Origin of the sequence: Novosphingobium sp. G106 (assembly GCF_019075875.1) — a bacterium.
Taxonomy (GTDB): Bacteria; Pseudomonadota; Alphaproteobacteria; order Sphingomonadales; family Sphingomonadaceae; genus Novosphingobium.
In genome coordinates, this window is the sequence record NZ_JAHOOZ010000001.1 from 5,391,720 (window position 1) to 5,504,609 (window position 112,890).

At 66.2% G+C, this 112,890-nt stretch carries 109 protein-coding genes and 1 pseudogene (1 of these 110 cut by a window edge); 72 read left to right on the forward strand and 38 right to left on the reverse strand.

Going from position 1 to position 112,890, the window contains the following annotated elements; genetic code table 11:
* Positions 1-3 precede the first annotated feature (3 nt).
* The 4 genes from KRR38_RS26270 to KRR38_RS26285 all read left to right on the forward strand — a co-directional run bounded on the left by KRR38_RS26270 (position 4) and on the right by KRR38_RS26285 (position 6,807).
* On the forward strand, positions 4-1,245 hold the full coding sequence (locus tag KRR38_RS26270) for a cytochrome P450 (RefSeq protein WP_217406368.1): 1,242 nt from the start codon (positions 4-6) through the stop codon (positions 1,243-1,245).
* Positions 1,246-1,308: 63 nt separating this feature from the next.
* Entirely contained in the window at positions 1,309-3,594 is a 2,286-nt protein-coding gene (locus KRR38_RS26275; protein ID WP_217406369.1) for a PQQ-binding-like beta-propeller repeat protein, read from the forward strand.
* Between the two features lie 112 nt (positions 3,595-3,706).
* The gene (locus KRR38_RS26280; RefSeq protein WP_375293440.1) at positions 3,707-4,399 is read left to right on the forward strand and encodes a 2OG-Fe dioxygenase family protein; all 693 of its coding nucleotides are present in this window, start codon (positions 3,707-3,709) and stop codon (positions 4,397-4,399) included.
* A 131-nt stretch (positions 4,400-4,530) separates the two neighbouring features.
* Entirely contained in the window at positions 4,531-6,807 is a 2,277-nt protein-coding gene (locus KRR38_RS26285) for a xanthine dehydrogenase family protein molybdopterin-binding subunit (RefSeq protein WP_254514981.1), read from the forward strand.
* 3 nt (positions 6,808-6,810) lie between these two features.
* Here KRR38_RS26285 and KRR38_RS26290 read toward each other — a convergent pair whose 3' ends face one another.
* On the reverse strand, positions 6,811-8,496 hold the full coding sequence (locus tag KRR38_RS26290; protein WP_217406370.1) for an FAD-binding protein: 1,686 nt from the start codon (positions 8,494-8,496) through the stop codon (positions 6,811-6,813).
* A 198-nt stretch (positions 8,497-8,694) separates the two neighbouring features.
* Here KRR38_RS26290 and KRR38_RS26295 point away from each other — a divergent pair, with 198 nt between their 5' ends.
* From KRR38_RS26295 to KRR38_RS26305, 3 genes are read left to right on the forward strand one after another with little or no spacing between them, the layout of a single operon-like run.
* Positions 8,695-10,383, forward strand: a complete 1,689-nt coding sequence (locus KRR38_RS26295; RefSeq protein ID WP_217406371.1) for a class I adenylate-forming enzyme family protein — start codon at positions 8,695-8,697, stop codon at positions 10,381-10,383.
* Complete coding sequence (locus tag KRR38_RS26300) at positions 10,380-10,835, forward strand: Zn-ribbon domain-containing OB-fold protein (RefSeq protein WP_217406372.1); 456 nt, start codon at positions 10,380-10,382, stop codon at positions 10,833-10,835. Before KRR38_RS26295 ends, KRR38_RS26300 begins: the two co-directional genes overlap by 4 nt.
* A complete protein-coding gene (locus tag KRR38_RS26305) occupies positions 10,835-12,037 on the forward strand; it encodes a thiolase family protein (RefSeq protein ID WP_217406373.1) in 1,203 nt (400 codons plus the stop codon). Before KRR38_RS26300 ends, KRR38_RS26305 begins: the two co-directional genes overlap by 1 nt.
* A gap of 31 nt (positions 12,038-12,068) precedes the next feature.
* Here the strand turns inward: KRR38_RS26305 and car are convergent, their stop codons facing one another.
* On the reverse strand, positions 12,069-15,584 hold the full coding sequence (car, locus tag KRR38_RS26310; RefSeq protein WP_217406374.1) for a carboxylic acid reductase: 3,516 nt from the start codon (positions 15,582-15,584) through the stop codon (positions 12,069-12,071).
* A gap of 355 nt (positions 15,585-15,939) precedes the next feature.
* Here car and KRR38_RS26315 point away from each other — a divergent pair, with 355 nt between their 5' ends.
* From KRR38_RS26315 to KRR38_RS37510, 4 genes are all read left to right on the forward strand, one after another.
* Positions 15,940-17,349, forward strand: a complete 1,410-nt coding sequence (locus KRR38_RS26315; RefSeq protein ID WP_217406375.1) for a bifunctional diguanylate cyclase/phosphodiesterase — start codon at positions 15,940-15,942, stop codon at positions 17,347-17,349.
* A complete protein-coding gene (locus KRR38_RS26320) occupies positions 17,346-18,281 on the forward strand; it encodes a type VI secretion system-associated FHA domain protein (protein WP_217406376.1) in 936 nt (311 codons plus the stop codon). Before KRR38_RS26315 ends, KRR38_RS26320 begins: the two co-directional genes overlap by 4 nt.
* Before the next feature lie 290 nt (positions 18,282-18,571).
* Entirely contained in the window at positions 18,572-19,894 is a 1,323-nt protein-coding gene (locus KRR38_RS37215) for a hypothetical protein (RefSeq protein ID WP_217406377.1), read from the forward strand.
* Between the two features lie 53 nt (positions 19,895-19,947).
* Positions 19,948-20,253, forward strand: coding sequence for a hypothetical protein (locus KRR38_RS37510; RefSeq protein WP_309141145.1), 306 nt, complete (start codon positions 19,948-19,950; stop codon positions 20,251-20,253).
* Between the two features lie 7 nt (positions 20,254-20,260).
* Here the strand turns inward: KRR38_RS37510 and KRR38_RS26335 are convergent, their stop codons facing one another.
* Genes KRR38_RS26335 through KRR38_RS26345 form a run of 3 tightly spaced genes read right to left on the reverse strand, consistent with a single transcriptional unit; the run spans position 20,261 to position 22,513 of the window.
* Positions 20,261-20,590 (reverse strand): DUF3325 family protein, encoded by a 330-nt coding sequence (locus tag KRR38_RS26335; RefSeq protein WP_217406379.1) that lies wholly within the window; start codon positions 20,588-20,590, stop codon positions 20,261-20,263.
* Entirely contained in the window at positions 20,583-22,193 is a 1,611-nt protein-coding gene (locus KRR38_RS26340; RefSeq protein ID WP_309141146.1) for a PepSY-associated TM helix domain-containing protein, read from the reverse strand. The genes KRR38_RS26335 and KRR38_RS26340 overlap by 8 nt, the downstream gene beginning before the upstream one ends.
* Positions 22,190-22,513, reverse strand: coding sequence for an iron transporter (locus KRR38_RS26345; protein WP_217406380.1), 324 nt, complete (start codon positions 22,511-22,513; stop codon positions 22,190-22,192). The genes KRR38_RS26340 and KRR38_RS26345 overlap by 4 nt, the downstream gene beginning before the upstream one ends.
* A 178-nt stretch (positions 22,514-22,691) precedes the next feature.
* On the opposite strand from KRR38_RS26345, the gene KRR38_RS26350 reads away from it, so the two are divergent.
* Complete coding sequence (locus KRR38_RS26350) at positions 22,692-24,938, forward strand: TonB-dependent siderophore receptor (protein ID WP_217406381.1); 2,247 nt, start codon at positions 22,692-22,694, stop codon at positions 24,936-24,938.
* Positions 24,939-25,029: 91 nt separating this feature from the next.
* On the forward strand, positions 25,030-25,908 hold the full coding sequence (locus tag KRR38_RS26355) for an LLM class F420-dependent oxidoreductase (protein ID WP_217406382.1): 879 nt from the start codon (positions 25,030-25,032) through the stop codon (positions 25,906-25,908).
* Between the two features lie 10 nt (positions 25,909-25,918).
* Here the strand turns inward: KRR38_RS26355 and KRR38_RS26360 are convergent, their stop codons facing one another.
* From KRR38_RS26360 to KRR38_RS26375, 4 genes are all read right to left on the reverse strand, one after another.
* Positions 25,919-27,949: a GMC family oxidoreductase N-terminal domain-containing protein gene (locus KRR38_RS26360; RefSeq protein ID WP_217406383.1), complete on the reverse strand. Its 2,031-nt coding sequence runs from the start codon at positions 27,947-27,949 to the stop codon at positions 25,919-25,921.
* Positions 27,950-28,111: 162 nt separating this feature from the next.
* Positions 28,112-29,521: an aldehyde dehydrogenase family protein gene (locus KRR38_RS26365; RefSeq protein ID WP_217406384.1), complete on the reverse strand. Its 1,410-nt coding sequence runs from the start codon at positions 29,519-29,521 to the stop codon at positions 28,112-28,114.
* A gap of 141 nt (positions 29,522-29,662) precedes the next feature.
* Positions 29,663-31,429, reverse strand: a complete 1,767-nt coding sequence (locus KRR38_RS26370; RefSeq protein WP_217406385.1) for a thiamine pyrophosphate-binding protein — start codon at positions 31,427-31,429, stop codon at positions 29,663-29,665.
* Positions 31,430-31,616: 187 nt separating this feature from the next.
* Positions 31,617-32,774, reverse strand: a complete 1,158-nt coding sequence (locus tag KRR38_RS26375; protein WP_217406386.1) for a CaiB/BaiF CoA-transferase family protein — start codon at positions 32,772-32,774, stop codon at positions 31,617-31,619.
* Between the two features lie 151 nt (positions 32,775-32,925).
* On the opposite strand from KRR38_RS26375, the gene KRR38_RS26380 reads away from it, so the two are divergent.
* From KRR38_RS26380 to KRR38_RS26400, 5 genes are all read left to right on the forward strand, one after another.
* Positions 32,926-34,092 carry an acyl-CoA dehydrogenase family protein gene (locus KRR38_RS26380; protein ID WP_217406387.1) on the forward strand — a complete coding sequence of 389 codons (1,167 nt, stop codon included), beginning with the start codon at positions 32,926-32,928 and terminating at the stop codon, positions 34,090-34,092.
* Positions 34,093-34,312: 220 nt separating this feature from the next.
* Entirely contained in the window at positions 34,313-35,200 is an 888-nt protein-coding gene (locus KRR38_RS26385; RefSeq protein WP_217406388.1) for a CoA ester lyase, read from the forward strand.
* Positions 35,201-36,460 (forward strand): acetyl-CoA hydrolase/transferase C-terminal domain-containing protein, encoded by a 1,260-nt coding sequence (locus KRR38_RS37515; protein ID WP_309141147.1) that lies wholly within the window; start codon positions 35,201-35,203, stop codon positions 36,458-36,460. It begins immediately after the preceding gene.
* 1 nt (position 36,461) lies between these two features.
* A complete protein-coding gene (locus KRR38_RS26395; protein ID WP_217406389.1) occupies positions 36,462-37,229 on the forward strand; it encodes an enoyl-CoA hydratase/isomerase family protein in 768 nt (255 codons plus the stop codon).
* A gap of 261 nt (positions 37,230-37,490) precedes the next feature.
* Positions 37,491-38,894 (forward strand): epoxide hydrolase family protein, encoded by a 1,404-nt coding sequence (locus KRR38_RS26400; protein WP_217406390.1) that lies wholly within the window; start codon positions 37,491-37,493, stop codon positions 38,892-38,894.
* On the opposite strand, the gene KRR38_RS26405 is transcribed toward KRR38_RS26400, so the two are convergent.
* Both KRR38_RS26405 and KRR38_RS26410 read right to left on the reverse strand, forming a co-directional pair.
* Entirely contained in the window at positions 38,878-40,782 is a 1,905-nt protein-coding gene (locus tag KRR38_RS26405) for an NAD(P)/FAD-dependent oxidoreductase (protein ID WP_254514982.1), read from the reverse strand. The genes KRR38_RS26400 and KRR38_RS26405 overlap by 17 nt on opposite strands.
* Before the next feature lie 91 nt (positions 40,783-40,873).
* On the reverse strand, positions 40,874-41,785 hold the full coding sequence (locus KRR38_RS26410) for an SDR family NAD(P)-dependent oxidoreductase (protein ID WP_217406391.1): 912 nt from the start codon (positions 41,783-41,785) through the stop codon (positions 40,874-40,876).
* A gap of 248 nt (positions 41,786-42,033) precedes the next feature.
* On the opposite strand from KRR38_RS26410, the gene KRR38_RS26415 reads away from it, so the two are divergent.
* Together KRR38_RS26415 and KRR38_RS26420 are read left to right on the forward strand one after the other, a co-directional pair.
* Complete coding sequence (locus tag KRR38_RS26415) at positions 42,034-43,626, forward strand: gluconolaconase (RefSeq protein ID WP_217406392.1); 1,593 nt, start codon at positions 42,034-42,036, stop codon at positions 43,624-43,626.
* A gap of 23 nt (positions 43,627-43,649) precedes the next feature.
* On the forward strand, positions 43,650-44,060 hold the full coding sequence (locus KRR38_RS26420) for an EthD domain-containing protein (RefSeq protein ID WP_217406393.1): 411 nt from the start codon (positions 43,650-43,652) through the stop codon (positions 44,058-44,060).
* Positions 44,061-44,102: 42 nt separating this feature from the next.
* Here KRR38_RS26420 and KRR38_RS26425 read toward each other — a convergent pair whose 3' ends face one another.
* Positions 44,103-44,621, reverse strand: coding sequence for a nitroreductase/quinone reductase family protein (locus KRR38_RS26425; RefSeq protein WP_217406394.1), 519 nt, complete (start codon positions 44,619-44,621; stop codon positions 44,103-44,105).
* A 182-nt stretch (positions 44,622-44,803) separates the two neighbouring features.
* Here KRR38_RS26425 and KRR38_RS26430 point away from each other — a divergent pair, with 182 nt between their 5' ends.
* Both KRR38_RS26430 and KRR38_RS26435 read left to right on the forward strand, forming a co-directional pair.
* Complete coding sequence (locus tag KRR38_RS26430; protein ID WP_217406395.1) at positions 44,804-46,204, forward strand: SRPBCC family protein; 1,401 nt, start codon at positions 44,804-44,806, stop codon at positions 46,202-46,204.
* A 21-nt stretch (positions 46,205-46,225) separates the two neighbouring features.
* Complete coding sequence (locus tag KRR38_RS26435; protein WP_217406396.1) at positions 46,226-47,398, forward strand: LLM class flavin-dependent oxidoreductase; 1,173 nt, start codon at positions 46,226-46,228, stop codon at positions 47,396-47,398.
* A gap of 4 nt (positions 47,399-47,402) precedes the next feature.
* On the opposite strand, the gene KRR38_RS26440 is transcribed toward KRR38_RS26435, so the two are convergent.
* A complete protein-coding gene (locus KRR38_RS26440) occupies positions 47,403-48,725 on the reverse strand; it encodes a phosphatidylinositol-specific phospholipase C1-like protein (RefSeq protein WP_217406397.1) in 1,323 nt (440 codons plus the stop codon).
* Between the two features lie 302 nt (positions 48,726-49,027).
* Between KRR38_RS26440 and KRR38_RS26445 the strand changes: the two genes are divergently transcribed.
* The 8 genes from KRR38_RS26445 (at position 49,028) to KRR38_RS26480 (ending at position 55,952) form a co-directional block, all read left to right on the forward strand.
* Positions 49,028-49,339 carry a hypothetical protein gene (locus KRR38_RS26445; RefSeq protein WP_217406398.1) on the forward strand — a complete coding sequence of 104 codons (312 nt, stop codon included), beginning with the start codon at positions 49,028-49,030 and terminating at the stop codon, positions 49,337-49,339.
* Between the two features lie 163 nt (positions 49,340-49,502).
* A complete protein-coding gene (locus KRR38_RS26450; RefSeq protein WP_217406399.1) occupies positions 49,503-50,450 on the forward strand; it encodes a glyoxalase in 948 nt (315 codons plus the stop codon).
* Positions 50,451-50,882: 432 nt separating this feature from the next.
* Positions 50,883-51,356 (forward strand): pilus assembly protein, encoded by a 474-nt coding sequence (locus tag KRR38_RS26455; RefSeq protein WP_309141148.1) that lies wholly within the window; start codon positions 50,883-50,885, stop codon positions 51,354-51,356.
* Positions 51,356-51,925, forward strand: a complete 570-nt coding sequence (locus KRR38_RS26460) for a TadE/TadG family type IV pilus assembly protein (protein WP_217406401.1) — start codon at positions 51,356-51,358, stop codon at positions 51,923-51,925. Before KRR38_RS26455 ends, KRR38_RS26460 begins: the two co-directional genes overlap by 1 nt.
* Positions 51,922-52,302: a TadE/TadG family type IV pilus assembly protein gene (locus KRR38_RS26465; RefSeq protein WP_217406402.1), complete on the forward strand. Its 381-nt coding sequence runs from the start codon at positions 51,922-51,924 to the stop codon at positions 52,300-52,302. Before KRR38_RS26460 ends, KRR38_RS26465 begins: the two co-directional genes overlap by 4 nt.
* On the forward strand, positions 52,299-53,465 hold the full coding sequence (locus KRR38_RS26470; protein WP_217406403.1) for a hypothetical protein: 1,167 nt from the start codon (positions 52,299-52,301) through the stop codon (positions 53,463-53,465). The genes KRR38_RS26465 and KRR38_RS26470 overlap by 4 nt, the downstream gene beginning before the upstream one ends.
* Positions 53,466-53,659: 194 nt before the next feature.
* On the forward strand, positions 53,660-54,289 hold the full coding sequence (locus KRR38_RS26475; RefSeq protein WP_217406404.1) for a gluconate 2-dehydrogenase subunit 3 family protein: 630 nt from the start codon (positions 53,660-53,662) through the stop codon (positions 54,287-54,289).
* 13 nt (positions 54,290-54,302) lie between these two features.
* Positions 54,303-55,952 carry a GMC family oxidoreductase gene (locus KRR38_RS26480; protein WP_217406405.1) on the forward strand — a complete coding sequence of 550 codons (1,650 nt, stop codon included), beginning with the start codon at positions 54,303-54,305 and terminating at the stop codon, positions 55,950-55,952.
* A gap of 63 nt (positions 55,953-56,015) precedes the next feature.
* On the opposite strand, the gene KRR38_RS26485 is transcribed toward KRR38_RS26480, so the two are convergent.
* Complete coding sequence (locus KRR38_RS26485) at positions 56,016-56,612, reverse strand: TlpA family protein disulfide reductase (RefSeq protein ID WP_254514983.1); 597 nt, start codon at positions 56,610-56,612, stop codon at positions 56,016-56,018.
* Positions 56,613-56,628: 16 nt separating this feature from the next.
* Between KRR38_RS26485 and argH the strand changes: the two genes are divergently transcribed.
* From argH to KRR38_RS26525, 8 genes are all read left to right on the forward strand, one after another.
* Entirely contained in the window at positions 56,629-58,002 is a 1,374-nt protein-coding gene (gene argH, locus KRR38_RS26490; protein ID WP_217406407.1) for an argininosuccinate lyase, read from the forward strand.
* Positions 58,003-58,006: 4 nt separating this feature from the next.
* On the forward strand, positions 58,007-58,246 hold the full coding sequence (locus KRR38_RS26495; protein WP_217406408.1) for a hypothetical protein: 240 nt from the start codon (positions 58,007-58,009) through the stop codon (positions 58,244-58,246).
* 33 nt (positions 58,247-58,279) lie between these two features.
* Complete coding sequence (lysA, locus tag KRR38_RS26500; RefSeq protein ID WP_217406409.1) at positions 58,280-59,539, forward strand: diaminopimelate decarboxylase; 1,260 nt, start codon at positions 58,280-58,282, stop codon at positions 59,537-59,539.
* Entirely contained in the window at positions 59,536-60,300 is a 765-nt protein-coding gene (locus tag KRR38_RS26505; protein WP_217406410.1) for a bifunctional precorrin-2 dehydrogenase/sirohydrochlorin ferrochelatase, read from the forward strand. Before lysA ends, KRR38_RS26505 begins: the two co-directional genes overlap by 4 nt.
* Positions 60,301-60,408: 108 nt before the next feature.
* Positions 60,409-60,573, forward strand: a complete 165-nt coding sequence (locus KRR38_RS26510; RefSeq protein ID WP_217406411.1) for a hypothetical protein — start codon at positions 60,409-60,411, stop codon at positions 60,571-60,573.
* A gap of 10 nt (positions 60,574-60,583) precedes the next feature.
* Positions 60,584-61,561, forward strand: a complete 978-nt coding sequence (locus KRR38_RS26515) for a hypothetical protein (RefSeq protein ID WP_217406412.1) — start codon at positions 60,584-60,586, stop codon at positions 61,559-61,561.
* On the forward strand, positions 61,549-62,457 hold the full coding sequence (locus KRR38_RS26520; protein WP_217406413.1) for a transposase: 909 nt from the start codon (positions 61,549-61,551) through the stop codon (positions 62,455-62,457). The genes KRR38_RS26515 and KRR38_RS26520 overlap by 13 nt, the downstream gene beginning before the upstream one ends.
* A gap of 20 nt (positions 62,458-62,477) precedes the next feature.
* Positions 62,478-63,506, forward strand: a complete 1,029-nt coding sequence (locus KRR38_RS26525; RefSeq protein WP_217406414.1) for an LD-carboxypeptidase — start codon at positions 62,478-62,480, stop codon at positions 63,504-63,506.
* On the opposite strand, the gene ruvX is transcribed toward KRR38_RS26525, so the two are convergent.
* The 7 genes from ruvX to pyrE are packed head-to-tail and all read right to left on the reverse strand — an operon-like array spanning position 63,503 to position 68,941.
* Complete coding sequence (ruvX, locus tag KRR38_RS26530; protein ID WP_217406415.1) at positions 63,503-63,991, reverse strand: Holliday junction resolvase RuvX; 489 nt, start codon at positions 63,989-63,991, stop codon at positions 63,503-63,505. The two genes, KRR38_RS26525 and ruvX, sit on opposite strands and share 4 nt — an antisense overlap.
* The gene (locus tag KRR38_RS26535; RefSeq protein ID WP_217406416.1) at positions 63,967-65,088 is read right to left on the reverse strand and encodes a DUF3089 domain-containing protein; all 1,122 of its coding nucleotides are present in this window, start codon (positions 65,086-65,088) and stop codon (positions 63,967-63,969) included. Before KRR38_RS26535 ends, ruvX begins: the two co-directional genes overlap by 25 nt.
* Positions 65,089-65,092: 4 nt before the next feature.
* On the reverse strand, positions 65,093-66,241 hold the full coding sequence (locus tag KRR38_RS26540; protein ID WP_217406417.1) for an AI-2E family transporter: 1,149 nt from the start codon (positions 66,239-66,241) through the stop codon (positions 65,093-65,095).
* Positions 66,241-67,128: a signal peptidase I gene (gene lepB, locus KRR38_RS26545; RefSeq protein WP_309141210.1), complete on the reverse strand. Its 888-nt coding sequence runs from the start codon at positions 67,126-67,128 to the stop codon at positions 66,241-66,243. Before lepB ends, KRR38_RS26540 begins: the two co-directional genes overlap by 1 nt.
* A 38-nt stretch (positions 67,129-67,166) precedes the next feature.
* Positions 67,167-67,586, reverse strand: a complete 420-nt coding sequence (gene acpS, locus KRR38_RS26550) for a holo-ACP synthase (RefSeq protein WP_217406418.1) — start codon at positions 67,584-67,586, stop codon at positions 67,167-67,169.
* A gap of 10 nt (positions 67,587-67,596) precedes the next feature.
* Positions 67,597-68,355, reverse strand: coding sequence for a pyridoxine 5'-phosphate synthase (locus tag KRR38_RS26555; protein WP_217406419.1), 759 nt, complete (start codon positions 68,353-68,355; stop codon positions 67,597-67,599).
* Position 68,356: 1 nt separating this feature from the next.
* Positions 68,357-68,941 (reverse strand): orotate phosphoribosyltransferase, encoded by a 585-nt coding sequence (gene pyrE / locus KRR38_RS26560; RefSeq protein ID WP_217406420.1) that lies wholly within the window; start codon positions 68,939-68,941, stop codon positions 68,357-68,359.
* Positions 68,942-69,142: 201 nt separating this feature from the next.
* Between pyrE and coxB the strand changes: the two genes are divergently transcribed.
* From coxB to KRR38_RS26605, 10 genes and pseudogenes are all read left to right on the forward strand, one after another.
* Complete coding sequence (gene coxB / locus KRR38_RS26565; RefSeq protein WP_217406421.1) at positions 69,143-70,237, forward strand: cytochrome c oxidase subunit II; 1,095 nt, start codon at positions 69,143-69,145, stop codon at positions 70,235-70,237.
* Between the two features lie 24 nt (positions 70,238-70,261).
* Positions 70,262-71,952: pseudogene (gene ctaD, locus KRR38_RS26570) on the forward strand (cytochrome c oxidase subunit I).
* Between the two features lie 133 nt (positions 71,953-72,085).
* Positions 72,086-73,009 (forward strand): heme o synthase, encoded by a 924-nt coding sequence (locus KRR38_RS26575; protein WP_217406423.1) that lies wholly within the window; start codon positions 72,086-72,088, stop codon positions 73,007-73,009.
* On the forward strand, positions 73,006-73,131 hold the full coding sequence (locus tag KRR38_RS37120) for a hypothetical protein (protein WP_256449516.1): 126 nt from the start codon (positions 73,006-73,008) through the stop codon (positions 73,129-73,131). The genes KRR38_RS26575 and KRR38_RS37120 overlap by 4 nt, the downstream gene beginning before the upstream one ends.
* The gene (locus KRR38_RS26580) at positions 73,128-73,769 is read left to right on the forward strand and encodes a cytochrome c oxidase assembly protein (protein ID WP_217407479.1); all 642 of its coding nucleotides are present in this window, start codon (positions 73,128-73,130) and stop codon (positions 73,767-73,769) included. The genes KRR38_RS37120 and KRR38_RS26580 overlap by 4 nt, the downstream gene beginning before the upstream one ends.
* Before the next feature lie 67 nt (positions 73,770-73,836).
* Positions 73,837-74,658: a cytochrome c oxidase subunit 3 gene (locus KRR38_RS26585; protein ID WP_217406424.1), complete on the forward strand. Its 822-nt coding sequence runs from the start codon at positions 73,837-73,839 to the stop codon at positions 74,656-74,658.
* A 7-nt stretch (positions 74,659-74,665) separates the two neighbouring features.
* Positions 74,666-75,052 carry a DUF983 domain-containing protein gene (locus KRR38_RS26590; protein ID WP_217406425.1) on the forward strand — a complete coding sequence of 129 codons (387 nt, stop codon included), beginning with the start codon at positions 74,666-74,668 and terminating at the stop codon, positions 75,050-75,052.
* Complete coding sequence (locus KRR38_RS26595; RefSeq protein ID WP_217406426.1) at positions 75,052-75,630, forward strand: SURF1 family protein; 579 nt, start codon at positions 75,052-75,054, stop codon at positions 75,628-75,630. The genes KRR38_RS26590 and KRR38_RS26595 overlap by 1 nt, the downstream gene beginning before the upstream one ends.
* 12 nt (positions 75,631-75,642) lie before the next feature.
* Entirely contained in the window at positions 75,643-77,046 is a 1,404-nt protein-coding gene (gene thrC, locus KRR38_RS26600) for a threonine synthase (protein ID WP_217406427.1), read from the forward strand.
* A gap of 15 nt (positions 77,047-77,061) precedes the next feature.
* Entirely contained in the window at positions 77,062-77,946 is an 885-nt protein-coding gene (locus KRR38_RS26605) for a class I SAM-dependent methyltransferase (protein ID WP_217406428.1), read from the forward strand.
* On the opposite strand, the gene KRR38_RS26610 is transcribed toward KRR38_RS26605, so the two are convergent.
* A complete protein-coding gene (locus KRR38_RS26610; RefSeq protein WP_217406429.1) occupies positions 77,943-78,689 on the reverse strand; it encodes a class I SAM-dependent methyltransferase in 747 nt (248 codons plus the stop codon). The two genes, KRR38_RS26605 and KRR38_RS26610, sit on opposite strands and share 4 nt — an antisense overlap.
* Positions 78,690-78,840: 151 nt before the next feature.
* Between KRR38_RS26610 and KRR38_RS26615 the strand changes: the two genes are divergently transcribed.
* From KRR38_RS26615 to KRR38_RS36450, 6 genes are all read left to right on the forward strand, one after another.
* Complete coding sequence (locus tag KRR38_RS26615; protein ID WP_217406430.1) at positions 78,841-79,212, forward strand: dihydroneopterin aldolase; 372 nt, start codon at positions 78,841-78,843, stop codon at positions 79,210-79,212.
* A complete protein-coding gene (locus tag KRR38_RS26620; protein ID WP_254514984.1) occupies positions 79,212-79,559 on the forward strand; it encodes a Rossmann fold domain-containing protein in 348 nt (115 codons plus the stop codon). Before KRR38_RS26615 ends, KRR38_RS26620 begins: the two co-directional genes overlap by 1 nt.
* Positions 79,549-80,553: a GTP 3',8-cyclase MoaA gene (moaA, locus tag KRR38_RS26625; RefSeq protein WP_217407481.1), complete on the forward strand. Its 1,005-nt coding sequence runs from the start codon at positions 79,549-79,551 to the stop codon at positions 80,551-80,553. The genes KRR38_RS26620 and moaA overlap by 11 nt, the downstream gene beginning before the upstream one ends.
* Positions 80,546-80,782, forward strand: coding sequence for a MoaD/ThiS family protein (locus KRR38_RS26630; RefSeq protein ID WP_217406431.1), 237 nt, complete (start codon positions 80,546-80,548; stop codon positions 80,780-80,782). Before moaA ends, KRR38_RS26630 begins: the two co-directional genes overlap by 8 nt.
* 1 nt (position 80,783) lies before the next feature.
* Positions 80,784-81,236, forward strand: a complete 453-nt coding sequence (locus KRR38_RS26635; RefSeq protein WP_217406432.1) for a molybdenum cofactor biosynthesis protein MoaE — start codon at positions 80,784-80,786, stop codon at positions 81,234-81,236.
* A gap of 221 nt (positions 81,237-81,457) precedes the next feature.
* The gene (locus KRR38_RS36450; RefSeq protein WP_254514985.1) at positions 81,458-81,733 is read left to right on the forward strand and encodes a hypothetical protein; all 276 of its coding nucleotides are present in this window, start codon (positions 81,458-81,460) and stop codon (positions 81,731-81,733) included.
* Here KRR38_RS36450 and KRR38_RS26645 read toward each other — a convergent pair.
* Together KRR38_RS26645 and KRR38_RS26650 are read right to left on the reverse strand one after the other, a co-directional pair.
* Complete coding sequence (locus tag KRR38_RS26645) at positions 81,730-82,416, reverse strand: Crp/Fnr family transcriptional regulator (protein WP_217406433.1); 687 nt, start codon at positions 82,414-82,416, stop codon at positions 81,730-81,732. The genes KRR38_RS36450 and KRR38_RS26645 overlap by 4 nt on opposite strands.
* Positions 82,413-82,943, reverse strand: coding sequence for a hypothetical protein (locus KRR38_RS26650; protein ID WP_217406434.1), 531 nt, complete (start codon positions 82,941-82,943; stop codon positions 82,413-82,415). The genes KRR38_RS26645 and KRR38_RS26650 overlap by 4 nt, the downstream gene beginning before the upstream one ends.
* Before the next feature lie 192 nt (positions 82,944-83,135).
* On the opposite strand from KRR38_RS26650, the gene rplU reads away from it, so the two are divergent.
* The 3 genes from rplU to KRR38_RS26665 all read left to right on the forward strand — a co-directional run bounded on the left by rplU (position 83,136) and on the right by KRR38_RS26665 (position 84,583).
* The gene (rplU, locus tag KRR38_RS26655; RefSeq protein ID WP_217406435.1) at positions 83,136-83,513 is read left to right on the forward strand and encodes a 50S ribosomal protein L21; all 378 of its coding nucleotides are present in this window, start codon (positions 83,136-83,138) and stop codon (positions 83,511-83,513) included.
* 17 nt (positions 83,514-83,530) lie between these two features.
* Positions 83,531-83,797, forward strand: a complete 267-nt coding sequence (gene rpmA / locus KRR38_RS26660; RefSeq protein WP_217406436.1) for a 50S ribosomal protein L27 — start codon at positions 83,531-83,533, stop codon at positions 83,795-83,797.
* Positions 83,798-84,025: 228 nt separating this feature from the next.
* The gene (locus KRR38_RS26665) at positions 84,026-84,583 is read left to right on the forward strand and encodes a GNAT family N-acetyltransferase (protein WP_217406437.1); all 558 of its coding nucleotides are present in this window, start codon (positions 84,026-84,028) and stop codon (positions 84,581-84,583) included.
* 92 nt (positions 84,584-84,675) lie between these two features.
* Here the strand turns inward: KRR38_RS26665 and KRR38_RS26670 are convergent, their stop codons facing one another.
* A complete protein-coding gene (locus tag KRR38_RS26670; protein ID WP_217406438.1) occupies positions 84,676-85,521 on the reverse strand; it encodes a metal-dependent hydrolase in 846 nt (281 codons plus the stop codon).
* A gap of 239 nt (positions 85,522-85,760) precedes the next feature.
* Here KRR38_RS26670 and KRR38_RS26675 point away from each other — a divergent pair, with 239 nt between their 5' ends.
* The gene (locus KRR38_RS26675; RefSeq protein ID WP_217406439.1) at positions 85,761-86,366 is read left to right on the forward strand and encodes a TetR family transcriptional regulator; all 606 of its coding nucleotides are present in this window, start codon (positions 85,761-85,763) and stop codon (positions 86,364-86,366) included.
* A 253-nt stretch (positions 86,367-86,619) separates the two neighbouring features.
* Here KRR38_RS26675 and KRR38_RS26680 read toward each other — a convergent pair whose 3' ends face one another.
* Both KRR38_RS26680 and KRR38_RS26685 read right to left on the reverse strand, forming a co-directional pair.
* Entirely contained in the window at positions 86,620-87,354 is a 735-nt protein-coding gene (locus KRR38_RS26680) for a folate-binding protein YgfZ (RefSeq protein WP_217406440.1), read from the reverse strand.
* Positions 87,355-87,409: 55 nt separating this feature from the next.
* Entirely contained in the window at positions 87,410-88,624 is a 1,215-nt protein-coding gene (locus KRR38_RS26685; RefSeq protein ID WP_217406441.1) for a cytochrome P450, read from the reverse strand.
* Between the two features lie 152 nt (positions 88,625-88,776).
* Between KRR38_RS26685 and KRR38_RS26690 the strand changes: the two genes are divergently transcribed.
* Positions 88,777-89,649 (forward strand): SMP-30/gluconolactonase/LRE family protein, encoded by an 873-nt coding sequence (locus tag KRR38_RS26690; RefSeq protein WP_217406442.1) that lies wholly within the window; start codon positions 88,777-88,779, stop codon positions 89,647-89,649.
* Here the strand turns inward: KRR38_RS26690 and KRR38_RS26695 are convergent.
* Positions 89,646-89,972: a carboxymuconolactone decarboxylase family protein gene (locus KRR38_RS26695; protein WP_217406443.1), complete on the reverse strand. Its 327-nt coding sequence runs from the start codon at positions 89,970-89,972 to the stop codon at positions 89,646-89,648. The genes KRR38_RS26690 and KRR38_RS26695 overlap by 4 nt on opposite strands.
* A gap of 90 nt (positions 89,973-90,062) precedes the next feature.
* Here KRR38_RS26695 and KRR38_RS26700 point away from each other — a divergent pair, with 90 nt between their 5' ends.
* Positions 90,063-91,280: a TCR/Tet family MFS transporter gene (locus tag KRR38_RS26700; RefSeq protein WP_309141149.1), complete on the forward strand. Its 1,218-nt coding sequence runs from the start codon at positions 90,063-90,065 to the stop codon at positions 91,278-91,280.
* Between the two features lie 22 nt (positions 91,281-91,302).
* Positions 91,303-92,349 (forward strand): dihydroorotase, encoded by a 1,047-nt coding sequence (gene pyrC, locus KRR38_RS26705; RefSeq protein ID WP_217406444.1) that lies wholly within the window; start codon positions 91,303-91,305, stop codon positions 92,347-92,349.
* Here pyrC and rarD read toward each other — a convergent pair.
* On the reverse strand, positions 92,329-93,246 hold the full coding sequence (gene rarD, locus KRR38_RS26710; RefSeq protein WP_375293441.1) for an EamA family transporter RarD: 918 nt from the start codon (positions 93,244-93,246) through the stop codon (positions 92,329-92,331). The two genes, pyrC and rarD, sit on opposite strands and share 21 nt — an antisense overlap.
* Positions 93,247-93,431: 185 nt before the next feature.
* On the opposite strand from rarD, the gene KRR38_RS26715 reads away from it, so the two are divergent.
* Together KRR38_RS26715 and KRR38_RS26720 are read left to right on the forward strand one after the other, a co-directional pair.
* Positions 93,432-93,857 (forward strand): glycine zipper 2TM domain-containing protein, encoded by a 426-nt coding sequence (locus KRR38_RS26715; protein WP_254514986.1) that lies wholly within the window; start codon positions 93,432-93,434, stop codon positions 93,855-93,857.
* 137 nt (positions 93,858-93,994) lie between these two features.
* Positions 93,995-94,702: a hypothetical protein gene (locus tag KRR38_RS26720; protein WP_217406446.1), complete on the forward strand. Its 708-nt coding sequence runs from the start codon at positions 93,995-93,997 to the stop codon at positions 94,700-94,702.
* Here KRR38_RS26720 and KRR38_RS26725 read toward each other — a convergent pair.
* Entirely contained in the window at positions 94,699-96,114 is a 1,416-nt protein-coding gene (locus KRR38_RS26725; RefSeq protein ID WP_217406447.1) for a succinylglutamate-semialdehyde dehydrogenase, read from the reverse strand. The genes KRR38_RS26720 and KRR38_RS26725 overlap by 4 nt on opposite strands.
* A gap of 81 nt (positions 96,115-96,195) precedes the next feature.
* Entirely contained in the window at positions 96,196-97,599 is a 1,404-nt protein-coding gene (locus tag KRR38_RS26730) for a protein adenylyltransferase SelO family protein (RefSeq protein ID WP_217406448.1), read from the reverse strand.
* Positions 97,600-97,653: 54 nt separating this feature from the next.
* Here KRR38_RS26730 and KRR38_RS26735 point away from each other — a divergent pair, with 54 nt between their 5' ends.
* The 5 genes from KRR38_RS26735 to KRR38_RS26755 all read left to right on the forward strand — a co-directional run bounded on the left by KRR38_RS26735 (position 97,654) and on the right by KRR38_RS26755 (position 103,352).
* The gene (locus KRR38_RS26735) at positions 97,654-98,532 is read left to right on the forward strand and encodes an alpha/beta fold hydrolase (RefSeq protein WP_217406449.1); all 879 of its coding nucleotides are present in this window, start codon (positions 97,654-97,656) and stop codon (positions 98,530-98,532) included.
* Between the two features lie 15 nt (positions 98,533-98,547).
* A complete protein-coding gene (locus tag KRR38_RS26740) occupies positions 98,548-99,675 on the forward strand; it encodes a glycosyltransferase (protein ID WP_217406450.1) in 1,128 nt (375 codons plus the stop codon).
* A 115-nt stretch (positions 99,676-99,790) separates the two neighbouring features.
* The gene (locus tag KRR38_RS26745) at positions 99,791-100,576 is read left to right on the forward strand and encodes a tetratricopeptide repeat protein (RefSeq protein ID WP_217406451.1); all 786 of its coding nucleotides are present in this window, start codon (positions 99,791-99,793) and stop codon (positions 100,574-100,576) included.
* Positions 100,577-100,601: 25 nt separating this feature from the next.
* On the forward strand, positions 100,602-101,960 hold the full coding sequence (locus tag KRR38_RS26750) for a PQQ-binding-like beta-propeller repeat protein (RefSeq protein ID WP_217406452.1): 1,359 nt from the start codon (positions 100,602-100,604) through the stop codon (positions 101,958-101,960).
* Between the two features lie 42 nt (positions 101,961-102,002).
* Positions 102,003-103,352, forward strand: a complete 1,350-nt coding sequence (locus tag KRR38_RS26755; protein ID WP_217406453.1) for an isoprenylcysteine carboxylmethyltransferase family protein — start codon at positions 102,003-102,005, stop codon at positions 103,350-103,352.
* Here KRR38_RS26755 and KRR38_RS26760 read toward each other — a convergent pair whose 3' ends face one another.
* Positions 103,353-105,692 (reverse strand): transketolase, encoded by a 2,340-nt coding sequence (locus tag KRR38_RS26760; protein ID WP_217406454.1) that lies wholly within the window; start codon positions 105,690-105,692, stop codon positions 103,353-103,355. It lies immediately after the preceding gene.
* A 115-nt stretch (positions 105,693-105,807) separates the two neighbouring features.
* Here KRR38_RS26760 and KRR38_RS26765 point away from each other — a divergent pair, with 115 nt between their 5' ends.
* Entirely contained in the window at positions 105,808-106,299 is a 492-nt protein-coding gene (locus tag KRR38_RS26765; RefSeq protein ID WP_254514987.1) for an Lrp/AsnC family transcriptional regulator, read from the forward strand.
* Here the strand turns inward: KRR38_RS26765 and KRR38_RS26770 are convergent.
* Genes KRR38_RS26770 through KRR38_RS26780 form a run of 3 tightly spaced genes read right to left on the reverse strand, consistent with a single transcriptional unit; the run spans position 106,269 to position 108,738 of the window.
* A complete protein-coding gene (locus KRR38_RS26770; protein ID WP_217406455.1) occupies positions 106,269-106,568 on the reverse strand; it encodes a putative quinol monooxygenase in 300 nt (99 codons plus the stop codon). The two genes, KRR38_RS26765 and KRR38_RS26770, sit on opposite strands and share 31 nt — an antisense overlap.
* Positions 106,568-107,938, reverse strand: coding sequence for a glutamate--cysteine ligase (locus KRR38_RS26775; protein ID WP_217406456.1), 1,371 nt, complete (start codon positions 107,936-107,938; stop codon positions 106,568-106,570). The genes KRR38_RS26770 and KRR38_RS26775 overlap by 1 nt, the downstream gene beginning before the upstream one ends.
* Before the next feature lie 38 nt (positions 107,939-107,976).
* A complete protein-coding gene (locus KRR38_RS26780; RefSeq protein ID WP_217406457.1) occupies positions 107,977-108,738 on the reverse strand; it encodes a 16S rRNA (uracil(1498)-N(3))-methyltransferase in 762 nt (253 codons plus the stop codon).
* 87 nt (positions 108,739-108,825) lie between these two features.
* On the opposite strand from KRR38_RS26780, the gene KRR38_RS26785 reads away from it, so the two are divergent.
* Entirely contained in the window at positions 108,826-109,293 is a 468-nt protein-coding gene (locus KRR38_RS26785; protein ID WP_217406458.1) for a nuclear transport factor 2 family protein, read from the forward strand.
* Positions 109,294-109,482: 189 nt separating this feature from the next.
* Entirely contained in the window at positions 109,483-109,728 is a 246-nt protein-coding gene (locus KRR38_RS26790) for a hypothetical protein (protein WP_217406459.1), read from the forward strand.
* A gap of 10 nt (positions 109,729-109,738) precedes the next feature.
* Here KRR38_RS26790 and KRR38_RS37125 read toward each other — a convergent pair whose 3' ends face one another.
* Positions 109,739-110,407 (reverse strand): LuxR C-terminal-related transcriptional regulator, encoded by a 669-nt coding sequence (locus KRR38_RS37125; protein ID WP_305800859.1) that lies wholly within the window; start codon positions 110,405-110,407, stop codon positions 109,739-109,741.
* Positions 110,408-110,679: 272 nt separating this feature from the next.
* Here KRR38_RS37125 and KRR38_RS26800 point away from each other — a divergent pair, with 272 nt between their 5' ends.
* Positions 110,680-111,294, forward strand: coding sequence for a hypothetical protein (locus KRR38_RS26800; protein ID WP_217406460.1), 615 nt, complete (start codon positions 110,680-110,682; stop codon positions 111,292-111,294).
* On the opposite strand, the gene KRR38_RS26805 is transcribed toward KRR38_RS26800, so the two are convergent.
* Both KRR38_RS26805 and KRR38_RS26810 read right to left on the reverse strand, forming a co-directional pair.
* Positions 111,291-112,193: an LLM class F420-dependent oxidoreductase gene (locus KRR38_RS26805; RefSeq protein WP_217406461.1), complete on the reverse strand. Its 903-nt coding sequence runs from the start codon at positions 112,191-112,193 to the stop codon at positions 111,291-111,293. The genes KRR38_RS26800 and KRR38_RS26805 overlap by 4 nt on opposite strands.
* A protein-coding gene (locus KRR38_RS26810) for a TauD/TfdA family dioxygenase (RefSeq protein WP_217406462.1) crosses the window boundary here: on the reverse strand, positions 112,190-112,890 show its 3' portion. It continues 220 nt past the right edge of the window; the window shows 701 of its 921 coding nt (coding positions 221-921); the start codon falls outside the window, past its right edge; the stop codon is at positions 112,190-112,192. The genes KRR38_RS26805 and KRR38_RS26810 overlap by 4 nt, the downstream gene beginning before the upstream one ends.

Consider the following 112,890-nt stretch of genomic DNA (forward strand, 5'->3'; position numbering starts at 1 on the left):
AGAATGCAGCGCGCGACCGAGATCGACCTTCCCTTCCTGGACGTCGGCCAGGATTGGTTTGCCGCAGATCCCTATCCCCATTTCGCCGCTGCACGCGAGAAGCATCCGTGGCTGGCGAACTCGTCGATCGGCTATCTGATCAACGACTACAAGGCGATCCGCGAGTTCTTCCATAGCGAGGACCAGTACGCGCCGCCCTATGGCGGGCTGCTCGACGTCATGCATGCGCACGGGACGCAGTGGGGGCGCTTCCAGACCAACCACATGCTGGCGATCAGCGGCGAGCGGCACCAGCGGCTTCGCGCGATCCTCGCGCCCTCGTTCACCCCGCGCCAGGCCAACAAGAACCGCGACATCATGCGCGAGGTGATTTCCGACCTGCTCGACGAATGGCTACCCAAACGCGCCTTCGATTTCGAGGAGTTCGCGTCCTACTTCCCGATCACTGTGATGTGCCGCCTGATCGGCCAGTCTCCGGAGGCGATCAAGCCGATCCGTTCCTCGCTCGAAACGCTGGGCCTCAGCGTCTGCATGGATCCGAACTTCCTGCCGCAGCTCGAGGAAGCGACGATCGTGCTCGAGAAGTTCGTCGGCCAGTTCGTCGCCGACCGGCGCGCGGGCAAGCGTCTATCCGACAAGGAGGACCTGCTCGACCTGTTGCTGAAGAACCAGGAGGAAGGCGGGCTCGACGACGACGAGCTCGAGAACATCCTGATCTTCCTGTTCGTCGCCGGCTACGACACGTCGAAGAACATCCTGACGATCATGATGTCGCTGCTCGCCGATCGGCCCGAGGTCTTCGCCAAATGCGGCGAGAGCATCGAATATTGTCGCAAGGTGATCCGCGAGACCTTCCGCCACATGAGCACCGCGCCGGCGATGCGCATGCTGGGCCGCGACTGGGAATACCGCGGCGTGGTGATGCCCAAGGACAGCATGATCTGGTTCCCGCTCAACGTCATCGGCCGCGATCCGCGCGTGGCCGAGAATGCCGAGACTTTCGATCCCGATCGCGTGCACACCAATCCGCCGATCCCCTTCGGCCTCGGCGCGCATATCTGCCTGGGCCAGTACATCGCCAAGGCGCAGCTTGAGGAAGGCCTGCACCTGATTGCGCAGCGCATGACCAACCTGCGTTCGAGCGGCCCGGCGGGCTGGCGGCCCTATCCGGGCACCTGGGGCATCAAGGGCCTGCCGATCAAGTTCGATCCGGTCGAACCGAAGGTGGTTGAGGCGGCGGAATAGTCGCCGTACCAAGCGGCGACGCACTCGCTCGCTTGAAAACAGAAAAATAGAAACGGGGGTTTCATGGGGAGGATAGCTGTCTGGCTCTTTGCCGCAGTGTTGGGCCTGGTCGGCATTACGCTGACGGTCGGCGGGGGGATGCTCGCCGCCGACGGTGGCAGCCTGTACTACGTGGCTACGGGCCTCGCCGTGCTCGTTTCCGCCTTCGGACTCCTCCGGGGCTGGCGTCTGGCCGCCGGAGTGTTCGGCGCGATGTTGGCCGGCACCATAGTCTGGAGCCTTTGGGAAGTCGGTCTCGATAGCTGGGCGCTGATGCCGCGGCTGGTCGGGCCTGCTGTGGTCGGCCTGCTCTTCCTGCTGCCCGGCACCCACCGCGCGGCGGGGGCGGCCCCGCGCTGGTGGGTCGGGGTACCTTCGCTCGCGGGGCTGTTGCTGGTCGCCGGCGCCGTAGTGAAGGCGGAGACCGCCGAGAGCGGCCTTCCCGGCGCGGCGAAGGTCGCGGCCTTACCGGGAGCGCCGCAAGATTGGCAGAACTGGGGCGGCCGCGTTGAAGGCACGCGCTATGCCGCGATCGACCAGATCGGCACCGGCAATGTCAAAGCGCTGAAGCTGGCCTGGCGTTACGATTCCGACATCGCCTCGGGCCCGCTCCCCAGTCTCGAAGCCGCGCCGCTGGCGGTGAACGGGCGGCTCTATATGTGCATCGAATCCGGCACGGTCGCGGCGCTCGATCAGGATACGGGCAAGCGCCTCTGGCAATACCGCGGCCTGACCAAGGATTCGAAATACTACGGCTGGAAGTGCCGCGGCGTTGCCTACTACGCAGCCAAGACCGCCAGGACCGAGTGCACCCACAGCCTCTACATGACCACGGCGGACGGTCAGCTCATCGCGATCGACGCAGACACGGGGCGGCCGTGCAGCGGCTTCGCCAGCAACGGCATCGCCGACCTGCGCATCGGCATGGGCCTGACGAGCCCCGACGACGCGCTGCCGACTTCGCCGCCGACCGTCGTCAACGGCGTGATCGTCGTCGGCCAGAGCATTTCCGACTACGGCTCGTTCGATTCTCCCTCGGGCGTCATCCGCGGCTACGATGCCGAGACCGGCGCGCTGCGCTGGGCCTGGGATGCCGGACGGCCGGGACAGACCCAGCTCAAACCGGGCGAGACCTATACCCGCGACACGCCCAACGCCTGGGGCGTGTTCAGCGGCGACGAGAAGCTGGGCCTGGTCTATGTCGGCACCGGCAACAGTCCGCCCGACTATTATTCGGCCTTCCGTTCGAAAGTCGCCGACCAGTTCACCGACAATGTCGTGGCTATCGACGTTGCGACGGGGCAGCTGCGCTGGTCGTTCCGCACGGTCAACCACGACCTCTGGGACTATGACATCGCCGCGCAGCCGGTGGCGATCGACCTTGCCGACAAGGCCGCTCTGCTCGTGCCGACCAAGCGCGGCGAGATCTTCGTGCTCGACCGGGCGACCGGCCAGCCGATCGATCCCGTGGTCCAGAAGCGCGTCCCGCAGGGCGGCGTCAAGGGCGAATGGAATGCGCCGACGCAGCCCTATACCACGGGCTTCCCGTCGGTTTCCGGCGCCGATCTGACCGAGGCCGACATGTGGGGGCTAACCCCGATCGACCAGATGATGTGCCGCATCCAGTACCGGCGGGCGAACTACAAGGGCCAGTTCACCCCGATCACGACCGAGCCGACGATCACCTATCCGGCGGTCGGTGGCGGCATCAACTGGGGCAGCGTGGCGGTCGATACCCAGCGTGGTCTGCTGGTCGTCAATGCCCTGCACTTCGCCAACATCAACCGGCTGGTGCCGCGTAAGGAAGGCGAGACAATCACGGGCGGGTTCGAAGGCGGCGTGATCACCTTTCCGCAGACCGGAACGCCCTATGGCTTCAAGAACTTCCCGTTCCTCTCGGCGATCGGCGTGCCTTGCCAGAAGCCGCCCTTCGGCACGATCAGCGTGTTCGATATCAAGACGCGCAAGCTGGTCTGGAGCAAGCCGCTGGGCACCGCCGAGGGCTCGGGACCGCTGGGCATCGCCAGCCACATCCCGTTGCGCCTGGGGGCGCCGAACTTCGGCGGAAGCCTGACCACCGCCGGCGGCTTGGTGTTCATCGCCGCAGGCCAGGACCGTCGCCTGCGCGCCTTCGACATCGCCAACGGCAAGGCGCTGTGGAGCGCCCAGTTGCCAGCCGTCGGCGCGGCCATGCCGATCAGCTATGTCTCGCCGAAGGGGCGGCAGTTCGTGGTGATCGCCGCGGGCGGCCACTTCGCGATACCTGGTCCCAAGGCGGCCGCGATCATGGCCTATGCCTTGCCGAAATAAGGATGATGTGCTTGCGGGTGACCTAGCCCGCTTGTAGGGGACGGCTCCCTTCTCAGACGGGAGTAGTTCACTGACCGGTTCGAGCCGTGTTGGCATCGCCGAAATCGGCGAGGTGCTGAAAAAACGCGGCTTCGTGGCCCTGGATGGCGAACAGGTGTTCGCTCTGCTGGGCGACCACGCACGGGCATCCTGGCCAGCCTTCGCGCAGTCGTGGAACGATCTGGGCAAGGATATCTACATGGCGGACGGCGGCAGATACCGCCGCCGGCGGCATGCGGCCTTGGTCCATGCGGAGGGGCATCTGAGCCGCAAGCCGCACCAGCCGCATTATCAGAGCCGCGACTACAATCCCCTCAACGGCGATGTTCAGCGCTGGTTCGATCCGGTTTTGCCGGTGACGATGAACCAGGCCGTCGCTCAGGCGGCGATCGACTTTTCGATATCGGCCATTTCGCAGGCCGGCGGCGCCAGCGGACCCTGGCATATCGAATTCCACCAGTTCAGGATCGAGACGACGGCCGAAGAGATCGGCCGGCCGACGCCCGAGGGATTGCACCGCGACGGCGTGGACTGGGTCTTCGTCATGCTCGTCGCCCGTCAGAACGTGCGCGAGGGCATCACGGAGATCGGCTCTCCAAATGGCGAGAAGCTGGGCAGCTTTCTGCTGCAGAACCCCGGCGACGCAGTGTTGCTCGACGACCACCGCATCCTGCATGGCGTCACCGAAATCCATGCTATCGACCGAACGCGCCCGGCCTATCGCGACGTACTTGTCGTCACCTTCGCCCGGTCGCCACCACAATAGGCGGATCGCTGGAGCGGTTCTCGTACTCGGAAAATATCTGACCTTGCGATTGCATCGCTATGCGTCACTATTGTCGAAAGAACATAGGAGTTTGGGCGTGGAGCTATTCCCACCCGTTGCGGGCCGTTTCGTTGGGCAACGGGTTCCCCCGCCTGGAAGATGCCCGGCTGCTGACCGGACGCGGGACTTTCGTCGATGATGTGGTGATCCCCGGGACGCTGCACGCGGCCTTCGTGCGCAGCCCCGTTGCGCGCGGGAAGATCCGGTCGATTGACACCTCAGGGGCGATCTCTTTGCCTGGCGTTCAGGCGATCTTGCGCGGCGAAGATCTTGCGCCGCTCGATCTGAAGCTCAAGAGCGGGCACGTCACGCCGATGGCCGGCGAACGGATCGTGCCCGCGCTCGCCACGGGCGAGGTGCTCTACGTCGGCGATCCGGTGGCCATCGTCATCGCCGACGATCGCTACATTGCCGAGGACGCCGCCGGGCTGGTCGTGGTGGACTACGAGGAAGAAACCCCCGTCGTCACGATGGCGGATGCGCGGACAGGCGCGCGCGTCCATCCCGACGTCGAGGGCAACATCTGCTCGACCATGCAGATCCCCGCCGATTTCGGCGACGTGTTCGAGACCGCCGCCCATGTCGTCAGCGAGACCATCCGCCACCAGCGGATCGCCCATTCGCCGATGGAAACGCGCGGGATCCTGGCTGCGCTGCGCGGCGAGCAACTGCTCGTCCACATGGCGACCCAAGGCACGCACAGCATCGCCCGCGACCTGATCGGCATTCTCGGCCGGCCCGACCTCGACATCCGCGTCATCAGCAAGGACGTGGGCGGCGCCTTCGGCCTCAAGTCCCGCCCCTGGCGCGAGGAGATCGCGGTGATCGGTGCTGCCCTCCTGTTGGGCAGGCCGGTCAAGTGGATCGAGGACCGCTACGAGAACCTGACCACCGCCAACCAGGCGCGTGAGCAGGAATACCGGATCAAGGTGGCCTTCGATGCCGAGGGGCTCCTGCTCGCCTCGCATTTCGAGGGTGAGGTCAACAACGGGGTCTATCCGCACTATCCGGACTCAGGCGCGGCGGCGGCAATCTTCCTCTGGGCGCCCTACAAGATCCCGCGCTACGGCTTCCGCAGCGATGGGCTGTTCACCAATACGGTGGGCATCGCCGCCTATCGCGGCCCCTGGGCGATGGAATCGCTGGCGCGCGAGACCGCGATCGACATCGCCGCGCGCAAGATGGGCATCGAGCCGGTTGAACTGCGCCGCAGGAACCTGGTCAAGGCTGCCGACCTGCCGCACACGACTACGATCGGCATGGTGCTGGAGGACGTGACCCCGTCCGAATGCCTCGACCAGTTGCTCACCAAGGTCGATCTCGCGGCCTTCCGCAAGGAACAGGCCGAGGCGCGCAAGCAGGGGCGCTATCTCGGCATCGGCATTGCGACCTATGTCGAGCCGACCGCGATGACTTCGCATGCGCCCTTCGCTTCGGAGATCGCGACGGTCCGCATCGGCCCGACCGGACGAGTCACCGCCGGCCTCGGCACCCATTCGCAGGGCCAGGGCACGCAGACGACGATGGCGCAGATTATCGCCGACACGCTGGGCGTCCGGATCGAGGAAGTGACCATCGTCGAGGACGATTCCTCGGCAACCGGCTATGGCGGCGGTGCGGGCGGCAGCCGCCAGGCCGTGGCCGGCGGCGGCGCCGCGATGGGCGCCTCGCAGATGCTGCTGGCCAAGGTCAAGCAGGTTGCCGCGCATCTGCTCAACGCCAGCCCCGAAGCGGTCCGGGTCGAAGACGGGCAGGTCCACGTCGAGGGTGCGCCCGAGATGACCCGCAGCCTGAGCGAGATTGCCGCGGTCGCCTATAACGAGCCGAAGCGGCTGCCCGAAGGCATGGAAGCGGGGCTGGAGATCAACTACCGCCACCAGTCGCCGCCCGTCACTTTCGCCAGTGCGGCGCATGCCTGCGTGGTCGAGGTCTGCACCGAGACCGGCCGGGTGAATATCCTGCGCTGGGTGGCTTCGGAGGACTGCGGCGTGGTGATCCATCCGGCCGTCGTCGAAGGCCAGATCGCCGGCGGCCTTGCCCAGGCGATCGGCATGGTGCTGCTCGAGGACATGCCGTTCGACGCGCAGGGCAATCCGGCGGCGGCGACGTTCAAGGACTACCTGCTGCCGAGCATCACCGACGTCCCCGAGATCGAGTTCACCCACATCGTCACGCCGGCCAAGGGCCTTGGCGGCTTTCGCGGCGTCGGCGAGGGCGGGGCGATCATCGGGCCGCCGGCGCTGATCAACGCGATCTACGACGCGCTGTCTCCGTTCGACGTGACCTGCCTGGACCTGCCGCTCTCGCCCTCGCGCCTGCTCGATGCGATCGAGAAGGGCTCCCGCTAGAGGTCAGAAAGCCTGATTGCCGAGCCCCGCTGCGTGCTTGGCGGCGATCCAGCCGAAGGTCATCGACGGCCCGACGCTCGCGCCGGCGCCCGGATAGACGCCGCCGAACGGGGATGCGGTCGAGATGCCGCAGGCGTAGAGGCCCTCGATCGGCGAGCCGTCCGCGTTCAGCACGCGTGCCGATGCGTCGGTGATGACGCCGCCATAGGTGCCGACGTCGGCGGGGATCACTTCCGCGGCGTAGAACGGGCCCTTTTCGATCTTGCCCATTGTCTTGTTCGGCCCGTCCTTGAAGAATGGATCGCCGAGATAATCGTCATAGGCACGCTCGCCGCGGTGGAAGTCCTCGTCCCGGCCGGCCGCGACGAATTGGTTCCAGCGTTCGACCGTGGCCTTGAGTGCGGCCGGATCGACTTCGATCGCGCGGGCGAGTTCCTCGATCGTAGCGCCCTGCTTCAGCCATCCCGACGACAGCCATTCGGGCTTCACCGGGCCGCCGCCGATGCGATCCGCCAGCGAGTACCTGGCCATGTACTGCGAATCCATGATGCCCCAGCTCGGCACCGCCGGCGCGACGCGGTCATGTTCGCGCATGGCCTGGCAGAACAGCTCGTAGGAGCCGCCCTCGTTGACGTAGCGCACGCCGGTGCGGTCGACGAGGATCGCGTGCGGCTTGGCCGTGACGCCCTGCATGCCGGGGATGACATAGGCCTTGTCCCAGCCCGGTGCCCGCGTCGACTGGAAGCCGACCATCTCGTCCATCTGCGCGAGCACGCCGCCGACGCGCTCGAGCTCCTTGTGCATGTCGCCGGTGTTGCTCTCGATCTCGTTCGACCACTCGACGTGGGTGCCGGGCATGTACTTGTCGCGCATCGCCTGATTCTTGCCGAAACCGCCGGCGTTCACCAGCACGCCCAGCCGCGCGCCGATCCGCCAGGGCTTGCCGTCGCGGACCGTGACGACGCCCAACGCCTTGCCGTCCTCCACGACCAGTTCGGACACCGGCGTCTCGGTACGGATGTCGGCCGGAGTCTTGAGCACGGCCTGCAGCATCCGTCCCTGCAGCGCCGCGCCCGCCGTGACCCAGTGCTTGCCGGTCAGCTTGCCCATGACGATGCTCACGCCGATCCGCGCGATCATCAGCTTGATCTTCCAGCTGAACCGGGCGAACGGCACCATCCAGGCGTCCTTCATCTTGACCGGCATTTCGAGGAAGCCCTGGCGCAGCTTGGGCTCCCAGGCGCCGAGCTGCCGCTTGTCGAAGGGCAGCGCCTGCACGGTGCGGCTCGTCTTGCAGCCGCCGGGAAGCTCGTCGTAGTAGTCGGGCCAGAAGTGCGAGCCGCGTTCTAGTGCGAGCCCCTCGCCGACGAGGAAATCGATCATCCGTGGCGCTTCGGTCGCATAGGCGCGCCGCCGCTCGGGCGAAGTGCCGGGGAACTGGGGGCCTTCGGGCACCACCGCGTCGAGATAGGTGATCGCCTTCTCGGTGCTGTCCTCGCCCGGATCCATGAAGCGGTTGTTCGGCACCCACATCGTCCCGCCCGACTTGCAGGTCGTGCCGCCGAGCCACTGTGCCTTTTCGAGCATGACCACAGACTTGCCCGCTTTGGCCATCATCAGCGCCGAGGTCATCGCCCCGCCGCCGCTGCCGACGATCACCCAATCGAACGTCTCGTCGAACTCCGGCATTGCTGTCTCTCCCTCGCGTACCGCGCGATGCACTGTCGCTCCGGTTGTTCCTGTAAGTCCATAGGATTGGATTGCCCTGATCGGTCAAGTGAGCGGAACTCCAGCCTCTTTGCCAGAGCGTCCGCAAGATGGTCCTGCGGCTTGACTAGCTGACAAGCCGGCTCAACCCTGTCCGCACAGAAAAATGGAGAGGCGCGGATGGTGCAGTCGCAGCGGATCATGGTCGGGGGCGGGGAGGAAGGTGCGGCGCGTCTTGCTGCCGCTCGCGAGCGCACCATGTGGCAGGCGATCTCGGACTCCGCCGCGCGCTTTCCCGAAAAGGTCGCGCTGGTCGGCGCCAACGACGCGGGCGAAGTCGGCAAGCTCACCTACGGCGAACTGACCAAGCGCGTCCGCGACTTCTCGACCGGGCTGGCCCGCACCGGCGTGCGCCGCGGCGACCGGGTCGTGCTGTGGATGACCAATTCGCTCGACTGGATCGTCGCCTCGTTCGGGGCGATGCGGCTGGGTGCGGTGGTCGTGCCGGTCAACACCTTCCTCAAGCCGCCCGAGATCCGTTACGTCATCGAGCAGTCGCGCGCGCGCCACCTGATCATGCTCGATCGCTTTCGCAATCTCGACATGCCGGCGATCCTGGGCGAGATCTGCCCGGCCTTCGCGACTGCCGACCAGCCCGGCAATCTCTGCGAGCCCGAGCTGCCAGATCTGCGCCACGTCATCATGTTGTCGCGCACCGGCGCGCGGCATCCGGGCGCGCACGACTTCGGCGTCGTCGAGCACATCGGCCGCAGCGATGACGGCGAGTGGCTCGCCATCGGCGACACGATGGCCGCGGCCGTGAAGCCTACCGACCTCGCCATGATCAAGTACACTTCGGGTAGCACCGGCTTTCCCAAGGGCGTCATGCTCGAACAGGGCGGCATGATCGCCAGCGGCGTGCTCCACGCCCGGCGGATCGGCGCGGATCACGATGACGTGTTCTTCTCGATGATGCCGTTCTTCCACGGCGGCGGTTCGATCTGGGGCCAGATGACGATGCTGGTCAACGGCGGGCGGCTGGTCTTCACCGAGGCCTTCGATCCCAAGCTGGCGGTCAAGCTGCTCGAGCAGGAACAACCGACGATCATGTTCGGCGTGCTGGCCGCCGAAGTGGTCGCGCTGGCGCTGGAGCAGGGGCTGACCTTTCCCTCGCTCAAGAACGCACCGGTCGCGGGGGAGGACGGTCGCAGGGTCATGCCCAACGTCGCGGCGACGATCATGCCCTTCGGATTGACCGAATGCTACGGCCCCGGCGCGGTGTCGAGCATCAGCGATCCGCCCGACAAGCTCGGCAAGTCGGGCCGCATGCTCGATGGCTACCAGCTCCGCGTGGTCGATCCCGAGACGCTCGCGGACGTCGCGCCCGGCCAGCCCGGCGAGGCCTGGATCCGCGGCAACGTCATGCGCGGCTACTGGGACAAGCCGGTGGAAAGCGCCAAGGCGCTGACCGAGGACGGCTGGCTGCGCAGCGAGGACCTGATCTCGGTCGATGAAGATGGCTACATTTCCTACGTCGGCCGGATCAAGCTGATGCTCAAGGTCGGCGGCGAGAACGTCTCGATCGAGGAGGTCGAGAACGTCGTGACCGGCCACGACGACATTGCCGAATGCGGTGCGGTGGGCGTGTCCGATCCGCGGCGTCAGGAAGTGGTGCGGGTCTATGTTTCGCGCCGCAAGGGGCGCGCGATCGAAGAAGCGGAACTGCGGCCCTGGCTCGAGAGCCGGCTCGCGCGCTTCAAGCAGCCGCGCGACATCCTGTTCGTCGATGCGCTGCCCCGCCTGGCCAACGGCAAGATCGATCGGGTGACACTGGCCGCATGGGCCAAAGAGGACACGGTGACGGCATGAAGAACTACGGCCCGATCGACGACTTCACCGTCTTCGAACTCTATCCCGATGTCCAGATCACTCATGACAACGTCGAGCACTACCGCGCGCTCGCCGAGAAACAGCTCGTGATCAACCGCTGCCAGGACTGCGGCCATTGGATCTACCCGCACCGGCCGCTCTGCCCCGAATGCTGGTCGTGGAACGTGAAGCCCGAGGAGATCAGCGGCCTTGGCACCGTGTTCATGTTCACGCTTCTGTACCAGTTGCGCGATCCGCAAAGCATGATCCACGAGCCGGTCAACGTCGCCGCGGTCGAACTGGTCGAGCAGAAGGGCCTCCGCTACCTCGCGCGCATCGTCAATTGCGACCCGCAGGACATCGTCCACGACATGCCTGTGCGGCTGACCTGGATCGAGCAGGGCAATCTCGAATGGCCTGCCTTCGAGCCTTTCGTAGGAGGGCGCGGCTGATGGCGCGCAATCCCTACAAGGATCAGATCGCCGTCGTCGGCGTCGGCTCGACGCCCTATGGCCGCGATCTCGGCCGCTCGCACCTCTCGCTCGGGCTTGAGGCGGCGGTCAACGCGATCCGCGACGCCGGCATCGACAAGCAGGAGGTCGACGGCATCTGCGGTTCGGGCATGACTCCGCTGGCGCAGGGCGGGTCGGGCTTCCTCTCGCTGCAGGGCGCGCTTGGCATAGAACGCTGCACCTGGGCGCTCAACTCCTGGCTCGGCTCGGCCTTCGTCTATGCCGCGCAAGCCGTCGCGACGGGACTCTGCGACACCGTCCTCGTAGTGCAAACCTACCAGCGCGATCCGGGCATGTCGCGCTCGGCCAATGCCGATCCGTTCCGCCGCAACCTGAGCAAGTTCGGCGATGTCGGCGGCGACATCGGCGGGCCGGACTTCGCCAAGCGCTGGGTCCATTCGGGCGAGCCCTATGCGGCCTGGATGCGGCGCTACATGCACGACTTCGGCACCAACAAGGATGCCTTCGCCTATATGGCGATGAACAACCGTGCCCAGGGCGCGCGCAATCCCGCCGCGGTGATGCAGAACCCGATCACCTACGACGAATACCATTCGTCGCGGATGATCTGGGAGCCGATGCAGATCTACGACATGGACGTGCCGGTCGACTGTGCCGAGGCTCATGTCATCACAACGGTCGAACGCGCGCGCGATCTAAAGCACAAGCCGGTTCTGATCCACGCGATGGCGCTGGGTGGCACGCGCTGCGGCGAATTCTACGAGAACTCGCTGCCCTGGACCGAACTGGCGCACTGGGTATCGGCCAAGGGCATGCTCGACCGCAGCGACATCAAGCCACCCGAGGTCGATCTGTTCTATCCCTATGACGGCTACACGATCGACGCGGTCTGTACGGTCGAGGCGACCGGCTGGTGCAAGCCGGGCGAGACCGGAGATTTCTTCAAGGAAAGCTGGGATCCGGTGGAAGGCATCCTGAAGCTCAATGGCCGCACGCAAGTGAGCACGCACGGTGGCGGGCTGGCTCTGGGCCGGGCCGGCGGATCGAACTTCTACTCGGAAGCCGTCCGCCAGCTACGCGGCACCGAGGGGGCGCGGCAGGTTGCCGATGCCAAGACCGCATTGATCAACATCGGCAGCTTCTTCCACGATCCCTCGGCGGTGATGCTGCGGACCGATTGACACCAATCGACCGGTCCGCAGCGGGCAGCGCCTAGAGCAGTTTCAGGTGCCGCAGGTCGGCGACGTACTTGCCGATCAGATCCGCGGAGACCGGCGGGATCACATAGCCCGCGGCCGCCGTCGCCGTCTGGAAGCGTTCCGCCGGCAGCATCGACTTGCCCGTCGGCCGCTGCGGCTGGCGGTAGGGGTCGAGGATCGCCAGCATCGATTCGCCGCGCTGTTCCTCGGGCAGCAGGCGCATCGAAGTCTCGAAGCGCGAGAGCCAGTCGTCGTAGCGGTCGATCCGTTCGATCTGGCAGCCGCTGTCGATCATCCAGTCGACGAAATTGTCGAGCGAGACGCCGTCGTCGATGTGGCTGGACAGGTTGTAGCTGTTGAAGCCCTGCGGATCCTGAGCGCCGATGGCGGTGACCGAGTCAGCCAGGAAATCGACCGTCAGTCCGTCATAGCGCGCGCGGGGACGGCCGGCGGAGCCGTCGGCGGCATAGAACGTCTCGGGCGCGATGCCCGTGGCGGCCAGGCTGAACAGCAGGCGGGTGAACATGTCGGGCACGTTGAGCTGGCCGGCATAGCGGCTGTGCGCCAGGATCATGCCTGGGCGGAACACCGCGACGGGCATGCCGCAGAGGTCATGCGCCTCGCGCAGCAGCACTTCGCTCGCCCATTTGCTGACGCCGTAGCCATTGGCATAGCCGTCATCGATCTGGCAGCTCGGCATGAGCTGGCGGATGTCGCCGTCCTCGTCGACGATGCGCGTGGCGACCGAGTTCACCCCGAGCGTCGAGACATAGTGGAACCGCTTGATCTTGCTGGTCAGTGCCAGGCGGATGAGTTCGGCAGTGCCCGTCACGTTGGCGGCGAAGAGCTGGTTGTAGGGCAGCCGGTGGTTCACGTGCGCGCCCGGGTGGACGATCAGGTCAACGTCAGCGGCCAACCGCTCCCAGGTCGCGTCGTCGAGGCCGAGGTTCGGCAAGCCGAGATCGCCCGGCAGGACTTCGAGGTGATCGGCTGCCAGCTTGCGGAAATGGGCCAGGAGCTGCGGGTCGCTCTCGATCGCCGCTTCGACGCGGGCGTAGGCCTGGGCGGGAGTGCTGCCGCGCGCGATCAGGATGACCTTGCCGCCGGTTTCGGCGAGCCGTTCGAGCCAGGCGAGCGCCTGGAACCGGCCGAGGAAGCCAGTCGCGCCGGTCAGGAGCACGGTCTTGATCTCCCCCGCCTTGGGCAGGCTGGGAGCCTTGGCGAGAAGATCGGCGTCGATGAACTTGTCCAGCGTCAGCTCGCTGGCCTTGACCTCGACGCTATCGGCGGCGTGGACCGTGGCGAAGCTAGGCCGCTTCTTGCCCGTGCTGCGTTCGGCCTCGATGTAGTCGACCAGGTTCTGGACGTCGCCGGCCGGGTTGATGATCACGCCGACCGGGACTTCCACCCCGAAGATTTCCTCGAGCAGGTTTGAGAAGGTCAGCGCCGCGAGCGAATCGCCGCCGAGGTCGATGAAGCGCGAACTGGGCTGCACGTCCGACGCACCGAGGCCCAGTGTGGCCTGCACGGCCTGGGTCACGGTCTCGATCATCGGCCGGCCGGCGCCGCTGGTGCGCAGCTGGCGAAGCACGTCGAACTGGTCTTGCGCGATCTGCGCGTACATCGCCTCCAGGCTCTCGCCGTAGCGGTCCTTGAGCTTGGGGCGCTGATGCTTGCCGATTTCGGAGAGCAGGCCGTTCTTGAGGCTGAAAGGATCGGTCTCGATGATGAAGTCGCGCGGGACTTCCCAGCCATTGAACCCGTCCTCTTCGGCCACCTCGTGCAGCGCGCGGCGGATCGCGGCTTTCACCTTGTCGGTGCCGCCGTCCGGGCCGAGCTGGGCGACCAGATCCTCGCTCGGCACGACTACGGCGAGCAGGAAGGCGCGCTCGCTGGTGCCATAGACGTAGATCTGCCGGATCGCGGCGTGATGCGCATAGGCCGCCTCGAGCTTCTGGATCGCGACGAACTCGCCCTGCGACAGCTTGATCACGTTGTTGCAGCGGTCAACGAAGACGAGGTGGTCGGGACCGTATTCGGCCATGACGTCGCCCGTGCGGTAATAGCCGTTCTCGAACTTCTCCGAAGTGAGATCGGGGCGCTTGTAGTAGCCGCCCATGAAGCGGTCGGACTTCACCAGCAGCTCGCCGCGCGGATAGGGCTTGTCGGTGCTGAAATAGCCGAGCTCGGGCACGTCGGCGAGTTTGTAGTCGATGACCGGTGGGCGCTGGATCTTCCAGTCGACCAGCACGGTGCCGCCGGCGATCTCGGTCGAGGAATAGCCGATCGGCATGTGCAGATCGAGCATGTCTTCCATGAAGACATAGGTCTCCGGCGCGAGCGAGGCCGAACCACAGCCGACCGAGAGCAGTCGGCCGCCGAGGATGTTCTCGCGCATGTCGCGCTTGATCGCCTCGCTCGCGGTCGCCTCGTCCTCGCCCGCGGCAACGCGCAGGTCGAGCTCGCCGAGATAGCGGTGGTGGAACAGCTCGCAGACGCGCGGGACGATCGAGGCCATCGTCGGGCGCGCCAGGGCGAAGTCCTCGAACATCGTCGAGAGATCGGCCCGGGGCGAGCAATAGGAGGTGCCGCCGTTGGCCAGCGCCATCAGCAGGTAGCCGTTGCCGACGAGGTGGGCCATCGGCATGAAGCTCAGCGTGACGGTCGGGATGTCGTGGTCGTGCAGCCAGGTGCCGATGACCAGGCTCTGGGTGAAGATCGCGCCCTTGGGCGTGCCCGTCGAGCCCGAGGTATAGAACAGCCAGGCCAGCGGGTCCTCGCCTTCGGCCGGCACGTAGAGCGGCAGTCGCTCCTGCCTGGCGCCGCGCGCGATGACCTCCTCGAAGGTGTCGACGACGATCGGGCACTTCGCGTCGGCGAGCTTCTGGCGGGCAGCGGCGAGCTTTTCGCGCTGGTCGTCGTCGCGCTCATCATAGTCGAATACGACCAGCCGGTCGGGCACGGTGCCCAGCAACACGGCGTCGACCGCGGCGTCGACATATTCGACGCTGACCGCGAGCATGCGCGGCTCTGTCTCGGCGATGATCGCGGCGTGCTGCGAGGGCGGGGCGCTGGTCTGCAACGGGACGTTGACTGCGCCGCGCTGGATGTCGGCGAGCAGGATCGTCGCATAGTCGGGGCTGGTGAAGCCAAGGATGCAGACGAAGTCGCCGGCGCCCAGAGGGCTCTGCGCGTGGTGGTGCCAGTCGCTCGCCGCGGCGCTCGCACGCGCCCAGACCTCACGATAGGTCATCGTGTCGAAGCGCGGCAGCAGCCGCAGCGTCGCGCGGCCGGTGGCGGGATCGGTCACCAGTTCGCGGGCGCGCTGGCCGAGCGCCGGGCGATCGGCATAGCTTTCCATGACGAGTTCCACGACTTGGGCAAGCCGGATGCCCGGTTGCCGCTTTCCGGCCCTGACCGAATCGAGCTGCTTCCGCTCGGCGAATTCGCGATCTTCCGACCACAGTCGTTCGAGCCGGTTAGCCTTGCGTTCTGCTTGCGTTTTTCCGGACAATTCGATCGTCGCCATGACATTCTCCCACTCGCCGCATCCGCCTTCTTGCGGGGCTCGCCCCGCGGTATGAATGCTGCCGCCGAACAAATCAACCAGTTGATTGATTTGTTCGGTTCGGGGTGGACACCTTGCCAGGTGTGGTAAACCCGCGCCTTATTGGGCGTTAACTGACGATTGAGTTTTCCTCCCTAGAATCAAGGCTATGGGAGCCTTGGAATCATTACCGTGCAAGTCACGGACCGTTGCTAAACCACGGATTTTCGGTCTTACGGCTCTACGCGTTCGCTGCTCCGACGACGAGTAGCCGGTCATGACGGGTCGCTCCCCAGCGCGTAGCCAAGCAACAGGCTGGCACGCCCTTGCCGACAGAATGGACCGCCTCGCGGCGATCGCGACCGAGGGAGAACCCGCGGCGCGCCTGCACGACGCGATTGCCGCGCTCGAGCGCGGCGATGCGGCCCGATCGCTGCATCGACACTCGGCGACCGGGATGCCGACTCGCGAGCCGCTTATCCGGCAGATCCAAGGCGACGGTGGCGGAGTGCTGGGCATCATCCGTTTTCTCGATTTCGATCGCCTCTGCGTGTTCGATCCGTCGCTTGGAGATCAGCTTCTGATCGCGGTGGCCGCGCGGCTGAAGGCAATGCTGCCCGCCGAGCGCCTGCTCTACCATGTCGACCGCGCGCATATCGCCATCTGGTTCGGACCGGTGGAGAGCGCGGTGCTGGCGAGTGTCGAACTCGGAGCCATCGAATATGCGCTTGGCGAACCGATGGCGATCGGCAGCCATACGATCGCGCTCAAGATAAGCACCCGGCTGTCCGAACTCGACGGAAAGGAGCCGGCGACCGCGCTCACCCGGGCGTTGGCCCAGTTGAGCATGGCGACTGCCACGGCCGACGTCGCTGCCGACGGCCCGGCCTGGGACACCGAGGAACGCGAGCGTTTCGCCTTCGAACAGGATCTGCGTCTGGCCATGGCGGGCGGCGAACTGCGGCTCTGCTATCAGCCGCTGATCGACGCAGCCAATGGGCGCGTGTTCGGGGCCGAGGCGCTGATGCGCTGGAACAGCCCGGCGCGCGGGGCGGTCTCGCCGGCGCTGTTCATTCCGGTGGTGGAAGCGACCGGCCTTGCCGACGAGGTCGGCCTCTGGGCGCTCAACACGGCCATACGCGAAGCCAGCGGCTGGCGGGCAAAAGGCCTGGGCGACCTGCGTGTGGCGGTCAACGTGTCCGGCCACCAACTCAAGCGCGACGACCTCCCCACCTTGATCGACCGGACGCTCCGGCGGCACGCGCGGCCACCGGAGTTCCTCGAGATAGAACTGACCGAGAGTGTGGCCGTGGTGGATTGCGACCGGGCCTCACGCCTGCTCGCGAAGATCCGCGCGCTCGGCGTCTCCGTCGCCATCGACGATTTCGGCACCGGCTTCTCGAGTCTCAGCTCGCTGCGCAAATTGACTTTCGACAAGATCAAGATCGACCGCGAGTTCGTGGCCGACGTGGACCGCCGCAAGGACAGCCAGGCGATCTGCCAGAGCATCATCGCCCTGGCGCGGGGCCTCGGCATCCGCGTTCTCGCCGAGGGTGTCGAACGGCGCGAGGAATATGCCTGGCTGCGGCAGCACGGCTGCGACCGTTTCCAGGGCTTCTATTTCTCGCCCCCGCTCGAAGCCTCCACCTTCGCGGCCTTCGTCCGGGACGGAGAGGCGCTCGCGGAGAAACTGGCGGTCGGTCCGCGGGCGATGCTGCGCAGCCTGTCGAAGAGCCTGACGCTATGAACGCGATCGGCGCGGCCGCGCCTCCGACGACGACGGGTTACGAGCTCCGGCTGTATCACGGCGCGGAACCCGGCCGGACGATCGACACGCGCCACCTCCGCGAAGGTTCGATGACGCTGGGCCGCGATCCGGGGGTCGACTGGGTCGTGGACGATCCGACCCGGACGCTGTCGCGGCAGCATTGCGAGTTGATCGTTCGCGACGGCGATCTCGCCATCCGGGTAAGCGGCGCCAACGGTGCCTTCGCGCATGACGAGAAGCTTCCGTTCGGTGTGGAAGCCGGCCTTGCCGTACCCTGCACGCTCGCGCTCGGCGACTTCCGTCTGGCTGTCTGCAGGATCGGCGATGATCCCGCGGCTGGAGGCGCGACGACATTCTCGATGCCATTGTCGGAGACGGCAGCGGCCAACCGTTCCCTGCTGGAAGCGTTCTGCGAGGGCGCCGGGCTCGACTCGTCGCAGCTGGCGGGTGAGGATCCCGACGAGATCATGCGCCGCGTGGGCGCATTCTATCGCCAGACCGTCTCCGGCGTCAGCGATCTCATGGCCGAGCGCGACCGGGCGCGCAGCCTTTACGACCTGCAGCGCACCAGGATCGCCAGTACCGGCAACAACCTGTTCAAATGGGCATCCCCCAAGCGGCTGGCCGTGGACCTGCTGCTGACCGAGCCTGCGGGTTTTCTTTCCGGGCCCGAGGCGGTGCGGTCGTCGCTTCGAGCGATCAGGCGGCATCTCGTCGCCAGCCAGGCCGGAATGCAGGGATGCCTCCGGGTTCTGGTCGACAGGTTCTCGACCGGCGAAACAGACGCACTCGCGCGGCGCAGCGCCGAGCTTGCGGAGGAGCTGGAACAGGCCGTGCCGCCTTCGCTCGAGCAGGCCTATGTCTTCGCCTATGAAGCCGCGGAAGTGGCTGCGAGAGCGCACGAGCTCTGAAGAGCATCTGGTCGACCTTAGCGGCCGTTACTGAACGGCGATCCCATTGTTACAGCTGTGTGATGATTTGGTCTGTTGATGCATAAATATTGAAGCCGAACGCGATTTTTGCGGCAAGACAAACGTCCGGTGGGCTGCTAAAAATGTGGGCCGATATTGGGTGGGCGGGGCGTCTTATGGCGATCCGTTATGTTCCGCAACGGAGGGTAAGGCCACATTAGTGACGCCCCTTGGCCATTTTTTAGCGGGCGAGAGGTAGGTCACACACCGAACTTCACGGGGCTTCTGAAATGCCAACCACATTGCGCGCAGCCGATTTCATCGGCTCTCTGGGCGTCGACGTCCACCTTCAGCCGCTGAACACCTCTGCCAACATTGCCAGGACCACGGCGGCGCTCGGCTATCTCGGCATCGATCACGTGCGCGAGGGCGCGATGCTGGAAGGGGACACTATCTTCCAGTCGCTCGCCGAGGCGGGCGTGAAGTTCGACATGCTGTTGCCCTCGGGCCTGGACCCGATCGAGACCGTTTCGCGGATCGCGGCCTTCGCGCAGGCCAACCCGGGCGCGGTGGCCGCGATCGAGGGCCCCAACGAGATCAATCACTGGCCGGTGAAATATGCGGGTCTGACCGGCGTGGCCGCGGGCGTCGCCTTCGTCAACGCGGCAGCGAGTGCCGTCGATGCGACGCCGATCCTGAGGGGCGTCGACTTCTACGACCTCACCGGCGCGCCGCGAACCGTTGCGGTGGCGGGTGATGCAGCGGACTACGTCAACATCCATCCCTATCCGAAGCTCGGCGCGCAGCCCTATGCCACCCTAGCCACCGCGATGATGCAGCACGGCGTCGCCGGCAAAGGCATGGTCATCACCGAGGCCGGCTATCACACGGGTGTCGGCAACGCGAGTTGGGAGGGTGTCGACGAGACCACCCAGGCCAAGCTCACGCTGAACCTGATCGCCGATGCGACCAAGCTCGGCGTCGCGCATACCTATCTCTATCAACTGCTCGATGCCGATGATCCGACCGGGATCGCCGTCGACAAGAATCTTGGCCTGTTCGACAGCGCGTTCCAGCCGAAGAAGGTCGCGACGGCGATCCACAACCTGACCACGATCCTGGCCGACGATACCGCCAATGCCGCAAGCTTCGCGACCCATGCGCTGTCCTACAAGCTGAGCGGACAGCCCGCGAACAGCAACTCGTTGGTGATCGAGAAGTCGAGCGGCGTCCACGACCTCGTGCTCTGGGCCGAACCCGATATCTGGAACGAAGCGGCCAACAAGCCGATCTCAGTCGCCGCGAAGCAGACCACGATCGACTTCGGCCGCATGGTCGATGTCGTGGTCTACGATCCGCTTGTCTCGGACCGCCCGATCGCCCGCTATGACGACGTCACCTCTGCCAAGATTGCGCTTTCGGACCACCCCGTCGTTATCGAGGTGAGCGGCGCGGCCGATGGGCCTCTGACCGGGCCGACGCAGATCGATCCGGCGCTATGGCTCACCGGCGCCGCAGCGACCGATGTGATCGTCGGGCGCTCGAACTCCGACACGCTCAAGGGTATGGGCGGCAACGACAGGCTCGACGGGGGGGCGGCGACGATACGCTGATCGGCGGGGTTGGGGCGGATCGGCTCGTCGGCGGCAGCGGCGCGGATCTCTTCGTGTTCCAGACGGTAGGCGAGTCGCGGATCGCCGCCACGGCGCGCGACGAGATCGTCGATTTCAACGCGGCCGACGGCGATCGGCTCGACCTTTCCAAGATCGATGCCAACAGCAAGGTCGCGGGCAACCAGGCCTTCATGCTCGGTGGTGACGCTTTCAGCCGGGTCGCAGGTGAACTCATCCAGACGCACACCGGCGACCAGTGGCTGCTCCAGGGCGATCTCAACGGCGATGCGCGGGCCGATTTCGCCATTCTGTTCGACCATCTGGCGCAACCGCTAGGGGCGGACAGCGTGCTGCTCTGATAAGGGTCTAGCCGGCGGCGAGGGACGACAGCGCAAGCACCGCCGCGGTCAGCAATGCGGCGATCGCCACCTTCAAGGCCGCGAAGAACCGCCACGACATGATGAGGACGAGCGCTACGCCTGCGACGCAGAGCTGTCCGGTCCAGGCCACGGTGCCCTGCGCCGGCCCGAACCGGTGGAGCGCGGCGAAGAGCGAGAGCATCAGGAGTGCAACGCCGGCGGCTCTGGCTTGAAAGGGTGACAGCACCGCCGGCAGGTGGCGGGCAGGCCAGTGCTTGGCGCGGGCTGCGGCCAGGCTGGCGAGGCCGGCATAGGCGATCAGGCCAGGCTCAAGCATCGACGGTCTCCCGGCTGAGACTGACCTGGGCCGAGCGCTCGCGGCAGCGGCCAGCCTTGCGCGGTCGCCCGGCGCGCCATGCGGCGAGGCCCAGCAGCGCGGCGAGGCTGAAGAAAGCAAGATCGAAGGAAACGAACAGCCAGTCGCCCGCCGCCAGGCTCCGGAACAGGCCGCGCTCGGTCGTCGCGATGTTGACCAGCGGCAGCGCCGCGAAGGCGGCTGCCGCGATCGCCAGCGTCTCGGGCCAGGCACGATGGACCGGGCGGAGGAGGGACAGCGCAGCGAGGCCGAACCACACCCAGAACATCGCCGCCACTTCCATGTCGGCGCGCCCGGGCAGGGCGGCGGGGATCAGCCGGTTGGCGAGCAGGTAGGCCGCCATGCCCGCAGGCAGGCAGGCGATCGCGCCGATGTTCAACCGCTCGACCAGGCGGAAGCCGAGGAAGGGCCTGGTATCGGGCCGCCGCCGCTTGGCCGTCCACAGCAGCAGGCCGGTGCCGACCATGGCCGCACCGGTCAGGCCGAGCAGGAAGTAGGTCCAGCGCAGCACCGGCCCCGCGAAAGCCGCGATATGGAGGCCGAGCATCACGCCTGCCGTGCTGATCGCCGGCCCCGGCGGCGGCGAGGCGGAGAGCCGCTGGGCTGTCGCGCCGGCATAGCTGATCGAAGCGCCGCGCGCGTTCAATTGATCCGCCGCGCTGCGGAATAGAGTCACGGTCGCGTTGGCATAGCCCGGATCGGTGATGACCACGCGGTCGGGCTGCCCGCCGCGCCACTCGCGCGTAGCATCGTTTACCATGAGCCCAATCGGCGCCAGCGTCGCGCGCTGCGTCGAAGGTTCGGCCTTCGGCTCGACGCCATAGGCTTCCTCGGCGAAGACCGCCGGCTTGGCGTAGTTCGCCATGATCGGCCAGGGCATGTACATGACGACCAGCGTGATCAGGCCTGTATAGGTGATCATCGCATGGAACGGCAGCGCCAGGACCGCCGAGACGTTGTGTGCGTCGAGCCAGGACCGCTGCCCCTTGCCCCAGCGCAGCGTGAAGAAGTCAACGAAGATGCGCTTGTGCGTGGTGACGCCCGAAACGATCGCCGCCAGCATGAAGATGGCGCAGACGCCGGCGAGCCAGCGACCCCAGGGGTGCGGCAGCTGCAGCTGGAAATGGAAGCGGTAGAACTGCTCGCCGCCGCGCGTCTCTCGCGCGGTCAGCGGCGCGCCCGTGGCGGGATCGAGCTTGAGCTCAGGCCGCCGCGACCCCGGCGGCGCTTTGGGATCGGGGTTCGGCCTTGCCCGCGCGAAGATTCGCGTCTGCGTGGTGCGTTCGTCGGGCAGGTAGATCGTCCACTGCTCGTCGTCGGGGGAGGTCGCTTGCAGATGGGCGACCGCGGTCTCGGCGGCGCGTGCCGACGAGACCTGGGCCGGTCGCAGTTCGGGCTGCATCCAGCGGGTGATCTCGGGGCGGAAGTAGCTGGCGGTGCCGGTCAGGAACATCGCGAACAGGATCCAGCCGGCCAGCAGGCCCAGCCAGGTGTGGATCCAGGCCATGGCCTGGCGTAGGCCTCTGTTCGGTGCTTCGTCTTCGGTTTGGGCGGTTTCGATCACGGCCGCACGCCCAGCAGAAAGACCGCTCCGGCGGCCATGATCGCGCTGCCCCAGATGACGACGGCGACGCGCGCCAGGCTGCGTTCGTAGAAGGCCCAGAGGGCGAGCACCGCGAAGATCAGGAACGACAGGATCATGCCCCAGGCCGTGGCCTCGGCGCGGGCGATCGGCAGCAGCCGCGCCAGCAGCGAGGCCAGGGCAGAGGCAGCAGCATAGCCGCCGAGCAGCGCCGTCAGGCACCGTGCCGTCATCGCCAATGCCGTCACCGGCCCGGCGGGCCGGGCAGTTCTGCCCGAAAAGGCCCTTCGCTGAATTCCCATTGTCACCCTCGTTGCCGCCACGGCTTGCCTCTAGCCAAAACCGCCTCTAGAGGCAAATGCGAATCATTATCAACAGCAATAAGGGGCGAACATGAAGGACTTTCCGCAATCTACGGCGCATCGGGCAATCCGGAAGCTGGCACTCGCACTGGCTCTATCCGTTGCCTCGCAGGCACTTATGCCGGTCTTGGCTCATGCTGCCGACGCCGATGCGGAAGCCGACGAGAGCGACCGCGCCGCGTCCGAGACGATCATCGTCACCGGCCTGCGCGGCAGCGAGACGGGCACGGGCACCAAGACCAGCACGCCGCTGATGGAAACGCCGCAGACCATCACCGTGATCGACAACGAGGAGCTGCAGCGCCGCAACGCGCTGTCGATCAACCAGGCGCTCGGCTATGTCGCGGGCGTGTCGCCGAACCAGCGCGGCGGCATGGTCACCCGCTACGACCAGCTCATCCTGCGCGGCTTTGCGCCGGGCGTGTTTCTCGATGGCATGCGGCTGATCGCCGGGCCCTATTCGACCCCGCAGATCGACTTCAACCGCGTCGATCATATCGACGTGGTCAAGGGCCCGGCCTCGGTGCTCTACGGCAACTCGACCCCGGGCGGCCTTGTCAACCTGACCAGCAAGATGCCCGAGGACCAGGCCTTCGGGCGCATTGAAGGGCAGGTAGGGAACTATAACTCCTGGCGCGCCGTGGCCGACATCAACCAGCCGCTCGACAAGGACGGCAAGTTTCTCGCCCGCCTCGTCGGCGGCTGGCAGAAGAGCGACGGCCTGACCAAGGGCACTTTCGCCGAGCGCTATCACGTCAGCCCGATGCTGACTTTCGCGCCCGACGCCGCGACGAGCTTCACCCTGATCGCCACCTACCAGCACGCGCCGAGCGGCGGCGGCTATTCGGGCGTGCCGGCCTATGGCACCGTGCTGTCCAACGGCGGCCTCGGCACCTTGCCGCGCGACATCAACACCGGCGATCCGGGCTATGAACGCTACAACCACAAGGCGAAGTCGATCGCGGCCTTCTTCCGCCACGACTTCACCGACAGCCTGAGCTTCCGGACGAATTTCCGGTTCCAGAACAACAAGCTGTCCTACCGCCAGCTCTATGTCGCGGGCTTTGCAACGACCGGCACGGGCGTCAACCGTAACAGCAACTATGCGATCATCACCCGTGGCGGCGGCGGCGCGGATGAGGATTTCGATACGCTGACCCTGGACAACCAGCTGAACGCCAAGTTCGAGACCGGCGAGATCAAGCACAACGTCCTCGTCGGCGTCGACTACCAGCAGATCACCGGCGAAAACTTCCAGCAGTTCAACACCGGCGAGACGACCAATCCGCTGACCTCGATCCCCAACCTCAGCCTGTTCGCGCCGAAGTACGGCGGCGTGCTGCCGAGCTTCGACCTGACCCAGCTGTCCAGCGCCTACGTCAACACCTATGGCAAGCGCTTCCAGACCGGCGTCTATGTCCAGGACCAGATGAGCATCGGGCATCTGCAGCTGATCGCCAGCGGCCGCTACGACTGGTACGATCAGAACTCGCTCAACAAGCGGAACAACACGGTCACGCTCCTCAAGCAGACGGCCTTCACCACGCGGCTGGGCGCGCTCTACGAGTTCGAATTCGGCCTCTCGCCCTATGTCAGCTACTCGGAATCGTTCGAGCCGCAGACGGGCACGACCTACCTCGGCGTTCCCTTCGTCCCGGTGACCGGGCGGCAGTACGAGGCTGGGCTCAAGTTCCAGCCGGCGGGGACCAATGCAATCTTTACGCTGTCGGCCTATGACCTGAAGCGGCAGAAGGTGCCGGTGTCCGATCCACTGGCGGGCACGAACGGCATTCCGACGAATTCGCAGGTTCAGATCGGCGAGACCCGCGTCCGCGGGATCGAGTTCGAGGGACGCGGCGAGGTAACGCCCGGTTTCGATGTGATCGCGGCGCTGAGCTATACCGAAGCCATCATCACCCAGGGTACTCCGGCGATTCCGGCGACCGCGACGAACAGCGGCCAGCCGACGACCACCGGTACCCGCCAGCTCGGCACGCCCGAATGGGGCGCCTCCACCTTCCTGTCCTACGATTTCCGCAAGAGCGGCAAGACTACGGGGACGCTTGCGGGGCTCAGCCTGGGAGCCGGCGTGCGCTATGTCTCCGGCTCGGACGGCACCACGAGCTATGCCGTGATCCGAAACGTGACGACCTTCCAGCGCTTCCACACCAAGGGCTTCGCGCTGGTGGATGCCATGCTCGGCTATGACCTCGGCGCCGCCAACGGCTCGCTCGAAGGCTGGAGCCTGGCGGTCAATGCGGCCAACCTGTTCGACAAGACGCACATCTCGGCCTGCCCCTTCACCAACAGCTGCTACTACGGCGCGGCGCGCACGGTGACCGGGTCGATCCGCTACAACTGGTAGCACTTTCGGCCGTATTTCAGGTTGCCGATCCGGAGGCTCTGGCGCATCGAGGGCGGCGGATCGGCAACCCCAGATCGGTAAAGGTGCAGGCATGAAGATCGGCGTCATCTATCCCCAGAAGGAGCTCAAGGGCGATCCGCAGGCGGTCCGCGCGATCGGACTGGCCACGGAGGAACGGGGCTTCGACCACCTACTCGCCTACGATCATGTCATCGGCGCCTCGCACGACCGCGAGCCGAAGCTAACCGGACCCTATACCGAGAAGGACCCGTTCCACGATCCGCTGGTGATGTTCGCCTATATCGCCGCGCTCACCAAGCGGATCGAACTGGTCACCGGCATCCTGATACTGCCGCAGCGCCAGACCGCGCTCGTCGCACGCCAGGCGGCCGACCTCGATCTGCTCTCGGGCGAGCGGTTCCGCATGGGCGTGGGCGTGGGCTGGAACTATGTCGAATACGACGTGCTCGGCCAGGACTTCGCCAGCCGCGGCAAGCGCATGGCCGAGCAGATCGACCTGATGCGCCGCTTGTGGACCGAGGACCTAGTCGATTTCTCCGGCGAGTTCGACCGAGCCGACCGGATCGCCGCCCTGCCGCGCCCGCGCCGCTCGGTTCCGGTCTGGATGGGCGGCTTCGCCGACGTCGCCCTGCGCCGCGCGGCACGGATCGCCGACGGCTTCATCTTCGCCGACGGTGCGGGGAACGCCTTCGACCAGCTGGGCTCGCTCGACGCCTATCTCGCCGAGAACGGCCGAAGCGGCGAGGCTTTCGGCAAGCAGATAAACATGCTGCGCCCCAAGTCGGCGGCCGAGGTTGCCGAGACCGTCCAGCGCTGGCGCGACGCAGGCGGAACCCATGCGGCGATCAACTCGATGGGCATGGGCTTCACCACCGCCGCCGAGCACATCGCCTACTTCGCATCCGTGGCCGACGCCTGCGAGCGGGCAGGGCTTTCGCTCGCGGGGTAAGCCGCGGGGCTCAGAACGGATTCTGCGCCGTCGCGTAGTGCGACATCGCCATCGTCGTAAGCTGCGCGTTGACCCGGATGCAGCTCGGGAAGGTGCTGGCGTCGGTCACGAGCACGTTGTCCGTCCCGTGGACGCGATTGTCGAGATCGACGATGCCTTCGTTCGGGTCGGCGTTACGCGCATTGCCGCCCTGCGGGTGCGAACTCGACAGCGTCACGTCGTCGGCCTCGCGCACGTTGCGTTCGAAGAAGCCATCGATCTTGTCGTGGCTGTCGAAGTCCTTTCGATGCAATGCGGTACCGCGCGCCACGGCCGGATAGACCTCGATAGCGCCGGCGGCGAAATGCACCTTGGTCAGCGTCGCCAGCGCGCGGCGTAGCAGCGGTATCTCCACGTCCTGGCGCAGTTTGAAGCTCAGCCCGCCATTGCCTTTGAGTTGTCCGCGCCGGTCCGCCGGAAACAGCACGCCCGCCGAGGCCAGCCGGTTGTAGTTGCGCATCCGGTGGGCGTGATCGCCGAACCAGCCGGGCATCAAGGTCGACATGCTCATTGGCGGCTGGAAGTGCGATTCGAGCAGAAAGTCGCCGCGGTCGACATAGGTTGCCATCTGGTCTTCGTCCCAGACGTTCATCGGCTTGTCGTCGGGCATCAGCGCCACGACCGGGCAGGCGATGTTCAGCGATATGCCCGAACCGGCCTGCTTGATGCCGCTGTTGCGCAGGATGCGGCTCGAGGCCAACGCGCCCGCCGCGACGACCACGCCCTTGGTCGCGTGCACGACACGGCTGGTGCCGTCGGGCAGGACAACCTCGACGCCGATGGCGTGGCCGGGCTTCCCGTCCTTCCAGATGATCCGGCGTACTTCGCCATCGGCCAGGATCCTGGCCCCGTTGTCCCGTGCGGTCAGCAGGTAGGACTGCGCCATGCCCTGCTTGCGGCCATAGGGGCAGCCCGTGTTGCAATAGCCGCAATAGGCACACTCGGCTCCGATCGCGCGCGGCCCGTAGTTCTTGCGGAACCATCTATAGGGCGACTGCGCATCCTGCGGATCGCCCGTCGTGCCTGCGTGGGTGCTCCAACCATTAAGCAGGTGCGGACCGTTGTTGCGTCCCGTGTGCGGCAGGATCTCCTCGATCCCGAGATGGTTCTCGACCGCGTCGTAGGCCTCGAGGAACCGGGCCTCGTCGACCGGAGCGCCCAGCGCGGCCCAGTTGGCGAAGACGTCGGAGGCGGCTGGATGGACCTGGCCTGGTGCTTTGACGCGCAGGCAGATGCCGTTGTTGATCACGGTCGAGCCGCCGACGACACGCCCCTGGAACACGACGATGTCGTGATCGCGGCTCGTCTGGATGCCGCCGTCGACGAAGAGGCGCGAGGTCATCCTGCGTTCTTCGTGGGTGATGTCCGGCGAGGGGTAGTGCGGTCCAGCCTCGATCACCAGTACGTCGTGCTTCTGCCCGGAGAGGTTCGCTGCCGCGACCGCGCCGCCCGCGCCCGATCCGATGACGATGATCTCGGCCGAATGGGGCAGCGCGTCGGGGTGAAGCACGTCGCTGTGCTTGAGGTCGCGGCCCAAGAACGGCTTGATCGTCACGTCACCTGAACTCGGATTACGCGCGCGATGTTTGGGCAGCGTATAGCCGATCTGCGCAAACACCGGATTGGCCTTGTTCTCGTCCTGGCCCTTCTCCCGGTCCTCGTTCTGGCCTTCCCAGTGGCCGTAATAGCCGGCGTAGATCACGCCGCGGATACGCGCGAGGTCCTGCAGCAGGTTGTTCTTCGAGCGCTTGAGCCGCTTGTCGATCCGCTGCTTGCGCCATTCGGGTCCGAACAGCAGGAAGAACGGCCCGCCCATGAAGAAGCAGACCAGATAGAGCGTCAGCCCGATCTCGGTCGGCTTGTTGCCGTGGATCATGCCGAACTGCTTCTGCAGGTTGGCGACGACCTGCTTCGGCGGGATCTTCATCTCGACGCCGTAGAACAGCGCCTCGGTCAGCGCCTTGATGATCGCGGCTTGCAGCGGATTGAACGGTTTCGACATTCACGCATCCTTCGATAGAGGATGCGACCCCCTTTATTGCAGGCGCCATAGCAGCCCGATGGGGCGTTAGCCAATTGCTGAACGATCCAAAACGCTCGGCTTTATGTAATGGGGAAGAGAAAGCCGGTCCCCCGCGCGGGCGGACCGGCTCTGCTATTGAGATCAGCCGATGATCGACTTGATCTCGAGATATTCGTGGAAGCCGTATTCGCCCCACTCGCGCCCGTTGCCCGAGCGCTTGTAACCGCCGAACGGCGCGTGGAAGTCGAAGCCGCCGTTGATCCAGATCGCGCCGGTGCGCATCTTGCGCGCGACGCGGCGGCATTCGTCGGCGTCGCTGCCCGAAACATAGCCGCCGAGGCCGAAGTTGCTGTCGTTGGCGATACGGATCGCGTCGTCGACGTCGTTGTAGGGGATCACCACCAGCACCGGGCCGAAGATCTCCTCGCGGGCGATGACCGTGTCGTTGTTGGTCACGAAGACGGTCGGCTTGACGTACCAGCCCTTGTCTAGCCCCTCGGGACGGCCGAGGCCGCCGGCGATGAGCTGCGCGCCTTCGTCCAGGCCCTTCTGGATATAGTCCTGGATGATGTTGAACTGGCTCTTCGAGACGACCGGGCCCATGGCGAAATTGCCGTTGGGATCGCCGACGGAGACCGCGTTGCAGGCATCGGCCGAAGCCTTGATCGCCTCTTCGAGGCGCGAGGCGGGGACCAGCAGGCGCGAGCCGGCCGAGCAGGTCTGACCCGAATTGCCCATCATGCCGCCGGTGGCGCCGGCGACGTTGTTCGCCATGTCGGCGTCGTCGAGCACGATCCAGGCGCTCTTGCCGCCCAGTTCCAGCCCGACGCGCTTGACCGTGTCGGCCGCGTCCTTCTGGATCTGTACGCCGACCGGCTCGGAGCCGGTGAACGAGATCATATCGACGTCCTGATGCGTCGACAGCGCGTTGCCGATGACCGAGCCCTGGCCCTGGATCATGTTGAACACGCCCGCCGGGGTGCCGGCATCGTGGATGATCTCGGCGAGGATCTGCGCCGAATAGGGCGCGAGTTGCGGCGGCTTCAGGATCATCGTGCAGCCGCTGGCGAGCGCCGGGAAGATCTTCACGCAGGTCTGGTTCATCGGCCAGTTCCACGGCGTGATCAGGCCGCAGACGCCGATCGGCTCGTAGCGGATCAGGGTGGCGCCCCGCTGCTGCTCGAACTGGAATTCCTTGAGCACTTCGATCGCGGTCTGCAGGTGACCCGCGCCAAGCCCGACGTGGAAGCCCCGGCCGAGCGAAACCGGCGCGCCCATTTCCTCGACCACCGCGTCGCCGAGTTCATCCGAACGCTTGGCATATTCGGACTGGATCGCCTGGAGGATGTCGAGCCGGTCCTTGACCGAGGTTTCGCCCCAGGTGGCGAAGGCGCGGCGGGCAGCGGCGACTGCCTTGTCGACGTCGGCGGCCGAGCCCAGCGAGATCGTGCCCGAAACGGCTTCGGTGGCGGGATTGATCACTTCGACGGTCTTGGGCGTGGTCGGATCGACCCATTTCCCGTCGATGTAGAACTTCAGATACTCGCGCATAACTTCTCCCGAAACTTCGTGGGGCAGGCCGGGTGTGGGCTCATCCCCAGATGGAATTTTGCTCGCTGAAAACAATAAGCCCGCGCCCTACTGTGTCCAGTATGGCGCGGGCGTGAATTGTCGCCTCTGCGGGCCTCCCGCTTACTGCGTGCCCTCGGCGTACCAGGTGCGGAACTTCTCGTACTTGGGCATCTCTTCCGAGTTGGCCTTCGGATCGATAGGCACGTGGATGACGGTCAGGCCGCCGCGCTCGTAGGCGGCCTTGATCGCCGGGCCGAGGTCCTTGGCTTCACGCACGAAATCGCCGTGGCCGCCGAAGCCTTCGCCGATCTTGTCGAAGCGGACCTTGTCGGACCAGTGGGTGCCGGTCTCGGCCGTGCCCTGGCCGAAGGTGCGCTTGTAGACGCCGACCTCGAGACCCCACTGGAAGTCGACGCCGACGACGCAGACCAGCGTCAGGTTCTTGCGCACGGCGACTTCGAGCTCGCCGACATGGAACAGGAACGAACTGTCCGAAGTCAGCAGCATGCCCGGGCGCTTCTTGCCGGTCGCGGCCTCGTCGGCGAGCATGGCGCCCGTCGCATAGGGCAGGCCGGTGCCGATGTGGCCGTAATTCTGGTTCCAGATCACGTCGTGCGGTTTGCACTGCGAATAGGTCCACTGGTAGATCACCGTGGCGCCGCCGTCGCGGATCATGATGCCGTCCTTGGGGAAGGCCTTGGTCGCTTCGACGACGAACTGCGCGGTGTTCATCGGCACGTTGCCCGAACCGTCGGTCTTCTCGCCGGCTTCGACCGCCAGCTCGTCGAGCTCGGCCTGGCCGTCCTTCATGAAGCGGCGCAGGCCCTGGGCCTCGGGCAGGCCATCGCCCAGCGCGCGGGTGAGCTGCGGCACGACGGCGCGCAGATCGCCGACCAGCGGCACGTCGATCGGGCGGTTGACGCCGATCGCGGTCGCGTCCTGCTGGATGTAGATCCACTTGCGGTTGGCTTCGCCTGCATACCAGTGACGCCAGCGGCCATAGTGCAGCGGCTCGCCGAGCTCGGTACCGATCGCGACGACGAGGTCGCTCTCTTCCACCGCGTCGATCGAGGCGTCGGAGAAGACGTACTGGAAGGTGCGGTCCTCGAGACCCTCGATGTACGAGGTGCCGCCCGAGGTCTGGATGACCGGGCAGTTCATCTTGAGCGCCAGGTCCTTGAGCTTCTCGCCCGACTTGGTCGTGTGGACGGCGTGGCCGACCAGCAGAATCGGGTTCTTGGCGGCCTTGATCAGCGCGGCGGCCTCGGCGATGCGGTCACCGTCGGCGCCGGCATCGGTCAGGCGGTAGCGGGCGGGCGGCAGCGCCGGCTCGGCATCCAGCTCTTCGAGCAGAACGTGGCTGGGATATTCGATGTAGCAGGGGCCCGGCGTGCCCGACAGCGAGATGCGGATCGCCTCGCGGATGATCTCGTCGGTCTGGTCGGCATACTCGATCGACGACGAGAACTTCACCGAATCCTCGATCATCGGCTCCTGGCGGACGAACTGGATACGGCCGCGGCGCACGCGGCGCTCGGTCACGCGGGCGCGCTGGCCGCCCAGGATGATGACCGGGTCGTTCTCGACCTTGGCGCACTGGATGCCCGGCATCGCATTGGCCATGCCCGGCCCGAGCGTGGCGATGCAGAGCGCCGGCTTGCCGGTGATGCGGGCGGCAGCGGCAGCCATGTGGACAGCCGAAGCCTCGTGGTGCGGCGAGACGACGGTCCAGCCGCGATTTTCGGCTTCGAGGAACAGGTGGACGAAGTTCGGATCGGGAATGCCGAACAACGTGTTGACGCCCTCGGCCTCGAACAGTTCGAGGATGCGCTTGTAGACGGGAGTGCCGCCCTTCGATTCCGCCTGCACCTGATCGTCGTATGCCATCGTCTGGATTTCCCTTTTTCGATAAGATTCTAGAATTTATTCAGGGGGTTGCGAATGGGTGTCGCGCTGCCTGCCGGTGTCGGGCCCAGGCCGAGGCGCGTGCCGATTCTCGCTCTCCCGTTGACTGTTTCGGCACCGCTCCTAGCTCAACGGCGCAAAGCCGCCAACACAAGATCAACAGGTCTGTTCATTTGGTCTCGTCGTGCGCCAGGCCGAGCTCCGCGAGCAGTTCGGCATTGTGCTGGCCCAGCGTCGGGGCGGGGCCGGCGACCTTGCCCGGTGTCGCCGAAAACCAGGTCGGCACGCCCGGGAACTTGGTCGGTCCCTGCGGCGTGTCGAGCGTCTCGAAGAAGCCGATCGCATTGAGCTGCTCGTTGTCGAACAGCTCGTCGGTGGTGCGCAGCTGGGCAACCGGAATGTGTAACTCGCGCAGCAGGTCGAGCCATTCCTGCGTCGTGCGCGTCAGGAAGGTCTCGCCGAGCAGGCCGTAGACGCGGCCGATCTGCTTCGCCCGCTTCTCCAAGGTCGAGAACTCGTCGCTCTCCCAGGCCGGCTTTACCGAGGCCATGAAGGCGTTCCAGTGCTTGTCGTTGTAGACCAGCGCCGCGACATAGCCGTCCTTGGTCTTGTAGGGCCGGCGGTTCTTCTCGACCGCGCGGTGATAGTGCGCCGGCGTGGTAGGCGGCGTGAACATCGCGCCGTTGGCATGCTCCACCAGCATGAACGAGGCCATCGCCTCGAACATGGTGACTTCCACTTCCTGGCCCTCGCCGGTGCGCTGGCGGTGGAACAGTGCCATCATCGTGCCCTGCAGCGCGTGGAGGCCCGCGACCTTGTCGGCCATGATCGTCGCGACGAAGCCGGGCTCTCCGTTCATCAGCTGCTGGACGTAAGTGATGCCGCATTCGGCCTGGATCGTGTCGTCGTAGGCCGGCTGGTCGGCCTCTGGCCCGCGGCGGCTATAGCCGTAGCAATTGGTATAGACGATGTCGGGCCGGATCGCCGAGACCGCTTCATAGGAGAAGCCGAGCTTGGCGATCGCGCTGCCGCGCATCGAATGGATGAAGACGTCGGCCGTGGCGATCAGCTTGCGCAGAACCTCCTTGTCGGCTTCCTGCCGCAGGTCGAGCATCACGCTGCGCTTGCCGCGGTTCACGTTGACATAGACGCCGCCCATGCCCGGCACCGGGCCGACCGTGATGTCGCGCGTGTTGTCGCCGGCCGGCGGCTCGACCTTGATCACGTCGGCGCCCATGTCGGCCATGATCTGGGTGGCATAGGGGCCGAACACGACGCTCGTCAGATCGACGACGCGAATTCCGGCCAAAGGACCTTTGCTGCTCATTCCTGCTCCTCGGACTGCGGCGCCGTTAGCCGATCGCGTCGTCGTCGTCTATGCGTATTTTGGTTCGTTGAACGCATATCGGCACAACCGCAGTTGTCATTCCCCTGTACCGCTGCTAGCGGCAGCACGTCGTCAGCGAGAGGTGCGTATCGTGGACTTTGCATTCACCGAAGACCAGCAGAACATCCGCGAGGCCGTGCTCAAGCACTGCTCGCAGTTCTCCGAGGACTACTGGCTGGAGCACGACCGCAGCGGCGAATGGCCTGTCGAGTTCCACAAGATGATGGCCGAGGCCGGCTGGCTCGGCATCGCCATGCCCGAGAGCGTCGGCGGCGCCGGCCTCGGCATCACCGAAGCGGCGATCATGATGCAGGCCGTGGCCGAGAGCGGCGGCGGCCTCGCGGCGGCGAGCTCGATCCACGGGCCGGTCTTCGGGCTCGAGCCGGTCATGCATTTCGGCACCGAGGAACAGCAGCAGCGGATGATCCCGCCGATCCTTTCGGGCGAAGAGAAGATGTGCTTCGCCGTGACCGAGCCCAACACCGGGCTCGACACCACCAGCCTCAAGACCAAGGCCCAGAAAGTCGACGGAGGCTATCTGCTCAACGGCGAGAAGATCTGGATCACCAACGCCCACGTCGCTGATCGCATGCTGATCATCGCGCGCACCACCGCGCTGGAAGACGTGAAGAAGAAGACCGAAGGCCTGACGCTGTTCTATACCAAGCTGAACCGCGACCATATCGAGCACCAACTGATCCCCAAGATGGGCCGCCACGCGGTCGGCTCGAACATGCTGTTCATCACAGACCTGTTCGTGCCCGAGGAAGACCGCATCGGTGCCGAGGGCCAGGGCTTCAAGATCCTGCTCCACGGCCTCAACCCGGAGCGTGTGCTGCTCGGCGCGGAAGCGACCGGGCTCGGCAAGGTGGCGATCGCCAAGGCGGCGAAATATGCGCGCGAGCGGATCGTCTTCGGCCGGCCGATCGGCCAGAACCAGGGTATCCAGCACCCGCTGGCCAAGGCCTGGATGCAGCTCCAGGCGGCCGAACTGATGGTGTGGAAGGCGGCGACCTTGTTCGACCAGGGCAAGGAATGCGGCATCGAGGCGAACAGCGCCAAGTACCTCGCGGCCGAAGCCGGCTACGAGGCCTGCCAGACCGCGGTCATGTCGATGGGCGGCATGGGCTATGCGCAGGAATATCATGTCGAGCGCTACCTGCGCGAAGTGCTGATCCCGCGCATCGCGCCGGTCTCCCCGCACCAGATCATGAACTTCATCGCCGAACGCGTGCTTGAACTGCCCAAGTCCTACTGACTAAAGGCGCTGTCCTACACGGGATACGTCGTGGCAAAGGCTTGACGGTACCGGCTGGACTTCGCTTTCGGTCGGTGCAGAAAAATCGAGAAAACGCCGTAACCTGTAACCATGGCGATTTTTTCCTTTAATCGCAGTTAGTTGAATATGGCCGTGTAGGTGACGGGGTGTAACTTGTGTAACCCTGCTGTCACCCCGGTGGAATCCTAGGACCCAGATCATGCCGATCCAGCACGAACCGATCTCCGCCCGCTCCTGGCTGTTCGCCCCCGGCGACAGCGAGAAGAAGATGACCAAGGCTACGGAGAGCACGGCCGACATTGTGCTCATCGATCTCGAAGATGCGGTCTCGCCGGAGAACAAGGTCGCGACGAGGCCGATGGTCCACGATTTCATCAAAGCCAACCCGGCGCAGCGCCACCGGCTGTGGGTGCGGATCAATCCCTTCGATGGCCCTTATACGCTGGGCGATCTCGCCGCGATCATGCCGGCCAATCCCGGCGGGATCATGCTGCCCAAGGTCTATGGCCGACAGGAGGTCGAGAAGCTCGACCACATGCTGTCGGTGCTCGAAGTGGCCAACGGGATCGAGGAGGGCTCGACCCCGGTCATCGTACTGATCACCGAGACCGCCGAGGCCATGTTCCATACCGGCAACTACAAGGGTGCGCCGCGCGTGGTCGCGCTGACCTGGGGTGCCGAGGATCTGGCTGACTCGATCGGCGCCAGCTCGAACAAGAATGCCGACGGTTCGTACAGCTTCACCTACGAATTGGCGCGCAGCCTGACCGTGCTTGGCGCGGCCACCGCGGGCGTCACCGCGATCGAAACGATCTCGGCCGACTTCAAGGACCTCGAAGCGCTGCGCATCCGTGCCGAGAAGGTCCGCCGCGACGGCTTCCGCGGCATGATGGCGATCCACCCGGCGCAGGTCGACGTGATCAACGCCGCCTTCACGCCCACCGACGAAGAGATCGCCGAAGCGCAGGAGATCGTCGACGTCTTTGCCGCCAACCCCGGCGTCGGCGCGATCGGCTGGAAGGGCGGCATGCTCGACCGGCCCTATCTGGCACGCGCCCAGCGACTGTTGAAGCTGGCGGGGAAGTAAGTGGGCATCGCCGACCTCGACCTCTCGCGCTATCTCAAGCCGGGCGATCGCATCGTCTTTGGCCAGGCCTGCGGCGAGCCGACCACGCTTGTCGAAGCGCTGATCGTGCAGGGCGCGGCGATCGGCAACCTCTCGGCCTTTATCGCGACGAGCTTCTCGGGCCTGTTCACGCCCGAAACGGCGAGCGCCTTCCGGCTGTCGAGCATGGGCGCGATCGGCGCACTGCGCTCCATGACCAAGTCCGGCGCGCTCGACGTCATTCCAGTCCACGTCAGTCAGGTCGGCCCGCTGATCACCGCGGGCGTGATCCCTTGCGACGTCGCGATGATCCAGGTCAGTCCGGCGGACAAGGACGGCAATCACAGCTTCGGCCTGATCAGCGACTATACCAAGGCGATGGTCGATGCCGCGCGCGTCGTCATCGCCGAGGTCAACGACCAGGTTCCCTATACCTTCGGCGAGACGATCCATGCCCGCGAGATCGACGTCGCGGTTGAGGTTTCTCGGGTGCCGGTGCAGGTTCCCGCCGGCAAGGTCACCGAAACAGACGAAGCCATCGCCCGCCACTGCGCAAGCTACATCGGCGACGGCTCGGTCATCCAGACCGGTGTCGGCGCGGTGCCCGACGCGATCCTTCGGCTGCTCCACGACCGCAAGGACCTCGGCGTCCATTCGGGCATGCTCGGCGACGGGCTGGTCGATCTGTTCGAGGCCGGAGTCATCACCAATGCGCGCAAGGAGATCGATCGCGGCGTGACGATCAACGGCGCGCTGATCGGCACCAAGCGGCTTTACGATTTCGCCGACAAGAACCGCGCGATCCGCATGACGCCGACGAGCTACACCCACGACGCCGCGGTGCTGGGCCAGCTCTCGCGGCTGGTGACGATCAATTCGGCGCTCGAGGTCGACCTCACCGGCCAGGTCAACGCCGAGCAATCGGGCGCGGCCTATATGGGCGGCACCGGCGGCCAGGTCGATTTCGTCCGCGCCGGGGCGCGCTCGCCAGGCGGCGCGGCGCTGATGGTGCTGGGCTCGACGGCCAAGGGCGGCTCGATCAGCAAGATCGTGCCGACGCTCGCCGGCCCGGTCACCACCGCGCGCACCGAAGTCGACGTCATCGTCACCGAATTCGGCGCGGCCGAGCTCAAGGGTCAGACCCTGGCCGAGCGCACGCGCCGCCTGATCGCCATTGCCCATCCCGACTTCCGCGAGGAACTGGACCGGGCTGCGCACGAAATCCAGACCCGGGGGTTCTGATATGACCGATGCCGTCCTGTTCGATGCCCGCGAAGACGGCATCGCGATCATCACGATCAACCGCCCCGAGCAGCGCAACGCGCTCCGCAAGGAAGTCCGCGACGGCCTGTTCGCCGCCTGGGAGCGGTTCGAGAAGGACCCGGCGCTACGTATCGCGATCCTGACCGGCGCAGGCGAGAAGGCCTTCTGCGCGGGCGGCGATCTCAAGGAAATGGTCGAGACCGGCATGAGCGTGCCCGCGCGCGACATGTTCCCGATCCCCTACGACAATATCGAGCTGACCAAGCCAACGATCGCCGCGGTCAACGGCGTCGCTTTCGCGGGCGGCTGGATGATCTCGCAGGCCTGCGACCTCTGCGTCGCTGCGACCCACGCCAAGTTCGCCATCACCGAGGTCAAGGTCGGCCGCGGCTCGCCCTGGGCGGCACCGCTGATCCACATGATCCCGCAGCGCATTTTCATGGAGATCGTCCTGACCGGCAAGCCGATCACCGCCCAGCGCGCCTACGAGATTGGCCTGGTCAACCGCCTCGCCGAGCCCGAGGCGCTGATGGACGCGGCGATCGAGCTGGCCAGGGAAGTGCTCGACGGCGCCCCGCTTTCGGTGAAAGCCGCGCGCGAGACGGTGATGCTCTCGACCGAAATGGGCCGCGGCGCCGCCCTCCAGGCCGCCCGCGCCGCTCACGAGATGACCTACAACAGCCAGGACGCCCAGGAAGGCCCGCGCGCCTTTGCCGAAAAGCGCAAGCCGGAGTGGAAGGGACGGTAGTCCGTTCGGCCTGAGCGGCAGGGCGAACTGATCGCGCCGCACGGGCCGTCCGTCCCATTTCGTTTGACCGACTCGCGAAGTGGGCAGGCAATGATTCGGCCGCTTTTCTCTTCGGCTTCCGAATATCCTCCGAATAATCCCAAGTAACGGTTGATTGCGTCATCCTAAAAAAGAGCGCGCTTTGTGCGTGCCATATGTCTTTGAAGTTCGCGGAGAATACGGCCGGGTCGCCAATTCGTCATATCCTGAAGGAGACCGATCATGTCCGTAGTGCGTTCTTTGGTTGCCCGACGCCGTTTTCTGGCTTCGACTTTCCTCGGGTCGATCGGCTTGGCTCTCCCCGTGACTGCAGCCCACGCGGCCGTAGCGCCGGTGGCACCGCCCGCGTCGGCGGGAGCGGTCGTCTCGCCGGCATCACCCGCCACGGCGATGCCGGGAATTGCGGCGGGAGAGGCAGCCTTGATTGTCGCCGCGCAGGCCGCGCCTACGGACGACGCGACGATCCGGCCGTTCCACTATCGGGCGAGCGACGAGGAATTGGCGGACCTCAAGCGCCGGGTTGCCGCAACCCGTTGGCCCGACCGCGAGACCGTTCAAGATGACTCGCAGGGTGTGAGGCTCGAGACGACGAAGAAGCTGGCCGACTACTGGGCCAATCAGCACGACTGGCGGAAGGCCGAAGCGACGCTGAATCGCTACCCGCAGTTTCTCACGAATATCGACGGCGTCGACATCCATTTTATTCACGTGAAGTCGAAGCAGGCCAAGGCCTTGCCGGTCATCATCACGCACGGCTGGCCGGGTTCGATCATCGAGCAGCTCAAGGTCATCGGCCCGCTCACCGATCCTACCGCCCACGGCGGAACCGCGGCCGATGCCTTCGATGTCGTGATCCCCTCGCTGCCGGGCTATGGTTTCTCGGGCAAGCCGACGGGGACCGGCTGGGATCCGCAGCACGTCGCCCGGGCCTGGGGCGTGCTGATGACACGTCTCGGTTACAAGCGCTACGTCGCGCAAGGCGGTGATTGGGGCAATGCGGTGACCGAGCAGATGGCGCTGCAGATGCCGCTGGGGCTCGTCGGCATCCACACCAACATGCCCGCGACCGTGCCGGACGAGATCGCTAAGCTGCTGCCGGGCGGGCCGCAGCCGGCCGGGCTTTCCGCCGACGAGAAGTATGCGTGGGACCAGCTCGTGGACTTCTATTCGCACGGCCTGGGCTATGCGCAGGAAATGGCGGGCCGGCCGCAGACGCTTTATGCGCTGGCGGATTCTCCGGTGGGTCTCGCTGCCTGGATGATCGACCACGACATTCGCAGTTACAGGCTGATCGCCCGGGTATTCGATGGTGCAAGCGAAGGCCTGACGCGCGACGACATTCTCGACAATGTCACGCTCTACTGGCTGACCAACACGGCAGTGTCGTCGGCCCGGCTCTACTGGGAAAGCAAACTAGCTTTCTTCGCGCCCAAGGGCGTCCAGTTGCCGACCGGCGTCAGCGCCTATCCGGATGAAATCTACACGGCCCCGGAAAGCTGGACGCGAAAGGCCTATCCGAAGCTGACGCACTACGGTCGCATGCCGAAGGGCACGCATTTTGCGGCCTGGGAGCAGCCCGACCTGTTCACGCAGGAACTGCGCGCGACGTTCAAGTCGCTGCGCTGAGACGCGGAAACGGGGCGGCGTTTCCGGCTCGCCGCCCCGTTTCGTCGCTTACTTCTCGACCGTCATGCCCGCGAAGTCGCCCTTCTGGCGCCAGTCTTCGAGCATCGCCTGCCAGTTGTCCCAGCCCAGGCCCCAGCCGCGGAACAGGAACCACTTGGCTTCCTTGTCGCCTTCGTTGGTGAAGTAGCTGGGGGTGCAGTCGTTGAGGATCGCCGAAAGGTCGAGCTCGAGTTCCTTGAACCGCTTGAGGTAGGCGTCCTGGCCTTCCTGGCTCGGTTCGATCGACTTGACGCCCTGCTGCAGCGCCTGGCTGATGACCCACGAGGCATGGCGGCCCTGTTCGCCGAACTGCAAAGTCGTGGTGCCGTTGAGGCCGCCCTGGACGTAGCCGGTGAAGAACATGTTGGGGAAGTTGTGCGCGGTCATGCCGTGCAGCGTCTTCGGCCCCTCGCCCCAGTAGTCGTAGATCGACGTGCCGTTCCGGCCGACGACGTCGTCGAAGCCCCCAGCGGCGCTTGAGGTCGCTGGTGACTTCGAAGCCCGAGGCGAAGACAATCGCGTCGATTTCGTATTCCTGGCCGCCAGCGATGAAGCCCTTCTCGGTCATGGCTTCGAGGCCCTGCGTCGCCGACACGTCGATCAGCTTCACGCCGGGCAAGTTGAAGGTATCGTAATAGTCGTTGTTCGACAGCGGCCGCTTGCACATGAAGCGGTAGTAGGGCTTCAGCGCCTCGGCTGTCGCCGGGTCCTTGACGATCTTGTCGACGCGGCGGCGGATGCGTTCCATCACCTGGAAGTCCATCTTCTCGCGCAGGTCCCAGAACTCGGGCATCGGATGCTCGGTCGCGCCTTCGGCCTCGAGCCTGGAATTGATGTTGCGGTTGATCTCGGTCCAGAAGTCGCAGATCAGATCGGGCGTTCCGAGCGGCAGGAGCTCGTTCGCCGCGCGCAGGAAGTTCTCCTGCCGCGCCGCCTGCCAGCCTGGCTTGAGCGAAGCCGCCCATTCGGTGTCGGTCGGTGGATTGTCGCGCTTGTCGACGCCCGAAGGCGTACGCTGGAGGACGTAAAGTTCCTTGGCGTATTTGCCGAGATAGGGGATCGCCTGGATCGAGGTCGCGCCGGTGCCCAGGATGGCGACGCGCTTGTCGGCGAGCTTGGTCAGCTCGGGATTGCCCCATTCGCCGCCGGTATATTCATAGTCCCAGCGGCTGGTGTGGAACTTGTGACCCTTGAACTTGTGGATGCCGGGCACGGCCGGGAACTTCGGCGTGTTCAAGGTGCCGCCGGCCATGATGACGAACTTGGCGCGGATCGTGTCGTCGCGGTCGGTCGCGACGTGCCAGCGCTTGATCGACTCGTCCCAGTTCAGACCCTTGATCGTCGTGTGGAACAGGCCCTTTTCGCCGAATCCGAACTTGGCGACGATCATCTGGATGTAGTCGTGGATCTGCTTGCCGTCCTCGAACTTCTTCGAGGGCAGCCAGTTCATCTCCTCGAGCAGCGGCAGATAGCAATAGGCGTCGTTGTCGCACTGGATGCCGGGGTAGCGGTTCCAGTACCAGGTGCCGCCGAAACCGCCGGCATGGTCGATGACCTTGAAGTTGGTCACGCCCGCCTTGGTCAGGTGATAAGCGGCGAGGATGCCCGTCCAGCCGCCGCCGAGGATCGCGACGTCGATCTCTTCGTCCAGCGCGTCGCGCGGCACTACCGGGGTGAAGGGATCGTGCTCCTGGGTGTCGTGCGTGAGGTGGTCCTCGGGCGCCGCATACTGCTTCTCGCCTTCCGGCCGAAAGCGCTTGTCGCGCTCTTGCCGATACTTCTCCTTCATCGCCGGGATGTCGAGTTCGGACGCTGGCGGAACGTCGGTGGGCTGGCAGATAAAGGTCATGGGCCTACTCCTCAAAACGCGACTCGGTTATGGGCGACCCGCTTAGCTCCCGGTGAACAGGGCGGTCCTTTGTTGTCAACGGTGTTGTTTATTATCTCTCTCCACTTCGCGCCATTGCGAAGCTGTGGGTGAGGTGGCCGACATGGCCGTGCAGGCCGAAGTCTAGCACTTCCTGTTTGTCGTGAATGGCACCCATGGCCGCGTCGACTTCATCGACCGTCCAGCTGGGGCGATAGACGCCCTTGGTCTCGGCGATGAAGCAGCGTGCGATGCGGCCGCCGCCTGCGGTGATCATCTCGCCCGAGATGCTGCAGTCCTCGTGGCACATCCAGGCGACCGCGGGGGCGACCAGCTCTGGTCCGAGCGGCGGGTACAGCGAGGTGTCGAGCCCGTCTGCCATGCGCGTCACGGCGTTCGGCACGATGATGTTCGACTTGACGTCGAACTCTTCCCCCTCGAGCGCGGCGATGTTGTTGAGCCCGATCATGCCCGACTTCGAGATACCGTAGTTGACGCAGCGGTTGTTGCCATAGATGCCGCCGATCGAACTCGTCAGGACAATGCGGCCATAGCCGGCGTCGCACATCAGCGGATGGGTCGCCTTCACCAGATGGAACGCGCCCATCAGGTGGACGTCGACGACCGACTGGAAGTCGTCGTAGCTGAGCTCGCGGATCGTGCCGTAGCGGACGTTGCCGGCGTTGTGGATCAGGATGTCGATCTTGCCATAGGTGTCGATCGCCGACTGGACGATCGCCTGCGCGCCATCGGGCGTGGCGACCGAATTGGTGTCCGCCACGGCTTCGCCGCCCGCGGCTTTGATCTCATCGACCAACTGCTGCGCGACCGATGTGTCTGCGGCGTCACCCTTGATCGGCGCGCCGAGGTCGTTGACCACGACTTTGCAGCCCTTCGCGGCCAGCAGCAGCGCATAAGCCCGGCCGAGCCCGCGGCCGCCGCCGGTGATCACAGCGATGCGGCCATCGAAACGCAATTCAGTCATTCGGCATTCCTCTCGGGCATCTTGTTCGGGGCATCGTCCCCGCCGCGACGCTTTGGCCACGGTCGGTCGATGCCTGCACGGCAGCGGCACGTCTTGACCTATGCAGACAAAATCGGGCGTTTCAAGCCGTGCTGAACACCCGTTCCAAACTTCGTATACATGCGCCCTATTCTGGGGTTGACGCTGGCGCGCGCGCCCGTCCATGAACTCGGCCAAGCTTGACCCTGCAGGCAGTAGAGAGGACCATCATGACAGAGACCACGGCGCGCTACGTCTCGCCCAATCCGGCAGAGACGGCCGAGGGCTGGAAGCTCGATCGCGTGACGCGGCCCAGCCGCCTGTTCGGTGCGAACGGCCTGCACACCGGCGCCGACGGACGCGTCTACGTGGCCTCGGTCGCAGGCAGCCAGGTCAGCGCGATCAATGTCGATACGCTCGATATCGAGGCCTATGCGCCGATGGGCGGGCCGATCACCGGGCCGGACGACCTCGCCTTCGATGACGCCGGCAACCTCTATGTTACCGAGATCACCGAGAACAAGGTGCGCGTGCTGCGGCCCAACGGCACCAGCGACACGATCGCCGACCTGCGCGTCGCCAACCCGATCATCTTCAAGCAGGGCCGCCTGATCGCTGGAGAGCTGACGATGGGAGCCAAGATCGTCGAGCTCGATCGCAACGGCGGCGCGCCGCGCACGATTATCGAGGACGTGCCGATGGCCAACGCCTTCGACATCGGTCCGGACGGCAAGCTCTATTTCCCCGCCCAGGCGGCGAACGAGATCTGGCGTGTCAGCCTCGACGGCGGCGCGCCCGAGGTCGTGACCAAGGACCTCGGCGTGCCCGACGCGGTGAAGTTCCACCCCGACGGCTATATCGTCTCGTGCCAGGTCTATACCGGCCAGGTGCTCAAGATCGATCCGCGCACGGGGGACAAGGAAATCCTCGCCGATATCGGCCCGGGGCTCGACAACATCGCTTTCGTCAATGGCCGGACCTTCGTCTCGCACATCACCGGTTCGATCCATGAGATCGTCTCGCCCGGCAATGCCAAGCCGCTGGTCGAGAAGGGCATGCAGTGGCCGCTCGGCCTCGCCCTGGGCGAGAGCGGCGAGCTGTTCATCGCCGACGGCGGCTTCACCTACACGCTGCAGCCGGGCGGCGAGCCGGTGCTGGCCGGCATGCTGTTCTCGCCAGGCTTCCCGGGCTGGGTGCGCGATGTCGCTGCCGCTGGGGCGGGCAAGTGGATCGTCACGACCGCCAACGGCGACGTGGCCACCTTCACGCCCGCCGCGCAGGAGAGCGAAATGCTCGCGCAGGGCTACGACCGCCTGATGGGGGTGGACGTCAGTTCGAGCGGCGCGGTGGTCTTCGCCGAGATGCCGACAGGCCGCGTGCTATCGGTGGAGGGCGGCGAAGTGACCGAACTGGCCAAGGGTCTCGATCGGCCGATGGGCGTAGCGATCGGACCGGACGGCGCGGTCTATGTCGCCGAGGCGGGCGCGGGGCGCGTCACCAAGATCGCCGGCGGCAGAACCGAGACCGTGATCGACGGGATCGGCCAGCCCGAAGGCCTGACGATCGCGGGCGGCAAGCTCTATACGGTAGACGTCAGGGCCAAGCAGGTGATCGAAAGCGACCTGTCGGGCGGCGGGCGCCGCGTCATCGCTGCCAACCTGCCCGTGGGCGCGCCTGCCGGCGTGCTGCCCAAGCAACTTGGCGGCGTCGGCGACATGTGCGGGCCGATGACCACTTTCGCCGGCATCGCTGCCAGCGCGAACGGCACGCTCTACGTCGCGGGCGCTGCAGAAGGCAGCGTGCTCGCGCTGCGTCCGGCCTGATAAAACACCACAGGAGAGACCCGATGTTGAAACAGATATGCTTCTTCAAGAAGCGCCCGGACATGACCATGGACGAGTTCATGGACTACTACGAGAACCAGCACTCGCAGCTGGCCAAGAAGTCCGGCGCGAAGCCGGCAATCCCCAACGCGGTGCGCTATGTCCGTCGCTACCTCAAGCCCGAGATCAACCCGGTGACGGGCAAAGTCCACGATGCCGGCTATGACTGTATCATGGAGATCTGGTGGAACAGCCGCGAGGATTTCGAGAACTCGCAGCGCATCATCGCCGATCCAGCGCGTCTGCCGCTGACGATTGCCGACGAGAAGAACCTCTTCGCCAGCCACGACAATCCGATCGTGACCTGCATCGAATACGATTCGCCGATGGGCCCGAACGGCGAGACCGGCCGCGTCGAGGTCGTATACGATTGATCGTCGTCCCGTCCCGGGCCTGGCCCGGGACGGCGCTGATCGTCAGGTGTACTGACGCGTGCCCGTGGCATCCGATTCCTTGAATACCGGAATCGCTTCGACCGCCTGCATCATGACCAGCGGGATCTTGCGGCTCGTCGAGGCCTGGTAGTTGGCGTAGAACGGGAAGCCGTCGACCATGAAGTCCCACACCTTCTGGTACTCGTCGCCTTCGGGCTCGCGCAGCGTGGCGCGGAAGGCCTGGGTGCCGACCTGGAACTCGATCTCGGTCTCGTCCTTGATGTTCAGGTACCAGGCCGGGTGCGTGTCGGCGCCGCCCTTCGAGCCGACGATCACCACTTCGCCGCCGATATCGCCGTAGCAGAGCGGGGTGATGAACACCTTGCCGCTCTTCCGGCCCGTGTACTTGATCATGCAGTGGGTGCCGAAGAAGCGGCCGCCGACCGGGCGGATGTCCATGATGTGACCTTCGACCCCGCCCGAGTTCAGATAGAGTTCGCGGTGCTCCTGCACCCAGTCCTTGCGGGTCGCGGCGATGGCGGCGGACGATTCGTCACTCATGGGGTCTCTCCGTATACATCTATGACGCGCATTTTCGGCATTTCGCCCGCCCTGTCCAGCCTTCGCCGGCCTCGCTATCTTGATCTGGGTCAATTATATGCTGAACAGGTGTGCGGTATTGCGCTGCTGTGCCTATATCGACACAAGGCACGGATATAGGCCAATCAGATTGTGAGGATGCGATGACCGAGATGGGAAAGATCGTCGAAGCGGCGGATGAACTCGCCGCGCCGGTCACGATCGGGCCGGAAGCCTATATTTCCGAGGAATATGCCAAGGCCGAGGCCGAGAAGCTCTGGCGCAAGGTTTGGCTCCAGGCCGGGCGGCTCGACGACATCCCCAATGTCGGCGACTACATCACCTACGACATCCTCAACGACTCGGTGATCATCATGCGCTCGGCCGAGGACGAGCTACGCGCCTTCCACAACGTCTGCACGCACCGCGGCCGCCGCCTCATCGACACGCCCGCGGGCAAGCGCAACGCGCGCGGCACCAAGACCAACATCGTCTGCGGCTTCCACGGCTGGACCTACGACCGCCAGGGCACATGCACCTATATCGAGCACAAGGACGACTGGCAGGGCGTGCTGACCGAGGAGCGCACCGCGCTCGGCAAAGTCCACGTCGATACCTGGGGCGGCTGGATCTGGGTCAACCTCGATCCGGAGGCCGGCCCGCTGGCCGAGTACCTCGATCCCGCCGCGGCCCTGCTCGATCCTTTCGAGCTGCAGAACATGCGCCCGCGCTGGCGCCGCTGGGTGGTGTTCGACTGCAACTGGAAGGTTGCGATGGAGGCCTTTAACGAGACCTACCACGTCTCGACGACGCACCCGGAATTCATGGAGTTCGGTCAGTTTCGCGGCTGGGGTCGCAACCAGGGGCTGCACAGCAACATCGGCTACGACGCGCCCAAGGGCCAGGAAGAGGACCAGGCCAAGCTGCGCCTCGGTGCCGGCGAGGATCCGCGCAAGTCGACCTGGGAAATGCAGGACTTCACATGGAAGAACGCCAATACCAACACGACGATGACCCTGGTCGAGGCCGCACGCCGACTGATCGACGAAGTGCCCGAGAACACGCCGGCGCCCGAAGTGTCGAAGCACTGGCTGTCCTCGGCGCGCGCTGCCGATGAGGCACGCGGCGTGGTCTGGCCGGTGGTCGATCCGTCGCACACCGCGAAGACCGGCACCTCGTGGCAGATCTTCCCGAACACGCAGATCGGCCATGCGGTCAACAACATGCTGGTCTACCACTACCGCCCCTACAAGGCCGATCCCAACAAGTGCATCTTCGAAGCCTCGGTCTACGAGCTCTATCCCGAGGGCGAGGCGCCCGAAACCGAGTGGGAATATACCGAGCCGAACGACTGGCCGCCGGTGCTCCAGCAGGATTTCGCTAATATGGCGGCGGTGCAGGAAGGCATGAAGAGCTCGGGCTTCCGCGGCACGCAGCCCAATCCTTATATGGAGCGGACCGTGCCGAGCCTGCATTACAACCTCGCCAAGTTCATGGGCACGGGCGCGCCGCGCAAGATCGAGGATGGTCCGGGCATTGGCCACAACCGCAGCGATACCAAGTAGTTCGTAGCGACAGGGCGCGCCGTGAAAGTCAATCTCGGGCTGTCGTCGCAGAGCGCCGACGACTGGGACCGCGTCTTGGCGGGCGATTTCAGCCGTCCGCCGGCGATCGCGGACTGGCGCTGGGTCGAGGCGATGATGGCCATGGGCGATCTCGCGGAGCCGCTGGGCTTCGACGGCATCTGGGCGCCCGAGCATTTCGGCTCCCCCTATGGCATGGTGCCGAACCCGCTCCAGCTGCTGACCTATTCCGCCGGGCGGACTGGGGCGATCTCGCTCGGTACTTTCGTCATCGTCGCGCCATGGTGGCATCCGGTGCGGCTGGCGCACCAGATCGCCTATCTCGATATCCTGTCGAACGGGCGCCTGACTACGATCGGGTTGGGCCGCGGCGTTGCGAAGAAGGAATTCGACGCCCTGGGCGTGCCGCGTGAGCAGGCGCGCCAGCGTTTCAATGAAACGCTCGACATCCTGACCCTGGCTTTTAGCACCCCGCGCTTCGCCTACGACGGCGAAATATTCCAGGTGCCCGAGATGTCGTTGCGCCCGGCCCCCAAGAGTGCCGATCTGCACAAGCGGTTCTTCGGCTCGGCGGCGACGCGCGATTCGCTGGAGATCCTGACCCGCAAGGGCCTCGTCCCTCTGTTCGTCGGCAATAAGCCGATCGAGCAGGCGGGCGAGGACGTGCGCCTCGTCAACACGATCCGCGCCGAACTCGGCCTCGCGCCGTGCCAGCCCAAGAACACGCTGTTCATGTACTGCGCGCTCAGCGAGGCCGATGCCGAGCGCTCGCAGGAGTGGGTCGTCAGAGCCAACATGGACGTGAATTTGCACTACGGCTTCGCCGACGCCTCGAACTTCAAGGGGATCGCCGGTTACGAGGCCTATGCCGAGCGTGAGGCCGCCGCGACTGCGCTGCTGAGCGAGGCGGTGACCGGCAAGGTCGAGGGCAAGGTATCGGCGCTCCCCGGCTACCACGCCTCGAACCTGATGATCGGCACGCCCGATACGGTCTACGCCAAGATCAAGGCGGCGCAGGAGGCGTGCTCTTTCCAGGAAATCACTCTCGTCACCCACTTCGGCAACATGCCACACGAGGATGCGATGAAGTCCACGCGCCTGTTTGCAGCGGAAGTGTTGCCCGCGCTGCACAGGATGGAAGCGCCGCTCCACGCCGCGGCGCTTCCCTTGGCCTAGAAGTTCAACGCATCGTCAGGACTTGCGGCGGTGCAGGCGGCTGGTCGCCAAGCGGTGCCTGCGCCTCGATCGCCATGCCGGCGCAGCGCTTGCCCATCCGCACCGGATTGCACATTGCCGAGGCGCCGGGCAGGTTGACCCGGTAGCCATTGGCGAGCCGCGGGTCGGGCCAGAGGTAGTCGGTCGAGATCACCTGCGCACCGCCGACCAATGCCGTGTCGCGCGGCGCGGTGTCGTTGGCGCGGGCCTCGCGCGTATCCACGTCGGCGCGCGTGCGGACGATAAAGCCCTTCTCGACCCTGCGCCTGATCCGGCCGGCATCCCACCGCGGGTCGCCGAACGAGAAATAGGCCGCGGCAGGCGAGTTCTCGTCGGGCGAGTTGATGAACATCACCCGTCCTTCGAGCGACTTGCGCGCTCCGCGATAGACGGCGACCTTTTGCGGCGGCTCTTCGAGCGTGAACAGGATGCGTCCGCGCGCTTCGCCCAGCGTCGGCCAGTTGTTGGCGAGCACCGCCTCACGCAAGGTCGGATAAGCGCCTTGCACCGTATCCGGCGTGATCAGCCGGTCGCCCAGTTCGGAGCGGACTTCGCCGTCGAGCGCATCGTAGGCGGCGGTATCGAACTTCAGCGGCTGCACTCCGCCGGGGACGCTGCTGCTGTCCTTTGCGTTGATCAGGATCGTGATCGGCACGTGGCGCGGATGCGCGTCCGACCAGGCGCGAATCTCGGAGAGGCAGGCGCGGAAAGTCAGGCAGGTCGAGCGTACGTCGACATCGGCCATGTGGAAGGTCTTGAAGCCCGGCCTGGCCATCGTTGCCTTCCAGTCCGGGCCGAGATCGGCCTTGGCGCGGCGGACCACCATCGGCGTCAGATAGCGGCCGCCCTGGGGATCGTAATAGACGTCGAGTTCGAGCTGGCGTGCGCCGGCGTCGAGCTCCGCCGTCAGCGAGGCGTGGCCGTAGTCGAGGTTCCGCGCCACGCGGCCGCTGACCGAGGCGATGATCGACAATTCGTCGTCGGGGATGCGCGCCTTGTAGCTGTTGTGCGAGCCGACCACGAGTAGGTCGTTGAGCCGCAGGTTGTTGTCGAACCACTGGCGGGCGCAGTCGGCGTCGGTCTTCGAGGGTTGCTTGGCCGAGAGATTGCAGCGGCGGCCGGTCGGGCGCGCGCCGCGCGCCGGGATGAAGGCCGCGGCATTGCCCGTCGCACGGCTCTGCGGGACCGAGCTGGAAGTTGGAGCCATGGCGGGTTGGGGGCTGGAGGCGGATGCGGCCGAAGCGGCCGCGGCGGTGACTGCGAGCGCAAGAAGGGCAAGGCGAAGCATGGGAATCTCCGTCTGTTGTTCGCACCGGCGCTGCCGGCCGGCTTCCCCTACTTTTCTTTTCGGTCAGTCATGTTGCACTGCACATTCATGCGAGAGGATACCGCGCATTTTGGGCCGATCCTTGTGTGAAAAGTGAGCCTTCATCGTGATTTAGGTGCAGTGCAACATTTATTAAGCTAGCTTAGTTATTTGCGTAAATCGGCACGGCTGTTGCGTTATGTGCAATTGACTTGCGCTCGATGCTAACCTAGGTAAGCGTCATTCAGATTATTGCTGTAAATCGATTTTCCAGGAGAATCCCCATGAACAAGTTCGTTGCTCTCGCCGCCGTCGCGACCGTTGCCCTCTTCTCGACCCCTGCCGCTTTCGCCGCTGAATCGTCGGAATCGGTTCGCGCCGCGACCGAAGCTGCTGCACCTGCGCTCAAGGTTTCGGCCGGCAAGATGCTGTACTCGAACGGCCAGCGCCTCGCCGCGATCTATCGCGTCACCGCCGAAGGCAACCCGCAGATCATCCTGAATGGCAAGCTGGTCACCATCCAGGCTTCGACTCTGTCGGACGTGAACGGCAAGATCACCACCTCGGTGACCAAGCAGGAAGCCGGCCGCCAGTAATCGGCTCCAAAATCTCTCAAGACGGAAAAGGCGGCGCATCGCGCCGCCTTTTTTGTTTGCACAGCGCCGGGGCGTTGTCTTTCCCGGCACAGCCAAAATTCTCCGCTCGTATCGCGGCCTGTGCCATTCCTGCGGCAACGCGCCGCAGAAAAGGATTCGGGAGATGGTCGCCATTCCGCTTGCCCACATCAGTTGGGCCATCGCCGACAACGCGGACCGCAAGGCTTGCGACCAGTTCTTCATCGACGTTTTCGGGGCCGAGATCGCCTACGAGATGCTGGTTACACCCGAGGCCGAGGCGATGGGGCTCGACCGCGAAGAGAGCCTGATGATGATCGGCGACACGATGGTGATCCCGATCGCGCCGGCGGGCGCTGGCGCAAAGGCAGGCGCGCCGATCGGCGACATGCTCCGCCGCAGCGCGGCGCCCGGCCGCTGGCTGGGCCTCGCGCTGAAGACCGCCGATCTTGCCGCGGCCGATGCCTGGCTCAGCGCCAAGGGTTTCAAGCTGCACTACGATCCCGGCATGGAAGCGCACTACTTCCTGATCGCACGCTGGCAGGTGCTCGGTGTGCGCATCGAGATCATCAAACAGGACCTGCCGAACGACCCGCGCCGCGATTCCGCCTGGACGCCGGCGAAATGGCGCGACCACCACCCGCTCGGCATCGAAGGGCTGCAAAGCATCGGCGTCTCGGCACCGTCGCTGGAGGCAGCGCGCGAGGTCTGCGCAGGCAAGTTCGAATGGCCCGAACTCGGCACCCGTGATCGGCCCGGCGACCAGGCGATCTGCGCTGCGTTCCACATGGGCGACACGGTCATCGAGGCGCTGGTCGGCGCGAGCGAGGATTCCCCTGTCGCGCGCCACTGCCGTGACATCCAGGGCATCTACTGCATGACCTTCAAGGTGAAGTCGGCAGAGGCGGCGGCGGACTATCTGCGCGGCAAGGGGCTGACATTGATCGGCGACACGGCGGACCGCTTCGCCATCGTGCCGGAGCAAGCGCAGGGCCGGCTGATCTACTTCACCGAGCAGGTGCCGGAGGGCTATCCGCCCTTGGGCTCGCGGATGGGCGAGCCGGCGGTCTTTCCGGTGCCCGAACTTCACTAACCTCTCGCCAATGGCGCATGGAATGTTGCCGCGCGTTTCTGGTGAAACTGTGTTATTTCAGTTGGTTATGGCGATCGGAAAGAGCGCCCGATCCTGCGGAATTTCGGCTATGTAGGAAAGCGGTTTCGCCGACCGCTCGCGCAACTCCCGCACAGGGCCAATCGCAATGTAGGGCTTGTCCGGATGGATAGTTGCCATATGGATTTATGGTTACCTGTACTTTAGTATTTCGATCTACCGGCATAATAGTCGGGCTGCCGGCACTGCGCGAATATTACAATTTGGACATGAAGGCCCGGCTTGGCCGAAAGTTAAGAATAAATTATCCCTGATGCCGGACTTTTACCGCCCAGCCATCGCGCGGAGCGAGTCCATTTCATGCCGATCACGCAATTGTTGAGGCGGTTGTCAGGCGATCAACGCGGCGTTTCCGTGCTGCAGTTCGCCATAATCGCGCCGGCGTTCATCGCGGTCATGATCGCGGTCATCGAAATCGCTTTCGTCTACCTGGCGCAGGGAGGCCTGGAAACCGCGGCGGACGCGGCAAGCCGGGAACTGATGACCGGCCAGGCCCAGCAGGGCGGAATGACCTCTGCGCAATTCAAGACGGCGGTCTGCGCGAGCTTGCCGCCCTATCTGAAGTGCAGCAGCCTGATGATCGACGTGAGCACGGCCAGCAGCTATTCCGGGGCCAATCTCGGCACGCCGACGCTGACTTACGACAGCAGCGGCAACGTCAACAACAGCTTCTCCTACAATCCCGGCACGCAGGGCGCGATCGTCGTCGTCAGGCTGATGTACCTCTGGCCGACCATCACGGGCCCGCTTGGCTTCAACATCAGCAATCAGACGGGCAACAACCGCCTGCTGATCGCGACCTCCGTACTCAAGTCGGAGTATTACTGATGGCGCCTCGCATCGCTCCCTTCCTCAGGCGCCCGTTCTTCAGGCGCCCGTTCCTCAAGCGACTGCGCGAAAGCGCCGACGGCGCCGCTCTGGTCGAATTCGCCGTCGCCTTCCCGGTCCTGCTGCTGCTCTATGTCGGGTCCTACACCCTTTCGGATGCCATCGCCTGCAACCGCAAGGTCACCGTGACCGCGCGTACCCTGACCGACCTCACGACGCGCTATCCCCTTCTGACCCAGGCGGATGCGACCAACATCCTCAATGCCAGTGCCCAGGTCCTGTCGCCCTATTCGGTCAATAATGCGATCATCGGCGTGAGCGAGGTCCAGGTCATCGATGCCACGCATGCGACGGTGATCTGGAGCAAGGCCCTGAATGCCCCGGGACTCACTGCGGGAACCTCGGTGATCATTCCGAACAACATGTCCCCGACGGGGACCTATCTGATCCTCGGCCAGGTCCAGTACGCCTACACGCCCAGCGTTCGCTATTTCAACACCGGCTCGATCAATCTGGCCGATTCCATCCTGATGCTTCCCCGCGTCTCCGATCAGGTGCCACTGACATGAGGAACCCGTTGCTTGCCCGGCTTGCGGCCGGATGCCGTGCGAAGCTTCGCCATCTCAAGGCGGACCGCCGCGGCAACGTCATGATGATCCTGGGTTTCGCCCTGCTCCCCATGGTTTTCGCGACCGGCTTCGGCATCGACTACAATCGGGCGATGAAGCTGAAGACGCGGATGAACGCAGCCGCCGACGCGGCGGCGCTCGCGGCGGTGAACGTCAAGATGATGCAGCAGCCCGACAGCGCGGCAGTGGCAGCGGCGCGCGCCATGTTCAATGCTCAGGTCACCGGCCTGCAGGGCATGGTCTACGACCCGACCAATCCGAACAATCCCACGGTCCAGATCGTCTCGACGGGGGGGTCAACACCGGGCGGACCGTGACCGTGACCTACACGGCGGCCTCGTCTAACGTGTTCAGCGGCGTCCTCGGCGTCCCGACGCTTCCGGTCAACGGCTCGTCGACGGCAAACGCCACGCGCGCGCCGAACATCAATTTCTTCCTGACCATGGATACCTCGCCGTCGATGCTGCTGCCTTCGACCAGCGCTGGCCTCACCGCGATCAGCAACGCCACGTCGACGTCGCATCTGTCGAACGGCTGCGCCTTCGCCTGCCACACCCAGAACCCGCACAACGACAACATCTATATCCAGAACAGCGCGGGCAAGGACATCTGGCTCGACAATTCCAGCGGCAACTGGTGTCCGCTGTCGTCGGTTGGCAGCACCAAGGTGACCTGCACCAATTCCACCCAGTACACGATCGCGAATGGCCAATATGCGGACAGCTATTGGCTCACGCGCCACTACTCGTTGCTCTACAGCGGCAGCAACATCCCGCTGCGCATCGATGAGGAACAGTCGGCGGCGCAGAACCTGATTCCGTTCGCGGTGACCACGGCCACCAACAACCAGGTCACCTACAAGATGCAGCTGTTCACCTATGACTGGACGCATCCGACCAAGTCCAGCCCCGTCACGGCCGTCACCAGTTCGATGAACGACGTGAACAACATGACCAGTTACACGGTGCCCAATTTCTACAACAACCAGGACAACTGGTATAACAACAACTGTCCGACCTCGAGCCTGTGCAACAGTGACCAGGGCACCGAAGTCCACAACATGCTGACCACGATGAACGGGGCGATGCCCGATCCCGGCGACGGCACCACCAGCGCGCAAGCGCAAGAAGTCCTGTTTATCATCACCGACGGTGTCACCGACGAACTGACCGGCGGCAGCCGCCGGAATCGCGAATGGAGCTCCACCAATCTGAGCGACTGCACGACGATCAAGAACCGCGGCATCCGAATCGCGATTCTCTACACCGAGTACCTGCCGGAATCGCTTGCCGGTGACTCGTGGTCGCAGTCCAACGTTGCACCTTACCTGCCCAACGTGGAGGGCGCGCTGAAAAGCTGCGCTTCGGCGCGGCCCGACGGTACGCCGCTCTATTACAAGGTGACCACCGATCAGAGCATTTCGGACGCGCTGACCGCCCTGTTTGCGCTGACCGTGCAATCGGCTCACCTCACGCGGTGAGTTTCGCCCGGTCCGGATGCCGGCCGCCTGTCAGCCCGGCCCCGTAATCGGCCGTTATAGCGGACAAGTCCGGGCGCAGGGTCAACCATCTGGTTGCACCGCTTGCTTCCCGTCAATGCGTGGTTTGCCGTATTCCCTCATCGGGGTCCCAGGCGCTGGATCAGGCCACTTTCCGGCCGGATTCGGAGTGCCCCATGGAACAACCCATACCCTCGCGTCGTCAATTCCTCGCGGCTGTCGGCAACCTCGCCAGCGCGGGCTGGATCGCGATGAACTGGCCGCAGATCGCCATCGCCGCCGAGCATGCCGGCCATAAGATGAACATGGCGGGCATGGACGACGCGCCGCCGACCACGCTCACCACGTTGAGCGCCGCCGAAGCGGCCGAGGTGGACGCGGTCGCGAACCAGATCGTACCCGGCGGCGCCACGCCGGGTGCGCGCGACGCCCGTGTGATCTATTTCATCGACAACGCGCTCGGCAGCTTCTTCGCCGCGCAGCTGCCGGCCTTCCGCAAGGGGCTGACCGAGTTCCAGACCGGCTACGCGGCTAAGTTCGGCGCCGGCAAGTTCTCCGCTGCGCCCGACGCCCAGCAGATCGCCTGGCTCAAGGAGGTCGACAAGACGCCCTTCTTCAACGCGGTGCGGCGCCTGACGGTGCTGGGGCTGATCGCCCTGCCGAAGTACGGCGGCAATCACGACAACCTCGGGTGGAAGCTGCTCGGCGTGGAGGACCAGCACGCCTGGGAGCCGCCCTTCGGCTTCTACGACAAGGATTACGCGGGGTTCCAGCCCTATCCCGGCACCAAGCCCTACAGCGCCTGACGGAGCAGCCCCCATGCCCAGCAAGACATACAAGACCAGCGAGACAGTGGATTTCGTCGTCGTCGGCTCCGGCGCCGCGGGCGGCATCGTGGCGCGCGAGCTGTCGCGCGCCGGCAACAGCGTCGTCGTCATGGAGCAGGGGCCGCGCATGGCGCCCGAGGACTTCGAGCACGACGAGCTGAAGTACCGCAACCTCTCGGGCATCACCAACAACCCGGCGACCAATCCGCAGAGTTTCCGCAGCAGCCCGGACGAGAAGGCCGAGCGCGCGGCCGGCCGTAATCCGCTGACCTATGCACGCATCGTCGGCGGCAGCAGCGCGCACTTCAACGCCAATTTCTGGAGGCTGCACGAGATCGACTTCATCGAGGGCAGCCGGCTGGGCCCGATCGAAGGCGCGAGCCTGGTCGACTGGCCGATCACCTATGCCGAGCTCGAGCCGTACTACACCAAGGTCGAATGGGAGGTCGGGGTCTCGGGGCTAGCCGGTTCGAGCCCCTTCGATTCCTGGCGCAGCAAGCCCTATCCGATGCCGCCGCTGCCGGTGAAGTCGTCGGGCGTTCTGTTCGAGCGCGGCGGGCGCAAGCTGGGCCTGCACCCGTACCCGGCGCCGATGGCGATCAATTCGGTGACCTACAAGGACCGCCCGCCCTGCGCGCAGTGCGGCCTCTGCGGCGGTTTCGGCTGCGAGGTGACGGCCAAGTCGTCGTCTGTATGGACCGTCATCCCAGAGGCCGAGGCGACTGGCCGCTGCGAGGTGCGTTCGGAAAGCTACGTTTTCCGCATCGGCATGAACAAGGCCGGCCGCGCTACGGGCGTCCACTATTTCGACAGCAACAAGGTCGAGCACTTCCAGAACGCGCGCGCCGTGGTGGTCTGCGGCAATGGTTCGGAGACCCCGAAGCTGCTGCTCAACTCGGCCGCCCCCGGCTTCGAGCACGGCCTGGCCAATTCCAGCGGGGCGGTGGGCAAGTACCTGATGTTCAACAAGGGCGGCGGCGCGATGGCGCGGTTCGAGCAGCCGCTCAACGAGTACAAGGGCGCCAACGTCACGCGCGTGATCCACGATTTCTACGATTCCGATCCGAAGCGCGGCTTCTACGGCGGCGGCGGCTTCGATGCGCGCTCGGGCGGCCCGCTGACCTGGGGGCAGAGCGTGCCCAAGGACACGCCCACCTGGGGGCAGGGGTTCAAGGAATACCTCGAATCCTACACCTACTGGATGAACTGCGCGGGCCACGGCACCTCGCTGGCGCAGGAGACCAACCGCATCGACATCGATCCCGAGCTCAAGGACGCCTGGGGCATTCCGTCGATGCGCGTCACCTACAAGGATCACCCCGACGACGTGAAGCATGCCAAGTGGCAGGTCGAGCGCGCCGTCGAGATCATGGACGCTGCCGGCGCCGCGCAGATCGTCCCGGGCGAAGTCGGCGAGGCCAACGGCGGCGTCCACCTGCTCGGCACCTGCCGCATGGGCAACAACCCGGCGACTTCGGTGGTCGACAAGTACAACCGCACGCACGACGTGAAGAACCTGTTCCTCTGCGACGGGTCGAGCATGGTGACCTCGGGCCGCGGCCAACCGACGCAGACGATCGAGGCTCTGGCCTTCCGCACCGGCGACTACATCTCCCGGTTCGCCAAGGCCGGCGAGATCTGAGGCGGCCTGAAGGGAGCGCTTTGGCGGAAGAGAGCTGGGTCGGGTCCGCTGTCCCGACCTAGCTCACTTCTTGCCGAGCCCCTCGGCCAGCATCTTCGCCGTGTCGGCGCTGGTCCAGTCGTGGCCGCCGACGTAGCGCCAGACTTCCTTGCCCGAAGCGTCGTAATAGACCGTCGTCGGCAGCGTGCTCGCGCCGTATTGGAAGGCGAGGTCGTTGCGCTGGTCGAGCCAGGGCTCGAGGTGCTTGAGGCCCTTGCCCTCGAGGAACGGCGCGACCTTCTCGGTGCCGGTCATGTCCTGCGACACGGTGAGCACCTTGATCTCGCCGCCGCGGGTCTCGGCCAGCTTGTCGAGCATCGGCAGTTCGAGCACGCAGGGCGCACACCAGGTCGCCCAAAGATTGACCAGCAGCGGCTTGCCCTTGAACGCGGCCAGCTTGGTCGTCTTGCCCGCGGCGTCGGTCAGCGAGAAGGCGGGCAGCGGACTGCCCTTGTGCGTGTAGTCGATCGCGCCGTTGAGACCTTTGGGCTCAACCGTGTCGGTCGGGATCGCGGCCGTCGAAGCCTGCGGTTGCGCCTTTTCGCCGCTCTCCCTATTGCAGCCCGCGACGGCAACGGCGAGCCCAAGGACGGCGAGATTGAGCGAACGGAACGATAGCAAGGCAGGCTCCAATACCATGTGGGGCGGACGGTTCGCGGAAGGGCCGTCTGCGATCATGCGCGAGATAAATGCCTCGATCCCCTTCGACAAGGCACTCTGGCGGCAGGACATAGCGGCATCGAAGGCCCATGTCGCGATGCTTGGTGCGCAAGGCATCGTCACGGCCGAGGATGCCAAGACGATCGCTGGCGGCCTCGACCAGGTCGCGGCCGAATACGAGGCTTCGGGCGTTCCCGAGAACTGGGACCTCGAAGACATCCACATGACCACCGAGAGCCGGCTCGCCGAGCTGATCGGGCCCGCCGCCGGGCGCCTGCACACGGCGCGCAGCCGCAACGACCAGGTCGCGACCGACTTCCGCCTCTGGGTGCGCGATGCGATGGACCAGGCCGAAGCGGGGCTGGTCGAACTGCAGAAGGCACTCGTCACGCGCGCCGGCGAGCATGCGGACAGCATCATGCCCGGTTTCACCCACCTGCAGACCGCGCAGCCGGTGACGCTGGGCCATCACCTCATGGCCTATTACGAGATGGCCGGGCGCGATCGCTCGCGTTTCGCCGATGCGCGCGCGCGGATGAACCGCTGCCCGCTGGGCGCCGCGGCGCTGGCGGGGACGGGCTTCCCGATCGACCGGGGTATGACCGCGGCGAGCCTCGGCTTCGACGGGCCGACGAACAACAGCCTCGATTCGGTGTCGGACCGCGACTTCGCGCTCGATTACCTGATGGCTGCCGCGCAATGCTCGCTGCACCTCTCGCGGCTGGCTGAGGAATTCATCATATGGGCGAGCCAGCCCTTCGGTTTCGCCGCGCTGCCCGACAGCCTGTCGACCGGCAGTTCGATCATGCCGCAGAAGAAGAACCCCGACGCGGCCGAACTGGTGCGCGGCCATTCGGGGCGGATCGTCGGCTGCCTGACCGCGCTGATGATCACGATGAAGGGCCTGCCGCTGGCCTATTCGAAGGACATGCAGGACGACAAGCCGCCCGTGTTCGAAGCGGCGAGCCTGCTCGCCCTGTCGATCGCGGCGATGACCGGCATGGTGGCCGAGACCAATTTCCGCACGACACGCATGCGCGCCGCCGCCGAGCTCGGCTATGCCACGGCGACCGACCTTGCCGACTGGCTGGTGCGCCAGGCGAACATCCCGTTCCGCGAGGCGCATCACATCACCGGCGCCGCGGTGAAGCTGGCCGAAAGCCGCGGCGTGGCGCTCGATCAATTGCCGCTCGCCGACTTGCAAGCGATCGACGCGCGGATCACCGATGCGGTTTATGCCGCGCTCTCGGTCGAGGCTTCGGTTGCGGCGCGCGCCAGCCATGGCGGAACCGCGCCGGACGAGGTAAGGAAGCGCGTGGCCGAAGCGCGCGTGGCGCTAGGGCTGGAGTAATTCGATGCGCGTTGTAGCAGCCTTGGCGATCGTTCTGGCCCTGTCGGCCTGCGGCGTGCGCCGGGATCTCAAACCCCAGGCGGGCAAGTCGCTGCCGCCCGCACCCTATGGCCGCGAGGAACCGCGCGGGGCGAGCGCCCTGTTGGAGCCTTTGCCGCAGGCCGCGCCCGAACGCACCGTCGAGCTGCGACAGCGCTCCGAAGAACGCGCCGACGATCCCTTCGACCTTCCGCCCTCGGACTGACCTGTTCGTCTTCGGGGCAAACCGAGAAAATCCATGGACCATTTCGACCTGAACAATGGCGTGCTTCACGCCGAGGACGTGCCTTTGACCGCGATCGCCGACGCGGTGGGCACGCCCGTCTATGTCTATTCGCGCGCCACCTTGACGCGCCACGCCCGCGTCTTCCGCGATGCCCTGGGCATCCTTCCCAGCAAGCACATCGCCTTCGCGGTGAAGTCCAATCCCAACCTTGCCGTGCTCAAGCTGCTGGCCAAGGAAGGCTACGGGGCCGATGTCGTCTCGGGCGGCGAGATGGAGCGCGCGCTGGCCGCCGGCATGGCGCCCGATGGCATCGTCTTCTCGGGCGTCGGCAAGACCGCGGCCGAGCTGGTCCGCGGGCTCGAAGCCGGCATCGGCCAGTTCAACCTCGAATCCGAAGAGGAAGGCATCGAACTCGCGGCCCTGGCCGCGGAGCGCGGGCTGGCCGCACCCGCGGTGCTGCGGGTCAATCCCGATGTCGATGCCCAGACGCACGGCAAGATCTCCACCGGCAAGGCCGAGAACAAGTTCGGGGTGCCTTACGATAAGGCTGCGGGGATCTATGCACGCCTGGCCGCCTTGCCGGGGCTGACCATGCGCGGCCTCGCGGTTCACATCGGCAGCCAGCTTGCCAATCTCGACCCGATGGAAGCCGCTTTCGCGCGGCTGGGCGACCTGATGCACGCGATCCGCGGCGCCGGGCACACGATCACCCACATGGACCTCGGCGGTGGCGTCGGCGTCCCCTACAAGGCTGGCGACGTCTATCCGAGCCCGGCGGACTACGCGGCGATGGTCGCGCGCGTCACGGGCAATTGGGGCGTCACGCTGATGTTCGAGCCGGGCCGGATCATCACCGGCAATTCGGGCGTGCTGATCACCCGCGTGATCCGTGTGAAGCCGGGCGTGACCTCGCCCTTCGTCATCGTCGACGCTGCGATGAACGACCTCGCGCGGCCGGCGCTCTACGACGCCTGGCACGACATCGTCGCGGTCCAGCCCAGCGGCGAGCGCTTCACCGCGCATGTCGTCGGCCCAATCTGCGAAAGCTCGGACACGTTCGCCATGGGCCGCGAAATGGACCTGGTGAAGCCCGGCGACCTCGCCGTGTTCCGCACGGCCGGGGCCTATGGCGCGACGATGGCCAACACCTACAACAGCCGCGCGCTGGTGCCCGAGGTCATGGTCGACGGCGATCGCTGGGCCGTGGTTGCCGAGCGCATCGACCCCGCCGCGATCCTCGCCGCCGAGCGTGTGCCGGACTGGCTGGAATGATCCAGGCACTACCTCTCTTCCACCGCATCGCCGGCCAGCCGGTGATCGTGCTGGGCGAGGGGGAGGCGGCCGAGGCCAAGCGGCGGCTGGTCGAGCGGGCCGGCGGGGTGGTCGTCAGTGAGGAGAACCAGGCGGCGCGGCTGGCCTTCGTCGCGCTCGATGCGCCCGAGGAAGCCGCCGCGCGGCTGCGCGCGCGGGGCCTGCTGGTCAACGTCGTCGACCGTCCCGAGCTTTGCGATTTCACCGCCCCGTCGATCCTCGATCGCTCGCCCGTGCTGATCGCGATCGGCACCGGCGGGGCCTCGGCAGGCTTGGCCAAGGCATTGCGACTGCGGCTCGAAGCCCTGCTGCCGCAGGCGCTCGGCCGGCTAGCCGAGGGGCTGGGCGCGGCGCGGACAAAGCTCGGCCAGCGCTGGCCCGACGCCGGCGATCGCCGCCGCGCGCTCGACGCGGCCCTGGGCGAGGGCGGCGCGCTTGACCCGCTGCGGGCTGACAGTGCCGATCGGATCGATGCCTGGCTGGGCGAAGCGAGCGGGGTTGAGCCCAGCGGCGTAGTCGAGATCCGCCTACGCAGCGGTGATCCCGAAGACCTCACCTTACGCGAAGCGCGGTTGCTCGGTTCGGCCGACCTATTGGCGCACGAGGCGGGCGTGCCCGAGGCGGTGCTGGAGCGCGCGCGGGCCGATGCTGCGAGAGTGGTCGTGGTTGCTGGAGAGGCACCACCCGAACGGCAGGGCTTGGTCATCGTCATTCGCATATAACCATTTGAAAAATATGCGATTACAATCTTTTAATTCGGGTTGAGGCACCCGCTTCGACACACTCCCCCAGGCGGGGCGATCGGGCTCCGCATGCCAGGGAGCTCTGCCATGAACCTGCCCAAGATCGACCTTTCGACTCTGCCCGACCTGCACCACCTGACTGGCCTGTTCGGCAGCCTCGTCGACGCCGCCCGCGTCCAGTCGTCGGACGACACGATCGTCATTCTGATGACGTTTCTCTACGAACTGAACCCGACCCGCGGCCTGTTCTGAGGACACCGGGGTGATCGTTCATCCCGCACTGCGCGCGCTGCGGAGCGATTCCGCTCCGCAGCGCGACGCGCAGGAGCGGCTCTACGCCGCGGTAGGCGCCTGGCGCCGCGAACCGCAGGCGGCGGCCATGCTCGCCGAGCTTGCTAATTATGCCGAGGGCCGCGCACTAGCCGACTGCACGGCGTTGGCTGCGCTGTTCGACGAAGGCGATGCGACGGCCCTGCCGCTGATGCAGGGCTTCGCCGCCGCCGCCGCACACGGCCTGACCGAAGCACCGCTCGGCTACCTGCCGCTACGCCATTTCAGCGACGGGGTGATCTCCACCCTGCTGCTCGGCAACGCCGGCGCGGTGACGCTGTCGCTGGTCGCGGTCGACGGCGCCGGCCTTGCCGCGCGGCCGACACCGACCGCGGTCGATTTTCGCCCGAGTGAGGTCGCCGAACACGTGCTGGCGGGTTCGGCCAGCGCGGAATTGATAGGTTGCCGGCCGGTCAGCGACAGCGCAGCGCAACTCGACCGCCGCCCGATCGCACTGGCGCCGGGCCGCGCGATCCATCGCGACGGCGCGAACACGGCGCTGCTGCTCGGCGACGTCTCCTCCTGCCTCGTCACCCTGCGGCTGCAGCGTCGGCGTGCCGAGGACGGGCCGACGCGCGAGTATGCACTGGGCGATGGCCGCCTGCTGCATCTTGCCGCAAGCAATCCGCGCGACAGCCGGCTCGAGCTGATGATGGCGCTCGCTGGCCGCATGGGTCGTAGCGATGCCGCGCCGCCGATCGCCGCGCTCGCGCTTGGCGAAGGCAGCACCGCGCTGCGTTGGCAGGCGCTGCGCGAGTGTCTGGCGCTCGATACGCTGACCGGCTTCCAGGCGCTCTGCGCTGTCGCCGCGTCTCCCGGCGATCCGCTCGCGGCCACGGCCGGCGCCTTGCGGGCGCAGCTCATCGAAACCTATCCGCAACTCAAGCAGGTCGACCTATGCCCCGCGTAATAGACTATGCCAACGACACCACCGCGAGCGTCGCCGAATGCGTCGACGAACTGCGCGCCAGGGGCTTCGAGCCGACCGACGAGGAGAGCTTGCAGCACGCCGCCGGCTTGCTGCGGCGGCTCGGCAACGACCGTACCTTCCTCGGCGATCTGCTGGTCGAGGAACTGAGCAAAGGCACGCGCGACGACGAGGGCATGGCTTCCTACGGCCCGCAGGTCATCATGCTCTCGCCCGCCGGCGCGGCGCCGGACTTCTTCCTGCGCGCCAACATCTGGCCTTCGCCCGACGAGCACGCGATGCGCGCCAGCGGCGCCTCGACTTTCGTCTATGGCGTGCCGCACGATCACAATTTCGACTTCCTGACGCTCGGCTACTTCGGCCCCGGCTACTGGAGCGACTACTACGAATACGATTACGCGAGCGTGGAGGGCTGGCGCGGCGAGCCGGCGGACTTGCGCTTCGCCGAGCGGACGCGGCTCGAAGAAGGCAAGATCATGCACTACCGTGCGCACCGCGACATCCACGCGCAGCACGCGGCCGACGCGCTGTCGGTCTCGATCAACGTGGTGCACGCGGGCTCGGCGCAAGGCTGGCTCGACCAGTACCGCTTCGATCTGGGCGCCGGGCGCGTCACCGGCATCCTCAACAACGGCGCGAGCGAAGCTTTCGTACGGATCGCGGTCGGGCTGGGCAGCGAGGAGGCGAAGGACCTGGCCTGGCGCTTCGGCAAGGCCCATCCCAGCGACCGTATGCGCCTCGCCGCCTGGTCTGCGCTGGCTTCGATCTCGATCGATCCCGATACAGTCTGGAAAGAGGCTGAGCGGGCGGGCAGCCGGTTAGTGGCAGCTGAGGCGAGGGCGTGCCGGCGTGAGTTGGAGGCCATTCCCGTCGGCTGACGATCTGCTACCATCGCCCAATGCTCGATCGCCGCACCGCCGTCCTAGGCCTTGGAATTCTGCCGTTTGCGGCTGGTTCCGCGCTTTCCGCTCCGCCTCCGCCGCTGCGCAAACCACCGCGCCTCAAGGCTGGCGACACGGTTGCGCTGATCGAGCCCGCGGGCTTCACCGAGGACAAGTTCGACCTCGAACAGGTGCTCGCCACGATTCGCGCGATGGGGCTGGTGCCCAAGCCCGCGCCGCACGTGATGAAGCGCTACGGCTACCTCGCCGGCACCGACAAGGACCGCGCGGCGGACATCGACGCGGTCTATGCCGACAAGGACGTCCGCGCGGTCTTCGCGGTGCGCGGTGGCTGGGGCTCGGCGCGGGTGCTGCCCTATCTCGACTGGGACGTAATCCGCGCCAATCCCAAACTGCTGGTCGGCTTTAGCGACGTAACCGCGTTGCACCTCGCTTTCGCAGCGAAGACCGGCTGTCCGACGATCCACGGCCCCGGCGCGGCGAGCTCCTGGGGAGCGCTGTCATGGGACTCGTTCCGCCGGCTGGCTTTTCTCGGCGAGACCCCGACCTGGCGCAGCCCCGCACCCAGCGAAGACCGCCTCGCGCCGCGCAGCGGCATCCGCACCTTCCGCGGCGGCAAGGCGAGCGGGCGCCTGCTCGGCGGCAACCTTGCGGTGCTTTCGGCCATGGTCGGCACGCCCTACATGCCCGACTTCACCGGCGCGATCCTGTTCCTCGAAGAGACGGGCGAGGCCGAATACCGCCTCGACCGCATGCTGACCCAGCTCGGCCTTGCGGGCATCCTCGGAAAGGTCGCCGGCGTGGTCTTCGGCCAGTGCACGCGCTGCACGGGCGAGGAGGCCAACTACAGCGGCTTCACCGTGTCCGAAGTGCTCGACCAGCACTTCGCCCCGCTAGCTGTGCCCGCCTTCCAGGGCGCGCTGATCGGCCACATCGCCAACCAGTTCTCGATGCCAGTGGGGATCGAGGCGGAGATCGATGCCGATGCGGGGACGATCCGGATATTGGAGCCGGTGGTTACCTAAAGCATACCCCCTGCCAACGCATCAATCGCGCCCTGCAAAATCACCGCCGCCGCGGCCGAATCGATCCGCTCGGCCCGCTTGGCCCGGCTCATGTCCTGCTCGATCAGCCCGCGTTCGGCGCCGACGGTCGACCAGCGCTCGTCCCACAGCAGGATCGGCAGGCCGAGCACGGCCAGGTTCCTCGCATAGGCCCGGCTCGACTGGGAGCGGGGGCCTTCGCTGGCGTCCATGTTGAGCGGCAGGCCGATGACGAAGCCCTTGACCGAGCGTTCCTTCGCCAGCGCGCTCAGCAGTTCCTTGTCGGCGCCGAACTTGCCGCGCTTCAGCGTCTTGCCCGGCGAGGCGAAGCGCCAGCCGGCGTCGCAGAAGGCCGTGCCGATCGTCTGGGTACCGAGGTCGAGCCCGATCAGCGCGCCGCCCGCGGGCAGCGCATCGCGGAACTCCAGTGCGGAGGTCGTGATCAGTGCTGCTGGTTGGCTTGCCATGCCGCTACCCGTTTCGCGACGTCGGCGCGCAGATTGGCCCAGAACAGCGGGATGTCATAGACGTGATAGTTGTTCCCCGGGCCGACATAGGGCCCCATCTTGGGCGGATCGCCGATATAGAGGAAGCCGTCTGGCCCGCAGCGCGCCGGGACCATCGCCGGGATCAGCGCGCCGGTCTTCTTCTCCAGATCGGGTACCAGCGTGCCGAGGTTGGCTTTCGCCTCCGCCTGGCCGCCTGCGGCGCCGGTCAGCGGGTTGGTGCAGAGGAAGGCACTGCCGCCCACCGGCTTGCCGTCGAGGCCAGGGCGCGCGGCGTAGCTCTCGAGCAGCATGTGGTTGTCGGCCGGCTCGGCGAAGGACAGCCAGCTGACCACGCAGCCCGGCTGGTCGTCGCGCGCGCAGGCGGGCAGGCCCATCATCTGCAGGTCGTGCCCGAGCGAGATCGGCCAGCCGATCGCGTAGACCGCGGCGATTCGCTTGGCGAGCGGGGTGCCGGCGACGCGGTCGCGCAGCAGGCGCTTGAGGTGCAGCGCGCCCTGGCTGTGGCCGGCGAGGACGATCGGCTGGTCCTTGGCCGTTCCCGCGACGAAGGCGTCGAAGGCCAGGAGGACGTCGGCATAGGCGGCGTCGATCGCCTCGTTCGCCTGGGGTTCGTCGGTCAGGAAGGCGCCGAAGGCGGCCTGGCGATAGCGCGGCGCCCAGAGGTCTGGGCTGGCGTTGAAGGCGCTTGCCATGCCGCGGACGAAAGTCTCGGCCAGATCGCGCGACTTGGCGTCGTCCAGCGGCGCGTTCCACTGCGCCTTTTCCAGATAGGAGGTCGGGTGGATGAAGAACACGGCCGCAGGCAGCGTGGTGGCCTCGGGCTTGAAACCGGGCGGCAGCCAGTGCGACGGGTCTTTCGCGCCGAGCCCGGGGCGGGCGATCCACATCGCCGGATCGTCATAGACATTGGCGGCCAGCGCGCGCTGCGGCGTGAACTTGGCGGTCGGGACGAAGGCGATCTTGGTCAGGCTGTCGGACCACAGCACCAGCGCCACGGCGCCGGCGAGCAGCAGCACGACGAGCACCGCCATGATGTAGAGGAATTTCCGTACCAAGCTGTCAGCCCACCCGTTCCGCTTCGTGGCGGGCGGCTTCGCGCTCCAGCCAGATCTTGATCATCGCGACCATCGGATCGGCGAGGATCAGACCGATGATGCCGAACAATACGCCCATGATCAGCTGCATGCCCAGCACCAGCGCCGGCGCCAGGTCGACCGTGCGCCGCGCCACCATCGGCACGATGATGTTGCCGTCGACCGTCTGCACGACGACGTAGACGATGATGCAGTAGATGCCCATGTCGAACCCGCCCGAGAAGCCGACGAGGATCATCAGGAGGCCCGAAAGCGGCGCGCCGATGTTGGGCAGGAAGGCGAGCAGGCCGGTGAGCAGCCCGAGCAGCGCCGCCATCGGCACGCCGTAGGCCATCAGCAGCAGCCAGGTGCAGATGCCTTCCAGCGTCATGCCGAGCAGCCGTCCGGCCATCAGTCGGCGCAGCGACGAGCCCATGAGCTGGGCGGTACCTTCGAAATAGTCTCGGCGATCGCTGGGGAACAGCCAGGCGACGCCGCGCCGGTAGAGCCGCGGTTCGACGGCGAAATAGATGCCGAGCACGATGACCATGACCACTGTGCCGACCGTCCCGATCACGCCGCCGACCACGCGGGTGAGTTGGCCGACACCGCCGAGCCCCTCGCGAATCAGATCCTTGAAATCGGTCGCCTGGATGGCGAAGCCGTGCGCGCGCAGCCAGTCGATCACCTTGAGCCCCTGGGCTTCGACCGTCGCGGGCAGGGCGGCCGCCTGGGCGGCGATCTGGCTGCCGGCGAAATAGGCGGTCCAGATTAGGAAGGCCGCGACCAGGATCAGGACGATGGCGACTCGCCAGCCGCGTGCGATCGGCAGGACCCGGTCGAGCAGCCGGGCGCCGCCGTCGACCATCGCGGCGAAGACCATTGCGGCGAAGACCACCAGCAGCGGCTGCGCCAGAAGCACCACTAGCGCGAATGCCGAGGCGATGCCGATCCAGACGAAGGCGCGCTTCGCTTCCTCGCGCAGCAGCGGATCGGAGATATCGGTTGGGCCGGCTCGCTCGCGCGCGCGTTTGCGCTTGGGTGCGGCGGCCTTGACCACGGTGCTGGTGACGACTTCGGGGGTTCCCGTGATGGCCTCTGCCCTGGGCAGCGCGCTCGCGGGATCGTCGGCCATCAGGGCTTGGCCTTGGGTGCTATCGCGGGGCGGAGCGTGTTCCACGAGCGGCCCTCACGCAGTGCGCTCCACCAGCTCAGCGGATTCCAGGTCTGGCTGCCGTCGAGCGAGAAGGTGACGAATTCGGCGCGGCCGCCGATGTTCGACAGCGGCACCGGTCCGCCGAGGCCGTTCTCCTCGGTCGGCGCGCGGCTGTCGGCCGAATGGTCGCGGTTGTCGCCCATCAGGAAGACATGGCCGGCGGGCACGGTGATTTCGGCGAAATGGTCAAGTTCCTGATCCCGGTGGTCGATGATCAGATAAGTCGCGCCGTTGGGCAAAGTTTCGCGGAAGGTCGGCAATTCGAACACTTCGCGGCCGCTGGGCAGGCGCGTGCGGTATTGCGCGAAGGCGTCGTAGCAGGGCCCGTCCTCGAACTGGCCGGTGCATTTCAGCTTCTCGTCGACCGGAATCTGGACCGCTGGCTCGATCGCCTGGGGCACGGGCTTGCCGTTGAGCACGATCTGGCCGTTGACCACGGCGATGCGATCGCCCGGCAGGCCGACGACGCGTTTGATCAGGTCCTCGTTGCGGTTCTTGGGCACGACGATGACGATGTCGCCGTATTCGGGCGTGCTCCCCCAGATGCGCCAGGTGCCGCGGGGCAGCAGGTGGAACGAGACCGAGGACCAGTTCCAGCCGAACGGATACTTGCTCACCACGAGCCGGTCGCCGACCAGCAGGTTGGGCATCATCGAGATCGACGGGATGTAGAACGGCTTGGCGATCAGACTGTGGAAGGCGAGCACCGCCAGCAGCATCAGCGCGAGCCCGCGCAGTTCGCCGAGCCAGTCAACCTTCTGGTGCGGCTTCGCCTCGGGCGCAGGGGGAGGTGTCGTTTCGGTCACGTCGCTGTTCGCGTCATTGTTCACAGGGCCAGGATTGGTCACAGGGCCAGGTCTTTCACAGGGGGAAGCGCCTCGATGATGACGAAGGCCTGGGCCCAGGGATGGTCGTCGGTGAGAGTCAGATGGACCACGGCCTTGTGCCCGGCCGGGGTCAGCTTTTCCAGCCGCGCCGCCGCGCCGCCGGTCAGCGAAAGCGTCGGCGCGCCGCTCGGCATGTTGACCACGCCGATGTCCTTGAACGCAACGCCCTCGCCGAAGCCGGTGCCGATCGCCTTGGAGAAGGCTTCCTTGGCAGCGAAGCGCTTGGCCAGCGTGCCGGCGCGGGTGAAGGGGCGCTTGGCTGCCTTGGCCCGCTCGGCTTCGGTGAAGACGCGGTTCTCGAAACGCTCGCCGAAACGGTCCAGCGAGGACTGGATCCGCTCGATATTGCAGAGGTCGGAGCCGATGGCGATGATCAACTGTGCCCCCTCATCTCGCATCGTCCATCAGCTGCCGCATCTGGCGGATACTGGCTTCTAGCCCGACGAAGATCGCCTCGCCGATCAGGAAATGCCCGATGTTGAGCTCGGCCAATTGCGGAATCGCGGCGACGGCGGCGACATTGTCGAAAGTCAGGCCGTGGCCGGCATGCGGCTCGATGCCGTTCTTGGCGGCGAGGGCGGCCATGTCGGCGATGCGGCGCAGTTCGGCGGCGCGGGCCTCGCCCTCGGCATGAGCATATTCGCCGGTGTGCAGTTCGACTACCGGCGCGCCGAGCATCATTGCCGCCTCGATCTGGCGCGGGTCGGGCGCGATGAACAGGCTGACGCGGATGCCGGCGTCGCTGAGCCGGCTGACGAAGGGCGCCAGGTGGTTATGCATGCCTGCGGCGTCGAGCCCGCCCTCGGTCGTGCGCTCCTCGCGCCGTTCGGGGACGATGCAGGCCGCGTGCGGTTTGTGGCGCAGTGCGATCTCGAGCATTTCCTCGGTCGCGGCCATTTCAAGGTTCAGCGGCAGGCCGGTGGCGGCCTGGATGCGCGCGAGGTCGTCGTCGCGGATGTGGCGGCGGTCTTCGCGCAGGTGCGCGGTGATGCCGTCGCCGCCCGCGCCGGCGACCATCTCGGCCGCGCGCACCGGATCGGGATGATCGCCGCCGCGTGCGTTGCGGATCGTCGCGACGTGATCGATGTTCACGCCCAATCTAAGCGCAGGGGGGCGAAGGAAAGAGGCGCGGAGCAACTCGCTCATCTCAGGCTGCCGCGCGGCTCCCGGGCTTGATCGCCTGGGTAGCGGCGAGTTCGGGCGGAAGCTCGTCCTCGGCATAGGTCGGGAAGTTGATCGCGGTCAGCGGATAGAACGGCACGCCGAGGTCGACCTGGCCGCCCGAGCGGTCGACCAGTGCCGCCGCGGCCACCACTTCGCCGCCGGCTTGCTCGATCGCCTTGATCGCTTCGCGCGAGGAAAGTCCGGTCGTTACAACGTCTTCCACCATCAGCACCTTGTCGCCCGGGTTCAGGGCAAAGCCGCGGCGCAGCTCGAAGGTTCCCGTCGGACGCTCGACGAACATCGCCTCGACGCCGAGCGCGCGGCCCGTTTCGTGGCCGATGATGACCCCGCCCATGGCCGGCGAGACGACCTTGCCGATCTCCTTGCGCAGCTCGCGCGGGAGCTTGCCGACGAGCGCGATGGCGAGCCGTGAGGCGCGGTCCGGGTCCATCAGAACGCGGGCGCATTGCAGGTAATAGGCGCTGTGCCGGCCCGACGAGAGCAGGAAATGTCCCTCCAAGAGCGCCTTGCTGGCGCGGAACTCGGCCAGAACCTCTTCGTCCTGCATGACGCGACATGTCCTTCTATAGATAATGCGCCGCGAAAGGCGGCTTTAGGGGGTTGGGTAAAAATTCCCCTAGAGGCGCTTGAGACTGCCCGCAAGCGCGCGTATAGGCCGCGCCCAATGGGGTTCTCTCCCCATGGCTCCACGACAGGCGAGAGGGGGCAATATCTCTCGCAGTTGATCGAAAGCGAAAGCAAGAACACGATGAAATTCGGCGAACATGCACGGGCCGCGAGCGACAAGATCCTGGCTCTCGGTATCTCCCTTGTCGCTCTGACGGTGCCGCAGCTGGCCTTCGCGGCCGCTCCCGCGGCAGCGGCTTCCGCAGCTCCCTCGGCCGCTGCGGCAGCTGGCTCCTATGTCCCGATGACGCCCACCGAGGGCAAGGGCATGCCGGTTCCCGATGCGATCCACCTGCAGGACCAGTACTCGCCGCTCGGCGAATATGCGCACTGGTTCCACAACGACGTGCTGATGCCGATGATCACGATCATCGTGATCTTCGTGCTCGCGCTGCTCGTCTGGGTGATGGTCCGCTACAACAGCAAGTCGAACCCCACGCCGTCGAAGACCAGCCACAACACGCTGATCGAAGTGGTCTGGACTTTGGTCCCCGTGCTCGTTCTGGTCGGCGTCGCGATTCCCTCGATCAGCCTGCTCGCCAAGCAGTACAAGCCGGCCCCGGCCAAGTCGCTGACGATCAAGGCGACCGGCAACCAGTGGTTCTGGTCCTATACCTACCCCGACAACGGCGGCTTCGAAGTCGTTTCTAACATGCTGAACATCCCGGGCCAGCCGGTGGTGAACAACGGCGTGCGCGAGGTCGGTTCCAAGCCTTACGACGGTCCTTCGCACCTTGAGGTCGACAACCGCATGGTCGTGCCGGCCGGTGAGCCGATCCGCCTGCAGGTGACCGGCGCCGACGTGATCCACTCGTTCGCCGTGCCTTCGCTGTGGTTCAAGCTCGACGGCGTGCCCGGCCGGATCAACGAGAAGATGATCTTCATCGAGAAGCCGGGCGTCTATTACGGCCAGTGCTCCGAGCTTTGCGGTGCCCGTCACGGCTACATGCCGATCGCAGTCGAAGCCCTGCCGCGCGCGCAGTTCAACGCCTGGGTGCTCCAGCAGTCGGGGGGCGTGATCGACCACCAGCCCAAGCCGGCCGCCGCCGCTGCTCCGGCGGCTGAGGCCGCTGCGCCTGCCGCTTCTGAAGCCGCTGCACCTGCTGCCGCCGCTTCTGCCGCTGCGGCCCCCGCCGCGACCGCCACCGCTTCTGCTTCGCCGGCCCCCAAGGCCTGAGCTTTCCGATAGGGTTATCCAATCATGGCAACCACCGCCCCCGATCCTTCCAGGCGCACGGCGATCATCATCACGCTGACCACGCGCACGACCATCCGGGCTTCTTCGCCCGCTGGTTCATGTCCACCAACCACAAGGACATCGGCACGCTCTACCTGATCTTCGCGATTTGCGCGGGGATCATCGGCGGCGCCGTTTCCGGCATGATGCGCGCCGAGCTCGCCGAGCCCGGCATCCAGTATCTCGGCACTTTCGCCTCGTGGTTGGGTGAAAAGAACCCGACCTTCGACCAGCAGCTCCACCTGTGGAACGTGCTGATCACCGCGCACGGTCTGATCATGGTGTTCTTCATGGTCATGCCGGCGATGATCGGCGGCTTCGGCAACTGGTTCGTGCCGCTGATGATCGGCGCGCCGGACATGGCCTTCCCGCGGATGAACAACATCTCGTTCTGGCTGACCGTCGCGGGCTTCTGCTCGCTGATGATCTCGCCGTTCGTGCCGGGCGGCACGGGCAACGGCGCCGGCACGGGCTGGACGGTCTACGCGCCGCTTTCGACCTCGGGCTCGCAAGGCCCCGCGGTCGACTTCGCGATCTTCTCGCTGCACCTTGCCGGTGCCGGCTCGATCCTCGGTGCGACCAACTTCATCACCACCATCTTCAACATGCGCGCGCCGGGCATGACCCTGCACAAGATGCCGCTGTTCGTCTGGTCGGTGCTGGTCACGGCCTTCCTGCTGCTGCTCGCCCTTCCGGTTCTCGCCGCGGCGATCACCATGCTGATCACCGACCGTAACTTCGGCACCACCTTCTTCGACGCTTCGGGCGGCGGCGATCCGGTGCTCTACCAGCACCTGTTCTGGTTCTTCGGCCACCCCGAAGTCTACATCATGATCCTGCCGGGCTTCGGCATGATCAGCCAGATCATCTCGACCTTCTCGAAGAAGCCCGTGTTCGGCTATCTCGGCATGGCCTACGCCATGGTCGCGATCGGCGTCGTCGGCTTCATCGTCTGGGCGCACCACATGTACACCACGGGCATGTCGGTAAACACGAAGATGTACTTCACCGCCGCGACCATGGTCATCGCGGTTCCCACCGGCATCAAGATCTTCTCGTGGATCGCGACGATGTGGGGCGGCTCGATCACTTTCAAGTCGCCGATGGTCTGGGCGATCGGCTTCATCTTCCTGTTCACCGTCGGCGGCGTGACCGGCGTCGTGCTCGCCAACGGCGGCATCGACGACTACATGCAGGACACCTACTACGTCGTCGCGCACTTCCACTACGTGTTGTCGCTGGGTGCGGTGTTCTCGCTCTTCGCCGGGTTCTACTACTGGTTCCCGAAGATGAGCGGCCGGATGCACTCCGAGTTCCTCGCCCACCTGCACTTCTGGGTGTTCTTCGCGGGCGTGAACATCATCTTCTTCCCGCAGCACTTCCTTGGCCTGCAGGGCATGCCGCGCCGCTATCCGGACTTCGCGGAAGCCTATGCCCACTGGAACCGCGTCTCATCGGAGATCGGCTACACGACGATGGCGCTGGGCATGCTGATCTTCTTCGTGAACATCGGCTACTCGCTGTTCGCCGGCAAGAAGGCGGCAGACAACTACTGGGGTGAAGGCGCGACCACGCTCGAGTGGACGCTGTCGAGCCCGCCGCCGTTCCACCAGTTCGAAACCCTGCCCGTCATCGACGACAAGGGTCATCACTGATGACAGCCCGCCCCGGAAGGGGCGGGCGCAAACACCCTCCGCTTGCCGGAGGGGCTAGGGAGGGGCATGTTGCGGACCGCAGCGTGCCTTTTCCCTTTTAAGGTGATAGGACACCGGCCTAGCCGGGCATGATATGACAACGACGACAGCCATCCAGCCGCTTCCCGCCGAATGGCGCGATTTCTTCGCGCTGACCAAGCCGCGGGTGATGAGCCTCGTGATCTTCACCGGTCTCTGCGGGCTGCTCGCGGCGCCGCAGACGATCAACCCGGTGCTGGGGTTTACCGCGATCCTCTGCATCGCTGTCGGCGCAGGCGGCGCTGCGGCGCTCAACCAGTGGTGGGAAGCCGATCTCGACGCCGGCATGAAGCGCACCGCCGGGCGACCGCTGCCGGCCGGGCGCATGGAGCGCACCTCTGCGCGCGACTTCGGTGTCGGGCTTTCGGTCGCCTCGGTCCTGCTGATGGGCCTTGCCATTGGCTGGCTGGCCGCGGCGATCCTGGCGCTGTCGATCGTCTATTACGCGGTGATCTACACGATCTGGCTCAAGCCGCGCACGCCGCAGAATATCGTCATCGGCGGCGGCGCCGGTGCCTTCCCGCCGCTGATCGGCTGGGTCGCGGCGACGGGCGACATCACCGCCATGCCGGTGATCCTCTTCGCCATCATCTTCTTCTGGACCCCGCCGCACTTCTGGGCGCTCGCGCTGTTCGTCAAGACGGACTACGCCAAGGTCGGCATCCCGATGATGCCGGTGGTCGCGGGCGAGACCTCGACCCGGCGCCAGATCCTGTTCTACGCCGTGCTGCTGCTGCCGTTGTCGGCACTGCCCTGGTTCATCGGCGGAACGGGCATGGTCTATGGCGTGACGGCGCTGGTGCTGTCGGCCGTGTTCCTGCTGCTCTCGATCCGCGTCGGCCTGCGCGAGACCGCGCCGGAGGGCGACACGATGAAGCCCGAGAAGCAGCTTTTCGCCTATTCGATCATCTACCTCTTCGCGCTGTTCGCGGCGCTGGTTGCAGATCACTGGCTGGTGGTGCAGGGAGTCACGGCATGAACCAACTCGATCCCGAGGCTGAACGCCTGCGCATCATTCGCGGCCGCAACCGCGTGTTCGGCGTGCTGCTGATCGGCTTTGCCGTGCTGATCTTCGCCATTTCGATCGCCAAGATGAGCTGACTGCCGTGAGCGCCGACCGCAAGAACCGCCAGACCGCCATGATCATGGGCGGCGTCGCGCTCGCCATGCTGGGCCTGGGTTATGCGGCGGTGCCGCTCTATCGCATGTTCTGCCAGACCACGGGCTTCGGCGGCACGACCATGCGCGTGACCGAGGCCCAGGCTGCCACCGTCCGCTCCACCACCACCGACATCCGCATCCGCTTCGACGCCAATGTCGAGCGCGGCATGCCCTGGGAGTTCAAGCCGGTCCAGGCGGTCGACACCGTGGCGATCGGCGTGCGCGACATGGCGATCTTCACCGCCAAGAACCTGTCGGACAAGCCGATCACCGGCACCGCCAGCTTCAACGTCGAGCCCGAGCAGGCGGCGCGCTATTTCGACAAGATCCAGTGCTTCTGCTTCACCGAGCAGACGCTGAAGCCCGGTGAGCAAGTGCGCATGCCGGTGATCTACTACGTCGATCCCAAGATCCTGGACGATCCCGACAACAACGACGTTCACGAGATCACTCTCAGCTACACTTTCCACGTCACCCCCGCCGGTGGCGACAAGCTGGCCGACCACAAAGAGGCTGGCCAGAAAGAGACTGGGGCCACCGGTGCGAAGGCACTGGACCGCGCCAAGACAGGCGGTTAAGGGCCTTTCGGAATTCATCTCGGCGGCATAGCGCCGCTACACTACGCAACAGGGACCAGAGGCAATCATGGCCGGAACCAAGAACCACGACTACCACATCCTGCCGCCCGACATCTGGCCGCTGGTGGGCTCAATCTCGGCGCTGACGCTGACGAGCGGCGGCGTGCTGTTCATGCACAAGATGCCCGCGGGCAAGTACGTGCTGCTGGCGGGCCTCTTCGGCGTGCTGCTGACGATGTATTCCTGGTGGTCGAACGTGATCAAGGAAGCCCACGCCGGCGATCACACCCCGGTCGTACAGCTCCACCTGCGCTACGGCATGATCCTGTTCATCGCTTCGGAAGTGATGTTCTTCGTCGGCTGGTTCTGGGCCTTCTTCGACTTCTCGCTGTTCCCCAACGAACTCGCCGAGGTCGTGGGCGGGCAATGGCCGCCCAAGGCGATCGAAGCGGTCATGGATCCGTTCGACCTGCCGCTGCTCAACACGCTGATCCTGCTCTGCTCGGGTACGACGGTGACCTGGGCGCACCACGCGCTCATCCACGGCGACCGTGACGGCCTGAAGAAAGGCCTGTGGCTGACGATCATTCTGGGCGTGTTGTTCACGTCGATCCAGGCCTACGAATATGTCCACGCGCCCTTCGCCTTCGGCGGCAACACCTACGGTTCGGCGTTCTACATGGCGACCGGCTTCCACGGCTTCCACGTCATCATCGGCACGATCATGCTGATCATCTGCCTGAAGCGCGCCTACAACGGCGACTTCACGCCGAAGCAGCACTTCGGCTTCGAGGCGGCGGCTTGGTACTGGCACTTCGTCGACGTCGTCTGGCTGTTCCTTTTCGTCGCAGTCTATGTCTGGGGCGGCTGGGGCTACCCGACCCATTGATGATCCGATGAACGGCGAAAGCCACGAAACCAAGGGGCAGCCGGGACTAGTCTCGGCTGCCCTTTTCGGTCTCTGCCCCCGTTGCGGTGCGCGGACTCTGTTTGATGGCCTGGCGAAGTTCGCGCCGCGCTGCCGCGCCTGCGGGCTCGACTTCTCGACCTTCAACGTCGGTGACGGGCCAGCGGCCTTCCTCACGCTGATCGTCGGCGCGCTGGTCGTGGCCGCGGCGATAACGCTGGAGCTTTCGGCGCACCCGCCCTTCTGGGTCCACATCCTCCTCTGGGTGCCGATCACCGCCGCGGCAGTGGTCTGGGGTCTGAGGGCAGGCAAGGGCGCGCTGCTCGCCGCCGAATACCAGCGCCAGGCCGGCGAACACCGTACCGAGGACGAATGATGCGCCGCTTACCCCTGATCCCGACCCTGCTGGTGCTGGCGGCGGTCGCGATCATGATTCGCCTCGGCTTCTGGCAGATATCGCGGATGCACGAGAAGGAAGCGCTGCTCGCGCGTTACGCTGCGGCGCAGACGATGTCCGCCGACGTGCCGTTCCCTCAGGATGCCGTCGCAGCGCGGAACGTGCTCTACCGACATGCGCGGGTCGATTGCCGCCAGGTGACCGGCATCACCGTCATCGCTGGGCGTAGCGCCCAGGGCGGATCGGGCATGGCGCATGTCGCCGACTGCTTGATCGACGGCGGCGAGAAGGCGCGCGTCGTGCTCGGCTGGTCGCGTGATCCGGCACCAGTCGAATGGCGCGGCGGCGAGGTCATGGGCATCGTGGCTCCCGGTCCGCGCCTCGTCGCCGATCCGCCGCTGCAGGGGCTGGCGCCGAATGCGCGCCCCGACCCGGCCGATATACCCAACAACCACTGGTCCTACGCCATCCAGTGGTTCCTCTTCGCCGCCACCGCGCTGGTGATCTATGGCCTGGCGGTGCGGAAGCGCCTTGCCGGGGAGCCTCCACGCCGCTAACCGCGGGCTCCCATGGAATACATCAGCACCAGAGGCAGCGCCCCGGCGCTCGATTTCGCCGGCGCCACGCTCGCCGGCCTTGCATCCGACGGCGGGCTCTACGTGCCCCGCTCCTGGCCGCGTTTTACCGAGGCAGAGATCGCGGCGATGGCGGGCCTGCCCTATGCCGAGCTCGCCCAGCGGATCATGCAGCCCTTCGTCGAGGGCAGTCTCAGCCCTGAGAAGCTGCTCGAGCTGACCCGCGCCGCCTATGGCCGCTTCGCCCATGCCGCGGTGACCCCGCTCGAACAGTTCGACGAGCAGCACTGGCTGCTCGAACTGTTCCACGGTCCGACCCTGGCGTTCAAGGACGTGGCGCTGCAATTGCTCGGCTTGCTGTTCGAGGAATTCCTCGGCCGCGACACCCAGAACCTGACGATCGTCGGCGCCACCTCGGGCGACACCGGCTCGGCCGCGATCGACGCGGTTGCCGGCCGCGCCAAGGTCGACATCTTCATGCTCCACCCCAAGGGCCGGGTGAGCGATGTCCAGCGCCGGCAGATGACCACGGTGCTCGCGCCCAACGTCCACAACATCGCCATCGAGGACGCCACGTTCGACGATGCCCAGGCGATCGTGAAGCGCATGTTCAACGATCCGGCGATGACCGGCCGGTTCAACATCGGTGCAGTCAATTCGATCAACTGGGCGCGGCTGATGGCGCAGGTGGTCTACTACTTCGCCGCCGGCCTGCAGCTCGGTGCGCCGCACCGCCAGGTCGCCTTCTCGGTGCCGACGGGCAATTTCGGCGACGTCTTCGCCGGCTACGTCGCGGCGCAGATGGGCCTGCCGATTGCCCAGCTCATCGTCGCGACCAACGTCAACGACATCCTCCACCGCGCGCTCTCCACCGGCGACTATTCGCAGGGCACGGTCACGCCGACCGCGGCGCCGTCGATGGATATCCAGGTCTCGTCGAACTTCGAACGGCTGCTGTTCGATGTCGGCGGCCGTGACGGCAAGGCGCTCGCCGAGCAGATGGCCGGCTTCGAGGCCAGCAAGGCGATGCAGCTGACCAATGCCCAGCGCGAGGGCGCCGCGGCTCTGTTCACCAGCGCGCGCGCCGATGCCGACGACATGAGCCATGCGATCCGCTGGGCCTGGGAGAACTGCGGCGAGCTGATCGATCCGCACACCGCGATCGGCCTTCACGCCGCGCGTGCTTCGGGCCTGCCCAAGGCGATCCCGGTCGTCACGCTGGCGACCGCGCATCCGGCCAAGTTCCCTGATGCGGTCGAGCGCGCAACCGGCCAGCGTCCCGAGCTGCCCGCGCGCGTCGGCGACCTGTTCGACCGCGAGGAGCGCTGCGCCGACCTGCCCGGCGACTACGCCGCCATCGCCGACTACGTCGCTCAGCACGCCGTTTCCAAGAGCTGAGGGCCCGAAAGGCTGATGGCAGAGCTTTCGACCCAGCCGCTGATCCTCGCGGGCGAGGGCTGGAGCGACTACGGGCTCGTCGATTCGGGCCATGGTCGCAAGCTCGAACGCTACGGGGCCTACCGCTTCATCCGCCCCGAGCCGCAGGCGCTGTGGACGCCGCGCATCGAGGATTGGGACGCGCACGCCGAATTCGTCCCAGGTTCCGACGAGGACGGCGGCGGCCGCTGGCGTTACGACAAACCGGTTCCGCGCGATGGCTGGGAGCTATGCTGGCAGGACGTGAAGTTCGCTGCGCAGTGCACCCCTTTCCGCCACCTCGGCTTCTTCCCCGATATGGCGCCCGTCTGGTCGTGGATGGGCGAGCAGCTTGCCGGCAAGCCCGATGCCAGCACGCTCAACCTGTTCGGCTATACCGGCGTCGGCACCCTGGCGCTGTCCGACTACGGTCCGGTCACCCATGTCGACGCCTCGAAGAAGTCGGTCGCCCAGGCGCGGGCCAATGCGACGCTTTCCAGCATGGAATCGCGCTCGGTGCGCTGGATCGTCGATGACGCCGCCAAGTTCGCCGCGCGCGAGGTTCGCCGCGGCAAGCGCTACGACGGCATCATCCTCGATCCGCCCAAGTTCGGCCGAGGCCCCGAAGGCGAGGTCTGGCGTTTGGAGGAGCACCTGTCCGGTCTCGTTGCCGATTGCCGCCGTCTGCTCGACGAAGACAGCCGCTTCCTGTTCCTCACGGTCTATGCGGTGCGCATGTCGTCGCTCGCCATCGCCGGGCTGCTGGCGGAACTGTTCGCCGACCTGCCCGGGACGATCGAGCATGGCGACCTGGCCGTGCGCGAGGACCAGGGCGGCCGGCTACTGCCGACCGCCATCTTCGCCCGCTGGCGGCGGGATTAACGCGCCGTCCGCGGCTTGCGGAACTTCAGCACGAACTGGTCGGTCTTGCCGCGCACGCCGGTCTCGAACACCTTCTGCGTATGATCGTCGGCGGGGTGAGCCAGGATGGTGCTGCGCGCTTCCAGCTTGAAGCCCGCCGCCTCGACCTCCTTGATCACTGCCGCGTCCTCGATCCGGTGCAGCGTCGAGGTGACTGTCGCACCTGCGCCCGGCGCGGCCTGGTGGTCGCCGATCAGATAGATGCCGCCCGGTTTCAGCGCAGCGAAGGCCGCGGCATTGGTTGCCGTCGCCGCGTCGCCGTCGCCGACCTTGACGTTCTTGAAGTCGTGGTAATTCTGCGTGGTCCAGACGAGGTCGACCTTCTCGGGCGCCACGACCTGGCCGGCCAGGGTAAGCTGCACGCTGACGTTGCCGTGGCTCTGCGCCCATGCCGTGACCGCAGGCGTGGCGCGGGTGGCATTGGTATAGACATAGCCGCGCTCGCCCACGGCCAGGCTCAGCAGCCGCGTGAAATAACCGCCGCCCGCCGCCAGCTCGACGATCTTCCAGCCCGGGCGCACGCCGGCGAAGGCGAGCATCTCGGCCGGCTTGCGGTCGGCGTCACGCGCCTTGTCGGCCTCGGGCCGGTCTGTGCTGGCGACCGCGGCCGCGATCACGCGCGATGCTTGCGGTGCGGCCGCGATCAGCGGCGCCCCTGCAAGCAACAGGATGGCGGCGCTCGCGCCCATCAGCTTACGATTCATGCATGGCTCCCCATTCAGACTGGCCCTGTACTCCGGGAGGCAGGCTAGCAAATCGATCGCCCGCCTCAAACCGCACAATTGCGTAGACAGGGTGGACAGGCCGTGACCGAAGTGCCATCGGCGCCGCTTGCTAAACCCCAAGGAACCGTTTTTGGCCGACAGCCTGATCCTTGAAGTCGCCGATTTCGAAGTGGACGTGCTCACCGGGATCTATTCCGAGGAGACCGGCAAGCCGCAGCCGCTGCGCATCACGATCCAGGCGGCGATGAAGCCGATCGAGCGCTACGCGCCCGATACGCCGCTTTCGGCCAGCAAGAATTACATGGACCTGAAGTTCGCCGCATCCGAGGCGCTGCCCGTGGGGCTTCATTTCAAGCTGATCGAGGCCGTCGCCGATCACATCTGCGAGACGCTGTTCCTTCAGGACGCGCGGATCGAGGCGGTGACGGTGAAGATCGTCAAGCTGGCTATCAGCGAGGCCGGCGAGAAGATCGGCATCACCCTCACACGGAACCGGCGCTGATGGCGCTGCTGCGGGTCGGCGCTTTGCCCGACGAGGCGCTGGCCGCCGCAGCGGAATTCCATGCCGTCGTCCTGCCTCGCGTTCTGGCGGAGCTTCAGGGTGCGAAAACACTGACGCTGGTCTTCGCGCCGGCCGATCATACTCACCGCGCCTGGCGGCTCGCCGCGGTGCAGGGCCTCGCGCGGCAACATGCGCCGGTGCGGGTCAACGCGCTCGCCGGCGATGACGAGGCAGCCATCGGGGCGGCGCTGTCGTACCTCGACAAGGCAGAAGGCGTGACCGGACAATATCTTCTGCTTGATGGAAACGGTGCCGTGGCATTACTATCTCGGCAAGATGACCAATAAGGCGCCCCTCATCGACCAGTTCGCCCGGCGGATTTCCTATCTCCGCCTGTCGGTGACCGATCGTTGCGACCTGCGCTGCGCCTATTGCATGCCCGAGCGGCAGGTGTTCCTGCCCAAGTCCGAAGTGCTGACGCTCGACGAGATGCACGACCTCGCGCTGGGCTTCATCGACCGCGGCATCACCAAACTGCGCCTGACCGGCGGCGAACCGCTGGTGCGCCGCGACGTGATCGACCTGATCCAGGCGCTGGGCCGCAAGGTCGGGGACGGGCTCGACGAACTGACGCTGACGACCAACGGCACGCGGCTGGCGGAGTTCGCCGATCGGCTTGCCGCGTTCGGGGTGCGCCGGATCAACGTCTCGCTCGACACGCTCGACCGCGACCGTTTCGCCAAGCTGGCACGCCGCGATTCGCTGCCGCAGGTGCTCGAAGGCATTGCCGCGGCTAAGGCGGCAGGGCTCAAGGTCAAGCTCAACACCGTTGCACTCAAGGGTGAGAACGAGGACGAGATCCCCGATCTGATCGCTTGGGCGCACGGCCAGGGCCACGATCTCACACTGATCGAGGTCATGCCGCTGGGCGAGGTCGAGGAAGACCGCTTCGACCACTATCTGCCGCTGTCGGTGGTGCAGGAGAAGTTGGAGCAGCGCTGGACGCTGACGCCGAGCGGCCATCGCACCGGCGGCCCGGCGCGCTATTTCGATGTGGCGGAGACCGGCGGCCGGATCGGCCTGATCACGCCGCTGACCAACAATTTCTGCGACGGCTGCAATCGCATCCGCGTGACCGCGACCGGCCAGCTCTATGCCTGCCTCGGCGGCAACGAGCAGGTCGACCTGCGCGGCGCGCTGCGTTCGGCCGATCCGGAGACGGCGATCGCCGAAGCGCTCGACGTGGCGATGAAGATCAAGCCGGCGCGGCATCACTTCGCGATCGACCGGCCCGGCAGCGCCCCGGCGCTGGCCCGCCACATGTCGATGACCGGTGGCTAGACTCGTTTTTCTCGGAAGGCTGGAAGACATTGCCGGCGCGTCCGAACGGGATGTTCCCGGCGGGGCGTTGGCCGATGTGCTAGCAGCGCTCGATGCCGATCTCGCCGTGGCGCTGGGCGCCGACCGCATTCGGATCGCGCTGAACGGTACTTTGGTCGCGGACCGCTCGGGCGTGGTGCTGGGCGAGGGAGACGAGCTTGCCTTCCTGCCTCCGGTCAGCGGCGGCTGACATGAGCGCCCAGGTTCGCCTGCTGACCGAGCCTTTCGCTGCCGCGGCGGAACTGTCGGCCTTCACCGCGGCGCAGGCTTCGGCCGGCGGCATCGCCTCCTTCCTCGGTCAGGTGCGCAGCGGCGGCGGGGTCGAAGCACTCGAACTGCGCCACTACGGCCCGCTCACTCTGCCCGGTATGGAAGCCCTGGCCGAAGAGGCGCAGCGGCGCTGGGCGCTCGAAGGCCTGCTCATCCTCCACCGCAGCGGCGAGATGGCGCCGGGCGATCCGATCGTCCTCGTCGCCGCCGCCGCACGGCACCGCCGCGACGCTTTCGCCGCGGCCGAATTCGCCATGGATCACCTCAAGAGCGAGAGCTGGTTCTGGAAGCGCGAGAAGGTCGGCGGCGTCTGGAGCTGGATCGAACCGCGGCCCGTCGACTTCGAGGATGCGAAGCGCTGGGCGACAACCTAGCTCTTTGACGGAGGTCAAAGCCGCGGCGCACAAATAGCGGCATCAGGGTTCCAGTCCTCAGGAGGAACCCATGACCGAGTTCACCACCCGCGAAGCGCTCGCCCAGGTCGCCGAGATCAAAGCGGCCCCCCCATGTTCGTACCGAAATCGACCGCAGCTTCGAACTGCCGGTCGGGCTCTACGCCGCCACCGTAGCGCTCTACCTCGGCTTCATCGGGGTCATGGCCCTGAGCTTCATGAACCCCGAACTGGTCCTGCCGATGGTGATCTTCACGCTGTTCATCGTCGCCGGCTTCGGCACGCCGACGCTCTGGGTGCGGATGAATCCCGAGAAGACCCGCCATGCGATGAGCTACGGCACTTTCCGCCACCGCGGCATCCAGACCGCGACCGGCCATCTCGCCGGCGGCGCGGCGGCCGTGCAGGTGCTGATCCTGCCGGTGCTGATCTTCTGCTGGGGCGTGGCCGTCGCGGTGATCGCTGCGCTCGCCCGCTAAATCGCCAGTTCTCCCAACTGCGCGGGGGCAATCAGGGCGATCCCCCGCGCCCCTTTTCTTGCGATCGCACCCAGGGCCTCCAGTTCGCCGAGCTGGCGGCTGACCGTTTCGATCGTGAGACCCAGCATCGCCGCCATCTCGCCGCGGGTCAGCGGCAGGTCGAAGCTCTCGGCCGGATGGCAGGGCGAGTCGCTCGCCGCCCGCGCGAAGGCGAGAATCAGGCCGGCGACGCGCGCGGCGGCGGTCCTACGCCGCGATAGATCCAGCAGTTCGCGGGCATGGTGCAGTTCCTCCTGCGCGCGCTGCAGCAGGGCGATGCCCAGCGCCGGATGCCGCTCGACAGCCGCTTCGAGATGCGCGCGCGAGAACTGGCAAACCCGGCTCTCGGTCAGCGCGGTAACTTCGTAGCTCAGGAAGGGCGCGAACATCTCGCCGATGAAGCCCGCGGGATGGACTAGCGCCAGGATGGATTCGTTGCCCTCGGCATCGGTCGCGGCGACTTTGAGCGCGCCCTCGATCAAGGTGGCGCAGGCGGTGATTTCGTCGCCGGCGGCGAACAGCCGTTCGCCGCGTTTGAGTTCGCGCGTGCGGCCTAGCCGGGCGAGGGCCGAGCGCTCCCCCTCGGTCAGTGCGGCGCAGGCCGCCTTTGCCCGTACCGGGCAGGTATCGCAGGCGAGACTCAACCGCGCATCCTGCCGCGCAGCGATGCGAGGACCGTATCCTCATCGCCGACCAGCGCGGTAACCTGGTCGCGCGCCGCGACGATGGCATCGACACTGGCATGGTTGCCGGTCTCGGATGCAGCGATCGATTCGCTCGTATAGAGCTGGTCGAGCTCGGCCAGCGCCACCATGGCATCGCTGCGCGCTGATTCGAGATCGGACAGCGCGACGGTCGCGACCGACCAGCCCTCGCTACCCGGCGCGCCGCTGCCGCCCGAGGCAACCAGCCGCTCGGCATTGGCGCGCTTGGCGCCGAAGCGCTGGTGCGCGTCGCGCGCCTGGTCGACGAGCTGGGCCAGCCGCGTCGTCAGGACCGGACTGGCGGGAGCGGGCGGCGGGGGCGGCGTTTCGGGCGTCACCGGCCTGGCGCTTCCGCTTTGGCGCTCCACCGGGCGCCGGGCGAGCGAGGGATAGTCGTTGGCCGCGGCGCAAGCCGAAAGCGTTGCAACAAGGACGAGCGGCACTAGGACTTGAGAGGCGCGTGGCATGCCGCTGCCATAGCACGGCGCACACAGCGCGCGAGAGGCAAAGAGCTGCGCGACTCGGTTGACACCGGCCGGAGCTTCCACTAACGGCACCTCTCTTTCCGGCCCCCGCTGTCTGGTGGGTGCTTGGATATGTTGCCTTATGCCGCAGTCGCGGACGGGGCGGCCAGACAGATTTAGACAGGTAAGGGCATCATGTTCGCAGTAGTGCGCACGGGCGGCAAGCAGTACCGGGTTGCCGCCGGAGACAAGATCGCGGTCGAGAAGCTCGCTGGCGAAGCCGGCGACAAGATCACGCTGGGCGACGTGCTTCTGGCCGGCGCTGACGGCGAGATCGCCGATGCCGCTTCGGTCGTGGTTTCGGCTGAGATCATCGCTCAGGCGAAGTCCGAGAAGGTGATCGTCTTCAAGAAGCGCCGCCGGCACAACTATCGCCGTCGCAACGGCCATCGCCAGCAGCTCACCCTGCTGCGCATCCTCGCCGTCGGTGGCGAGGAAAAGAAGGCTGCCAAGAAGGCCGCTGCCCCCAAGGCTGAAGCCGCTGCTGCGCCCGAAGCGCCGGCGGCCGAGTAAGATCGGAGTAGTTCGAGATGGCACATAAGAAAGCAGGCGGCTCCTCGCGCAACGGTCGCGATTCGGCAGGCCGTCGCCTCGGCGTGAAGAAGTTCGGCGGTCAGGAAGTGATCGGCGGCAACATCATCATTCGCCAGCGCGGTACCCGCGTGTACCCGGGCGCCAACGTCGGCATGGGCAAGGATCACACCCTGTTCTCGCTCGTCGAAGGCCGCGTGCGATTCCACGAAGGCAAGCTTGGCCGCAAGTACGTGTCGGTAGACATGGCACAGGCAGCCGAATAACCGGATGGTCATTCATAGGGCCATCCTGACGGGATGGCCCCGCCGGTTTTTCCAACCGGCCGAATGAGGGAGAGGGCCCCGCCCGTCTCCCTCTTTTCGTCTCTCCCTCAGCACGCCTTCGTTCGAGCGCCGCAGACCGCGCGCGTCCGGACGAAAACCGTAACCTGCCTGTCACGATGGCGGCCTAGATGGCGGCCGTCGGGGGATGGCTGAGTTGGAGTTGAGACGATGTTCATCCGCAGCGAACGGCTGTTTTTACGGCCGGGCTGGCCCGAGGAGTGGGAAGATCTGCTGACCCTCATCGACGATGAGGATGTGGTCCGCAATCTCGCTCGCGCGCCCTGGCCCTATACCGCCGAGGATGCCAAGGCCTTCGCCAAGCGCGAGCATGATCGCGTTTTGCCGAACTTTTTCATCACTTTGCCCGGCAGCCAGGGTGCGCGCCTGATCGGCAGCGTCGGGCTCAGCCGCGACGGCGACGAGGTGCAGCTCGGCTACTGGATCGGTCGGCCTTACTGGGGTCAGGGCTATGCGACGGAGGCCGCGCGTGCGCTGCTCAGCCTCGCGCGCACGCTCGGTCACAAGCGACTGGTCGCCAGCCACTTCGTCGACAATCCCGCTTCCGGCCGGGTCCTGCACAAGCTCGGCTTTTGCCCGACCGGCGTGGTGCGCGACCGCTTCAGCCTGGGCCGCGGCGGCGATGCGCCGGCGCAGCTCCTGTCGCTGACGCTCGGCGAGCGCAGCGATTGCGATGACGATTTCAATGCCGCGATGCGAGCGGCCTGAGTTGGGGATGGCGAACGGAGAGCGCAGTGGCAGATATCAGGGCCCCGAAAGCCGCCCTGACTTGCCGCTGCGCTCTTCGCTATAGCCGACGATCAGTCCGGAACGATCGCGATCAGCGTGCGGTCGTCGTGGTTCCACGGATGGAAGCCGGGCAGGAAATAGGCCAGCCAGGCCGGGAATATCCGCCGCAGCACGCCGGGCTTCCACAGCAGGTAAGCGAACAACCGCGCTTTCACCCGCCAGCCGGTCAGCCCGTCCTGCGCCAGCAGCGCCAGCGCGTCGCGGATGCGATTACAGACGAAGTTCTGGGTTACCTTGAGCATGACCAGCGCCTTGACCTTCCAGCGTCGCCACCGGCTCCAGTCGCGCGTGGCGTGCAGATAGGTGTCGTAGGCGACGCCCTTGTGCTCGATCTCCTCGATCGCGTGCCAGCGCCACATCTCCGCGGACTCCGGATCGGCGCCGGCGAGGTATTCGGGATGGGTGAGGAACTCGTGCGCCATCATCGCGGTGAAGTGCTCGAGCGCCGTGGTCGCCGAGAGGTTGACAATGGCGGGGCGCCGTTTGGTCATCGCGATCCAGTCGGCGACGAAGGCGTCGATCGCGGTGAAGTCGTAGCCGGCATCGACGGCGGCGCGGTTGAAGCCGATGTGCTCGCGCGAGTGGTTGACTTCCTGGGCGATGAACCTGCGGATCTCTTCGGCGAGCAGCGGCGGCACGCCTTCGCGGAACGCCTTGACCGATTCGACAAAGAAGGCCTCACCGCGCGGGAACGTGGCGGACAGCGAATTGTACCAGGCGGTGGCAATGGGATCGTCGTTCAGCCACCAGTGCGGCTTGTCTTCGCGGTCGAAACGCCTGTCGCGTACGGTGATGGCAAGATCCGGCGGCGCCGGCGAAGCGGCCTCGGCGAGGGGAGTTTTGCCGATGGCATTCATGCCAATCTCCGTGGCATTAACTGACATAAATGTCAATAAACTAAGGGGCGCAAGGCCGATCTAGGAGGCTTTTATTCGAAGGGAAAGGGCTGCGCCTGCGTTATGCGAATGCTGCGCAATAGCGGCACAGAAACATTTTCTTGCGTGCCCTCTCAGCAAGTCTCCTCTAAGGGGCGCGACAGTGATATATGACCGTCACATTTCTGCTCGGTCATGGAACATCATGGGCTTGGCATTCGATGGCACCTCGCAAGCGTCTTCCCCAGCATGAAAGCCGTAGCGCGGCGCTCGAGGCGGCGCGTGCCCTGCTGATCGAGAGTGGTCCGCAGGCCGTCACGCTCAAGGCCGTCGCCGCCCGGATGGGCCGTACCCACGCCAACCTGCTCCACCATTTCGGTACGGCAGCGCAACTCCAGCGCTCGCTCGCCAGCTACCTCGCCGGCGCGATCTGCGGGACGATCGCCGAGGCCGTTCTGGCCAACCGCGCCGGGCTCGCCTCTGCGCGCGAGGTGGTGGACCTTACTTTCGATGCCTTCGATCGCGAGGGCGGCGGGGCACTGGCTTCATGGATGGCGCTCAACGGGAACCAGGATGCGCTCGATCCGATCGTCGAGGCGATCCACGACATGGTGGACGAACTCGACGCCTCGGGCGCGGGTATCCGCCGGGAGGTTACGCTTACCCTGTGCCTGTTGGCGCTGGGCGATGCGCAGATGGGCGGCGCGCTGACGAAGTCGCTGGGCCTGCCGGCGCACACCGCGCGCGACATGGCCGAACGCGTGCTGACCGACGCCGCCGAACGCGCAGGCACCCCTTCCGGGGCGGGCGCGATGTTGCCGGGCTAGGGCCTGGCGGAGCCCCGCTCTGCCGGGGCTATTCTCGGCCGCGCCTTTTTATCGCGAAGGGAATCGCGCGCATCTCCGTTGATTGGAATGGCCGCTCATCCGGTTGGGTTTCCGAGTGGCATGTCTCAATTGCGGGAACAGCCCATGATCAGAGTGATCGGCAACGCCGGCGGCATCGTCTTCGTATCGCTGGTCGCCTGGTACATATGGCTGTTCTACTTAGGCTGACGAACGGAACGCGAACCGGCTCTTCCTAGGCCTTACCGAGCTCCAGCCACTTCGGCGCCAGGGCGTCGTCGATGTCTTCCACGCGCAGGTGGTCCACCGCCAGGGCGAACTCCGGATAGGCAACACGCTGGCGCGCAGGGTCCGATTTCGCCAGTGGTACGACCAGGAGCCGGCGATTCACCTTCTGCCGCCAGTTCATCCGGGCGGTGTTTTCTTGGCCGACGTAGCAGCCCTTCGAGAAGCTCACGCCGTTGAGCTCGACCGCGTTGCATTCGAGCCAGAGCGTCGCGTCGTTGCCGAGCTCGCCTCGGCCTTCGGTGACGCCGAGCGAAAGGCGATGCGCGCGCCATTCCTCGTCGGCGGCTTCGTCATCGGGATCGACCGGCGCGATCCAGCGCTCGCCGAGCGCATGGAGCCGCGGGTCGGCGGCGGCGCCGTCGCCCTCGTGCGGGCGCCAGTGGACGGCAAGCCCGTCGTCGCGGGTGATCGCGATGCGCCGGCGCAGGCGGTAGATCGACAGCCGCTTGACCAGCGCGTCGGCCGCTTCGGCCTCGCAATCGAGCAGCAGGTCCTGGCCCGAGGGCCAGACGATGAAGTCGAACAGCGCCTTGCCTTGCGGGGTGAGCAAGCCCGCCCAGACCGGCAACTTGCCTGTCACGTCGTTGGTGATCAGGCCCTGGAGGAATTCGCCGACGTCCTCCTCCTGATCCAGCGGTGAGACACGGACGATGGCGCGGGAGAACAGTCGGGTTGCGGTCATCGGCAGAAACTGGCGACTGCGAGGCCACTTGGCAATCTAGGCCCTCAAAGGAATTCTACGCGGGCGTAAATTCGATGGGCAGGCCGCGAATGCCCCAGACACCCGGAAACGGCCGCCAGCCCAACGGCCCCGGCGATCTGGGTTTGGTGATCCGCTGGGCGATCAGGTGCAGCCCCTCGGCCAACTGCGCGCGGGCGATGAACTGGCCCAGGCAGATATGCGCACCGAGCGCAAAGCCGAGGTGCGGATGATCCTGCCGGCGGTCGGGATCGAACGCGTCTGCATCGGCGATTGTCGTGCCATCGCGGCCGGCGATGGCCCAGGGGAACCAGAGCACGGTCCCCGTGGGTATCGCCACGTCGCGGTAGGCGATGTCGGCGGTGACCAACCGGTTGGTCGTCGTGGTAGAGTGGAAGCGCATCGTCTCGTCGAGCACTTTGCCGCAGAAGGCCAGGTCCTCGGCGCAGCGGGCATAGATCTCGGGCCGGCCGACCAGCTCGTACATCGTCAGCGTCAGCACGTTCTTCGAGGTGTCGAAGCCGGCGACGATCAGGAAGATCAGCAGGTCGGCCAGCTCGCGCAGCGATAGGCCGCCGTCGGACTTGGCTTGGAGCAGCAGGTCGAGCAGGTCGGCCTCGTCGCCGTCCTGCCAGCCTTTCTCACGGGCGGCGATGAGGTCGAGGACGAAAGCGTCGATCACTCCGGTGGCCGCTTCCAGCTCCGGCAGGAAACGCGGGTCCATCGAGACGCTGAGGCCGAGGTCCTCCATCGACTTGCGCAGCGCCGGGATCGCTGCGGGCGGCGCGCCGATCAGGCGGCAGGTCACCGTCACCGGGAACCACGAGGCGAAGGTCTCGAAATCAAACGCGCCCTTCGGTGCCCACTCGTCGAGCAGCCGCGCGATCACCTCACGCATCAGCGGGCGGTGGAGGTTGGCCTTGCGCGGGGTGAAGGCGGGGGCGAGGATATCGCGCAGCCGCTTGTGCTCGGGCCCGGCGCGGCTGAGGATATGCGCCTCCTGGAACCGCGCCCACTGCGTACCGCGCGCACCCATCAGGTCGACCATCTGGTCGTAGGGCGTGCGCATCGATACCTCCATCGCCATCAGGTCGCGCACGGCGCGGTAGTTGGTGACGACGAAGCCGAGGTTCGAATGGGCCAACCAGGGATGCGTGGTGCGCGCCGCGTCGAAATGGGGGAAAGGGTTCGCGGCGAAGCCCGGCTCCTCCATCGCCAGGTGCGGCAGGGCCAATTCGGTGATGGCTTGCATGGTTGTCCCGGCCTCGTCTTGTCCGAGTGGAATCGATCATAGTGCCGGCAGGGCGGCAAGCGGCGATTCTGGATGCTTCGTGGCGATCGTTGCGAACTGTACGGCTAGAAGGTGTCGCATTGGCTGCTAGGCTGCGGGGTGGGAGAAGAGGCATGCAGTTCGAGGTTCTCGCCACAGGCTATTGTTTTCTCGAAGCGCCGCGCGTCGCCGGCGAGCATGTCTGGTTCACCGACCTGCTGCTCGGCGGCGTTCACCGATTGTCGCCCAGCGGCAAGGTCGACACCTTCCTGCCCGAGCGCCACCATGTCGGCGGCCTTGCGGTCAACGCCGACGGCCGGATCATCTGCGGCGGGCCGGGCGGGCTGGTTTGGCTCGATCCTGCGACCGGCCGCTCGGGCGTGCTGCTAGACACGATCGACGGCGAGCCGTTCACCGGCGCCAATGACTTCATCCCCGACGGCCGGGGTGGGCTCTATATGGGCACGCTGAGCCAGGGTGCCGATTACAGCCAGGAACCGCAGCTTACCCAGCTTTACCGCGTCGACGCGCATTTGCGCGTGACCAGGCTCAGCGACGAGCTCAAGTTCTCAAACGGCGTTGGGCTGAGCCCCGACGGCAAGCGGCTCTACCACAACGAGAGCCTCCGCGGCGTCTTCGTCTACGACGTGCTGGATGACGGCGCGCTCGCCAACAAGGCTCTGTTCAACCCGCGTGAGGATGGAGACGGGCTGGCGGTCGATGCCGCGGGCGGCGTCTGGATCGCCCACTTCGATTCGGCCGAACTAGCGCGCTATCTCCCGGACGGCAGCCTAGATCGGAGCATCGCCATGCCGCACAAGGCGGTCAGCAGCGTCGCCTTCGGTGGTTCCGACCGGCGCGACATCTACGTCACCACCGCGGGCAACCACGGCATCGAATCGCTGTTCACCGGCGAACTCCCGCCGCGCGAGGCCAGCCTGTTCCACGCACGCTCCGACATTCCGGGCGTGCCGGTGGCGGTGACGCGGTTCGCGTTGCCCGCCTAGACGCCCATCTCGGCGAACACCTTGTCGGCGATCGAGACCGCCGTATTGGCCGGCGGCCAGCCCGCGTAGAAGGCGAGGTGGGTGATCATCTCGACCAGTTCGTCCTTCGTCACGCCGTTGTTGAGCGCGGTCTTCATGTGGAACGGCAGCTCGTTGATCCGGTAGAGCGAGATCAGGCTGGCGACCGTGATCAGGCTGCGGTCGCGCGGGGAGAGGCCCGGCCGGCGCCAAACGTCGCCGAACAGCACTTCGTCGGTCACTTCGGCCAGCTTGGGCGCGATATGGCCGAAGGCCTGGCGGGCGCCGGTGGGTTTGTCGGTCATCGCTCTTCCCTTGTTTACTTGGGTGCGAGGACACTGGCCCGGCACCGATAAGTCAAGCCGCAAAGCCGCTCGCCTGCTAAGGGCGCGGCCGTGCGACCCGAATCCGCCCTTTCCCTGCGACGCCCGGCGATCGCCTTCATCTTCGTCACCGGCGTGCTCGACGTCATGGCGATGGGGCTGGTCACGCCTGTGCTGCCCAGCCTGATCGAGGACTTCGCCGGCTCGACCGCCTCAGCGGGCGTGTGGAACGGCGTGCTCGTCGCGCTCTGGGGGTTGATGCAGTTCCTCTGCTCGCCGGTCATCGGTTCGCTGTCGGACCGATACGGCCGGCGGCCGGTGATCCTGATTTCGGCCGCGGGGCTATCGATCGACTGGGTGCTGATGGCGCTGGCGCCGAACCTCTGGTGGCTGGCCGTGGGCCGGCTGATCGGCGGCGCCACTTCGGCGAGCTTCACCGCGATCTATGCCTATATGGCCGACATCACCACGCCCGAGAACCGCGCGCGTGCCTATGGCATCGTCGGTGCGGCCTTCGGCGCGGGGTTCATCGCCGGGCCGGCGCTGGGCGGCATGCTCGGCGAATGGGGACCGCGCGTGCCGTTCTGGGTGGCTGCGGGGCTGTCGGCGCTGGCTTTCGTCTATGGCTGGCTGGTCCTGCCCGAGTCCCTGCCGGCCGAGCGCCGCATGGCCTTCGCCTGGTCGCGGGCCAACCCGCTCGGCGCGCTGCGGCTGCTGCGCTCGCATGCCGAGCTGTCGGGTCTCGCCGTGGTGACCTTGCTGTTCTACTTCGCGCACCACGTCTTCTCGGTGGTCTACGTACTCTATGCCGAGCACCGCTATGGCTTCGGCCCGTTCGAGGTCGGCGTGATGCTGGCTTTTGCCGGCGCACTGGACATGGCCGTGCAGGGCTGGCTGACCGGGCAGGTGACCAAGCGGCTAGGCGATCTCAGGACGATGGTGATCGGGCTGGGCTTCGGCAGCGTCGGGCTGCTGGCCATGGGCCTCGCGCCCACCGGCGGGCTGTTCGTCGCCGCGCTGCTGCCGAACGCGCTCTGGGGGCTGGCGCTGCCGACGCTGCTGTCGCTGATGACCCAGCGCGTGTCGGAGCGCGAGCAGGGGCAGATACAGGGCGCCTCGAACAGCGTCGCCAGTCTGGCCGGCGTCGCCTCGCCGCTGTTCTTTGGCTGGGTCTACAGCCTGTCGGCGGCGGGATCGGGCCTGAGCTTCTACATTGCCGCGGGCATCCTCGCCTGCGCGGCCGCGATCGGTCTGGCGACGGCGGGGGCCGGGGCACCTGCCAAGACCTGAAATTTATGCCATGGGCCAAGGCATGGCTACTTCCACCGACTCGACCCTGACGATCCGCCGCCCCGACGACTGGCACGTCCATCTGCGCGACCACGACGTCCTGCGCGGTGTCCTGCCTTATACGGCGCGCCAGTTCGCGCGCGCGATCGTCATGCCCAACCTGTCGCCGCCGGTGACCACGGCCGAGGGCGTCAACGCCTACCGCCACCGCATCATCGCCGCGATCCCACCGGGCCTGTCCTTCACCCCGCTGATGACCGCCTACCTCACCGACGGCACCGATCCGGCCGACATCGCCCAAGGCTATGCCGACGGCGTCTTCGTCGCGGCCAAGCTCTATCCCGCCCACGCCACGACTGGCTCCGCCCACGGGGTGACCGACGTGGCCAAAATCCTCGGCGTGCTGGAAAAGATGCAGGACGTCGGCATGCCGCTGCTGATCCACGGCGAGGTGACCGACCACGACGTCGACATCTTCGACCGCGAGGCGGTGTTCATCGAGCGGACCCTCGCGCCGCTGGTGCGCGACCTGCCCGGACTGAAAGTGGTGTTCGAGCACATCACCACGGCCGAAGCCGCCGACTTTGTCGACGCAAGCGGGCCGAACATCGGCGCGACGATCACCCCGCAACACCTCCATATCAACCGCAATGCCATGCTGGTCGGCGGCATCCGCCCGCATGCCTATTGCCTGCCCGTGGCGAAGCGCGAGAAGCACCGGCTGGCGCTGCGCAAGGCAGCGACCTCGGGGAGCCCCAAGTACTTCCTCGGCACCGACAGCGCGCCGCATGCCGTGGGCGCCAAGGAAAGCGCCTGCGGCTGCGCGGGCATCTTCAACGCGCCTTTCGCCATCGAGAGCTATGTTGCGGTATTCGACGAGGAACGCGCGCTCGATCGTTTCGAGGCTTTCGCTTCGGAGAACGGCCCCCGGTTCTACGGCCTGCCGCTCAACGAGGAAACGATCACGCTCGAACGGGCGGAAAACCCCGTGCCCGAGATCGTCGATGCCAACGGCACGCCGATCGTGCCGTTCCATGCTGCCACGAGTCTAGGCTGGCGCCTCGTCTGACGCGCGCCGACGCCGCGAGAGCAGGTCCCAGACGAAGATCGCCGCGGCAGTCCAGATCAGCACGAAGCAGGCGAGTTGGACCTGTCGCAGCGGTTCGTGGAACACGAACAGGCCCAGCAGGAACACGATCGTCGGCGCCAGGTACTGGATGAAGCCCAGGGTCGAGTAGTCCATTCGCTTGGTTGCGGTGGCGAACAGCAGCAGCGGCACGGCGGTGATCACGCCGGCCAGCGGCAGCAGCAGGTCGGTCTCCGCGCTGTGGCCGAAGCTCGAGCCGCCGTGCACTTGCCCCTGCCAGATGACGATGCCGATCGCCGGGATCAGCAGCAGTATGGTCTCGATCGTCAGGCCGGGCAGCGAAGCGACCGGCGCCAGGCGGCGAACCAGGCCATAGCCCGAGAAGCTGACGGCCAGGGCCAGCGCGATGCCCAGCATCTCGCGCGCGTCCCAGGCGAGCAGCGATACGCCTGCCGCGGCGATGGCGACGGCGATCCACTGACGCCGGTTCAGCCGCTCGCCGAGGAAAAGCGTGCCGGCCAGCACGTTCATCAGCGGATTGATGTAGTAGCCGAGGCTCGACGCGAAGACGTGACCGGTCTGGATCGCCGTCACGTAGAGCAGCCAGTTGCCGCCGATCAGCAGCGCGCTGGTCAGCAGCAGGCCGAGGGTGCGCGGGCTGCCCAGCGCCATCAGCACCTCGCGCCCCTGCCGGCGCAGCGCGACGATCAGCAGGCAGACGGGCAGCGTGAAGATCAGCCGCCAGCCGACGAATTCGAAGGCCGGCACGCTGTGCACGAGGCGCAGATAGACCGGTAGCAGGCCCCATATCAGGTAGGCGCCGAGCGCGTGGGGCAGGCCACTCGGCAGGTCGGTCTTGGAGTTTTCGGTCACGCTCAACGCCCTAGCGGCGTGGCCCCTTCGCGGCAAGCAAACGGCTGGTCGCAGGTTTCCGCACGGCTCGCCGCATTCTGTCCGAACCTGACGGCGGCGTTGTCATTCGTTCAGGGTTCAGGGTGTTTAACTGAACACGGATGCACAGAGCGAAGTCCGCAGAACAGCAACCCAAAACCAGGAGTGTCGCCATGACCAAGTTCAATCCCACCGCCCTGCTGGGCCTTGCCACCGCGGGTCTGCTGGCCGGAGCCGCCCCGGCCGTTGCCGCGCCGATGTTCGATACGGCGGCGCCTTCGTCGGTCAGCGGCGCTGCCGATCAGGTCGCGCACCAGTACCGCGATCGCGGCTACCGCGAAGACCGCGGCTATCGCAATTACAACGGCAATCGCGGCTACAACGGCGCTTCGTGGCGTGGGCGCGACGGCCGCTATTACTGCCGCCGCAACGATGGCACCACCGGCCTGCTGATCGGCGGCGCGGCGGGCGGCCTGATCGGCCACTCGATCGCCGGCCGCGGCGGTGACCGCACGCTGGGCACGATCCTCGGCGTCGCCGGCGGTGCGCTACTGGGCCGCGAGGTCGACCGCAGCGGTTCGCGCGGCAGCTGCCGCTAAGCTTTCGGGCTCGACCACATTCGACGTTGTTCCGCGGGTGGCGGACAGCGTCGCGGGGGCGCTCCCGTGCATGTTCGGGGGCGCCCTTTCGCTTATGGCTAACCGGAATTTAGGCCTTTTGCGCTAGCGGCGTCGGGATGTCCCGCGCCGCTTTCCTGTTGCTTCCCCTGTTCCTCGCCGGCTGCGGCGGGGCGAGCCCGGATACGCAGCCGCCCGCTCCCGTCGATGCGGCGATCAGCGATGCGCTGGCCGATCCGATCATGACCGACCCGGACCTGGTTGCGCAGAACGGCGCCTATGCCGCGGTTGCCGTCAGCGGCCCGGTCAGGTCGGCGCTGCCGCCGATCAACCGCGATGCCGCGGCCATCGGCGCCGCCCGCGACGAGGCTTCGGCGCTGCTGGGCGGGGCGATCCCGGCAGCATCAGCACCGTCATCGGGCGATCTCACGGTATTCCGCGAAGCCGTCACCGCCGTGCAGATGGCGAGCATCGCTCAGGTCGCAAACCCCGGCTGCATCCAGAACGCCGCCTATACCGCCCGCTGGGCCGCCGTGCTGCCCGTACCCCTGCAGGTCTATCCCCGCGGGGCCGTGGAGGAAGCGGTGGGCACCGACGCCGGCGGTTGCGCCTTGCGGGTGGTTCACTTCAAGACGCCCGTCGCCGTGGATGATGTCCTCGCCTTCCACTACGCTCGCCTGCGCGCGGCCGGCTATCCGGTCGAGCACATTGCCGAGGGCGCCGACCACCTGCTGCGCGGCCGCAAGGGCTCGGCTTCCTACACGATCTATGTCCGCAAGGATCAGGACGGGCTGACGGCAGCCGATATCATCGTCGCCGGGAGCTAACGGTCCCTGAGGCCGACGCCGATCTGCGCGCGCGGCTGCTCCATCTCGGCCGAAGTCACCGGATAGGCGCAGTAGTCGGCTGCGTAGTAACCGGTCGCGCGGTGGTTGCCCGAGATGCCGATCCCGCCGAACGGCGCCGACAGCGACGATCCGATCGTCGGCCGGTTCCAGTTGACCACGCCCGCGCGGACGTTCGCCCAGAAACGGTTGTAGTCGTTCGGGTTGCCGCCGATCAGCGCGGCCGACAGGCCGAAGCGCGTGGCATTGGCTTCGGTGATCGCCTGGTCGAACTCGTCGACGCGGATCACCTGCAGGATCGGTCCGAACAGCTCGACGTCGGGGCGCTCCTTCATGCCGGTCGTATCTATGATCGCCGGCGTCAGGAACGGCAGGCTCTCGTCGGCGCGGACGAGGTGCTTGATCGCCTTGCCGCCATGGCTCAGCAGGTAGAGGAAGCTCTCGGTCAGGCCGTCGGCAGCGGCATTGTCGATCACCGGGCCCATGAAGGGTGCGGGGTCGTCGAACGGCGCGCCGACGATGATCCGGTCGGCCAGGTCCTTCACTGCCTCGACCAGCGGGTCGTAGAGCGCCGATTTGACGATCAGCCGCCGCGCCGAGGTGCAGCGCTGGCCGGCAGTGGTGAATGCCGACTGCACGATCAGCATCGCCGCATCGTCGATCTTCGGCGTGTCCCAGACCACGATCGGGTTGTTGCCGCCGAGCTCCAGCGTGACGAGCTTCTCGGGCTTGGCCGCCAGCCTGCGGTTGATCGCAATACCGGTGTGGGCGGAGCCAGTGAACAGCACGCCGTTGACCCCGTCGTGCAGCGCCAGCGCCTGGCCCTCGTCGGGTCCGCCGATCACCAGTTGGACGACCCCGTCGGGAATCCCTGCGCGGTGGAAGCAGCGGACCAGCGCTTCGGCGGTGGCGGGGGCCTTTTCGCTCGGCTTGAAGATTATGGCGTTGCCGGCGATCAGGCCCGGGATGATATGGCCCGCGGGCAGGTGCGCGGGGAAGTTGAACGGCCCCAGCACCGCCAGCACGCCGTGCGGCTTGTGACGGACCGCGGCGGCGCCCTGGAGGGCACTGTCGAGCTTGCGCTGGCCGGCGCGCTCGGCACAGGCGCGGATCGCGACTTCGACGCGGGCGACGACGTTCTCTACCTCGGTACGCGCTTCCCAGACGGGCTTGCCGGTCTCGCGCGCGATCGTCGTGGCGAGCAGTTCCGCATCCTTGCGCACTTCGTTGGCGAAGCGGCGGAGCAGTTCCATGCGGGTGGCGAGCGGCTGTGCGGCCCAGGCCGGCCAGGCGCGGCAGGCCTGGTCGACCGCCTGGTCGACATCCCCGACATTCCCGCGCCACAGCTCCACACCCGTTGCCGGCTCGTAGGAAATGATCTCGGACTGGCTCACGGTCGCGGGTCGGGCTCCTGAGGATCAACTTGCACTAACTGCAAAGGTATAAACTTTGAAGGTCTTAGAGCCAAGAGGGGCTCATTTATGCCCGGCCGGGATCGGTGCTTCGCCCAGCGCATCGCCGAGCCGGCGGATAGCGGTTACCTTCTCGGCCAGCGGCGTCCAGTCGTCCTGTTCGGCGATCGCCGCCCAGATGCGTTCGACCTCGTCGATCACCAGTGTCGGCGGAGCCTCTTCCCACCAAAGCGGATGCGCGTCGTCGCCGGCCGAGCGGTACTGGCGCAGCCGGTCGCCGAATTCGCCCGTCGGCACATCGCGCCCGCCGCGGTGGCGGTGGAACAGGGTGTCGGGGGACATCGCGTTCTCGACCATGTAGCGCTCGGATGCGGTGATCAGGGCCATTTCGGCTTCGAGTCCTTGCGGCTCGACGCCCAGCCGCCAGCAGAACCGCCGCGCCATGGCCTGCTGGTAGAGCCCGCCGAAGCGTTCGAGGGCGAAGACCAGCGGCTCGGTCTCGGCCAGCATGCGCAGGGCAATGGCGAGCTGGCCGCAGTTCCACAGGATCGCCTCGGGCTGGCGGCCGAAGGCATAGAGGCCCGAATGGTCGAAATAGGCGGCGGTGAAGCGCGGGTCCCACTGCGGCAGCCAGCGCCAGGGGCCATAGTCGAAGCTCTCGCCCGAGACGTTCATGTTGTCCGAATTGAGCACGCCGTGGACGAAGCCGGCGACCATGTAGGAGGCGGAAAGGTCGGCCATGCGCTCGACCACCTGGTGGAGCAGCATCACCGCGGGCTCGTCGCGGCCGGGGGCATCATCGGGCGGCGGCGGGCCGGGAAATTGGTCGAGGCAGTAGTCGACCAGAAAGGCCATGTGCTCTGCCTGTTCGAAGGCGCGCAGCCGTTGGAAGGTGCCGATGCGGATATGCCCGTGGCTCAGCCGCAGCAGCACGGCCGAGCGCGTCGGGCTGGGCTCGTCGCCGCGCCAGAGCTCTTCGCCGGTCTCGATCACCGAGAAGGTCTTGCTCGTATAGACTCCGAGCGCCTCCAGCATCTCGGTCGCCATGATTTCGCGTACCGCGCCTTTCAGCGTCAGCCGCCCGTCGCCGTCGCGGCTGTAGGGGGTCTGGCCCGAACCTTTGGTGCCGAGGTCGAGCAAGCGCCCCGAAGAGTCGCGCATCTGCGCGAAGAGGAAGCCGCGGCCGTCGCCGATCTGTGGGTTGTAGTTGCGGAACTGGTGGCCGTGATAGCGCAGTGCGAGCGGCTGAGGCAGGTTGCCCTCGAGCGGCTGAAAACGCCCGAAGTGGTCGACCCATTCGGCATCGCTCAGGCTTTCCAGCCCGACCGAGGGCCCCCAGCGGTGGTTGCGGAAGCGCAGCTCGTGCCGCGGGAAATCCGCCGCCGCGACTGCGTCGGCTAGCCAGGGTGCCAGTGTCAGGATGGGAGTGTCAGGCCGATAGTCGCCCGCTTGCGGTTCGCTGCGCATCGCGCGATAGTGGGCGCAGGAGGCCCCGCACGCAAGCGGGCGGCTGGGAAACGTATGACCGACACTGCCGATTCCGCCTGGGCGGATTGCTTCTGGACCAGTCGCGATGGACTGAATCTTCACTACCGCGACTATGCGGGAAGGGCTGACCGGCCTGTCTTACTGTGTCTGCCTGGCCTGACGCGGAACGCCCGCGATTTCGAGACGCTGGCCATGCGCTTCGCGGGCGACTGGCGGGTAATCTCGCCCGAGATGCGCGGGCGCGGCGACAGCGCCTATGCCAAGGATTCGTCGACCTACAATCCGTTCCAGTACGTCGACGACATCAACCACCTGCTCGAGCAGACGGGCATCGAGCGCTATGTTGCGCTGGGCACCTCGCTGGGCGGATTGATGACGATGATCCTGGCGATGAACGCGCCCGAACGGATCGTCGGCGCCATGCTCAACGATATCGGCCCGGTGATCGAGCCCGCGGGGCTGGCGCGAATCGCCGGCTATGTCGGGCAGGGGCGCAATTTCCCGACCTGGATGCACGCCGCCCGCGCGATCGAGGAATCGCAGGCCATCGCCTATCCGGACTATGAGATCGACGACTGGCTGGCCATGGCCAAGCGACTGATGGTGCTGTCGAGCAATGGGCGCGTCGTCTTCGACTACGACATGAAGATCGCCGAGCCGATGCAGCGCGCGAGCAGCAGCGACGTGCAGCCCGATCTCTGGCCGGGGATCGAGGCGCTGGCCGGCAAGCCGCTGCTGCTGCTGCGTGGCGCGTTGTCCGACGTGCTCTCGGAGCAGACCTTGAGCAAGATGGAAGCGATGCTGCCCGGGGCGGAGGCGGTGACGCTCGCCGGCATCGGCCACGCCCCGACGCTCGACGAACCCGAGGCGGTAGCAGCGATCGAGCGGTTGCTGGCACGCTGCCAGGCCTGATTTTCCCAGCCCGCCTTGCGCATCCTCCACCTTCATTCGAGCTTCAACCGCGGCGGCAAGGAGCTGCGCGCGGCGCAGTTGATCAATGCTTTCGGCAAAAGCGTCGAACACACGATCGTCTCGGCGCAGCCCGATGCCATGGGCGCTGCGGCTGCGATCGATCCGCGCATGAACGTACGTTATCCGGACGACTTCCCTTCGCTGGCAGGCAAGCCGCTCCCTGGCCGGTTGCAGCGGCTGGCCAAGGCGATGCAGGGTTTCGACCTCGTCCTCACTTACAATTGGGGCGCGATGGATGCGGTGATGGCGCACACGCTGTTCCGCGATCTTCATCGCCTGCCGCCGCTGGTCCACCACGAGGATGGCTTCAACGAGGACGAGGCGGACGAGCGCAAGCGCTCGCGCAACTGGTTCCGGCGGATCGGACTGGGCCGCATCTCGGCCCTGGTCGTGCCCTCGCGCCGGCTCGAGGCGATCGCGCTGGGCGAATGGTTCCAGCCCGAGGCGCGCGTGGTGCGCATCGCTAACGGCATCGACATCGCTGCCTATGCGAAGAAGCCCAGACCCGATGCATTGCCTCGGGTGATCAAGCGACCGGGAGAGAAATGGCTCGGCACGCTGGCCGGGCTCAGGCCGGTCAAGAACCTGCCGCGCCTGGTCCGCGCCTTCGCCGACCTGCCGGATGAATGGCAGCTGGTGATCCTGGGCGAGGGGCCCGAGCGCGACGCGATCCGCGCCGAAGCGCTGCGGCTGGACGTGGCGCACCGCGTCCACCTGCCGGGCTTCGTGCCCGAGCCGGCCAAGGCGGTCGGGCTGTTCGACCTTTTCGCGCTGTCGTCGGACAGCGAGCAGTTCCCGATCTCGGTGGTCGAGGCGATGGCGGCCGGGCTGGCCGTGGTATCGACCGATGTGGGCGACGTCGCGGCGATGCTGGCCGAGGCGAACCGGCCTTACGTCACGCCCCCCAGCGATGAGCGCGCGCTGGCTGCGTCGCTCGCGCAATTCGCTGAAAACGAAGCGCTGCGCCGCGGTGTGGGCGAGGCCAACCGCCTGCGCGCGCGCGCCGAATACGACGAGAAAGCGATGATCGCCGCCTACCGCGGGGTCTACGGCCGCGCCTTGGGGCGCCAATCATTCCCATAATAGGCCGTTCAGCCACGCTTCACCGTCCACAGGCCAGCGACGATAGGCGTTGAAATGGTAACACCATCCGCTAAACAGCCCCGCACCCTATTCCCATCTGCAGAAAGCGCCCGTCTTGGCTCTGCGTCCCCAGTCTCCCCAATCTCGTAGCGACAAGCTCGCCCAGCGCGATGCCGCGCAGCAGGACGTCTTCATGCGCGAGGTCGACGAGGCTCTGCGTCAGGACGAAATGGTCGGGCTGTTCAGGCGCTATGGCCTGCCCGTGACAGTTGTCGTCGTGATCGGCCTGCTGGCGCTCGCCGGCTACCTCTATTGGAGCCACAGCGGCAAGGAGGCCCAGGGGCAGGTGGGTGAGCATCTCACCCTCGCGCTCGACAAGCTCGACGCCAGCAACTTCGCCGCGGCCGACAAGGAACTCGCCGAGGTGATCGCCAAGGGCGACGAGGGCAGCCTGGCTTCGGCCAAGATCCTGCGCGGCGGCATGGCGCTCAAGCAGGGCAAGCCGGCCGACGCGGGCAAGCTGTTCGCCGAGGTCGCCGCCGATGCCAAGTCGCCCAAGCCTTTCCGCGATCTGGCCACGATCCGCGAGATCGCCGTCAAGTTCGACAGCCTGCCGCCGCAGCAGGTCATCGATCGGCTGAAGCCGCTCGCCGTACCCGGCAACCCCTGGTTCGGCAGCGCGGGAGAGCTCGTCGGCATCGCTTACATGAAGCAGAACCGCAACGACCTCGCCGGTCCGCTGTTCGCAGCGATCTCGCGCGAAAAGGACGCTCCCGAGAGCCTGCGCGCCCGCGCCCGCCAGATGGCCGGCGTGCTGGGCGTCGATGCGGTCGACGATGTCAACAAGGCCGCGGCGGGCGACCAGCCCGAGGATGCTGCCGGTGCCGCCCCGGCGCAATAAAACCGCGATTGTAGAGGATGCCTGAATGAAGCCTTCGAATTTCCGCAGCTCGCTCGCCCGTCCGCTAGGTATGGCGCTGGTCGTCGCACTGGCGCTGGGCGTATCGGGATGCGGCGTGTTCGGCGGCAGCAAGGGCGGGCCAAAGACGCCGACGGTCGGCAACCGCGTGCCGATCCTGTCGCGCATCGAATCGGGCGCCAAGGTCGATCCGACGCAGGCCTCGATCGCCGTGATCGTGCCGCCGGCAGAAACCAATGCCGACTGGCCCCAGGCCGGCAACACGCCTGGCAAGAGCTATGGCCATCTCGCCCTGGCCGACGCGCCGAGCCGCGTCTGGAGCGCTTCGATCGCCGGCTCCTCGGGCAAGCGCCGCCTCGCGGCTGCGCCTGTCATCGGCGGCGGAAACCTGTTCGTCATGGACACCGACGGCCTCGTCAGCGCGTTCAACGCCTCCACCGGATCGCGGCTCTGGACCAAGAGCTTCTCGATCGAGGGCGACGGGTCGAGCTCGGTGTTCGGCGGCGGCGTCAGCTTTGACGGCGACCGCGTCTACGTCACCACCGGCGCCGGCGAAGTCGCCGCGCTCGAAGCGGCGACGGGTAACCAGATCTGGAAAGTGAAGCCCGCCGGCCCGCTACGCGGCTCGCCGACGATCGCCTTCAACGCGGTCTATGTGATGACCCAGAACAACGAGCTCCACGCGCTCGACTCGGCCGACGGCAAGGTGCTGTGGAACGAGAGCGGCTCGCAGGGCCAGGCCGGCGTCTTCGGCGTCGCGGCCCCTGCCGCCGGGCAGGGCACGGTCATCGCCGGCTATTCGACGGGCGAACTCGTCGCCTACCGCTACGAGAACGGCCGCACGCTGTGGTCCGACGCGCTGGCGCGCACCTCGATCTCGACCGCGGTCGGCATCCTGACCGACGTCGACGCCGACCCGATCATCGACCGCGGCCGCGTCTTCGCGCTGGGCCAGGGCGGGCGCATGGCGGCTTACGAACTCGTCAGCGGCCAGCGCATCTGGGAGCTCAATCTCGCCGGTATCTCGACCCCGGCGATTGCCGGCGAATGGGTGTTCACGCTGACCGACGACGCCAAGCTGCTCTGCATCGGCCGCACCAATGGCAAGGTTCGCTGGATGACCCAGCTGATGCGCTACCACAACGAGAAGAAGCGCAAGAACCCGGTGTTCTGGACCGGCCCCGTGCTCGCCGGCAATCGCCTGTGGATCGCCAATTCGGACGGCGAGGTCGATACGGCCAGCGTCGCGGATGGCACCGTGACCAAGTTCACCGAACTCGGCGGCAGCATCGCGCTGGCTCCGGTGGTGGCGAACGGGATGCTCTACGTGCTCGACGACAACGGCAAGCTCACCGCTTTCCGCTGACCTTTACCGGTCCCTTAACCAATTGCCGCTAGGCCGGGCGGCATGGACGAACGGCAGCAGGCGGCGGCATCCCGGCCGGTCAGCGACGTCTCGGCGGGCGTGGGCCTGTCGGGGCTTTTCGGCCTGTTCCTGTGGATCGCGGTGTGCCGCAACTGGCCCGCGATCGCCGACGCTTTTGCATTGCCGGGGCCGCGCGCGCCGCTCGCCGGGCCCTATGCGGCGCTGCTGACCGTGGTCTTCACCAGCCTGCCGATGGTCCTGTGGTCGGTCTTCGTGGACAAGGTCCACCGCCGCCGTTCGACCGGCATCCACTGGTCGAACCCGCGCCCGCTGAGCGCGGTCTCCGACGTCTCGGTGACCAAGCTTGCCGGGCTCTGGGCGACCTGGGCGCTGATCGGCCTGTTCTACTGCATTGCCCGCTGGTACTGGCGCGACGGCTATCTCTTCTCGATGGAAGTGATCGGCACGGCGGCCGTGCCGCTGTTCGTGCTATCGATTCCCTATGTGCTCTGGCTCGACCGTCGGCTGGTCGAGCCGCGCGACGGCGCCTGGCACTTCGGCGCCATGCTGATCGGGCGCGAGCCCTACGATCCCGCCGAAGTGCGCCGCCACCTGCTCGCCTGGGTGGTCAAGGGCTTCTTCGGCGCCTTCATGATCTCGATCCTGCCCGGCGGCTTCGAAGGCATCGTCACGCTCGACCTCGCGGCACTGCCGAGCGATCCCGTGCGGCTGGCCAATGCCCTGATCGAGCTGCTGTTCCTGTTCGACGTGCATATCGGCACGGTCGGCTACCTGATGACCTTGAAGCCGCTCGACGCGCAGATCCGCAGCGCCAATCCCTATCTCGCGGGCTGGGTCGCTGCGCTGATGTGCTACCCACCGTTCATCCTGATGGGCGAGGGCGGACCGCTGTCGTACCACGAGAACACCGCCGACTGGGCCTTCTGGATGCAGGGCCACACTGCACTGATCTGGGCCTGGGGGGCGCTGCTGGTCTCGCTGACCGCGGTCTATGCCTGGGCGACCGTGGCCTTCGGACTGCGCTTCTCGAACCTCACCTATCGTGGCGTACTGACCAACGGGCCCTACCGCTTTACCCGGCACCCGGCCTATTTGTCGAAGAACCTGTTCTGGTGGTGCTCGACCCTGCCGTTCCTCGCCACGACCGGCGCACTGACGGACGTGGTGCGCAATACGGTGATCCTCGGCCTTGTCAGCGCGGTCTATTTCTGGCGCGCCAAGACCGAGGAGAAGCACCTGCTCGGCGAGGATGCCAAGTACCGCGCCTACCATGCCTGGGCGGCGCAACACGCGCCGATCACGCGCGCGTTCGGCCGGATCGGCCGGCTGGTCGGGCAACGCGGTGCGCGCCAGCTTCAGCCGGCGGAATAGTCAGTCGAGGAACAGCTCGGCGGCGGCGTCGATGATCGCGTCCTCGTCCAGCCGGTAGCGATGGTAGAGATCGGGCAGGTCGCCGGTCTGGCCGAAGCGATCGGTGCCCAGCGGGCTGACGCGCATCCCCGTGACCCCGCCCAGCCAGGACAGCGCCGCCGGTGAACCGTCGAGCACGGTGACCAGCCCGGCGCCCGGCCGCAGTGCCGAGAGCAGCTTTTCGGCATGCGAGGGCGCGCGCTTGCCGTCGGTCCAGCGCGCGGCGCGGCGTGCGGACCAGTCGCGGTGCAGCAGGTCTGCCGAAGTGACGTTCAGCAGGCCGAGGCCGGGCAGGTCGTCTGCCAGCGCCTCCCGGGCGGCCAGAGCCTCGGGTGCCACTGCGCCGCTGAATACGATCGCGGCCTCGGCGTCTGGCGCCGGCTGGCGCAGCCAGTAGCCGCCTTTGAGCGCGTCGGCTTCCCAGCCGTCGTTCTCGCGCGCCACCTGATCGATCGCACGCGTGCTGAGCCGCAGATAGACCGAGCTGCCATCGGGGCGCTGCATGTGGTCGAACGCGTGCGCCATGATCAGCGCCACCTCGTCGGCGAAAGCGGGTTCGTAGGAGGTCAGCCCCGGCTGGCCCATGCCGATCAGCGGCGTGTTGATCGACTGGTGCGCGCCGCCTTCGGCCGCGAGCGTCAGGCCCGAAGGCGTGCCCACCAGCAGGAAGCGCGAATCCTGGTAGCAGCCGTAGTTCAGCGCATCGAGGCCGCGGGCGATGAAGGGATCGTAGACCGTGCCGACCGGCAGCAGCCGCGTGCCGAAATGCTGGCCGGCGAGCCCCAGCGAGGCGAGCAGCAGGAAGAAATTGCTCTCGGCGATGCCCAATTCGATGTGCTGGCCTGCTTGAGTAGCGGCCCATTTCTGCGCCGAGGGGATCTTGGCCTTGTGGAACACGTCGGCCAGTTCCTGCCGGCGGAACAGCCCGCGCTGGTTGACGAAGCCGCCGAGATTGGTCGTCTGGGTCACGTCGGGCGCGGTGGTGACGATGCGGTCGCCAAGCAGGTCGCCCGACTTGGCTATGTCGAGCAGGATGCGGCCGAATGCCGCCTGGGTCGATTGCCGCGGTTCGGGCGGAACGGCGAAGCGCGCGGGCACCGGCACCATCTCGGCTTGAGGTTCGACGGCCTTGCCGGCGAGCGCGCTGGCATCGACGAAGGCCTTGAGCCGCGCTGCGGCGTTGTCACCGAGCCCGCCCCATGGCTCCCATTCGTCACCCTGCGCGATGCCGAGGTGCGCGCGCAGACCCTCGATCTGCGACGGGTTCATCATCCCCGAATGGTTGTCCTTGTGGCCCGCGAGGGGCAGGCCGTAGCCCTTGACGGTATAGGCGATGAACAGCGTCGGCCGGTCGTCCTGTGCGCTGTCGAAGGCGTCGATCAGCGTCTCGACGCAGTGCCCGCCGAGATTGGTCATCAGCGCTGCAAGCCCGTCGTCATCGAAGCCGCCCAGCAACTTTGCCACCTGCGGACGATCGCCGATGTCGGCCATCAGCCGTTCCCGCCAGGCCGCGCCGCCCTGATAGGTCAGCGCGGCGAACTCGGCGTTCGGGCAGTGCTCGATCCATTCCTCCAGCGCCTTGCCGCCGGGCCGCCTGAAGGTGGCGCGCTGCAGCTTGCCGTGCTTCAAGGTGATTACCCGCCAGCCGCAGGTCTCGAAGATGTCGTCGAAGCGGCGGAACATGCGGTCGGCGGTCGTCGCGTCGAGCGACTGACGATTGTAGTCGACTACCCACCAGCAATTGCGAAGGTCGTGCTTGTAGCCCTCGATCAGGCACTCATAGATGTTGCCCTCGTCGAGTTCGGCGTCGCCCATCAGCGCGATCATCCGCCCGGCGTCGGCTTCGGCGAGCTTGCCGTGCGCGACGAGGTAGTCCTGCACGAGGCTGGAAAAGGCGGTGACCGCGACGCCGAGGCCGACCGAGCCGGTCGAGAAATCGACCGGGATCGAATCCTTGGTCCGCGACGGATAGGACTGCGCCCCGCCGAGCCCGCGGAACCGCTTGAGCTTATCGCGCGACTGCTGGCCCAGCAGGTAGTGGATCGCATGGAGCACAGGCCCGGCATGCGGCTTGACCGCCACCTTGTCCTGCGGGCGCAGCGCGTGGAAATAGAGCGCCGCCATGATCGCGGTTATCGAGGCGCAGCTCGCTTGGTGCCCACCGACTTTCAGCCCGTCGCGCTTGGGCCGCAGATGATTGGCGTTGTGGATCGTCCACGAAGACAGCCAGCGTAGCCGCGTTTCGATGAGATCGAGCGAGGCGACGAGGTCCTGGCGGCTGCTGGCGAGAGCGGTTTCCATCGCCTGCGAATAGACCCTGCCGTGCGGGCAGGTCCTTGCGAAGGTGGCCGCGAAATGCGAGATTATTGGCAATAAATGCCGATTATATCCATTCTGATGATAGGATTTGCCAATCATGCAGCTTGATGCGCTCGATCGCCAAATCCTGGCGCAGTTGCAGGTGGACGGCCGCATGTCGAACCAAGAGCTATCCGAGCGGATCGGCCTTTCGCCCAGCCCCTGCTTGCGTCGCCTGCGCCAGCTCGAAGCCGGGGGTGTTATTCAGCGCTACGTTGCGTTGGTCGATCCCGAGACGGTCGGGCTGGGGGTCACGGCTTTCGTCCGCGTGCGGCTCGACCAGCAGGACGACCGGCACCTCGCGGTGTTCGAGGCTGCGGTCGCCGAGATCCCCGAGGTCATGGAATGCTACCTGATGACCGGCGAGGCCGACTACCAGTTGCGCGTGCTCGTCGGTTCGCTCGGCGAGTTCGAGGATTTCCTACGTCACCGGCTTACGCGCATCGCCGGCGTCGCCCAGGTCACCAGCAGCTTCGCGCTGCGCCCGGTGGTCTACAAGACGGCGCTGCCCGCGCGCGATCAGAGCGGCTCGGCGGCGCCCGCTTCGTAGGTAGTCACCTTGCGCTCGGTCATGCCTAGCTCGGCGCGTTCGCGCTGCCACTGTTTCATGTGCGGCATTTCGAAATGCGCTGCCAGCGCGTCGCAGCTCTCCCAGGCTTCGTTGACGCGGAAGAGGCCTGGTTCGAGCACGTCCTCGGCATAGGCATATGCGATGCATCCGTCCTCTGCGCGCGAGGTAGCGATCACCCTTGCCATCGCTTCGCGGCCGGCCCCGATGCTCGCCAGCGGCAACCGGAACTCGCCGATCACCAGGATCATCAAAAGCTCTCTTCGTAGACCCGCGTGATGTCGCCGGCCCATTCGCCGTTGAACTTGTCGAGCAGCCGCTGCGCCGGGACCTTGCCCGAGGCGACGATCTCTTCGAGCGGCGCGAGGTAGGTGGTCTCGTTGTCGCCCGCGGCGTTGAGTCGGCCGCGTGCGGTCAGGCCCGAGCGCGCAATCGCCACGGCCTCGCCGGCGATGTCGCGCAGCTTGCCACCACCGGGAATGGGGGCATCGAGCCCCAGCTTCGGCACGGCATTGCGCAGCGCCTCGCGGCCTTCCATGTCCCAGCCCTTGACGAGGTCCCAGGCGGCGTCGAGCGCGGTCTGGTCATAGAGCAGGCCGACCCAGAGCGCCGGCAGCGCGCAGATGCGGCTCCACGGCCCGCCGTCGGCGCCGCGCATTTCGAGGAACGACTTCAAACGTACCTCGGGGAATGCGGTCGACAGGTGGTCGACCCAGTCGCTCATCAGCGGCTTCTCGCCGGGCAGGACCGAAAGCTCGCCCTTGAGGAAATCGCGGAAGGAAAGTCCCGAGGCGTCGATGTACTTGCCCTCGCGGAAGACGAAATACATCGGCACGTCGAGCATGTAGTCGACATAGCGCTCATAGCCGAAGCCTTCGTCGAAGACGAAAGGCAGCATGCCGGTGCGGTGCGGATCGGTGTCCGACCAGATGTGGCTGCGGTAGGAGAGGAAGCCGTTGGGCTTGCCCTCGGTGAACGGCGAATTGGCGAACAGCGCGGTCGCCAGCGGCTGTAACGCCAAGCCGACGCGGAACTTCTGCGCCATGTCCGCCTCGCTCGAATAGTCGAGGTTCACCTGGATCGTGCAGGTCCGCAGCATCATGTCGAGGCCCATCGTGCCGACGCGCGGCATGTGCCGCAGCATGATGTCGTAGCGGCCCTTGGGCATGATCGGCAGCTCGTCGCGGCGCTTGTCGGGCCACATGCCGAGGCCGAGGAAGCCGGTATCCGTGCGCTCGCCGATCGCCTTGACCTGGGTCAGGTGGCGGCCGGTCTCGGCGCAGGTCTGGTGCAGGTTTTCCAGCGGCGCCCCCGACAGTTCGAGCTGGCCCGCCGGCTCCAGGCTGACGGCACCATCAGCGCCCGACATGGCGATGACGTTTCCGCCTTCTTCAACAGGCTGCCAGCCGTATTCGGTCATGGCCATCAGCATGTCGCGAATCCCGCCGGGCTCGTCATAGGACGGCGCGTGGTGGTCCTTGCGATTGTAGACCAGCTTCTCGTGCTCGGTGCCGATCCGCCAGCGCTCGGGCGGCTTCTCGCCCTTGGCCATAGGCTCGGCCAGCTGGCCGACGCTCTCGATCACCGGATCGTTGCGATTTGAAACTTGCCTCGTGCTCATGGCGTGCCGTTAGGTGACCGAGAATTGTTGCGCCAGTGTTATTTGGAGCCGTCGCTGCCCCAATCTCCGACAGTCCCCATCCACAGCGCCGTGGCGGCAATCGTTGCAGTCTCACCGCGCAGGATTCGCGGGCCGAGCGTGATCGCGCGGGCCTGGGGCAGGGCGCGGATCGCGGCGCGCTCGGCATCGTCGAAGCCGCCTTCGGGGCCGACCAGAAGGGCGGCAGGGCCCGAATGCGCGGCGAATGCGGCGGCTGCGGGCTCGCCGCCAGCCTCGTCGGCGAAGAACAGGACGCAGTCCTCGGGCCATGCGCTTAGCAGCGAGTCGAGCTTCAACGGCACCGCGAGTTCGGGCAGCGCCGTGCGCGCGCATTGCTCGGCGGCTTCGGTGAGGATCGTCCGCGCCCGCTCGGCATTGAGCGCGTCGGCGACGCAGCGGCGCGTGACCAGCGGCTGGATTCGCCGCACGCCGAGTTCGGTCGCTTTTTCCAGCACGAGATCGAAATTGGGTTTCTTGAGCAGCGCGGCGCAGAGCGTGAAATCGGGCACCTGCTCGCGGGCGCGCATCAGGTGCTCGGGTACCAGCACGATCTCGCGCTTGCCGACCGAGACCACCCGCGCGGTCCACTCGCCGGTCTGGTCGTCACACAGGATCACCGCGTCGCCTTCGCCCACGCGCATCACGCGCGACAGGTAGTGCGCATGCTGGCCCTCCACAGCCACCGTGGCGCCTTCGGCCAGCGGACCGGGAACGAACAGGCGCGGGGCACTCTTGGGCGGCCAGGCGGGGGTAGCGGGCATCGCGCCTCGATAGCCTGCGCGGGCGCCGGGCGGAAGCACTTGAGTTCGCTCGCGGAACGCCGCATCCATCCGGCGGGAGAACGGCCGATGATCGAGGAATCCGAAATTCGCGCGCTGATCGACCGCGCCGCGATCAGCGACGTGGTCAACGCCTATGCCACGGCCGTCGATACCCGCGACTGGGATCTGTTCCGCTCGCTGTTCGCCGAGCGCCTGTTCCTCGATTTCCGCTCGTTCCACCCGAGCCTCTACCGCGAGCTCTCGGTCGACGAACTGGTCGGGATGACGCGGCTGATCGCCGGCTTCGACGCGACTCAGCACCTCAGCGGCAACCACGTCCACCGGCTCGCCGGCGACCGCGCGACCTGCATTTCCTACATGCACGCCGGGCACTTCCTGAAGCGCGACGGCCAAGATCACGCCTGCTTTCTCTACGGCTACTACACCTACGAGCTCGCGCGCGGGGCAGAGGGCTGGAAGATCGACCGCTACGGCCTGCAGATCACCGCCCAACACGGGGATTCGCGCGTCTTCGAATGGGTAGGAATGCGCTAATGTCCATCCCCGTAAGACTAGGGATCTTACCTAGCTTGGAGCGTTAACGCGGTCCCTGCATCATGCGCTCGCGGATCGGGCTGTGGTAAAGATCACAGGGGTGCGGTGCGCTGCCGCACAGCCTTGCGGTGGCGCTTTCGCCCATAAAGCCCACGTCCGGTTCGCTGGTGACGCAAGGGATTTTGGCAAATGAGCATGGTTTTCGCACTGGTGCTGCTGGGCTGCGCGGATGACGGGACCGCTTGCGAGCGACTTCCGACGCAGGCCGAGCAATACGGCTCGAAGGCCCTCTGCGAAGCCGGCCAGGAAATGGCGCTGCAGAGCGAAGCGGCGATGCAGGCCGACTATCCCACCGTGGTGTCGCGCTGCCTGCCGATGAATGTGGCTCCGGCGATTGCGGCGGGAGGTCGTAAAGCGACGGTTCCGCTGCGATAGGTGCCGCTGCTCACAGCAGGCTCAGGCGGATGGCCAAGGCGCAGGCGTGTACCTTGTTGGTGGCGCCGAGTTTCCGGATAGCGTTCTTGAGATGGTATTCGACCGTGCGTTGGCTGCGGCCGAGAATCGACGCGGTTTCCCACGCGGTCTTTCCCATGCTGACCCAGCGCAGGCATTCGCGTTCTCGTTCGCTGAGCAGATCTTCCTTCCCTGCCGGCACGGCCGCATTGGCAAGATCGCCTGCGGCCCATCCCGGCGACTCCGCACTGAGCATGCGAAACTCGGTAATGTCGATCACGCAGCCGACGGCGCGCAAGTGGCCGGCGTCATCGCGAATGATGCACGCCACCGAGCGTAACCAGCGGACGTTTCCGTCCGGACGGATGATGCGAAATTCGACATGGTAGCGCTGATCACGTGACAGCAGTTCGGACACCTGCTCGAGGTTTACCTCAGTTGCAGCCTCGACATCTTCTTCATGGATGTGTTTGCTGAGGTCTGAAATCGATATCACGGGATCCCGTTCGGGACAAAGTCCCATGATCTCGTACCAGCGATCGTTGCAGTACAGGCTGTCAGCTTCGACGTCGTAATCCCAGAGGCCGCCTCCCATCGCCTTGAACGATAGGGCCAGGCGATCGTAGCCGGCTCCCGAAGTGCCCCTATTCTTCGAACTCAATGCGTCACCTCACCGCTGCCCGCGCGGATGGCCTGCAAGGCCAAACGCATCCGGTCGAATGACGGACCGGCCTTTGGCGAAGCAAACTTTCAATAATATGCCGAGGTACGCAAATAAATTTCATCGCCCCGGCCTCCGTAAATTTGCGAGTTGTTCGGCCAAGTGGCCTGCCTAGGCTCGTCCGCAACCACGAAGGGCCCCGCGGACAGGCAGTCTGGCGAGACCTAGGCCATTGAAAAGTATCGGCGTGACCGATGAGGTGGAACGGGATCATGGATCGCCTGACACGAGCGCTTCCGCTGGCGATCAGTGAGATGGGAAAACGGGAGTTTTCCGCCCTGGCATTCCGGTTTTTCGATGATGACCCGCTGGCTCGTGAGCCGGCCGCCGACGTGGTCGAAGATTTCATCCTCTATCTCGAGCGAACGGGTGTTGCGCCGCACGCCGTCGTCGTTGCGCTGTTCGAGTTGGCGCGGTGTCATTGCGCGGACATCGGCCCGCCGCCGCTCTTGACGTCGGAACTGCAGCGCATGCCGGTCAGCAGACTGCTGACCATGCAGGTTGCCCGGCATCCGGGTGCCAGAGCGATCGAAGTAGCCGGTCAGGTGCCCATGACGCTGCTGTCGCTCTATCCCAATCTCAAGGGCGGCGACGGTATACTGTTGGCTAAGCGCATCGGCGGAGACCTGGTGCTGCCCTTGGCGATGGCGGAACTGGCGATGTTTCGCAGATTGGCGCAACCGTGCGATCTCGTGAACATTCTCGGAGCCGCGGATGCGGCGAATGACGCCGCGGCGACTTTCCACCGGCTGGTACGGCTCGGTGTCATAGTCGAAGTCCGGCAGGACGGTGAGGGAGTCCAGTCCACAGCCGGTGGTTTCGCCTAAAGCCCCGCCGCCAGCTCCACATATTTGCGCGAAGCCTCGCCCAACGCATCGGCCAGGCCGGCATCGTCCAGGGGCAGTTCGTTGCATTTGAATAGCAGGAACTCCGTGATCCCGGCGTCGCGGTAGCGTTTCAGTTCGTCGGGCTCGGTCCAGGTGAACACCGCGACGCTGATCCGCAGGGCATCGGGATCGCGGCCGGCTTCGCGGGTCAGTTCCTTGAGCCGCCTGACGCGGGTGGGGGCCACGTCCACCGGCAGGTTGAAGGCCAGCCAGCCGTCGCCGGTGCGGGCTACGCGCTTCTGGGCGATCTCGGTGTCGCCGCCGATCATGATCGGGATGCCCCCGGCGCGCGCCGGGCGCGGGTACATGTAAGCGTCCTTGAACTGCACGGTCGGGCCGTCGAACTGCGCGGCATCGTCACGCCACAGCGTGCGCATCGCATCGATGTATTCGTCGGTACGCTTGCCGCGGGTCTTCCAGTCGCTGCCAATCGCGTCCATTTCCTCCTTGCACCAGCCGACCCCCGCGCCGAGCACGACGCGGCCGCCGCTGAATTCGTCGAGCACCGACAACTCCTTGGCCAGGACCACAGGATTGCGCTGCGGCAGGATCAGGATCGAGCTGCCCACTTCGATCGTCTCGGTCGCGGCCGCGGCCCAGGCCATGGCCATGACCGGCTCGTAGAGCGGCAGCCGGGGATCGGCGATCGGCGGGTCGCCCCAAGCCGGATTGACCCCGGCATAGGGATAGGGCGATTCCGGATAGGCCCCGAACAGCAGCACGTGGTCGCCCGCCCAGAACGAGGCGAAGCCGGCCTTCTCGGCGGCTCTGGCGGACCGCCGGATGAACTCGCCGGTCGAGCAGGGGCCGACGCCGACGGTGCAGATGCCAACTTTCATGCCGCTTTCTCTTCCCTTCGCCCGAGGCCGTAGTCGCCGACGATCGTCGTGCGGCGCATGATCCGTGTTTCCTCGGGCGGCACGCCGGTCGCGCAGTGGAGCATGCGCCAGTTGTCCCAGAGCACCATGTCGCCCGGCTGCCACTTATGGAAATACATCAGCTCGGGCCGGATGACGTGATCGATCACTTCGGCGAGCAAGGCATCGCCTTCGGGGTTTTCCATCCCCTCGATGCCGTCGGCGAACCAGGGTGAGACGTGGAGGATCTTCTGCCCAGTCTCGGCCTGCTGGTAGACCAGCGGGTGAATCGCGCGTTGCTGGACCGAGGGATGATCCATGCCCTTGCGGAACAGCGTGGACATCCGCACCAGCTTGTCGACCGGGCTGCCGAACTTGGCGCGGGTGAAATCGGGCTGGTACGAGTAGATCACGCTGAGCCCCTCGATCCGCGCCTTCAGGCGGTCGGGCAGGAGCGCATAGGCGGCGATCTGGTCGATGAAGCCGGTGTCGCCTCCGCGCCCCGGCAGGACTTCGGGACGCAGGATGCCGCCGTGGTTGATCCGGTCGACATAGGCACCATCGAAGTGCCAGGGCAGGTAGCCGCCGCGCTGCTCGCCTTCGATCTCGTAGATGTTGCCGTCCTCGCGGTCGAACTCGATCGGGGCGAGCGCCTTGTGCTCGGTCTTGATGTCGGTGC

Bases quoted from the DNA above. Each gene is read 5' to 3' on its own strand.
- KRR38_RS26270 (WP_217406368.1), top strand. From the start codon at position 4: ATGCAGCGCGCGACCGAGATCGACCTTCCCTTCCTGGACGTCGGCCAG.
- KRR38_RS26275 (WP_217406369.1), top strand. From the start codon at position 1,309: ATGGGGAGGATAGCTGTCTGGCTCTTTGCCGCAGTGTTGGGCCTGGTC.
- KRR38_RS26290 (WP_217406370.1), bottom strand. From the start codon at position 8,496: ATGCCGGAGTTCGACGAGACGTTCGATTGGGTGATCGTCGGCAGCGGC.
- KRR38_RS26295 (WP_217406371.1), top strand. From the start codon at position 8,695: ATGGTGCAGTCGCAGCGGATCATGGTCGGGGGCGGGGAGGAAGGTGCG.
- KRR38_RS26300 (WP_217406372.1), top strand. From the start codon at position 10,380: ATGAAGAACTACGGCCCGATCGACGACTTCACCGTCTTCGAACTCTAT.
- KRR38_RS26305 (WP_217406373.1), top strand. From the start codon at position 10,835: ATGGCGCGCAATCCCTACAAGGATCAGATCGCCGTCGTCGGCGTCGGC.
- car (WP_217406374.1), bottom strand. From the start codon at position 15,584: ATGGCGACGATCGAATTGTCCGGAAAAACGCAAGCAGAACGCAAGGCT.
- KRR38_RS26315 (WP_217406375.1), top strand. From the start codon at position 15,940: ATGGACCGCCTCGCGGCGATCGCGACCGAGGGAGAACCCGCGGCGCGC.
- KRR38_RS26320 (WP_217406376.1), top strand. From the start codon at position 17,346: ATGAACGCGATCGGCGCGGCCGCGCCTCCGACGACGACGGGTTACGAG.
- KRR38_RS37215 (WP_217406377.1), top strand. From the start codon at position 18,572: ATGCCAACCACATTGCGCGCAGCCGATTTCATCGGCTCTCTGGGCGTC.
- KRR38_RS26335 (WP_217406379.1), bottom strand. From the start codon at position 20,590: ATGCTTGAGCCTGGCCTGATCGCCTATGCCGGCCTCGCCAGCCTGGCC.
- KRR38_RS26345 (WP_217406380.1), bottom strand. From the start codon at position 22,513: ATGGGAATTCAGCGAAGGGCCTTTTCGGGCAGAACTGCCCGGCCCGCC.
- KRR38_RS26350 (WP_217406381.1), top strand. From the start codon at position 22,692: ATGCCGGTCTTGGCTCATGCTGCCGACGCCGATGCGGAAGCCGACGAG.
- KRR38_RS26355 (WP_217406382.1), top strand. From the start codon at position 25,030: ATGAAGATCGGCGTCATCTATCCCCAGAAGGAGCTCAAGGGCGATCCG.
- KRR38_RS26360 (WP_217406383.1), bottom strand. From the start codon at position 27,949: ATGTCGAAACCGTTCAATCCGCTGCAAGCCGCGATCATCAAGGCGCTG.
- KRR38_RS26365 (WP_217406384.1), bottom strand. From the start codon at position 29,521: ATGCGCGAGTATCTGAAGTTCTACATCGACGGGAAATGGGTCGATCCG.
- KRR38_RS26370 (WP_217406385.1), bottom strand. From the start codon at position 31,429: ATGGCATACGACGATCAGGTGCAGGCGGAATCGAAGGGCGGCACTCCC.
- KRR38_RS26375 (WP_217406386.1), bottom strand. From the start codon at position 32,774: ATGAGCAGCAAAGGTCCTTTGGCCGGAATTCGCGTCGTCGATCTGACG.
- KRR38_RS26385 (WP_217406388.1), top strand. From the start codon at position 34,313: ATGCCGATCCAGCACGAACCGATCTCCGCCCGCTCCTGGCTGTTCGCC.
- KRR38_RS26395 (WP_217406389.1), top strand. From the start codon at position 36,462: ATGACCGATGCCGTCCTGTTCGATGCCCGCGAAGACGGCATCGCGATC.
- KRR38_RS26400 (WP_217406390.1), top strand. From the start codon at position 37,491: ATGTCCGTAGTGCGTTCTTTGGTTGCCCGACGCCGTTTTCTGGCTTCG.
- KRR38_RS26405 (WP_254514982.1), bottom strand. From the start codon at position 40,782: ATGACCTTTATCTGCCAGCCCACCGACGTTCCGCCAGCGTCCGAACTC.
- KRR38_RS26410 (WP_217406391.1), bottom strand. From the start codon at position 41,785: ATGACTGAATTGCGTTTCGATGGCCGCATCGCTGTGATCACCGGCGGC.
- KRR38_RS26415 (WP_217406392.1), top strand. From the start codon at position 42,034: ATGACAGAGACCACGGCGCGCTACGTCTCGCCCAATCCGGCAGAGACG.
- KRR38_RS26420 (WP_217406393.1), top strand. From the start codon at position 43,650: ATGTTGAAACAGATATGCTTCTTCAAGAAGCGCCCGGACATGACCATG.
- KRR38_RS26425 (WP_217406394.1), bottom strand. From the start codon at position 44,621: ATGAGTGACGAATCGTCCGCCGCCATCGCCGCGACCCGCAAGGACTGG.
- KRR38_RS26430 (WP_217406395.1), top strand. From the start codon at position 44,804: ATGACCGAGATGGGAAAGATCGTCGAAGCGGCGGATGAACTCGCCGCG.
- KRR38_RS26440 (WP_217406397.1), bottom strand. From the start codon at position 48,725: ATGCTTCGCCTTGCCCTTCTTGCGCTCGCAGTCACCGCCGCGGCCGCT.
- KRR38_RS26445 (WP_217406398.1), top strand. From the start codon at position 49,028: ATGAACAAGTTCGTTGCTCTCGCCGCCGTCGCGACCGTTGCCCTCTTC.
- KRR38_RS26450 (WP_217406399.1), top strand. From the start codon at position 49,503: ATGGTCGCCATTCCGCTTGCCCACATCAGTTGGGCCATCGCCGACAAC.
- KRR38_RS26460 (WP_217406401.1), top strand. From the start codon at position 51,356: ATGGCGCCTCGCATCGCTCCCTTCCTCAGGCGCCCGTTCTTCAGGCGC.
- KRR38_RS26465 (WP_217406402.1), top strand. From the start codon at position 51,922: ATGAGGAACCCGTTGCTTGCCCGGCTTGCGGCCGGATGCCGTGCGAAG.
- KRR38_RS26475 (WP_217406404.1), top strand. From the start codon at position 53,660: ATGGAACAACCCATACCCTCGCGTCGTCAATTCCTCGCGGCTGTCGGC.
- KRR38_RS26480 (WP_217406405.1), top strand. From the start codon at position 54,303: ATGCCCAGCAAGACATACAAGACCAGCGAGACAGTGGATTTCGTCGTC.
- argH (WP_217406407.1), top strand. From the start codon at position 56,629: ATGTGGGGCGGACGGTTCGCGGAAGGGCCGTCTGCGATCATGCGCGAG.
- KRR38_RS26495 (WP_217406408.1), top strand. From the start codon at position 58,007: ATGCGCGTTGTAGCAGCCTTGGCGATCGTTCTGGCCCTGTCGGCCTGC.
- lysA (WP_217406409.1), top strand. From the start codon at position 58,280: ATGGACCATTTCGACCTGAACAATGGCGTGCTTCACGCCGAGGACGTG.
- KRR38_RS26505 (WP_217406410.1), top strand. From the start codon at position 59,536: ATGATCCAGGCACTACCTCTCTTCCACCGCATCGCCGGCCAGCCGGTG.
- KRR38_RS26510 (WP_217406411.1), top strand. From the start codon at position 60,409: ATGAACCTGCCCAAGATCGACCTTTCGACTCTGCCCGACCTGCACCAC.
- KRR38_RS26520 (WP_217406413.1), top strand. From the start codon at position 61,549: ATGCCCCGCGTAATAGACTATGCCAACGACACCACCGCGAGCGTCGCC.
- KRR38_RS26525 (WP_217406414.1), top strand. From the start codon at position 62,478: ATGCTCGATCGCCGCACCGCCGTCCTAGGCCTTGGAATTCTGCCGTTT.
- ruvX (WP_217406415.1), bottom strand. From the start codon at position 63,991: ATGGCAAGCCAACCAGCAGCACTGATCACGACCTCCGCACTGGAGTTC.
- KRR38_RS26540 (WP_217406417.1), bottom strand. From the start codon at position 66,241: ATGGCCGACGATCCCGCGAGCGCGCTGCCCAGGGCAGAGGCCATCACG.
- KRR38_RS26555 (WP_217406419.1), bottom strand. From the start codon at position 68,355: ATGAGCGAGTTGCTCCGCGCCTCTTTCCTTCGCCCCCCTGCGCTTAGA.
- pyrE (WP_217406420.1), bottom strand. From the start codon at position 68,941: ATGCAGGACGAAGAGGTTCTGGCCGAGTTCCGCGCCAGCAAGGCGCTC.
- coxB (WP_217406421.1), top strand. From the start codon at position 69,143: ATGAAATTCGGCGAACATGCACGGGCCGCGAGCGACAAGATCCTGGCT.
- KRR38_RS26575 (WP_217406423.1), top strand. From the start codon at position 72,086: ATGACAACGACGACAGCCATCCAGCCGCTTCCCGCCGAATGGCGCGAT.
- KRR38_RS37120 (WP_256449516.1), top strand. From the start codon at position 73,006: ATGAACCAACTCGATCCCGAGGCTGAACGCCTGCGCATCATTCGCGGC.
- KRR38_RS26585 (WP_217406424.1), top strand. From the start codon at position 73,837: ATGGCCGGAACCAAGAACCACGACTACCACATCCTGCCGCCCGACATC.
- KRR38_RS26590 (WP_217406425.1), top strand. From the start codon at position 74,666: ATGAACGGCGAAAGCCACGAAACCAAGGGGCAGCCGGGACTAGTCTCG.
- KRR38_RS26595 (WP_217406426.1), top strand. From the start codon at position 75,052: ATGCGCCGCTTACCCCTGATCCCGACCCTGCTGGTGCTGGCGGCGGTC.
- thrC (WP_217406427.1), top strand. From the start codon at position 75,643: ATGGAATACATCAGCACCAGAGGCAGCGCCCCGGCGCTCGATTTCGCC.
- KRR38_RS26605 (WP_217406428.1), top strand. From the start codon at position 77,062: ATGGCAGAGCTTTCGACCCAGCCGCTGATCCTCGCGGGCGAGGGCTGG.
- KRR38_RS26610 (WP_217406429.1), bottom strand. From the start codon at position 78,689: ATGAATCGTAAGCTGATGGGCGCGAGCGCCGCCATCCTGTTGCTTGCA.
- KRR38_RS26620 (WP_254514984.1), top strand. From the start codon at position 79,212: ATGGCGCTGCTGCGGGTCGGCGCTTTGCCCGACGAGGCGCTGGCCGCC.
- moaA (WP_217407481.1), top strand. From the start codon at position 79,549: ATGACCAATAAGGCGCCCCTCATCGACCAGTTCGCCCGGCGGATTTCC.
- KRR38_RS26635 (WP_217406432.1), top strand. From the start codon at position 80,784: ATGAGCGCCCAGGTTCGCCTGCTGACCGAGCCTTTCGCTGCCGCGGCG.
- KRR38_RS36450 (WP_254514985.1), top strand. From the start codon at position 81,458: ATGGCCCTGAGCTTCATGAACCCCGAACTGGTCCTGCCGATGGTGATC.
- KRR38_RS26650 (WP_217406434.1), bottom strand. From the start codon at position 82,943: ATGCCACGCGCCTCTCAAGTCCTAGTGCCGCTCGTCCTTGTTGCAACG.
- rplU (WP_217406435.1), top strand. From the start codon at position 83,136: ATGTTCGCAGTAGTGCGCACGGGCGGCAAGCAGTACCGGGTTGCCGCC.
- rpmA (WP_217406436.1), top strand. From the start codon at position 83,531: ATGGCACATAAGAAAGCAGGCGGCTCCTCGCGCAACGGTCGCGATTCG.
- KRR38_RS26665 (WP_217406437.1), top strand. From the start codon at position 84,026: ATGTTCATCCGCAGCGAACGGCTGTTTTTACGGCCGGGCTGGCCCGAG.
- KRR38_RS26670 (WP_217406438.1), bottom strand. From the start codon at position 85,521: ATGAATGCCATCGGCAAAACTCCCCTCGCCGAGGCCGCTTCGCCGGCG.
- KRR38_RS26675 (WP_217406439.1), top strand. From the start codon at position 85,761: ATGGCACCTCGCAAGCGTCTTCCCCAGCATGAAAGCCGTAGCGCGGCG.
- KRR38_RS26680 (WP_217406440.1), bottom strand. From the start codon at position 87,354: ATGACCGCAACCCGACTGTTCTCCCGCGCCATCGTCCGTGTCTCACCG.
- KRR38_RS26685 (WP_217406441.1), bottom strand. From the start codon at position 88,624: ATGCAAGCCATCACCGAATTGGCCCTGCCGCACCTGGCGATGGAGGAG.
- KRR38_RS26690 (WP_217406442.1), top strand. From the start codon at position 88,777: ATGCAGTTCGAGGTTCTCGCCACAGGCTATTGTTTTCTCGAAGCGCCG.
- KRR38_RS26695 (WP_217406443.1), bottom strand. From the start codon at position 89,972: ATGACCGACAAACCCACCGGCGCCCGCCAGGCCTTCGGCCATATCGCG.
- pyrC (WP_217406444.1), top strand. From the start codon at position 91,303: ATGGCTACTTCCACCGACTCGACCCTGACGATCCGCCGCCCCGACGAC.
- KRR38_RS26715 (WP_254514986.1), top strand. From the start codon at position 93,432: ATGACCAAGTTCAATCCCACCGCCCTGCTGGGCCTTGCCACCGCGGGT.
- KRR38_RS26720 (WP_217406446.1), top strand. From the start codon at position 93,995: ATGTCCCGCGCCGCTTTCCTGTTGCTTCCCCTGTTCCTCGCCGGCTGC.
- KRR38_RS26730 (WP_217406448.1), bottom strand. From the start codon at position 97,599: ATGCGCAGCGAACCGCAAGCGGGCGACTATCGGCCTGACACTCCCATC.
- KRR38_RS26735 (WP_217406449.1), top strand. From the start codon at position 97,654: ATGACCGACACTGCCGATTCCGCCTGGGCGGATTGCTTCTGGACCAGT.
- KRR38_RS26750 (WP_217406452.1), top strand. From the start codon at position 100,602: ATGAAGCCTTCGAATTTCCGCAGCTCGCTCGCCCGTCCGCTAGGTATG.
- KRR38_RS26755 (WP_217406453.1), top strand. From the start codon at position 102,003: ATGGACGAACGGCAGCAGGCGGCGGCATCCCGGCCGGTCAGCGACGTC.
- KRR38_RS26760 (WP_217406454.1), bottom strand. From the start codon at position 105,692: ATGGAAACCGCTCTCGCCAGCAGCCGCCAGGACCTCGTCGCCTCGCTC.
- KRR38_RS26765 (WP_254514987.1), top strand. From the start codon at position 105,808: ATGCAGCTTGATGCGCTCGATCGCCAAATCCTGGCGCAGTTGCAGGTG.
- KRR38_RS26770 (WP_217406455.1), bottom strand. From the start codon at position 106,568: ATGATCCTGGTGATCGGCGAGTTCCGGTTGCCGCTGGCGAGCATCGGG.
- KRR38_RS26775 (WP_217406456.1), bottom strand. From the start codon at position 107,938: ATGAGCACGAGGCAAGTTTCAAATCGCAACGATCCGGTGATCGAGAGC.
- KRR38_RS26780 (WP_217406457.1), bottom strand. From the start codon at position 108,738: ATGCCCGCTACCCCCGCCTGGCCGCCCAAGAGTGCCCCGCGCCTGTTC.
- KRR38_RS26785 (WP_217406458.1), top strand. From the start codon at position 108,826: ATGATCGAGGAATCCGAAATTCGCGCGCTGATCGACCGCGCCGCGATC.
- KRR38_RS26790 (WP_217406459.1), top strand. From the start codon at position 109,483: ATGAGCATGGTTTTCGCACTGGTGCTGCTGGGCTGCGCGGATGACGGG.
- KRR38_RS26800 (WP_217406460.1), top strand. From the start codon at position 110,680: ATGGATCGCCTGACACGAGCGCTTCCGCTGGCGATCAGTGAGATGGGA.
- KRR38_RS26805 (WP_217406461.1), bottom strand. From the start codon at position 112,193: ATGAAAGTTGGCATCTGCACCGTCGGCGTCGGCCCCTGCTCGACCGGC.